This is a genomic window from Marinobacter sp. F4216 (genome assembly GCF_019931195.1).
Lineage (GTDB): Bacteria > Pseudomonadota > Gammaproteobacteria > Pseudomonadales > Oleiphilaceae > Marinobacter > Marinobacter suaedae.
The window spans coordinates 1-115,343 of the sequence record NZ_JAIOUO010000007.1 but is presented as its reverse complement, the minus strand read 5'-3'; the positions used below and the strand labels follow the sequence as shown (position 1 = coordinate 115,343).

At 57.9% G+C, this 115,343-nt stretch carries 106 protein-coding genes and 3 tRNA genes (1 of these 109 running past the window's edge); 45 read left to right on the top strand and 64 right to left on the bottom strand.

The genetic code is table 11. The features are described 5' to 3' along the window. The 5 genes from hisC to purU all read right to left on the bottom strand — a co-directional run. Window positions 1-865, bottom strand: the 5' portion of a protein-coding gene (hisC, locus tag K8I84_RS14355; RefSeq protein WP_223795471.1) for a histidinol-phosphate transaminase. It extends 260 nt beyond the left edge of the window; 865 of the gene's 1,125 nt are visible here — the first part of the coding sequence; the start codon lies at window positions 863-865; its stop codon lies off the left edge, out of view. Window positions 866-885: 20 nt separating this feature from the next. Continuing rightward, window positions 886-1,983, bottom strand: coding sequence for a prephenate dehydratase (gene pheA, locus K8I84_RS14350; RefSeq protein WP_223795470.1), 1,098 nt, complete (start codon window positions 1,981-1,983; stop codon window positions 886-888). A gap of 2 nt (window positions 1,984-1,985) precedes the next feature. Next, entirely contained in the window at window positions 1,986-3,068 is a 1,083-nt protein-coding gene (gene serC, locus K8I84_RS14345; RefSeq protein WP_223795469.1) for a 3-phosphoserine/phosphohydroxythreonine transaminase, read from the bottom strand. Between the two features lie 46 nt (window positions 3,069-3,114). Continuing rightward, complete coding sequence (gyrA, locus tag K8I84_RS14340; protein WP_223795468.1) at window positions 3,115-5,721, bottom strand: DNA gyrase subunit A; 2,607 nt, start codon at window positions 5,719-5,721, stop codon at window positions 3,115-3,117. A gap of 128 nt (window positions 5,722-5,849) precedes the next feature. Further along, complete coding sequence (gene purU / locus K8I84_RS14335) at window positions 5,850-6,704, bottom strand: formyltetrahydrofolate deformylase (protein WP_223795467.1); 855 nt, start codon at window positions 6,702-6,704, stop codon at window positions 5,850-5,852. A gap of 141 nt (window positions 6,705-6,845) precedes the next feature. Between purU and ggt the strand changes: the two genes are divergently transcribed. The 3 genes from ggt to ftsH are packed head-to-tail and all read left to right on the top strand — an operon-like array spanning window position 6,846 to window position 10,832. Next, window positions 6,846-8,609: a gamma-glutamyltransferase gene (gene ggt / locus K8I84_RS14330; RefSeq protein WP_223795466.1), complete on the top strand. Its 1,764-nt coding sequence runs from the start codon at window positions 6,846-6,848 to the stop codon at window positions 8,607-8,609. Window positions 8,610-8,652: 43 nt separating this feature from the next. Beyond that, on the top strand, window positions 8,653-8,901 hold the full coding sequence (locus K8I84_RS14325; RefSeq protein ID WP_223795465.1) for a thiamine-binding protein: 249 nt from the start codon (window positions 8,653-8,655) through the stop codon (window positions 8,899-8,901). Then, window positions 8,898-10,832, top strand: coding sequence for an ATP-dependent zinc metalloprotease FtsH (gene ftsH / locus K8I84_RS14320; RefSeq protein WP_223795464.1), 1,935 nt, complete (start codon window positions 8,898-8,900; stop codon window positions 10,830-10,832). The genes K8I84_RS14325 and ftsH overlap by 4 nt, the downstream gene beginning before the upstream one ends. Window positions 10,833-10,869: 37 nt before the next feature. Here ftsH and yghU read toward each other — a convergent pair whose 3' ends face one another. Then, the gene (yghU, locus tag K8I84_RS14315) at window positions 10,870-11,754 is read right to left on the bottom strand and encodes a glutathione-dependent disulfide-bond oxidoreductase (RefSeq protein WP_223795463.1); all 885 of its coding nucleotides are present in this window, start codon (window positions 11,752-11,754) and stop codon (window positions 10,870-10,872) included. 215 nt (window positions 11,755-11,969) lie between these two features. Here yghU and K8I84_RS14310 point away from each other — a divergent pair, with 215 nt between their 5' ends. The 4 genes from K8I84_RS14310 (at window position 11,970) to K8I84_RS14295 (ending at window position 14,759) form a co-directional block, all read left to right on the top strand. Next, on the top strand, window positions 11,970-12,347 hold the full coding sequence (locus tag K8I84_RS14310) for a DUF4398 domain-containing protein (protein ID WP_223795462.1): 378 nt from the start codon (window positions 11,970-11,972) through the stop codon (window positions 12,345-12,347). A gap of 24 nt (window positions 12,348-12,371) precedes the next feature. Beyond that, window positions 12,372-13,157 carry an OmpA family protein gene (locus tag K8I84_RS14305; protein ID WP_223795461.1) on the top strand — a complete coding sequence of 262 codons (786 nt, stop codon included), beginning with the start codon at window positions 12,372-12,374 and terminating at the stop codon, window positions 13,155-13,157. 104 nt (window positions 13,158-13,261) lie between these two features. Continuing rightward, a complete protein-coding gene (locus K8I84_RS14300) occupies window positions 13,262-13,843 on the top strand; it encodes a DUF2845 domain-containing protein (RefSeq protein ID WP_223795460.1) in 582 nt (193 codons plus the stop codon). Window positions 13,844-14,090: 247 nt separating this feature from the next. After that, window positions 14,091-14,759, top strand: a complete 669-nt coding sequence (locus K8I84_RS14295; RefSeq protein WP_223795459.1) for a hypothetical protein — start codon at window positions 14,091-14,093, stop codon at window positions 14,757-14,759. 88 nt (window positions 14,760-14,847) lie between these two features. Here the strand turns inward: K8I84_RS14295 and K8I84_RS14290 are convergent, their stop codons facing one another. The 3 genes from K8I84_RS14290 to K8I84_RS14280 all read right to left on the bottom strand — a co-directional run bounded on the left by K8I84_RS14290 (window position 14,848) and on the right by K8I84_RS14280 (window position 16,914). Next, complete coding sequence (locus K8I84_RS14290) at window positions 14,848-15,183, bottom strand: TfoX/Sxy family protein (protein ID WP_223795458.1); 336 nt, start codon at window positions 15,181-15,183, stop codon at window positions 14,848-14,850. A gap of 67 nt (window positions 15,184-15,250) precedes the next feature. Beyond that, window positions 15,251-16,027: a methyltransferase family protein gene (locus tag K8I84_RS14285; RefSeq protein ID WP_223795457.1), complete on the bottom strand. Its 777-nt coding sequence runs from the start codon at window positions 16,025-16,027 to the stop codon at window positions 15,251-15,253. 38 nt (window positions 16,028-16,065) lie between these two features. Beyond that, window positions 16,066-16,914 (bottom strand): alpha/beta fold hydrolase, encoded by an 849-nt coding sequence (locus K8I84_RS14280; RefSeq protein WP_223795456.1) that lies wholly within the window; start codon window positions 16,912-16,914, stop codon window positions 16,066-16,068. Window positions 16,915-17,027: 113 nt separating this feature from the next. On the opposite strand from K8I84_RS14280, the gene K8I84_RS14275 reads away from it, so the two are divergent. Next, window positions 17,028-18,644: an alpha/beta hydrolase gene (locus K8I84_RS14275; protein ID WP_223795455.1), complete on the top strand. Its 1,617-nt coding sequence runs from the start codon at window positions 17,028-17,030 to the stop codon at window positions 18,642-18,644. 124 nt (window positions 18,645-18,768) lie between these two features. Here the strand turns inward: K8I84_RS14275 and K8I84_RS14270 are convergent, their stop codons facing one another. After that, window positions 18,769-19,446 carry a YoaK family protein gene (locus K8I84_RS14270; protein ID WP_223795454.1) on the bottom strand — a complete coding sequence of 226 codons (678 nt, stop codon included), beginning with the start codon at window positions 19,444-19,446 and terminating at the stop codon, window positions 18,769-18,771. A 280-nt stretch (window positions 19,447-19,726) separates the two neighbouring features. Here K8I84_RS14270 and K8I84_RS14265 point away from each other — a divergent pair, with 280 nt between their 5' ends. After that, window positions 19,727-20,671, top strand: a complete 945-nt coding sequence (locus K8I84_RS14265; protein ID WP_223795453.1) for a DMT family transporter — start codon at window positions 19,727-19,729, stop codon at window positions 20,669-20,671. A 41-nt stretch (window positions 20,672-20,712) separates the two neighbouring features. Here K8I84_RS14265 and K8I84_RS14260 read toward each other — a convergent pair whose 3' ends face one another. From K8I84_RS14260 to K8I84_RS14250, 3 genes are all read right to left on the bottom strand, one after another. After that, window positions 20,713-21,129 (bottom strand): GNAT family N-acetyltransferase, encoded by a 417-nt coding sequence (locus K8I84_RS14260; RefSeq protein ID WP_223795452.1) that lies wholly within the window; start codon window positions 21,127-21,129, stop codon window positions 20,713-20,715. A 277-nt stretch (window positions 21,130-21,406) separates the two neighbouring features. After that, window positions 21,407-21,748, bottom strand: coding sequence for a 4a-hydroxytetrahydrobiopterin dehydratase (locus K8I84_RS14255; protein WP_223795451.1), 342 nt, complete (start codon window positions 21,746-21,748; stop codon window positions 21,407-21,409). Window positions 21,749-21,752: 4 nt separating this feature from the next. Then, complete coding sequence (locus K8I84_RS14250; protein WP_223795450.1) at window positions 21,753-23,399, bottom strand: winged helix-turn-helix domain-containing tetratricopeptide repeat protein; 1,647 nt, start codon at window positions 23,397-23,399, stop codon at window positions 21,753-21,755. Window positions 23,400-23,563: 164 nt separating this feature from the next. On the opposite strand from K8I84_RS14250, the gene K8I84_RS14245 reads away from it, so the two are divergent. The 8 genes from K8I84_RS14245 (at window position 23,564) to K8I84_RS14210 (ending at window position 33,393) form a co-directional block, all read left to right on the top strand. Beyond that, window positions 23,564-23,941, top strand: a complete 378-nt coding sequence (locus K8I84_RS14245) for a DsrE family protein (protein WP_223795449.1) — start codon at window positions 23,564-23,566, stop codon at window positions 23,939-23,941. A gap of 83 nt (window positions 23,942-24,024) precedes the next feature. Further along, the gene (locus tag K8I84_RS14240) at window positions 24,025-25,494 is read left to right on the top strand and encodes a pyridoxal phosphate-dependent decarboxylase family protein (protein ID WP_223795448.1); all 1,470 of its coding nucleotides are present in this window, start codon (window positions 24,025-24,027) and stop codon (window positions 25,492-25,494) included. Between the two features lie 44 nt (window positions 25,495-25,538). Then, window positions 25,539-27,026: a cysteine synthase A gene (cysK, locus tag K8I84_RS14235; RefSeq protein WP_223795447.1), complete on the top strand. Its 1,488-nt coding sequence runs from the start codon at window positions 25,539-25,541 to the stop codon at window positions 27,024-27,026. A 209-nt stretch (window positions 27,027-27,235) separates the two neighbouring features. Then, on the top strand, window positions 27,236-27,664 hold the full coding sequence (locus tag K8I84_RS14230) for a hypothetical protein (RefSeq protein WP_223795446.1): 429 nt from the start codon (window positions 27,236-27,238) through the stop codon (window positions 27,662-27,664). Window positions 27,665-27,691: 27 nt separating this feature from the next. Continuing rightward, window positions 27,692-28,006 carry a heavy-metal-associated domain-containing protein gene (locus tag K8I84_RS14225; protein ID WP_223795445.1) on the top strand — a complete coding sequence of 105 codons (315 nt, stop codon included), beginning with the start codon at window positions 27,692-27,694 and terminating at the stop codon, window positions 28,004-28,006. A 143-nt stretch (window positions 28,007-28,149) separates the two neighbouring features. Next, window positions 28,150-28,854, top strand: a complete 705-nt coding sequence (imuA, locus tag K8I84_RS14220; protein ID WP_223795444.1) for a translesion DNA synthesis-associated protein ImuA — start codon at window positions 28,150-28,152, stop codon at window positions 28,852-28,854. Window positions 28,855-28,861: 7 nt separating this feature from the next. Next, complete coding sequence (locus K8I84_RS14215; RefSeq protein ID WP_223795443.1) at window positions 28,862-30,274, top strand: Y-family DNA polymerase; 1,413 nt, start codon at window positions 28,862-28,864, stop codon at window positions 30,272-30,274. Further along, window positions 30,274-33,393 carry an error-prone DNA polymerase gene (locus tag K8I84_RS14210; protein WP_223795442.1) on the top strand — a complete coding sequence of 1,040 codons (3,120 nt, stop codon included), beginning with the start codon at window positions 30,274-30,276 and terminating at the stop codon, window positions 33,391-33,393. Before K8I84_RS14215 ends, K8I84_RS14210 begins: the two co-directional genes overlap by 1 nt. 194 nt (window positions 33,394-33,587) lie before the next feature. Here the strand turns inward: K8I84_RS14210 and K8I84_RS14205 are convergent, their stop codons facing one another. The 4 genes from K8I84_RS14205 to dbpA all read right to left on the bottom strand — a co-directional run bounded on the left by K8I84_RS14205 (window position 33,588) and on the right by dbpA (window position 38,610). Next, window positions 33,588-34,922: a sodium ion-translocating decarboxylase subunit beta gene (locus K8I84_RS14205; RefSeq protein WP_317848218.1), complete on the bottom strand. Its 1,335-nt coding sequence runs from the start codon at window positions 34,920-34,922 to the stop codon at window positions 33,588-33,590. Window positions 34,923-34,935: 13 nt separating this feature from the next. Next, complete coding sequence (gene oadA, locus K8I84_RS14200; RefSeq protein ID WP_223795440.1) at window positions 34,936-36,723, bottom strand: sodium-extruding oxaloacetate decarboxylase subunit alpha; 1,788 nt, start codon at window positions 36,721-36,723, stop codon at window positions 34,936-34,938. Between the two features lie 42 nt (window positions 36,724-36,765). Continuing rightward, window positions 36,766-37,014, bottom strand: coding sequence for an OadG family protein (locus tag K8I84_RS14195; RefSeq protein ID WP_317848217.1), 249 nt, complete (start codon window positions 37,012-37,014; stop codon window positions 36,766-36,768). Window positions 37,015-37,236: 222 nt separating this feature from the next. Beyond that, window positions 37,237-38,610, bottom strand: a complete 1,374-nt coding sequence (dbpA, locus tag K8I84_RS14190; RefSeq protein WP_223795438.1) for an ATP-dependent RNA helicase DbpA — start codon at window positions 38,608-38,610, stop codon at window positions 37,237-37,239. 105 nt (window positions 38,611-38,715) lie between these two features. Here dbpA and K8I84_RS14185 point away from each other — a divergent pair, with 105 nt between their 5' ends. Next, window positions 38,716-39,255, top strand: a complete 540-nt coding sequence (locus tag K8I84_RS14185; protein ID WP_223795437.1) for a DUF2058 domain-containing protein — start codon at window positions 38,716-38,718, stop codon at window positions 39,253-39,255. 54 nt (window positions 39,256-39,309) lie between these two features. Here the strand turns inward: K8I84_RS14185 and K8I84_RS14180 are convergent, their stop codons facing one another. The 7 genes from K8I84_RS14180 to alaS form a co-directional block, all read right to left on the bottom strand. Beyond that, window positions 39,310-39,732: a hypothetical protein gene (locus K8I84_RS14180; RefSeq protein ID WP_223795436.1), complete on the bottom strand. Its 423-nt coding sequence runs from the start codon at window positions 39,730-39,732 to the stop codon at window positions 39,310-39,312. Window positions 39,733-39,904: 172 nt separating this feature from the next. Next, window positions 39,905-39,981: transfer RNA gene (locus tag K8I84_RS14175), tRNA-Arg, on the bottom strand. A gap of 24 nt (window positions 39,982-40,005) precedes the next feature. Continuing rightward, window positions 40,006-40,082: transfer RNA gene (locus K8I84_RS14170), tRNA-Arg, on the bottom strand. Window positions 40,083-40,140: 58 nt separating this feature from the next. Next, window positions 40,141-40,231 (bottom strand) — tRNA-Ser (locus K8I84_RS14165). A 127-nt stretch (window positions 40,232-40,358) separates the two neighbouring features. Next, window positions 40,359-40,556: a carbon storage regulator CsrA gene (csrA, locus tag K8I84_RS14160; protein ID WP_223795435.1), complete on the bottom strand. Its 198-nt coding sequence runs from the start codon at window positions 40,554-40,556 to the stop codon at window positions 40,359-40,361. A 184-nt stretch (window positions 40,557-40,740) separates the two neighbouring features. Further along, complete coding sequence (locus tag K8I84_RS14155; RefSeq protein ID WP_223795434.1) at window positions 40,741-41,979, bottom strand: aspartate kinase; 1,239 nt, start codon at window positions 41,977-41,979, stop codon at window positions 40,741-40,743. Between the two features lie 107 nt (window positions 41,980-42,086). Beyond that, window positions 42,087-44,717, bottom strand: coding sequence for an alanine--tRNA ligase (gene alaS, locus K8I84_RS14150; protein WP_223795433.1), 2,631 nt, complete (start codon window positions 44,715-44,717; stop codon window positions 42,087-42,089). 147 nt (window positions 44,718-44,864) lie between these two features. Between alaS and K8I84_RS14145 the strand changes: the two genes are divergently transcribed. Next, window positions 44,865-45,404 (top strand): RDD family protein, encoded by a 540-nt coding sequence (locus K8I84_RS14145; RefSeq protein WP_223795432.1) that lies wholly within the window; start codon window positions 44,865-44,867, stop codon window positions 45,402-45,404. 11 nt (window positions 45,405-45,415) lie between these two features. Here the strand turns inward: K8I84_RS14145 and lptG are convergent, their stop codons facing one another. Together lptG and lptF are read right to left on the bottom strand one after the other, a co-directional pair. Next, window positions 45,416-46,477 (bottom strand): LPS export ABC transporter permease LptG, encoded by a 1,062-nt coding sequence (lptG, locus tag K8I84_RS14140; protein ID WP_223795431.1) that lies wholly within the window; start codon window positions 46,475-46,477, stop codon window positions 45,416-45,418. Further along, window positions 46,470-47,573: an LPS export ABC transporter permease LptF gene (gene lptF / locus K8I84_RS14135; protein WP_223795430.1), complete on the bottom strand. Its 1,104-nt coding sequence runs from the start codon at window positions 47,571-47,573 to the stop codon at window positions 46,470-46,472. Before lptF ends, lptG begins: the two co-directional genes overlap by 8 nt. Before the next feature lie 238 nt (window positions 47,574-47,811). Here lptF and K8I84_RS14130 point away from each other — a divergent pair, with 238 nt between their 5' ends. From K8I84_RS14130 to K8I84_RS14110, 5 genes are all read left to right on the top strand, one after another. Next, complete coding sequence (locus tag K8I84_RS14130; protein WP_223795429.1) at window positions 47,812-49,305, top strand: leucyl aminopeptidase; 1,494 nt, start codon at window positions 47,812-47,814, stop codon at window positions 49,303-49,305. After that, the gene (locus K8I84_RS14125) at window positions 49,292-49,804 is read left to right on the top strand and encodes a DNA polymerase III subunit chi (RefSeq protein ID WP_223795428.1); all 513 of its coding nucleotides are present in this window, start codon (window positions 49,292-49,294) and stop codon (window positions 49,802-49,804) included. The genes K8I84_RS14130 and K8I84_RS14125 overlap by 14 nt, the downstream gene beginning before the upstream one ends. A gap of 85 nt (window positions 49,805-49,889) precedes the next feature. Next, on the top strand, window positions 49,890-52,742 hold the full coding sequence (locus K8I84_RS14120; RefSeq protein WP_223795427.1) for a valine--tRNA ligase: 2,853 nt from the start codon (window positions 49,890-49,892) through the stop codon (window positions 52,740-52,742). 3 nt (window positions 52,743-52,745) lie between these two features. Next, entirely contained in the window at window positions 52,746-53,648 is a 903-nt protein-coding gene (locus K8I84_RS14115) for a ketopantoate reductase family protein (protein WP_223795426.1), read from the top strand. Window positions 53,649-53,651: 3 nt separating this feature from the next. After that, window positions 53,652-54,209, top strand: a complete 558-nt coding sequence (locus tag K8I84_RS14110) for a cob(I)yrinic acid a,c-diamide adenosyltransferase (RefSeq protein WP_223795425.1) — start codon at window positions 53,652-53,654, stop codon at window positions 54,207-54,209. A 55-nt stretch (window positions 54,210-54,264) separates the two neighbouring features. Here the strand turns inward: K8I84_RS14110 and K8I84_RS14105 are convergent, their stop codons facing one another. The 3 genes from K8I84_RS14105 to K8I84_RS14095 all read right to left on the bottom strand — a co-directional run bounded on the left by K8I84_RS14105 (window position 54,265) and on the right by K8I84_RS14095 (window position 58,014). Continuing rightward, window positions 54,265-55,152 (bottom strand): histidine kinase, encoded by an 888-nt coding sequence (locus tag K8I84_RS14105; protein WP_223795424.1) that lies wholly within the window; start codon window positions 55,150-55,152, stop codon window positions 54,265-54,267. A 6-nt stretch (window positions 55,153-55,158) separates the two neighbouring features. Further along, window positions 55,159-55,758 carry a 1,6-anhydro-N-acetylmuramyl-L-alanine amidase AmpD gene (gene ampD, locus K8I84_RS14100; RefSeq protein ID WP_223795423.1) on the bottom strand — a complete coding sequence of 200 codons (600 nt, stop codon included), beginning with the start codon at window positions 55,756-55,758 and terminating at the stop codon, window positions 55,159-55,161. Window positions 55,759-55,827: 69 nt separating this feature from the next. Beyond that, on the bottom strand, window positions 55,828-58,014 hold the full coding sequence (locus K8I84_RS14095; protein ID WP_223795422.1) for a DUF1631 domain-containing protein: 2,187 nt from the start codon (window positions 58,012-58,014) through the stop codon (window positions 55,828-55,830). Window positions 58,015-58,219: 205 nt separating this feature from the next. Between K8I84_RS14095 and nadC the strand changes: the two genes are divergently transcribed. Further along, window positions 58,220-59,059, top strand: coding sequence for a carboxylating nicotinate-nucleotide diphosphorylase (nadC, locus tag K8I84_RS14090; RefSeq protein ID WP_223795421.1), 840 nt, complete (start codon window positions 58,220-58,222; stop codon window positions 59,057-59,059). On the opposite strand, the gene K8I84_RS14085 is transcribed toward nadC, so the two are convergent. From K8I84_RS14085 to K8I84_RS14065, 5 genes are read right to left on the bottom strand one after another with little or no spacing between them, the layout of a single operon-like run. Further along, entirely contained in the window at window positions 59,060-59,395 is a 336-nt protein-coding gene (locus K8I84_RS14085; RefSeq protein WP_223795420.1) for a YqcC family protein, read from the bottom strand. A 10-nt stretch (window positions 59,396-59,405) separates the two neighbouring features. Beyond that, the gene (locus K8I84_RS14080; RefSeq protein ID WP_223795419.1) at window positions 59,406-60,203 is read right to left on the bottom strand and encodes a ParA family protein; all 798 of its coding nucleotides are present in this window, start codon (window positions 60,201-60,203) and stop codon (window positions 59,406-59,408) included. A gap of 47 nt (window positions 60,204-60,250) precedes the next feature. After that, a complete protein-coding gene (gene hda, locus K8I84_RS14075) occupies window positions 60,251-60,949 on the bottom strand; it encodes a DnaA regulatory inactivator Hda (RefSeq protein WP_223795418.1) in 699 nt (232 codons plus the stop codon). Beyond that, complete coding sequence (locus K8I84_RS14070; protein ID WP_223795417.1) at window positions 60,946-61,506, bottom strand: CDP-alcohol phosphatidyltransferase family protein; 561 nt, start codon at window positions 61,504-61,506, stop codon at window positions 60,946-60,948. The genes hda and K8I84_RS14070 overlap by 4 nt, the downstream gene beginning before the upstream one ends. Window positions 61,507-61,527: 21 nt before the next feature. After that, entirely contained in the window at window positions 61,528-62,832 is a 1,305-nt protein-coding gene (locus K8I84_RS14065) for a DUF2066 domain-containing protein (protein WP_223795416.1), read from the bottom strand. A gap of 277 nt (window positions 62,833-63,109) precedes the next feature. On the opposite strand from K8I84_RS14065, the gene purM reads away from it, so the two are divergent. From purM to K8I84_RS14050, 3 genes are all read left to right on the top strand, one after another. Continuing rightward, window positions 63,110-64,174, top strand: coding sequence for a phosphoribosylformylglycinamidine cyclo-ligase (purM, locus tag K8I84_RS14060; RefSeq protein WP_223795415.1), 1,065 nt, complete (start codon window positions 63,110-63,112; stop codon window positions 64,172-64,174). Continuing rightward, window positions 64,171-64,833 carry a phosphoribosylglycinamide formyltransferase gene (purN, locus tag K8I84_RS14055; RefSeq protein WP_223795414.1) on the top strand — a complete coding sequence of 221 codons (663 nt, stop codon included), beginning with the start codon at window positions 64,171-64,173 and terminating at the stop codon, window positions 64,831-64,833. The genes purM and purN overlap by 4 nt, the downstream gene beginning before the upstream one ends. 85 nt (window positions 64,834-64,918) lie before the next feature. Next, window positions 64,919-65,665, top strand: a complete 747-nt coding sequence (locus K8I84_RS14050) for a DUF3108 domain-containing protein (RefSeq protein ID WP_223795413.1) — start codon at window positions 64,919-64,921, stop codon at window positions 65,663-65,665. Here the strand turns inward: K8I84_RS14050 and K8I84_RS14045 are convergent. The 4 genes from K8I84_RS14045 to apbC form a co-directional block, all read right to left on the bottom strand. Beyond that, window positions 65,662-66,939 carry a valine--pyruvate transaminase gene (locus tag K8I84_RS14045; RefSeq protein ID WP_223795412.1) on the bottom strand — a complete coding sequence of 426 codons (1,278 nt, stop codon included), beginning with the start codon at window positions 66,937-66,939 and terminating at the stop codon, window positions 65,662-65,664. The two genes, K8I84_RS14050 and K8I84_RS14045, sit on opposite strands and share 4 nt — an antisense overlap. Window positions 66,940-67,007: 68 nt before the next feature. Further along, window positions 67,008-67,607: a YjaG family protein gene (locus K8I84_RS14040; RefSeq protein WP_223795411.1), complete on the bottom strand. Its 600-nt coding sequence runs from the start codon at window positions 67,605-67,607 to the stop codon at window positions 67,008-67,010. Beyond that, on the bottom strand, window positions 67,604-68,170 hold the full coding sequence (dcd, locus tag K8I84_RS14035) for a dCTP deaminase (RefSeq protein ID WP_223795410.1): 567 nt from the start codon (window positions 68,168-68,170) through the stop codon (window positions 67,604-67,606). The genes K8I84_RS14040 and dcd overlap by 4 nt, the downstream gene beginning before the upstream one ends. 113 nt (window positions 68,171-68,283) lie before the next feature. After that, window positions 68,284-69,384 (bottom strand): iron-sulfur cluster carrier protein ApbC, encoded by a 1,101-nt coding sequence (gene apbC / locus K8I84_RS14030; protein WP_223795409.1) that lies wholly within the window; start codon window positions 69,382-69,384, stop codon window positions 68,284-68,286. A gap of 197 nt (window positions 69,385-69,581) precedes the next feature. Here apbC and metG point away from each other — a divergent pair, with 197 nt between their 5' ends. From metG to nth, 8 genes are read left to right on the top strand one after another with little or no spacing between them, the layout of a single operon-like run. Then, window positions 69,582-71,627: a methionine--tRNA ligase gene (gene metG / locus K8I84_RS14025; protein WP_223795408.1), complete on the top strand. Its 2,046-nt coding sequence runs from the start codon at window positions 69,582-69,584 to the stop codon at window positions 71,625-71,627. A 26-nt stretch (window positions 71,628-71,653) separates the two neighbouring features. After that, window positions 71,654-72,235: an electron transport complex subunit RsxA gene (gene rsxA / locus K8I84_RS14020; protein ID WP_041342626.1), complete on the top strand. Its 582-nt coding sequence runs from the start codon at window positions 71,654-71,656 to the stop codon at window positions 72,233-72,235. Between the two features lie 14 nt (window positions 72,236-72,249). Continuing rightward, entirely contained in the window at window positions 72,250-72,828 is a 579-nt protein-coding gene (gene rsxB / locus K8I84_RS14015) for an electron transport complex subunit RsxB (protein ID WP_223795407.1), read from the top strand. After that, window positions 72,828-74,657 carry an electron transport complex subunit RsxC gene (gene rsxC / locus K8I84_RS14010; RefSeq protein WP_223795406.1) on the top strand — a complete coding sequence of 610 codons (1,830 nt, stop codon included), beginning with the start codon at window positions 72,828-72,830 and terminating at the stop codon, window positions 74,655-74,657. The genes rsxB and rsxC overlap by 1 nt, the downstream gene beginning before the upstream one ends. 21 nt (window positions 74,658-74,678) lie before the next feature. Further along, on the top strand, window positions 74,679-75,731 hold the full coding sequence (gene rsxD, locus K8I84_RS14005; RefSeq protein ID WP_223795405.1) for an electron transport complex subunit RsxD: 1,053 nt from the start codon (window positions 74,679-74,681) through the stop codon (window positions 75,729-75,731). A 3-nt stretch (window positions 75,732-75,734) separates the two neighbouring features. Further along, complete coding sequence (gene rsxG, locus K8I84_RS14000; protein WP_223795404.1) at window positions 75,735-76,448, top strand: electron transport complex subunit RsxG; 714 nt, start codon at window positions 75,735-75,737, stop codon at window positions 76,446-76,448. Beyond that, window positions 76,445-77,158: an electron transport complex subunit E gene (locus K8I84_RS13995; RefSeq protein WP_223795403.1), complete on the top strand. Its 714-nt coding sequence runs from the start codon at window positions 76,445-76,447 to the stop codon at window positions 77,156-77,158. Before rsxG ends, K8I84_RS13995 begins: the two co-directional genes overlap by 4 nt. A 27-nt stretch (window positions 77,159-77,185) precedes the next feature. Further along, window positions 77,186-77,824, top strand: coding sequence for an endonuclease III (nth, locus tag K8I84_RS13990; protein WP_223795402.1), 639 nt, complete (start codon window positions 77,186-77,188; stop codon window positions 77,822-77,824). An 83-nt stretch (window positions 77,825-77,907) separates the two neighbouring features. On the opposite strand, the gene K8I84_RS13985 is transcribed toward nth, so the two are convergent. From K8I84_RS13985 to K8I84_RS13905, 17 genes are all read right to left on the bottom strand, one after another. Then, window positions 77,908-78,483, bottom strand: a complete 576-nt coding sequence (locus tag K8I84_RS13985) for a chalcone isomerase family protein (RefSeq protein WP_223795401.1) — start codon at window positions 78,481-78,483, stop codon at window positions 77,908-77,910. Window positions 78,484-78,684: 201 nt separating this feature from the next. After that, window positions 78,685-79,677, bottom strand: coding sequence for an RNA polymerase sigma factor RpoS (rpoS, locus tag K8I84_RS13980; RefSeq protein ID WP_223795400.1), 993 nt, complete (start codon window positions 79,675-79,677; stop codon window positions 78,685-78,687). 196 nt (window positions 79,678-79,873) lie between these two features. Further along, complete coding sequence (locus K8I84_RS13975) at window positions 79,874-80,677, bottom strand: peptidoglycan DD-metalloendopeptidase family protein (protein WP_223795399.1); 804 nt, start codon at window positions 80,675-80,677, stop codon at window positions 79,874-79,876. A gap of 271 nt (window positions 80,678-80,948) precedes the next feature. After that, on the bottom strand, window positions 80,949-81,848 hold the full coding sequence (locus K8I84_RS13970; RefSeq protein ID WP_302910637.1) for a DUF368 domain-containing protein: 900 nt from the start codon (window positions 81,846-81,848) through the stop codon (window positions 80,949-80,951). 68 nt (window positions 81,849-81,916) lie between these two features. Then, on the bottom strand, window positions 81,917-82,573 hold the full coding sequence (locus tag K8I84_RS13965) for a protein-L-isoaspartate(D-aspartate) O-methyltransferase (protein ID WP_223795398.1): 657 nt from the start codon (window positions 82,571-82,573) through the stop codon (window positions 81,917-81,919). Continuing rightward, window positions 82,570-83,340 carry a 5'/3'-nucleotidase SurE gene (surE, locus tag K8I84_RS13960; protein ID WP_223795397.1) on the bottom strand — a complete coding sequence of 257 codons (771 nt, stop codon included), beginning with the start codon at window positions 83,338-83,340 and terminating at the stop codon, window positions 82,570-82,572. The genes K8I84_RS13965 and surE overlap by 4 nt, the downstream gene beginning before the upstream one ends. 11 nt (window positions 83,341-83,351) lie before the next feature. Next, window positions 83,352-84,440 carry a tRNA pseudouridine(13) synthase TruD gene (gene truD, locus K8I84_RS13955; RefSeq protein ID WP_223795396.1) on the bottom strand — a complete coding sequence of 363 codons (1,089 nt, stop codon included), beginning with the start codon at window positions 84,438-84,440 and terminating at the stop codon, window positions 83,352-83,354. Further along, window positions 84,437-84,916 carry a 2-C-methyl-D-erythritol 2,4-cyclodiphosphate synthase gene (ispF, locus tag K8I84_RS13950; protein WP_223795395.1) on the bottom strand — a complete coding sequence of 160 codons (480 nt, stop codon included), beginning with the start codon at window positions 84,914-84,916 and terminating at the stop codon, window positions 84,437-84,439. Before ispF ends, truD begins: the two co-directional genes overlap by 4 nt. Window positions 84,917-84,940: 24 nt before the next feature. Then, window positions 84,941-85,645 (bottom strand): 2-C-methyl-D-erythritol 4-phosphate cytidylyltransferase, encoded by a 705-nt coding sequence (ispD, locus tag K8I84_RS13945; RefSeq protein WP_223795394.1) that lies wholly within the window; start codon window positions 85,643-85,645, stop codon window positions 84,941-84,943. A 38-nt stretch (window positions 85,646-85,683) separates the two neighbouring features. Then, window positions 85,684-85,956, bottom strand: a complete 273-nt coding sequence (locus K8I84_RS13940) for a septum formation initiator family protein (protein WP_223795393.1) — start codon at window positions 85,954-85,956, stop codon at window positions 85,684-85,686. 195 nt (window positions 85,957-86,151) lie between these two features. Further along, a complete protein-coding gene (gene eno, locus K8I84_RS13935) occupies window positions 86,152-87,447 on the bottom strand; it encodes a phosphopyruvate hydratase (RefSeq protein WP_223795392.1) in 1,296 nt (431 codons plus the stop codon). Between the two features lie 60 nt (window positions 87,448-87,507). Beyond that, a complete protein-coding gene (gene kdsA / locus K8I84_RS13930; protein WP_223795391.1) occupies window positions 87,508-88,353 on the bottom strand; it encodes a 3-deoxy-8-phosphooctulonate synthase in 846 nt (281 codons plus the stop codon). Between the two features lie 2 nt (window positions 88,354-88,355). Then, complete coding sequence (locus K8I84_RS13925; protein ID WP_223795390.1) at window positions 88,356-89,984, bottom strand: CTP synthase; 1,629 nt, start codon at window positions 89,982-89,984, stop codon at window positions 88,356-88,358. Window positions 89,985-90,071: 87 nt separating this feature from the next. Then, window positions 90,072-91,427, bottom strand: coding sequence for a tRNA lysidine(34) synthetase TilS (gene tilS / locus K8I84_RS13920; RefSeq protein WP_223795389.1), 1,356 nt, complete (start codon window positions 91,425-91,427; stop codon window positions 90,072-90,074). Next, the gene (gene accA, locus K8I84_RS13915) at window positions 91,411-92,364 is read right to left on the bottom strand and encodes an acetyl-CoA carboxylase carboxyl transferase subunit alpha (RefSeq protein ID WP_223795388.1); all 954 of its coding nucleotides are present in this window, start codon (window positions 92,362-92,364) and stop codon (window positions 91,411-91,413) included. Before accA ends, tilS begins: the two co-directional genes overlap by 17 nt. A gap of 180 nt (window positions 92,365-92,544) precedes the next feature. Next, window positions 92,545-96,036, bottom strand: a complete 3,492-nt coding sequence (gene dnaE, locus K8I84_RS13910) for a DNA polymerase III subunit alpha (RefSeq protein ID WP_223795387.1) — start codon at window positions 96,034-96,036, stop codon at window positions 92,545-92,547. 46 nt (window positions 96,037-96,082) lie between these two features. Next, window positions 96,083-96,550: a TlpA family protein disulfide reductase gene (locus K8I84_RS13905; RefSeq protein ID WP_223795386.1), complete on the bottom strand. Its 468-nt coding sequence runs from the start codon at window positions 96,548-96,550 to the stop codon at window positions 96,083-96,085. A gap of 71 nt (window positions 96,551-96,621) precedes the next feature. Here K8I84_RS13905 and arsC point away from each other — a divergent pair, with 71 nt between their 5' ends. The 3 genes from arsC to K8I84_RS13890 all read left to right on the top strand — a co-directional run bounded on the left by arsC (window position 96,622) and on the right by K8I84_RS13890 (window position 98,069). After that, window positions 96,622-96,975 carry an arsenate reductase (glutaredoxin) gene (arsC, locus tag K8I84_RS13900; protein ID WP_223795385.1) on the top strand — a complete coding sequence of 118 codons (354 nt, stop codon included), beginning with the start codon at window positions 96,622-96,624 and terminating at the stop codon, window positions 96,973-96,975. Between the two features lie 48 nt (window positions 96,976-97,023). Then, window positions 97,024-97,629 (top strand): NAD(P)H:quinone oxidoreductase, encoded by a 606-nt coding sequence (wrbA, locus tag K8I84_RS13895; RefSeq protein WP_223795384.1) that lies wholly within the window; start codon window positions 97,024-97,026, stop codon window positions 97,627-97,629. A gap of 62 nt (window positions 97,630-97,691) precedes the next feature. Further along, the gene (locus tag K8I84_RS13890; protein ID WP_223795383.1) at window positions 97,692-98,069 is read left to right on the top strand and encodes a DUF2069 domain-containing protein; all 378 of its coding nucleotides are present in this window, start codon (window positions 97,692-97,694) and stop codon (window positions 98,067-98,069) included. Between the two features lie 15 nt (window positions 98,070-98,084). Here K8I84_RS13890 and K8I84_RS13885 read toward each other — a convergent pair whose 3' ends face one another. From K8I84_RS13885 to smrA, 9 genes are all read right to left on the bottom strand, one after another. Beyond that, a complete protein-coding gene (locus K8I84_RS13885) occupies window positions 98,085-99,143 on the bottom strand; it encodes a DUF3080 domain-containing protein (protein ID WP_223795382.1) in 1,059 nt (352 codons plus the stop codon). Window positions 99,144-99,170: 27 nt separating this feature from the next. After that, a complete protein-coding gene (mtnC, locus tag K8I84_RS13880; RefSeq protein ID WP_223795381.1) occupies window positions 99,171-99,863 on the bottom strand; it encodes an acireductone synthase in 693 nt (230 codons plus the stop codon). Beyond that, window positions 99,863-100,420: a 1,2-dihydroxy-3-keto-5-methylthiopentene dioxygenase gene (locus K8I84_RS13875; protein ID WP_223795380.1), complete on the bottom strand. Its 558-nt coding sequence runs from the start codon at window positions 100,418-100,420 to the stop codon at window positions 99,863-99,865. The genes mtnC and K8I84_RS13875 overlap by 1 nt, the downstream gene beginning before the upstream one ends. Further along, window positions 100,417-101,043: a methylthioribulose 1-phosphate dehydratase gene (locus K8I84_RS13870; protein WP_223795379.1), complete on the bottom strand. Its 627-nt coding sequence runs from the start codon at window positions 101,041-101,043 to the stop codon at window positions 100,417-100,419. Before K8I84_RS13870 ends, K8I84_RS13875 begins: the two co-directional genes overlap by 4 nt. A 47-nt stretch (window positions 101,044-101,090) precedes the next feature. Beyond that, window positions 101,091-102,086, bottom strand: coding sequence for an XdhC family protein (locus K8I84_RS13865; RefSeq protein WP_223795378.1), 996 nt, complete (start codon window positions 102,084-102,086; stop codon window positions 101,091-101,093). After that, a complete protein-coding gene (locus K8I84_RS13860) occupies window positions 102,079-104,286 on the bottom strand; it encodes a xanthine dehydrogenase family protein molybdopterin-binding subunit (protein ID WP_223795377.1) in 2,208 nt (735 codons plus the stop codon). The genes K8I84_RS13865 and K8I84_RS13860 overlap by 8 nt, the downstream gene beginning before the upstream one ends. A gap of 1 nt (window position 104,287) precedes the next feature. Then, complete coding sequence (locus K8I84_RS13855) at window positions 104,288-104,770, bottom strand: (2Fe-2S)-binding protein (protein WP_223795376.1); 483 nt, start codon at window positions 104,768-104,770, stop codon at window positions 104,288-104,290. 79 nt (window positions 104,771-104,849) lie between these two features. Then, window positions 104,850-105,044, bottom strand: a complete 195-nt coding sequence (locus K8I84_RS13850; protein WP_223795375.1) for a hypothetical protein — start codon at window positions 105,042-105,044, stop codon at window positions 104,850-104,852. Between the two features lie 82 nt (window positions 105,045-105,126). Next, a complete protein-coding gene (gene smrA, locus K8I84_RS13845) occupies window positions 105,127-105,708 on the bottom strand; it encodes a DNA endonuclease SmrA (RefSeq protein ID WP_223795374.1) in 582 nt (193 codons plus the stop codon). A gap of 177 nt (window positions 105,709-105,885) precedes the next feature. Here smrA and K8I84_RS13840 point away from each other — a divergent pair, with 177 nt between their 5' ends. The 6 genes from K8I84_RS13840 to K8I84_RS13815 all read left to right on the top strand — a co-directional run bounded on the left by K8I84_RS13840 (window position 105,886) and on the right by K8I84_RS13815 (window position 114,915). Continuing rightward, entirely contained in the window at window positions 105,886-107,805 is a 1,920-nt protein-coding gene (locus tag K8I84_RS13840) for a putative nucleotidyltransferase substrate binding domain-containing protein (RefSeq protein WP_223795373.1), read from the top strand. 17 nt (window positions 107,806-107,822) lie between these two features. Further along, window positions 107,823-108,530 carry a PolC-type DNA polymerase III gene (locus tag K8I84_RS13835; protein ID WP_223795372.1) on the top strand — a complete coding sequence of 236 codons (708 nt, stop codon included), beginning with the start codon at window positions 107,823-107,825 and terminating at the stop codon, window positions 108,528-108,530. Between the two features lie 195 nt (window positions 108,531-108,725). Beyond that, window positions 108,726-108,989: a DUF4212 domain-containing protein gene (locus K8I84_RS13830; RefSeq protein ID WP_070968380.1), complete on the top strand. Its 264-nt coding sequence runs from the start codon at window positions 108,726-108,728 to the stop codon at window positions 108,987-108,989. 6 nt (window positions 108,990-108,995) lie between these two features. Beyond that, a complete protein-coding gene (locus K8I84_RS13825) occupies window positions 108,996-110,762 on the top strand; it encodes a sodium:solute symporter family protein (RefSeq protein ID WP_223795371.1) in 1,767 nt (588 codons plus the stop codon). An 86-nt stretch (window positions 110,763-110,848) separates the two neighbouring features. Further along, window positions 110,849-111,355: a hypothetical protein gene (locus K8I84_RS13820; protein ID WP_223795370.1), complete on the top strand. Its 507-nt coding sequence runs from the start codon at window positions 110,849-110,851 to the stop codon at window positions 111,353-111,355. 44 nt (window positions 111,356-111,399) lie between these two features. Then, window positions 111,400-114,915: a PAS domain-containing hybrid sensor histidine kinase/response regulator gene (locus tag K8I84_RS13815; RefSeq protein WP_223795369.1), complete on the top strand. Its 3,516-nt coding sequence runs from the start codon at window positions 111,400-111,402 to the stop codon at window positions 114,913-114,915. Window positions 114,916-115,343 lie beyond the last annotated feature (428 nt).

Here is a 115,343-nt window from a genome sequence, read left to right as displayed (position 1 = left end):
CTGCTTCATTTACCTTACGGGAACGCTGCAGGTAGGCTTCGTCCTCCAGAACCGCAGTAGCCGCCGCCAATGCAATCGAATCCACATTGAAAGGCTGACGGACCCGATTGAGGACATCCGTTATTTCCGGAGAGCAAATGCTGTAGCCCACGCGCAGGGCTGCCAATCCCCAGGCCTTTGAGAAAGTCCGGCAGACAATCAGGTTCGGATAACCCGGCAGCAACCGGATTCCATCAGGGTACTCATTGCCCTGGAGGTATTCGCAGTAGGCCTCATCCAGCACCACAATCACGTTGGCTGGCACCCGATCCAGAAACGCCTCGATCGCCGCCGTGCCCTGTACCGTTCCGGTCGGGTTGTTCGGGTTGGCGACAAAAATCAAACGGGTGCGGTCGGTGATCGCATTGGCCATGGCATCAAGGTCATGCCCCCACTCCAGAGCCGGGACGCACACACCTTTTGCGCCAACAGCCTGGGTGACCAGCGGATAAACCGCAAAAGCATACTGTGAGAAAATAACTTCATCATCGGCATCTGCAAAACAACGTGCGATGATTTCCAGTACATCGTTCGAGCCATTACCCAGGGTAATCTGATCGGCACTGACCCCGAGCCGGACGGAAAGGGCTTGTTTTAGATCAAAACCATTACCATCCGGGTAGAGACACAGATCAGACAACGCTTTCTGCGCCGCTGCCAGAGCCCTGTCACTGGGACCCAGAGGATTTTCGTTACTGGCGAGTTTTACGATGTTTGCCGGATCAAGCCCGAACTCTCGAGCCAGCTCGTCAATGGGCTTGCCCGGCTGATAGGGCGATAACGATTGCACACCCTCGACGGCCAGACGCTGGTAATCAATGGCCATAGCCTTTCATCCTTTTCGGCTCAAAGCACGCCGACCGGGTACGACCCCAGCCGCTTGAGTTCAACAGCTTCCTCGTCCACTTCAGCAAGCACCTTCTTAACCTGCTCGTCGTCCATGTGCCCCTCGAAATCGATGTAGAACACATAGGCCCAGGTGCCACTGGGCGAAGGCCGTGTCTCGATCCGGGTCAGGCTGATACCGTGACGATGGAAGGGCTCCAGCAGCTGATAAAGGGCGCCCGGCTTGTTGCGCATGGATACCAGAATCGAGGATTTATCATGCCCGCTGGCCGGGACTTCCTCGCGCCCGACGATCAGGAATCGGGTGGTGTTATCTGGCCGGTCTTCAATGCTGTTTGCCAGCAACTCAAGGCCGTAAAGTTCGGCCGCCATGTCGCCGGCAATCGCCGCGGTGCCCGGCTCTTCGGCTGCCCGACGTGCTGCTTCGGCGTTACTGGAAACGGTCACCCGCTCGATACCGTATCGATGGGTATCCAGCCACTGGCGACACTGGGCGAAAGACTGCTGATGGGAGTAGATCCGGGTGATTTCCTGATCCTTATGCTTCGGCGACACCAGCAAATGATGGTGAATACGAAGCTGAACCTCGCCACAGATTTTCAGAGGCGACGACATAAACATATCGAGGGTGTGATTGATCATGCCTTCGGTGGAGTTCTCCACAGGTACCACACCATAGTGCGCAGATCCCGATTCGACTTCCCGGAAAACTGCATCGATGGCCGGCAGCGGCACACTGACCACCGAGTGGCCGAAATGCTTGAGCGCGGCAGCCTGGGTGAAAGTTCCAACTGGCCCCAGGAAAGCAATGTGCATGGGTTTTTCAAGCGCCAGACACGCCGACATAATCTCCCTGAAGAGTCGCGCCATTTCTTCGGACGACAAAGGCCCCGGATTCTCCTCCTTGATGCGCCTCAGCACCTGGGCTTCACGCTCCGGACGGTAAAAGAACACATCCTGCTCGGGATTCGAGTCCATTTTCACATGGGCGACTTCCTGGGCGCAGCGTGCACGGGCACTGATAAGATCCATGATCTGCCGATCCAGACTGTCGATTTCTTCCCGCAACTGCCCCAAACGGGTTTGTTCGTCCGTCATGATCACCCACGCTCCTTCGCAAATTCAGTCATGTAATCGATCAATGCGTCAACACCAGCCTCCGGCATGGCGTTATAGATACTGGCACGCATACCACCGACAGAGCGATGCCCCTTGAGATTAAGCAGACCACGGGCGTCCGCCCCTTTAAGGAATTCACCATTAAGGGACTCATCCGCGAGTGTAAACGGCACATTCATCCAGGAACGGAAACGCGGCTTGATAGGGTTCGCATAAAAGTCATTGCCATCAATGAAGCCGTAGAGCTTCTTTGCCTTGCGCTCATTGACTGCCGCCATGGCGGTGACGCCACCCTGTGCCTTCAACCACTGGAACACCAGTCCGGCCAGATACCAGGAGTAGGTGGCCGGGGTGTTGTACATGGAACCGTTATCCGCGATGACCTGATAATTCATCATGGTCGGGGTATTGCTGCGGGCCTTGCCCAGCAGGTCCTTCCGAATCGCCACGACTACGAGGCCAGACGGTCCGATGTTCTTCTGAGCACCGGCATAGACCAGACCAAACTTCGAAAAATCCATTGGCCGGGAAAGAATGGTGGACGACATATCCGCCACCAGCGGTACCGAACCGCTATCCGGAATGAAGTCATACTCCAACCCACCAATGGTTTCGTTCGGCGTGTAATGCAGGTAGGCGGCATCGGCGCGGGTCTGCCACGAGGCCTGGTCGGGAATATCGCTGAAACCAGAGGCTTCTGCGCTGGCAGCCACGTTCACGTCGCCGTAACGTTTCGCTTCAGCAATCGCTTTCTTCGACCAGATCCCGGTATTCACGTAATCAGCACTACCGCCTTCCGGCAGCAGATTGAGGGGGATGGTGGCGAACTGACTGGACGCCCCACCCTGCATAAAAAGGACTGCGTAATCATCGCTGACACCGGCGAGCTCGCGAAAATCCCGCTCGGCAGTTTCTGCAATCTGCACAAACTCGTCGCTGCGGTGGCTCATCTCCATCACGGACATGCCCGTACCGCGCCAGTCCAGCATTTCCTCACGCGCCTGGTTCAGCACCGCTTCCGGCAGTGTGGCCGGACCAGCACAAAAGTTATACGCCCTGCTCATAGTCCTTTTATCTCTCACTACTCACTGATGTTGTATCAGTGCCGGCTTATTCCTCGCCGGCAGTTTCTTCCGAGTCATTGTCACCGGCACCATCCAGCGCCAGATCTTCCGGGTCTTCATCGTCCGATTCAGCGATGCGCTCAACCCCAACCAGGCGCTCATCTTCCTGGCTTAGCTTGATCAGGCGAACGCCCTGGGTGTTCCGGCTCAGTACCGAGATTTCGTCCGAACGGGTCCGTACCAGGGTGCCCTTATCAGAGATGAGCATCATCTGGTCACCGTCGAACAGCTGCAGGGCGCGAACCAGGTTACCGTTCCGCTCAGAGCACTGCATGGCAATAACACCCTGGCTGCCACGGCTGTAGGTCGGGAACTCATCAATGGATGTGCGCTTGCCATAGCCGTTTTCACTGGCCGTCAGAATCACGCCGCCGTCTTCCGGAATAATCAGGGACACCACTTCGTGCCCTTCCGGCATACGGATGCCGCGAACGCCACGTGCAGTCCGGCTCATCGGACGAACCGCGTCCTCGTTAAAGCGCACAGCCTTACCAGCACTGGAGAACAGCATGACTTCCGCATCGCCGTTGGTGATGGCGGTGCCGATCAGGGTGTCGCCATCGTCCAGAGAAAGCGCAATCAGGCCACTGCTGCGGGGACGGGAGAAATTAGGCAGCGGTGTCTTTTTGACCACACCTTTGGACGTCGCCATCAGCACAAACTGGTCTTCCGGGTAATCCCGTACCGGCAGGAAGGTGGTAATACGCTCACCCTCGTCCAACGGCAGGATATTCACCATGGGACGACCACGGGATGCCCGGCTGGCCCGGGGAATCTCAAACACCCGCAACCAGTAAACCTTGCCGCGGTTGGAGAAGCACAAAATGGTATCGTGGGAGTTGGCGACCAGCAGTTTTTCAATGAAGTCTTCGTCCTTCATGGACGTTGCCGCCTTGCCTCGACCACCACGACGCTGGGCCTGGTAATCCTCAACAGCCTGAGTTTTGGCGTAACCACCGTGAGAAATGGTTACCACCAGATCTTCTTCATCAATCAGATCGGCAATGGTCAGGTCACGACGGGAGCTGGTGATTTCGGTACGACGCTCGTCGCCGTAGTCATTCACCACTTCATTCAGTTCGTCGCGAATCACCTGGAGCAGACGCTCCGGGTTGCTCAGGATATCCAGCAGATCGGCGATTTTCTCCAGGATGTCCTTGTACTCGTTCTGCAGCTTCTCGGTCTCAAGACCGGTAAGGCGATGCAGACGCAGGTCCAGAATGGCCTGAGCCTGTTCTGGAGAAAGATGGTAAAGGTTGTTGTGCAGGCCGTAGATTTCCGGCAGATCGTCCGGACGACAGGCATCTTCGCCCGCACGTTCCAGCATGGCCATCACATCACCCGGGGCCCAGCCCTTGGCCATCAGCTTTTCCTTGGCTTCCGCGGCAGACGGTGAGGCCTTGATCAGCTCGATGATCTCGTCGATGTTAGCCAGCGCGACAGTCAGACCTTCCAGGATGTGGCCGCGTTCGCGGGCCTTGCGCAGCTCAAAGATGGTCCGGCGGGTCACCACTTCGCGGCGGTGGCGCAGGAAGGCTTCCAGCAGCTCTTTCAGGTTGAGGGTCTTGGGTTCGCCGTTAATCAGCGCAACCGTGTTGATACCAAAAACGGTTTCAAGCTGGGTCTGGGCGAACAGGTTGTTGACCACAACCTCCGGGTTTTCGCCTCGACGCAGCTCGATAACCACGCGGATACCTTCTTTGTTCGACTCATCCCGAAGCTCGGAGATGCCCTCAATCTTCTTGTCCTTCACCAGCTCGGCGATCTTTTCGATCAGGCGAGCCTTGTTCAGCTGGTACGGCAGCTCGGTGATGATGATGGATTCGCGGCCAGTCTTCTTGTCCTGCTCGATTTCGTGGCGGGCACGGATGTAAATGCGCCCACGACCGGTGCGGTAAGCCTCGACGATGCCTGCACGACCATTGATGATGCCCTGAGTCGGGAAATCCGGCCCCGGAATATATTCCATCAGGTCATCGACGCCCAGGTCCGGATCATCAATCAGTGCCAGACAGCCGTTCACTACTTCGGTGAGGTTATGCGGCGGAATATTGGTCGCCATACCAACCGCGATACCGGAGGAACCGTTTACCAGAAGGTTGGGAATGCGAGTTGGAAGAACCTCGGGAATCTGCTCGGTGCCGTCGTAGTTGTCTACGAAGTCGACCGTTTCCTTTTCCAGATCGGCCAGCAGCGAATGGGCCATCTTTTCCATCCGCACCTCGGTGTAACGCATCGCTGCCGCGTTATCACCGTCGATGGAACCAAAGTTACCCTGGCCGTCGACCAGCGGATAGCGCAGGGAAAACGGTTGCGCCATACGGACGATGGTGTCGTAGACCGCAGAGTCACCATGCGGGTGGTATTTACCGATAACGTCCCCCACCACACGGGCGGACTTCTTGTAGGGCTTGTTCCAGTCATTGTTCAGCTCGGACATGGCGAACAGCACCCGCCGGTGGACCGGCTTCAGCCCGTCTCGCACGTCGGGCAGTGCCCGGCCCACGATGACGCTCATGGCGTAATCGAGGTAGGACTGTTTAAGCTCGTCTTCAATATTTACCGGCAGGATCTCTTTGGCTAATTCACCCATCGAGAAAGGTTCCTCTGCATTATCTGAAATGTCGTGTCAGGGCCGTTGGGTCGGCCCCCTAGTTATTCTTTGATCAAGCGCCCGAGTCTACCACAAACGCCCTCCAGCGGGGCGATTGTCGGCAACTCTCAGTCAAACACCACGGTCTTGTTTTCGTAGGTGATGACGCGATCCTCGATATGGGACCGAAGACCACGGGCCAGCACGTTCTTTTCGACATCCTTGCCCAGGCGAACCATGTCCTCAATGGAGTCACTGTGAGTGACACGTATGACGTCCTGCTCAATGATCGGACCTTCATCCAGGTCCTGAGTCACGTAGTGGCAGGTCGCACCAATCAGCTTTACCCCGCGGCTGTATGCCTGATGATAGGGACGGGCCCCAGCAAACGATGGCAGGAAGCTATGGTGAATGTTGATCACCTTACCGGCGTATTTCTCACACAACTCGGCCGGCAGGATTTGCATGTAGCGGGCCAGAACAACCACATCCACGTCGTACTGTTGGAACAGCCCCTCAATGTGGGCAAATGCCTCATCCTTGTTTTCTGCGCTCACCGGGACATGGTGATAGGGTATCTCGTGCCACTCCACCATTCGGCGCAAATCATCATGATTGGAAACCACCGCCACGATCTGGGCATTGATTTCCTTGCTGTGCCAGCGGTGCAGGAGATCCGCCACACAGTGGGATTCCTTGCTGCACATCAGAATGACTTTCTTCGGCTGAGCCGAATCCGCAATGTGCCACTCCATATCGAATTCGCGGGCAATCGGCTCGAAAGCTGCCCGAAACTGATCAAGCCCGAACGGAATGGAACTGGCCTTGATCTCATGCCGCATGAAGAACCGGCCGGCCTGGGTATCGGAGTGATGACTGGCTTCGGTAATCCAGCCGTTGTAGGTCGACAGGAAGTTACTCACCTTGGCAACAATGCCGACCCGATCCGGGCAGGAAATCACAAGACGGTAGGTATGCTCCATGAACCCCTTTCCTTAACTAAACTTCAGGCAAGCAGGTGCGCCGATCAAATCTTGACCGGACCACGCCAAATGGCCGGACGCACCTATGAAAATGACCGGCTATCATAGCCTATCTAAACGCCAGAAACGAGGAAGAGAATCATGGACGAACGGCGACACCGGACTGCCACGAAAACGCCAGAAACTGGCCCTTACCTCAGGCAACTTTTGATTGGACTGGTGCTGACGCTTAGTGCCTCTCCGGCGGTCCACGCCGAAGCCATTTTCACCGGGGATCGCTTCATCCCCGCAGTAGGCACTCAAGGCATGGTAGCCACCAGTCACACCGTCGCCACCGAAGTCGCGCTCAAGGTGCTTCAGGATGGCGGCAATGCCGTTGACGCCGCCGTGACCGCAGGATTTGCCCTCGCCGTGACGCAACCCCGCTCCGGCAATATTGGCGGGGGCGGCTTCATGCTGATCGCCAAGGGCGATGGCAGCCCACCGGAAGCCATTGATTACCGGGAAACAGCCCCTGCTGCAGCCACCGAAACCATGTTCCAGGATAAACATGGGGAGGCGGTACCCGAACTCAGTCGTTTCTCCCATCTGGCGGTGGGCGTTCCCGGCACTGTCGCAGGGCTCGCGCTGGCCCTCGAGCGCCATGGCACCATCTCGCTCAAGCAAGCACTGGCACCGGCCCTCGACCTGGCCCGCAATGGTTTCGTGGTGCCACGGCGATTCACCACCGGGCTGGACGAGGCACGGCCCCGGCTGGAGAAATGGCCCGCCAGCATGAAGGCTTTCTATAAACGGAATGGTGACACCTATCAGCCCGGCGAGATATTCCGCCAGCCTGACCTGGTGCAAACCCTGCAGCGAATCGCCGGAGAGGGTGTAGCCGGCTTCTATGAGGGCAAAACCGCCCAGTTAATTGCCAATGAAATGAAACGCCATGGCGGCCTGATCACCAAAGAGGACCTGAAAGCCTACAAACCCGTCGTTCGCACCCCCGTTCATGGCACCTATCGGGGCTACGACATTTACTCCATGTCGCCCCCGTCCTCTGGCGGAACCCACATCGTCCAGATCCTGAACATCCTTGAAGGGCTGCCGGTCAAGGAGGCTGGTCACAATTCCGCTGACACCATCCACTGGATGGCCGAAGCCATGAAACTGGCCTACGCAGACCGCTCCCAGTTCCTCGGCGACACCGACTTCGTTGAGGTTCCCCTCGGTGGACTGACCAGCAAGGCCTATGCAGAGTCCCTGCGTGCCGGCATTTCAAAAGATAAGGCCCGCCCCGCCAGCGAGATAAAGTCCGGGGAGCCGGCAAGCTATGAAAGCCCGGAGACCACCCATTTTTCGGTGGTCGACCGATGGGGCAATGCGGTCTCAAACACCTACACCATCAACTTCAGTTATGGCTCAGGCATCACTGTTCAGGGCGCAGGTTTCCTGCTGAATAACGAGATGGACGATTTCAGCGCCAAACCCGGGGTGCCCAATGCCTACGGTTTGATTGGTGGTGAGGCAAACAAGGTCGAACCGGGCAAGCGCATGCTCAGCTCCATGTCCCCCACCATTGTCCAGAAGGATGGCAAGACCTTTCTGGTCACCGGCAGCCCCGGAGGTTCCAGGATCATCACCACCACCCTGCAGGTGATCATGAATGTGATTGACCACGGCATGAACATCCAGACTGCGGTTAATTCACCCCGCATCCATCACCAGTGGTTGCCTGACCAGATCCGCATTGAACAGGGCATCAGCCCGGACACCGTCCGGCTGCTGGAATCCCGGGGCCACAAGGTGGTCGAAGATTCGGCGATGGGGGCAATCCAGAGTATCATGATCGGAGAGGATGGCACCCTGTATGGCGCGGGGGATCCGCGGCGCAGCACCTCCTCGGCCATGGGCTACTGACAGGGTGTCGGACATTTTGCAGACGTTTTAAGGAAGCACGCCTATGTACCTGTCTGTGCAGCTGAGCTGCTACCCACTTAAGGGCGATTACAAACAACCGATCTGGGACCTGATTGCCCGACTGGAGCAAACCGGGCTGGAAGTGTATCCGGGACGCATGAGCACAGAAATCTTCGGCGAGTATGATGAAGTCATGGCGGTTCTCTCCGACACCATGAAGTGGTCGTTCGAGACCTATGGCAAATCAGTGTTCGTGGCCAAAATCATGGAGGGAGACCGGAGGCCCCGATGACCCAACCCAGCCAGCCAGACCCGCGCAAGCCAGAGGATTCCCCCTCCGAACCTACGCTGCCCAAGCAGTACTCCTTCCTTTGGCTCAGCGCCCTGCTCTTCCTGCTGGTTATGTGGATGCAGGAAGACCGGCAACCCCGGGACGCAGAGCTCGCCTACTCGGACTTCAAAACCGCAGTAGCCGACGGCCAGGTCGCCGAAGTCACTCTTCATGAAGAGCAGATTCGTGGACAATTCACCGATCTGGGCGCCAGCCGCTTTGATTCAGGCAACGCGTCCGGTGAATCCACCAGGGGCTTTCAGACCATACGTCCCCCCATGGAAGATCCCGAGCTGCTGGAGTTGCTGGAACAACAAGAGGTCACCATACGCGCTACGCCGTCCGGCCTGCCCTGGTGGCAACAGCTGCTCCAGGCCTTCCTGCCCTGGTTGCTGTTCCTGGCGTTGATGTTCTGGCTTTGGGGCAACGCCCAGAAACGGATCGGGCAAGGAACCGGAGTCTTTGATTTCAGCAAATCCCGGGCACGCCTGGCGCGCAAGGAAACCTCCACCACCACGCTCGATGACGTGGCCGGCATTGAATCCGCCAAGCGGGACATCACCGAGATCATCGACTTCCTCAGGGCACCGGAAAAATACCGGGCCGTAGGCGCCGACATGCCCAAAGGCGTGTTGCTGGTAGGACCTCCTGGTACCGGCAAGACACTCCTTGCAAGGGCTATTGCGGGCGAAGCAGAGGTACCTTTTTTCAGCATCAGCGCCTCGGAATTCATTGAAATGTTTGTAGGTGTTGGCGCCGCCCGTGTCCGGGATATGTTTCAGGAAGCACGCAAAGAAGCCCCCTCATTGATTTTTATCGATGAACTGGACGCAGTGGGTCGCTCACGGGGAACCGGGCTGGGTGGTGGACACGACGAACGGGAACAGACCCTGAACCAGATCCTGACCGAAATGGATGGTTTTGAGCCCCATGAAAACATACTGGTTCTGGCTGCCACCAACCGACCCGACGTGCTGGACTCTGCTCTGCTTCGTCCGGGCCGGTTCGATCGGACGATCACCCTGGACCGACCACATAAGGATGCCCGCGAAGCCATTCTGAAAGTCCACGTCCGCAAGGTACCCCTGGCCGACGATGTAAACCTCGAAGCCCTGGCCGCGCGAACCATCGGGCTGTCCGGTGCCGACCTTAAAAATCTGGTGAACGAAGCCGCGTTGACTGCCGCCCGTGAAAACCGCCAGCAGGTGGATGCCCATTGTTTTGAGGTAGCCCGGGACCGCATCGTGCTGGGGCAGGAACGGGACTCACAGCTGTCCCCCGAAGAACGCAAAGCCGTCGCCTACCATGAATGCGGCCACGCGCTGATTGCCTACTACGCACCCAAGGCCGACCCGCTGACACGCATTACCATTATTCCCCACGGCATGGCCATGGGGGTGACCGAACAAACCCCCAAAGAAGACCGCTACACCTACACCGAGAGTTATCTGAGGGACCGAATCAAAGTCATGCTTGGAGGTCGGGCCGCCGAAAAGCTGGTCTACGGGGAAGTCAGCACCGGCGCTCAAAACGACCTGAAGGAAGCCACCCACCTGTTGCGCAAGATGATCGGTCAATGGGGCATGAGCGAAAAGCTTGGGCCCCTTGGCCTTAGCATCGGTGAGGAGCACGTATTCCTGGGGCGGGAAATGGGCTTACCACGGGAATACAGTGAGAAGATGGCCGAACAAATCGATACGGAGATCCAGTCACAGCTTCAGGCTTTGGAAAAAGAAGCGATTGACTGTCTGACCAGCCACCAAGACCAGCTGGACGCTCTCGCAAAAGCGGTACTAGAAAAAGAAACCCTCGACGGCGAAGCGATCGACGCGATTCTGGGCGGGCAAGCCACGACCAGCGTTCGCGCCCATCCCGCCCGGAGTTCTGGTTAGGCAGACATCTCACGTTTGATGACTGCGCACACTCGCCTCAGGAGTGCCCAAGAACAGCGGCCAGCTTGTCCTGGGTTTTGGTTTCGAAGTCACTGGCGTCATGGCGCTCGTGTAGTTGCTCTTCCGGGTCTCCCCAGGTTCGGTTCACCATTCGTCCCCGCTGGACGGCTGGCCTGAGAGCAATCTGATCCGCCCATCGGCAGACGTTCTCGTAGGTGTGCACCTGCAAAAACTCCGCTGCGCCATACAACGCCCCGCGGACCAGAATCCCATACCAGGGCCAGATCGCCATGTCTGCAATGGTATATTCATCACCAGCCACAAACGGCTGCTCAGCCAGTTGCTTGTCCAGAACGTCCAACTGACGCTTCACTTCCATGGTGAACCGGTCAATCGGGTACTCCAGTTTTTCAGGCGCGTAGTTGTAAAAGTGCCCGAAACCACCCCCCAGCATGGGACCACTGCCCATCTGCCAGAACAACCAGTTCATGGCTTCTGTCCGGCGGGCCCGATCGGCTGGCAGGAAGGCGTCAAACTTTTCGGCCAGGTACAGCAGGATGGAGCCCGACTCAAAGACACGAACCGGCGGATTCTCACTGCGGTCCACCAAGGCGGGAATCTTCGAGTTGGGATTCACGCCTACGAAGCCACTGCAAAACTGATCGCCTTCCGTAATCCTTATTGGATAGGCGTCGTACTCTGCGCCCTTGATGCCCAGCGCCAGTAACTCCTCCAGCATGACGGTAACTTTCACGCCATTCGGGGTCGCCAGTGAATACAATTGCAGCGGATGCTCGCCAACAGGCAATTCCTTTTCATGAGTGGCCCCGGCAACCGGCCGGTTGATCTTCGCAAACTCACCCCCGCTTTCTTTCTCCCAGGTCCAGACTCTGGGCGGGGTATAGCTGGGTTGCTCGCTCATTAATTCGCTCCCTTCTTCTGGCGATACGTTGGTCAGAAGGTATTGGCAATTCTCGCCAATGGTACGCGGCCACACGCGGTTAAGACCAATCACCCACGCTTCAATCTCGTGTTTGAAATCCACTGCTATAGTTAGTCCGAGCGCTTTAACAAAACGTAACAAACTTGCTCGCTCCGTCCCGCCCAAGGGACCCACTGTAGACAAGGGAGTTCACTATGAAGCAGCACTACCGATCAGGGCGGATCCTGTTTGTTGTTTCCCTCTCCGCCACCCTTCTGGCCTGTGCAGGACCAGGGCCGAAACCCGACAGCGAACTGAAAATTGCAGAGTCATCCGTTCAACAGGCAGAAGCAGCCGATGCCCGGCAGTACGACCCCGTCCTACTCAATCAAGCGCAGAACAAAGTGGCCGATGCCCGTAACCTGATTGAACGAGAGGAATACGAGCAGGCCCGACTGCTGTTAGAGGAAGCTACCGTGGACGCCCAGCTAGCTGCCGCTCGCTCAGAGGCGGAAAAAGCCCAGTCGGCCATGGATGAAATCAACAAGAACATCGAGTCCCTGCAAAACCAGCTCGAAACGGAATCCCAATAGAGGCGAAGCAAGGAGATCAAAAGAATGAATCGACTACTTTCCATTGTGATCGCGCTTGGGCTGGCAACCTTGTTCGCAGGCTGTTCGAGCACCCCCCCGTATAACCAGACACTCGATGAAGCTAGGTCCGCCTATCTTGCCATTGAGCAGGATCCCGACGTTGCTCGAAGTGGCGCAGCCCAGTTACGCAGCTCCAAAACACAGCTGGAAAAAGCTGAGATGTTGCTTGAAGAAGATGCGGACATAGAAGAGATTGAACATGCTTCCTATCTCGCTCTGAGGCACGCCGAAATCGCCCAACAACAAGGATTACGCGCCGCCTTGGAGGAAGATGTCAGCGAGGCCGAAGAACGGCGCAATCAGATCATGCTAAACATGAAGACTCAGGAAGCAGCCGATCTACGCGCCCAGATGGCCGCCATGCAAGCGGAGCAGACAGAGCGCGGCATGGTGCTGACCTTGGGCGATGTGCTGTTTGACGTGGGCAAGGCAGACCTCAAACCCTCTGCCCAGAGAACCATCGACCAGCTTGCCGGCTTCATGAAGCAGTATGAGGAACGCAGGGTGCGCATTGAGGGTTATACCGACAGTACCGGCGACGAGGCCTTCAACCAGCGCCTTTCTGAACGCAGGGCCATGTCGGTCTACGAGGCACTGCTGAGTGAAGGCATCTCCAGCAGCCGAATCGAAGTCGAGGGCTACGGTGAGGCCTACCCGAAGGCCAGTAACGACACCAGTTCAGGCCGTCAACAGAATCGGCGGGTAGAGGTGGTTATCTCTGACCAGAACGGGGTGATCAAGGGCCGCTGACGGAGACAGGAAACATCGGTGCCTTCGCTCAATGAAGGCACCGATGAATCTGCTCCCCAAAGGCCAAACAGGGCTACTGCGTCCCCTCGCCCCCCAGGTTCCCGATGAAACCGACAGGCGCTACCCGAAGCTTTCCCCTTCTGCTACTCACGCTGTTGCTCGTCAGTTTTTCAGAAGCAAACCATGCGGCACTGAGATGCGGCACCTCTCTGGTCAGCGAGGACGCCTGGCCCTACGAGGTGGAAAAGCTGTGCGGCAAACCGGATTACGTGGCCATCTACCCGACAGCCGCCGTACCTGGTCTTGGCGTGGTTCAGACCGAAGAGCACTGGTATTACAATCCCGGCCCCCAACGGTTCATCCGCAAACTGACGTTTCGAAATGGCAAACTGACCCGCATCGACAACCTTGGTTATGGGTTCCACACTCCCTCGAAGGCCCGCTGCAGTCCAAGCACCCTGAGACACACCACCAACGAATACGAACTGGTCGCCCGATGCGGTGAACCGGCCTCCAAACGGGTTGAGTGGGCCCTGCCCACCCAGCGCAAACGCACCGAAACATGGCAGGTTCTGCAACCGGTCTATGTGCAGCACTGGCTCTACGATTTCTCGAGCAACCAGTTCCCACAGGTCGTCACGCTTGAGAATGGCCTCGTCGTCGACGTTGAGTCCCGGCCCGAGTAATGGCTTGGGCAGTGAAGCAAGTGCTCTATCTGATCAAGAGGAAAACCAGGTAAGAACCAACCGCTCCGATCTACAAAGCAGTCTGTGCTTTTTATCGACGGTTTCACCAGTGAGCCCTGTCAGCTTCCTATACATCGATCTCCGACCCCAAAAAGATAAATCGCTAAATTTAAAGTGTGATCTACATCACGGCATAAAGAGTGCAGTAGCCAAAGAACAATTCCTATAACCTAAAGGGATCTTAGTTATGCGCGTTGCTACCTTGATTGCCGCCTCGGTTTTCAGCAGTTTTTGCTGGAGTGCGCCCATCACCTATCTGTTCTCGGGAGTCACCACCAACATCGTCATCAACACGGGAGATTATGATCCCTCTGCCCCTTTGGTTGGGGATGACAGTTCCCTGATCACGAGTGGTGACGTCACTATGAACGGACAGATTGTCTTTGACCCAGAACTTTTCCGAAGCGGTGCTGGCGGGGAAGGATTGGGGGAAGTCCTGTCCTGGGAATTCAACACCCAGGGCCTTAGCTACGCCGGCGCTGGTGGTGCTTTCCATTACCTGGACTTCAGTGACAATGCCCTTTCCTATCTGGACGAGGTTCCAACGGGCGGTTTCGGGCCAGATGTAGTCACTCTGGATTTCGAATTTTCCGGCACACCGTTCTCCCTCGGTCCCGCTGATTTTCCGATCGCCGACTTCCTGGGGGGCACTTTTTCCACCGCCATTGACCTGGCGTCAGTAAGCGATGAAGTCGTTCTTTACGGTCTCGAAGGTGAAATTACCGACATTCAGGTCGCTCCGGGGCCAACTCGAGACCTCGTCTCTGTCTCAGGCCCATCCAGCCTTTACCTGATGCTGATCGGGCTGCTTGCACTCAGCGGTTGGTGTGCCCGGCAATCACGCCGGGCGAATTGAGACGACGAAACCGGGTAGGTCGGGAAGGCGGCATTCCTGACCTGCCGTACCCGGTTCGCTCTATTCAGGGAGCGGGCCGGAACCAGACCTAGCGCTGCTTGTCGGGCAGGGAATGCACAAAGTCCAGGCAACGGTCGAGCCAGACAGACAAGTCTACATCTTCGGCGACACCCTCTGCCCGCACATACAGCAGCCCCTTCATGGGCCGGCCGGTGAAGTCCATTTCGCTGGCGTAAGGTTTACGGAGGCACGCTTTGTACTGTTCCGGCCCCACGCGGGCCATCAGGGTGTCTCCAAGAATGCCGCAGCACATGTGGCCAGACACCATGAAACAGAGCCCGCCGAACATCTTCTTCTCAGCCAACTCTGCCTTGCCGTTCAGCATGTCCCTGACTCGTTCCGCCAGGCCTTCGTCGTACGCCATGGGTTGGGTCTCGCAATTGCATCCAGTTGGAAAAGGCCACCCCGGGCGGGGCGACCTGCAGATTAGTCTAGCTCTCCACGGCGGTTCGCACACCGGAACCCTTAACAGCTTTTGATTTCGAGCGAACAGTGGGCAGTAGTTTGGGCACACTTGCCTGGTACTCTTTGTAAGTGCCCCCGAACTCCTCGACCAGGTCTTTTTCTTCAAGCCGGGTTCCGAACAGGATGTACAACGTCATCAGCAGCGCGAAGTACGCATGGCCGAGGGTCATGGTCGGACTCGCCCACACCAGAATCAATACACCAGTCATCATGGGATGGCGAACCAGTTTATAGAGGAATGGTGTGACAAACCGGGGCACGAGCGCGTGTTGCCCGTCTTCCTTAAGGTTGGCAAAGGCTTGCTTGAGACCGAACAGTGACCAGTGGTCAATCAGGAAGGTGGAGAGAAACAGAATGCCCCAACCCAGGCCATACAGGGCGTACAGGCCCACTTTTGCGGCCGGTGTTTCGACCTGCCACAGCATTCCACCCATGGGTTGCCAGGCCAGCATGATCACGATCAACGTGATACCGGATGCAAGCACATAAACACTCCGTTCAACATGGGCCGGGACGGAACGGGTCAGCCAGGTCTTGAACCCTTTTCGGGCCATAACGCTGTGTTGCAGTGCAAACAGACCGATCAGCAACGCATTGCTTAGCCAGGGCAGAAAGAACTGGGTTCCCGTGTCGATGGAGAACAGCGGGCAGGCATTCACCAGGAACGCCATAAGCCCCAGTATCGCGGCCATGCCGACGCTATAACTGAACACTGAGAACACGATTGCGATGATTTTTTTCATGGTTGTATCCCCCGAATTAGATCTTGTTGTCCACTGGGTTATGCCGCGTCGACACAGACAGGGTCTGGCACTGAGTGGGTTGAGATGAAATCAGAAACTGCCTGGAACGTTGGAGCACGATGAGTCAGGGGCAGAAGATGCCCCGCTCCGGGAACGATGGTTTGCCGGGTGACGGCAACGCGGCTGACCAGATCATCGATCACGTCATGGACAATTGGTTTGGTACGCTCACCCTTGATCAGATGAACCGGCATAGTCAGTGACGCCATGTCCCGGGCACTGTAATCGGGCAGCATCAATTCGCTGAACTCATGAAAGATCTTCTTCATGCAGGCGATTTGCTCTGGCTGAACGGGAACTGCCGACTCAAACTGATCATCCAGCCCCTGCCAGAATCCAAAGAACTGCTTGGCGGCCGAGGAGCAGGCGCCAGAACGCATATACTGGGTAATAGCATCACCGATCGAACAAAACTCCCGAAAGGATGCCGAGTGGCCATCTGGTTTGTTCAGAACACGGATGGCAGCCGGATCGATCAGGGTCAGGGTCTTTACCTGCCAGGGAACCCGGATCGCGGCCTGAAGGGCCTTGCCGCCCCCATAGGAGTGGCCAACCAGGTGGCAGGGTTGATCAAGCCCTTCCAGAATCTGCGTGACCATCCGCAAATCAGGGTTGTCATCGCCACGCCATGGAGTGAAAGGCACGGAACGTCCATAGCCGGCAAAGTCAGGTGTGATGAACCGATGCTGAGTGAGATAGTGCTCCATGCCCTTCCATTGGCGATGGTCACCGCCGCTGCAGTGCAGCATGACCACGGGCTCGCCCTCTGCGGTTTCGTGGTAATGGAACAGCTGTTGGTTAATAGTAAGGGTATGTTCAGAAGACATGATGGGCTCCTCCGGAGGCTGGTTTCTGGTGAACTGCACGATCAGTATCTTCAGGGGCGTGGCAGAAACGTGGCAGCCAGGAAGGGCTCAGAAAAAAATCAATAAGGACGATGATGGGTCAGAAAAACAGCATCTGGCAGCTCAACGTATTGGGCGCACCATCCCTGCAACAGGGCTCGGAGGTCGTGCGCCTCAAGCGCAAGAAATCACTGGCTTTACTCTGTTATCTCACGCTGTCCAACCGGATGTGTTCCCGCGATACCCTCGCCTGCCTGTTCTGGCCGGATCAGGATGACCAGAATTCACGGATGAACCTGCGCAGTGTGGTGTCCGACCTCAATAGAGTACTCGGGCACAATTGGGCCCAACTGAATGGAGACAGTCTGGGCATCCACGAGCAGTTTCCCCTGATCACCGATTTATCTGCGATGGAAATGGCGTTGGCCGAACCGGTACTGCCGGATCTGGACAAAAAGACTCTTGACCACTGGCAGGCCCAATTCATGGAAGGTTTCTATCTGGCCGGGTGCGACACCTTTGACGAATGGCTTTACATTCAGCGGGAAAGCACATCCCGAACCTTTCACGCCCTGCTGGAACGGATGATTCGCCGTGCCGAATCTCACCAACAGTCTGAGCATCTCCAGCGGCTTTGCGAGCGGATGTTTGCGGTTGATCCTCTGTACGAGCACGCGTATGCCGCGCTGATTCGGCAAGCCTGGCTTGAAGACAAGGCGGAGCACGCGCTGTCGCTCTACCAGCGACTCGCCGACGTACTGGACGAAGAGCTCGGCATCCAGCCAGGTAAAGAACTGAGATCACTGGCCCAGAGCATTCGTAACGGGGAGCCTGCCCCGGCGCGGCAAACTTTCGAGGTTTCTGAACACGATGTGCAGATGTCTGACGTGGCCTACGCCAGAAATCAGAGCGTACACATCGCCTACAAGTCCATCAGCTCCGGCAAGCCTGCCCTGGTGGTGGTCTGGGGCTTTGTTTCCCATCTGGACCAGTTGACGGATCTGCCATCACTTGAAAGTCTGTTCTTGGCACTGAGCGAAGACTTCACCGTGATTCTGTTCGACAAGCGGGGCATGGGGTTGTCGGATCGCGTGGCCGAGCCGGCGTCGCTGGAGGATATGGCCGACGACATCATCCATGTCCTTGACCATGCCGGCGTGGCAACCGCTACGTTATTCGGATTCTCCGAAGGTGGCCCCACTGCGATTACCTGCGCCCACAGACACCCGGACAGGATCTCCCGCCTCATCCTTTACGGAACCTCACCAAAGTGGGTGAAATCTGAGGACTATCCTTACGCGATTCCCGATGAAGCCTATGATCGCTGGATCGAATTCCTCGAGAACAACTGGGGCAAAGCCAACAATCTGGAGCACTTTGCACCGACGGTGGGTGCCGATGAGCAGATGGTCCGGTGGTGGTCCAAGTGTATTCGTATGTCGGCAAGCCCGGGTTCCGTGCGCAGCGTCCTCGAGGCGGACCGGCATATCGATGTGAGGGACCTCCTGCCAGAGATCAAACAACCTACGCTGATCATTCAGAAGAACAAGGACCGGATGATGCGGATCGAGAACGGTCGGTATCTGGCCCGGCACCTTGAACAAGCCGTCTACATGGAAATCGAAGGGCGGGATCACTGGTTCTGGGCGGATAATCGGCAGGCAGTGATTGAAGCCGTCAAAGAGTTTGGCCGGCGATACCCTGAATCCTAGCCGGCACATCGAGCCGGGTTACAGCCTGATCAGACTGCTCCCTCGAGAACACAAAAGAGCCCATCACGTTTTCGGCTCCCGGATGAATTGATTGAACGAAAGGTCGTGGGGATGGGTTCAGTCCTCATGGGAGGCCCGCTTTTCTGGCGTATTGAATGGAGTAGCCGCGGTAGCAAGCAGCCAAGGCGAGGCAAATAATGCCAGGCACGAGCAGCGCCTGGAAATAGAACTGGCCGAACAGGTACGCGCCAAAAAAACCGCCAATAACAAAGCCCGCGATAATCAGCGTGAACAGAATGGCCTTTCGTTTGTCGAACGCTTCGCCCCTCAGAACAGAGCCAAACATGACCCCCAAATCGGTGAAGATACCCGTGAGGTGGGTCGTGCGAACCACCGCCCCGCTGTACGTGGTGGCCAGGGCATTCTGGATACCGCAGGCCGCCGAAGCCGCATAGTGGCCATAAAACGACCCTTTCGATAACAGGTACAAAGCGACGAATATGAGCAGGGACTCCACCACCAGTGCCGTATCGTAATGCCGCCCCAGTTTTAACGTGGCACCGGGCAACAGGAATCCCGAAATGGCCGATCCTACGAAGAATGCGAACAACACACCGGCGAAATTAAGCGAGCTCTGAATGGGCCCATCCAGGAAGCTTGTTCCAAGCAGCGTTGCAGTACCGGAAAGATGGGACACCGACTGGTGATCAAACCCCAGAAGCCCGATGGCATTGATGCACCCAGCGACAAAAGCCAGAATAAACGCACCGTATTCAATCCATTTTGGGAGTTTTGATATCAACAGCCTGGCCCTGGTAATAAGTGTCGCTCTATTGGCGTAGTAGAACACACTTGGAAAACGAAGCGCATCAGCGACGTACTGCCCGGTACGATCCGCTAATCATCGGGTGAATTCCCGCATGTCGCTACCCCCATACTGATTCAAATGATAAAGAGTGAGCCCGGAGAACCAAACGACCCAAGGCGCCACGCCCCTCCCGCCAACTCATGCTCGCCAGACAGACTTTGACATGCTATCTTCCCCACCCCGTTTCATATTCTGAACACCCGTTAAGTATCTTATGGACAAAACAGCGCATTTCTGGGCATGGATGTTACTGTTCGTCAGTTTCGTCTGGGGCATTGAGTTTTCATTGGTGCACCAGGCGCTCGACAGCCTGACACCGCACCTGTTCAACGCAGTTCGCTTTTTTATCGCGGTCATCACCCTACAGCTGTGGTGTGCATGGCGAGGAACTCGCCTGACTTTGCTGGCCAATTCTGACACGCTGAAACATGGCGTTGTGTTAGGCGCCCTGCTCTATGCGGGCTTCGCAACTCAAAGCATCGGTCTGCAGTACACTACCGCCAGCAATGCCGGCTTTATCACTGGTTTGAACTGCGTGATGGTGCCGATTATTGCCGCCCTTTGGTTACGTCAGAAAATGCGCTACTGGGTTTGGCTCGGTGTTGGCTCCGCAACGCTGGGTACTTTTTTTCTGACCGGTGGCGTCTCGGGGTTCGGAATCGGTGAGTTATGGGTCCTGGTTTGCGCCCTGTCTTTTGCGTTGCATATTGTCTACACCGGTATCTATACAAGGGAAAGCGATGCGCTGTCCCTGGCACAAATTCAACTTATTACCGTTACCGTACTCAGTGCCGGATCAGCCGTCGCCGTTGAGAGCCCAGCTCTGAGTGATGCAGCCAACACCCTCATTTTTGATCCGCACTGGCAGCCCTGGGTTGCCATCCTGATTGGAGGGGTTCTAGGAACCGGCTTGGCGTATGTGGCTCAAACCATCGGTCAAAAATTTCTTGAATCCTGGCGGGTCGCGCTCATCTTTACCACAGAGCCCCTCTTTGCTGCGGTCGGTGGCGTTCTGTTGTTAGGCGAATCCCTCAGTGCCCTGGCCTGGATAGGTGGGCTCTTTATCCTGGCAGGTATGCTGGTTGCCGAACTGATAGACAGCGGAGAATCAGACAAGGGTGATGGTAGTGGATCCTGTGAAGCCGTCGCTGGTCGGTGAAGGCCACGCCTTTCGTGGCCATAACGCATTTTAGCTGCGTGTTAATCGCCCAGATATTCCCCCGGTTCCAATACCCAGCACCGCTCATTATGTTTATAGCCAAGGCTCCCATAATAAGCACTCGCTGCCGGGGCCGAGATCAGAATCAACTTGCATAACCGACCTAGCTGATCCTGTGTCAGTGACTGCAGACGCTTACCAATTCCCGACGCCTGGTAGTTCTTGTCGACGGCCAGATCCGATAGATAGCAGGCGTAGTGAAAATCCGTAACGCTTCGGGCGATGCCAACCAGTAAAGACCCATCCCACGCCGTCACGACCAGGTTGGAATTGCGAATCATCCCCTCCATGCAGGCTCGGTCATGGATTGGTCGCCGCTCTCCAAGAGTCGAGTTTTCCAGGAGCTCAATAAACTGGTCTGCAGTGATCGGTTCATTCACTTTGAATTGGATCGCCATAGTATCCTTGACTAATTAACGCTTGGGCCAAGCTGTCGATACCTCGTGCAACGTAGTACCGATCAGCTTAAGTGCCTGGTTATTTTTTTTCATACTGCCCACGAGCTCGAGGGAATATCCTTTATGTTTTTTCAGCAAAATCCACCGGCAAACGGACTTTCTCAGAACCACTAATCTGACGCTTAATACAGACCATTAGCTGTATCGAGTCACCTCATTTAGCGGAGTTTTTCGACAATTGTCTTTGGGCTCCCCATTTGATTCCGCGAAGGCCGTATTAACCGTCAAACGCCTCATCCGTCCGTGCCGCCATGACGAAGTCATTCTGATGCAGGCCACCAATGGAGTGCGTCCACCAGCTGACGGTAGCCTTGCCCCAACCCAGTTGAATATCCGGATGATGGTTTTCTTCTTCTGCCACCGCCCCTACCCGGTTGATGAACGCCAGTGCCTGGGCGAAATTCTTGAAATCGAACTCCTTGTAGAGTTTTTCATGCCCCTTCGCCTCGAGGATCTGCCATCCGGGCAGTTTTTCGTGCAACCGATGCTTTTCGCCTTCCGTGACTCTGGAAGCCGTCTTGCCACAGGCCACACAGGGTTGCCGGGCCAGGTCAGTCATAGCGTTATCCTCTTGGGTTAGCTGAATCCGCGCGTGTCTCGGGAACCCCCGCCAGCCGCAGCCCTTCCAGGTAGTGGGCAATCTGATTGCGCTCTTTCAGGTAGAAGAGTTTCTCTTTCGCAAACGCCACCGAAAATCCGGGGTGCTCAAGCAAAAGCTGGTCCCGGGCTCTGGCGGCATCGTCCAATCGCCCCATATGAGCCTGGGCCACGGCACGGTGGGCGGTGGTCCAGTACTGGCAGTTGGGGATGGTTGCAGCCCGTTCGGTCCATTCCACCGCAGTTTGGTAATCCCCTTTGAAAATCATGGCCAGGGCACCGTAGGTCAGGAAGGCCCACATCTGGGGGTCATTGGGACTCAAAGCAATGGACTTGCGGAAGTTGTCCAGCGCTTCGTCGTATCGGGCTTCGTAGGCCAGCGAATCGCCAAGGCCGCAAAAGGCTGCGGCAAACGTGGGGTTGAGGTCAATGGCGATGCGGTTCTCGGCGATGGCGCCGTCGTATTCCCGGCGCGCCAGCAGAATCCGGGCCTTCAGGGCATGAAAGGTGGCGTTGTTTGGAACCAGGGAAACGGCCTGGTCGCAGGCCTTCAGGGCATCGTCCAGCAGTGGCTGGGTAGGCGAGGTGTCCCAGTACACCATTCCCAGGATGACCGCATAAGCCCACCAGGCAAAGGCTTCGCCAAAGTATGGGTCCAGCTCCTGACTCCTTTTGAGCAGTCGCTGCGCTTCTTTGTTGTCGTCGCCAGTAAACCGGAAGAAGTGATACACCCCCAGATGGTAACAATCCCACGCCTGAAGATTAGCCGGCCGGTTATGCACCAGCCGGTTGCGTTCGGCGTAGCCAATTTCAGGCTCCAGCCGTGCAGCGATGGTTTCGGTGATGTCGTCCTGAAGTTCGAAGATATCAGCAATCTGGCGGTTGTACCGGTCAGACCACAGGGTGTGGCCGCTGTGGCAGTCGGTCAGGTGAACGTTTACCCGAACCCGGTCTCCTGCCTTTTGCACGCTGCCCTCGACCGCGTAATCCACGTGCAGTTGCCTGCCCAATTCCTGCAGGTTGACAGCCTTGCCCTTATAGCCGAAGGATGTGTTCCGGGCGACAACATCCAGCCAGCGATGCTTGGACAGGTTGGAGATAATGTCGGTAGTGATCCCATCCGAGAAGTATTCCTGGTCCGGGCTGCTGGAGAGATTGCTGAATGGCAGCACCGCGACAGCGGGCTTGGCACTGTGGGACGCCGGCACAGACACCGTCGATGGGCCGGCGGGGTCGGACATGAGCGGCTCGGGAGGCACTTCATCGGGTCCGGCCTCTGGCCCGGGCGTTTCTTCCGCGTCGTCTACTTCCTCAACCGGCGCAACGAAGCGAAACCCCTTCTTATGGATGGTTTTAATGTAGCGCTGGGTGCGCCCGTCATCCTGTAGCAGCTTACGGGCGATCTTGATGCGGCTGCTGAGTGCGGCGTCGGAGACAATCCGTCCCCGCCATACCGTTTCGTTGATTTCTTCCTTGCTCACCATGCGATGCCGGTTCTGGACCAGCATCACCAGCAGTTCAATCACTTGCGGTTCGGTCGCGAGCGCTAGCCCACCCTGACTCAGTTCAAAGCGGTCGGTGTCGAGTTCGTAGTCGTCAAACCTGTAGCGCATAAGCCAGGCCCAAGCATTCCCGTCTCTGCCAATGAGGTTATGGCAATCTCCACGTTTTCTCCAGATTTAAATCCGGTTACCGCCAAGCTTGGTGCGTAGCGCAGGCATAAGATGGTCAACGTCGCAAACACAACAGCGCACTTAGCCAACAACGGAGAACGATCATGACCACCCAACAAACTCAAATCGCCCCCAAGTACCTTGTGAACTGCCAGGACGGAGCCAACAATCTGGAGCGGGCCACCATTGCCTTCATTCTGGCCACCACGGCCTCCAAGACCCACGAAACCGCGATGTTCATCACCGCCGATGCCGCCGATCTGTTCGTCAGGGGCGCGATGGATGGTCTGGCTGCCGAAGGCCACGAGCCCATCGCCAACCTGGTGACCCAGTATCAGGGCAACAACGGTCAGATCTGGATCTGCCCCGTATGCCTGAAAACAAAAGGTATTGCCGAGCAGGATCTGATTGAGGGGGTCGAAGTGGCCGGTGCCCCCCGTACCATGGAGTACCTGGCCACGGGCGGAATGATGCTGGCTTGACTATTCTTGAGGGCAGCCGGCCTGGCCGCCCTCCGGAAACCTTGCCGATATCCCTATGTCCAATCCACGGGAGAGCCATCGTCATGAACATAGACCAGGCCGAGTGTGGCAACCTTTCTGAACTGTCCGCCTTATTGGGACAGCAGCTCGATGCCTACCTCAAGTTCGAGTCACCGGATGCCATGCGCCACCCGGAAACATGGCGCGGCGCTCTTGACCGGCCCTTACCGGAACAGGGTGTGGGTGCCGCCGGTGTGCTGTCGGAATTGAGCGAATGGGTCATCCCCAATGGTTCCCAGATTCCCCGCCCCGGCTGTACGTCATTCATCACCACCGGTGCCACCACCATGGGCGCACTAGCGACCCTGGCTGGCGCCATCGCATCACCCCAGCGCATGGGACTCACCGCCTTCAATCTGTTGGAAGAAGTGTCGCTGGACTGGATGGCCCGAATGTTTGACCTGCCGGCTGATATGAAGGGGGTCTACAGCAGCGGCGGCTCGGTGGCTAACCTGGTCGCATTGGGCGGGGCCCGCCAGGCGGCCTTTGAGGCCATTGGTATCGATCCTGCCCGGGATGGCGTGTCCCGCCCCTGCCGGATCTATGCCTCCGCCGAATGTCATCATTCGGTTCAGCGGGCAGCAGCTGTGCTGGGGATGGGAAGGCAATCTGTCTGCAAGGTCGCGACAGACGATCAGGGCCGCATGCGACCGGACGCCCTGAAGCAACGGCTCCGGGAAGACCAGCAAAGCGACCGCCTCCCGGTGGCCGTGGTCGCCAATGCCGGCAGTACCAATCGTGGTGCCATCGACCCGCTACGGGTCATTGGTGACATCGCGAAGGCCCATGGGCTCTGGTTCCATGTGGACGGTGCCTACGGCCTGCCCGGCATTCTGGACCCCAGGGTCGCCCCGCTGTACGACGGTCTGGAACTGGCCGATTCAACGATTGTGGACCCTCACAAATGGTTAGGTGCCCCCGTTGGCATCGGCGCAACCTATGTGCGGGACCGGGAACTGCTGAACCGGGCCTTCACACAGGAGGCGGCCACGTATCTGGAGGGCTCCCTGATCGGAGAAGGCATCACCCACTCCATGGACAACCTGGGCATCCCCTATGCGGATATGGGGGTGGAGCTGTCGGCCCCGGCCCGTGGCACGGTGGTGTGGGCACTGATCCGGGAAATCGGTTTGGAAGGCATGCGCGAACGCATTTGCCGGCATAACGACATGGCCCGGCATGTGGCCGAACGCGTCCAGGCCCACCCGAATCTGGAGCTGGTATCAGCGCCCACGCTCTCGATTATTGGATTTCGCTACATCGATGAAAACGAACCTGACCTTAACGAACTGAACCGAAAGATTCACCGCAGGATGGTGCAGCGGGGTAACGCCATTCCAAGCACCACCGTGGTCAACGGCATCCTGGCCATTCGCCCCTGCTTTGTGGGCGCTCGAACCACGATGAAAGAAGCTGACGAACTGGTGGACGAAGCACTATCAGCCGGTCAATATTTAACCACAACGACGAATAAAATCGCTGAACAACGATAAACGTCCGGGCACGCATCCAGACGAAGCAGCGAAGGAGAAACATCATGGGTACACGCTACAACAGCATTTTGGACACCATCGGGCACACTCCGGTGGTCAGGATCAACAACCTTGCGCCGGAAGGCGTCAACCTCTATGTGAAAGTTGAAGCCTTCAATCCTATGGGCTCGGTGAAGGATCGTTTGGCACTGGGTGTCATCGAAGACGCCGAGCGCCGGGGCGAACTCAAGCCCGGACAAACCATTGTGGAAGCCACCAGTGGCAACACCGGCATTGGCCTGGCTATGGTCTGCGCCCAGAAGGGCTACCCCCTGGTAGTCACCATGGCGGAAAATTTCAGTGTGGAACGGCGCAAGCTGATGCGTTTTCTGGGCGCAAAAGTCGTGCTCACACCTGCGTCCCTGAAAGGATCCGGTATGGTATCCAAGGCCCAGGAACTGGCCAAAGAGCATGGCTGGTGGCAGCCCCGCCAGTTCGAAAACCCGGCCAATGCCGACACCCACGAACGCACCACAGCAGTGGAAATTCTGGAGGATTTCGCGGATGTCGGGCTGGATTACTGGGTCACTGGCTTCGGGACCGCTGGCACCCTGAACGGTGTATCCCGGGTTCTGAAACGCGAAAGCCCGAATACTCGAGTGGTGGTCTGCGAGCCAGACAACTCCGCCATCCTGGCCAGCGGCATTGCACAGCCCAGAGCCGCTGACGGCAATCACTCGGAAAGCCACCCCCTATTTCGCCCGCACCTGATGCAAGGATGGTCACCAGACTTTGTGCCCAAACTGGCCGAAGAAGTCATGCAGGCCCATAACATTGACGAATTCCTGCCCATCGCCGGTAGCGACTCCCTTCAATGCGCCCGGGATCTTGCCTGCAAGGAAGGCATTTTCGTCGGTATTTCCTCTGGCGCCACCTTTGCCGGTGCGCTGCAGGTAGCCCGCAATGCACCGAAAGGCTCGAATATCTTGTGCATGCTGCCGGATACCGGCGAACGCTACCTGACCACACCATTGTTTGAGGATGTGGCCGTTGAGATGACCGATGAAGAAATGGCGTTGTCTCAGTCCACCCCAGGCTTCCGGTTCGACGTCAACACACCCCAGGCTCCGGAGCCCAAGGAAAAGCCGGTTGAGCTGGACCCGGAAGCGGTGGAGGAAGTGGAAGCCCTGATCAATGACCCCAGCAGCCCCATCGTGATGTTCGCGCTGGAATGGTGTGAGTTCTGCTGGTCGGTGCGTAAAGTCTTCCAGAAATACGGGATTGAATATAAATCCGTGGACCTAGATTCCGTGGTGTATCAGGAGGGTAACCGGGGCGGCAAGATCCGGGCGGTACTCAAAGAGAAAACCGGCTGGGCCACACTGCCCCTGATCTTCATCAACGGAGAGTTTATTGGCGGCTGTACCGATATCTTCGACCAGCTCAAGGACGGATCCCTTCAACCCAAGCTGGAAACCCAGCACATCCCCTTCAACCCGGAGATCCAGGTGGACCCGTACACCATGCTGCCGGGCTGGCTGCACCCTCGTTAATGATCAGACAGGTAAAAAAGGGGCTCATTCGAGCCCCTTTTTTTATGCACCCCCTTCGGACCAGGATTTCATAAGCCCTAACAACACTCCGCCCGAAATCTCCCAATCATCACCCGATTTAAACCAGAGAACCGCCAAGTTCTCAAAGGCTCATCGTTTTAACCTGAAACTGTTCCAACTGATCGGACACAACAACGGAGAACAACGCCATGTATACCCAAAAATCACAACTCTATTACCCACCACTGGAGCACGTCGCTGGCCACTTTTCCTGGATTCAGGAACGGCCGGACGATTACATGCCCCGTCGCACCGAAGACACCACCATGCGTTTTGCCGCCACCACTGCCGTGATGGCCATGGCATCTACCCTGGTGACCGCGGCCGCCTGCCTGATTCCCTGGATTGCCCTGAGTGTGGGCATCGGCGGGCTAGGTTTCCTGACCCGCTACACCTACCTGCAGGTGCCCGCCACCATCATGACGGTTGCCCTTCTGGCCATCAGCTACCGGGCCCTTCGCCGCAGCCGTTGCCAGGGCACGACTTCTCGCCTGACCCAGGGGCTGTTCTGGTTTGCTGTGGCCCTGGCGGTTGCCATCAACCTGATCGAATACATGGTTCTGCCTGCACTGGCCTGAGCCCATAACAAACGAAGGAGACCCGCCATGAAAACCACCCTTCTGATTCTGACCCTGATGGGCGCTCTGGTTCATATCGCCGCCATGCCGCCTAAGGCCCATGCTGATGAAACACAGAGTACAGCGCAATCCACCACCCTGCGAATTGATGACATGTCCACCCCCGCCTGCCCGGCACTGGTGGAAGCTGCCGTCGCCAATGTTCCGGGAGTGGAAAGCGTCAAAGCTTCTCTGGACACAAAAACCGCCATTGTTTACTACGATGCCTCACAAAGCGGCCCCAAAGATTTCATGCAGGCCATTCGCAAAGACGTTGGTTTCCACTCTGAAATCCAGCAATAAACGCTCCCGCCTGATGCCTTCGCCGGTGGTTTCCCAATCACCGGCGATTTAACCAAACGCTCTCCGAAACACCCCGCCGTTTAACTTGAAATCATGCCCCTTTCAGAATACTGTATATTTAAACAGTATTTTGAGAGACTCCCATGAGCGAACTGCTAAACACCCTGATGCGGGATGCCCGTGTCTGGCAGGGGCACCGTCACACCGCCACACACCAACCCGCCGAGTCAACCGGCTACCAGCGCCTGGACAACCAACTGGGCGGACTCGGCTGGCCCACCGGTGCACTCAGCGAATGCCTGCTGGATGCCCCCGGTATTGGTGAACTGCACCTGTTGCTGCCACTGATGCAGCGGCTGTCCCATCGCGGAAAAACCGTGTTCTGGATCAACCCACCGCACACCCCCTATGCCCCGGCTCTGGCACGGGAAGGCGTGAACCTGGATCAGGTTGTGATGGTGCACACCGACAACCAGGGCGATTTCCTGTGGACACTGGAAAACTGCCTGCGCTCACCGGTCACCGGTCTGGTCATGGCCTGGCCCGATAAGCTGGCCGCCCGGGATATCCGGCGCCTGCAACTGGCTGCCGAAGCTGGCAGCAATGTGTGTGTACTGTTTCGGGAACGCCACCACGCAGAGCAGAACTCTCCCGCCGCCCTGCGCCTTGAGCTGACCCCCGGCGATCATCAGGCACTGAAAGTGAATATTGTGAAGCGCCGTGGTAGCTGGCCCGGCCAGCGCTGTTCGCTCAGCATGGGGCACCGGGCAGACCTGGCCAGCCAGGAAACACCTCGCATCATCCGGGGGCCCTGGCGACAGGGGCCAGGAACCGCCGCCAACCGGTAACCTCGTCATGATCTGGCTGTACCTGCACTTTCCGCACCTGTTGCTGGATCACATCCGGCGTGCCCGGGAGGACTCTGGCGCACTGGTGATTGTCGACGGCTCCGGACAAACCGTCCTCCAGGCCTGCCCGGAAGCCCGGGAACTGGGTGTACAGGTCGGCATGCGCCTGAAAACCGCCATCACGCTGGCGCCGGAATTGGCCATCGTACAGGCCGATGATCAACAGCAGGCCCGGATTCTGGAAGGGCAGGCTCGCTGGCTGTACCGGTACGCTGCCCATGTGGTGCCCAGACCACCGAATGGATTACTGGCCGAAGTCGGCAGCCTGCAACGGCTTTACGGCGGTCTGCCAGCTGTGTGGCAAACCGTGGAGCAGGCTCTGGATGAACATCAACTCACCGCCTGGAGCGGGCTCGGGCATACCCCCCTGGCGGCCAGACTGATTGCCCGCACCGGCAAGGGCGAATGCAACGCCGACCGGGACCACATTCTGCGCACCCTTGGTCAGCTGCCCCTGCAAGTGGCGGAGTTCGATGAGCGCACCTGCACCCGCCTGCAGCGTCTGGGACTGGATCGCCTTCAGCAAGTGTTTGACCTGCCACCGGCGGAACTGGCCCGGCGGCTGTCGCCGGAAACTCTGGCGCGTGTGCAGAAGATCCTCGGCTCCCGGCCCGACCCCCAACCGGACTGGCAGCCACCCCACCAGTTCCGGCAACAGGCGGACTTCGCACGGGAAATCGAACAGACTCAGGGGCTGCTTTTCCCGCTTCAGCGTATCCTGTCCGATCTGGAAGACGACCTGTGCTGGCGCCAGCAGGAAACCGATACCCTGTTCCTGACGCTTCAGCACCGGCATGAGGAACCCACCCGCCTGCGAATCCGAACCTCCGGGCCGGAACACCGGGCCGAAGCCTTCCTGAATCTGATTCGCCTGAGGCTGGAACGGCACCCTCTCCGGGCTCCGGTGCTGTCCCTACAGCTGTCAGTGAAACGGTTTCTCGGTCGCGAAGCCCCCACCGAACGGGACCTGCTGGGCGAAACCCAGGATCTGAACGAAGCCTGGCACACCCTGATGAGTCGGCTTCAGGCCCGGCTCGGCGAATCTGCCCTGAGCCAGCTGGCTCCACAGGCTGACCACCGCCCGGAGCGGGCCTGGAGTGCCGCAAGCCTGGCGCGCAAGCACCAGCCCACCGAAACAACCGGTTTGCCCCGCCGCCCGCTGTGGCTGCTGCAAGGACCACAACCGCTGACCTCACCCCCACAGGCGTGGTTTGCAGGCCCGGAACGCATCAGTGGCGGCTGGTGGGATGGCCAGCGAGTACTTCGGGACTACTACATTGCCCAGCTCGATAGCGGCCAGTTGGCCTGGGTATTCCGGGATACTCAAGGCGGCTGGTACATACACGGGTGGTTTGGCTGATGGAGCGACCGGGCTACGCCGAACTCACCTGTGTCAGCAATTTCAGCTTTTTAACCGGTGCGTCTCATCCTCATGAACTGGCTGAGCGTGCCGCTGGGCTGGGCTACCGGGCACTGGCAATCACCGATGCCTGCTCCGTGGCCGGCATCCCCCGGGCCTGGGCCGCCCTGAAGGACAGTCCGGTACAGCTCATCACCGGCAGCCACTTTGAACTGGACGATGCCCCGCCGGAGGCCTGCATACCCCGGTTCGTGCTGCTGGCCCGCACCCGCAGGGGCTATGGTCAATTATGCCAGCTGATCACCACCGGTCGACGCCGGGCTGAAAAGGGTCAGTACCAGCTGTTTTTTCGGGACATCGAAACCCACACCCTGGACGACTGCCTGTGCCTGTGGAACCCACCGGCACCGGCGGAAGCCAGTGCCGATCAGGCGCTGGCCTGCGGTGAATGGTTATTGCGCCTGTTCGAGCACCGGTTATGGCTGGCGGCCACCCGCACGCTGGAATCCGGCGAAGAACAGAAGCTGTCCCGTATCCGCTGGCTCGCCGATCAACTGCGCTGCCCGATTACCGCCACCGGCGATGTCCACATGCACAGCCGGGAACGCCAGCCCCTGCAGGATGTGCTCACTGCCCTGCACCATCACACCACCGTCGAGCACGCGGGCCATTGCCTGTTCCAGAATGCCGAACGCTACCTTCGGCCGCTGCCTGTCATTCAGCGATTATTTCCGGATGCCTGGCTGGAACAGAGCCTGAAAATCGCCGATCAGTGCACCTTCGAGCCCGGCAGCCTGCGCTACGAATACCCGCCCGATCTGGTACCGGAAGGCGAAACCCCCGCCGGCTACCTGAAACGCCTGACTCGCGAAGGCGAACGCCGGCGCTACCCAGGCGGCACGCCCCTCACTGTACAGGCCCTGATTCGCAAGGAGCTGGAACTGATTTCGGAGATGGAGTACGAACACTACTTCCTCACCATCCACGACATTGTCGCCTTTGCCCGCAACCGGGGCATCCTGTGCCAGGGCCGCGGCTCCGCTGCCAATTCCGCCGTGTGCTACTGCCTGGGCATTACCGAAGTAAACCCGGCCCGCGTGGAACTGCTGTTCGAACGTTTCATCTCCAAGGATCGCAACGAACCGCCCGATATCGACGTGGACTTCGAGCACGAACGCCGGGAAGAAGTCATCCAGTACATCTACCAGCGCTACTCCCGCGAGCGGGCCGCTCTCGCCGCCACCGTGATCCGCTACCGCCCGCGCAGCGCCATTCGCGATGTGGGCAAGGCACTGGGCTTTGATCCGGCACAGGTGGAGCAATTGCTGGAAGGCATCGACTGGCGGGACAAATCCACCAACTGGCGCCAGCAGATCCTCGACAAACGCCTGACCCGCAACCCCAGAGTGGCGGACCAGTTCTTTACCCTGGTGAACACCTTGCTGGGTTTCCCGCGCCACCTGTCCCAGCACGTGGGCGGCTTTGTCATCAGCGCCGGGCCACTGGCGGAACTGGTGCCGGTGGAAAACGCCGCCATGGCCGACCGGACCGTCATCCAGTGGGATAAGGACGACCTGGAAAGCCTTGGTTTAATGAAAGTGGATGTGCTGGCGCTGGGTATGCTGTCCGCCATTCGCAAAGCACTGGCTCTGATCAGCGAACGCAAGGGCGAGCCGTTCCGGATGCAGGACATCCCGGAGGAAGACCCGGCCACCTACGCCATGCTGCAAACCGGCGATAGCATCGGCGTATTCCAGGTGGAATCCCGCGCCCAGATCAACATGCTGCCCCGGCTGAAACCGGAAACCTATTACGACCTGGTGATCGAAGTGGCCATTGTCCGGCCCGGCCCCATCCAGGGCGACATGGTGCACCCGTACCTGCGCCGCAAGCACGGCCTGGAGCCAGTCAGCTACCCCAACGACGCCATCCGCAAAGTGCTGGAACGCACCCTTGGTGTGCCGATCTTTCAGGAACAGGTGATAAAACTGGCCATGGTGGCCGCCGGATTCTCTGCCGGGGAAGCCGACCAGCTCCGCCGGGCCATGGCCGCCTGGAAATCCCACGGCGACCTGACCCCGTTCCGGGAAAAACTGATTAGCGGCATGCTCGAACGAGGCCACGACGCCGACTTCGCCGAGCGTTTATACCAACAAATCTGCGGTTTCGGCGGGTACGGCTTCCCGGAATCCCACGCCGCTAGCTTCGCGCTGCTAGTGTATGTGTCTGCCTGGATCAAACGCCACCACCCCGCTGCCTTCTACTGCGCACTCCTGAACAGCCAGCCCATGGGCTTCTACTCCCCATCCCAACTGGTTCAGGATGCCAAGCGACATCAGGTCAGTGTTCTGCCGATGGATGTAAATCACAGCCAGTGGGACCACACCCTGGAAGGCCCGGACCAACACCTACGGCTGGGGCTTCGACTGGTACAGGGGCTCTCCTCTGCCGGTGCCCAACGGCTGTGCGAGCAACGGCCTGCAGGAGGTTACCGATCCGCCGGTGAACTACGAAAACTCGCTGGCCTCAACCAGCGAGATATGGAAATGCTGGCTGGCGCCAATGCCATGCCGGCATTCGCCACCAACCGACATCAGGCCTACTGGCAACTGCTCGATCACGAACAACCCACGGAACTGTTCGCGGCGGAAGCCCCCGAAGACTATCAGCCCGATCATTGCGAGCAGCTGCCAGAACCCAGCGAAGGCCAGAACGTTCTGGCCGACTACGCCAGCCTGGGCCTCAGCCTCCAGCGCCACCCCCTCGCCCTGCTCCGGGAACAGGGCCATCTGAAGTTCTGCCACACCGCCGAAGAGCTCAAATCCACCCGGGCCGGCGTACCCGTTCAGATCGCCGGGCTGGTCACCGGCCGCCAACGCCCCGGCTCCGCCTCCGGCGTTACCTTCGTGACCCTGGAAGACGAAACCGGCAACGTGAACGTCGTGGTCTGGCTGGAAACCGCCCGTCGCCAACGCAAGCCATTGTTAACCGCGCGGCTTCTGCATGTGAAAGGCGTGCTGGAACGTGAGGGAGACATCGTTCATGTCATGGCCGGAAAGCTCTCTGACCTGAGCCACCTGATTCAAAAACTTCCGGTTAGTTCGAGGGATTTTCACTAATCTCTGGAGAAGCCCGTTAGGGGTGTCTGTTCAGGAAACGCTACAAGCACATCCATGTGCGCTTGCCTTCGGCCATCCTTGGCCTCAGACATTCCTGAACAGACACCCCTAACGCGCCCGAACATTTACGTTCGCTGCCCCAAAACAAGAAAACCCCGCACAAAGGCGGGGTTCTCCGTACTGCGATGTAAAGATCAGCCCAACAGCTTGATCATCACACCCGCAGCAACTGCAGAGCCGATAACACCTGCCACGTTCGGGCCCATGGCGTGCATCAGCAGGAAGTTCTGCGGGTTGGCTTCCAGACCAACCTTGTTGGATACCCGCGCTGCCATCGGCACCGCAGATACACCGGCAGAACCGATCAGCGGGTTGATCTGCTCTTTACTGAGCTTGTTCATCAACTTGGCCATCAGAACACCCGATGCGGTACCTACGCCAAAGGCTACGATACCCAGGCCCAGGATACCCAGAGTCTGGCCATCCAGGAACTTGTCCGCCATCAGCTTGGAGCCTACGGACAGGCCCAGGAAGATGGTCACGATGTTGATCAGCGCATTCTGGGCAGTATCGCTCAGACGCTCAACCACACCACACTCACGCATCAGGTTACCGAAGCAGAACATACCCAGCAGCGGCGCCGCATCCGGCAGGAACAGCACAACCGCAATCAGAACCACCAGCGGGAACGCAATCTTCTCGCGCTTGCTGACCGGGCGCAGCTGGGACATCTTGATCTTCCGCTCTTCCGCAGAAGTCAGCGCCTTCATGATCGGCGGCTGAATCATCGGAACCAGCGCCATGTAGGCATAGGCCGAAACCGCGATCGCACCCAGCAGATGCGGAGCCAGTACGCTGGACACGTAGATGGAGGTCGGGCCATCAGCACCACCGATGATACCAATAGCCGCCGCTTCCAGAATGGTGAACTCCAGAACGCCGGTCCAGTCCAGCAGCGCAGCGCCGATAACCGTGCCGAAGATACCGAACTGAGCAGCAGCGCCCAGCAGCAGGGTCTTCGGATTGGCCAGCAGCGGACCGAAGTCGGTCATCGCGCCTACACCCATGAAGATCAGCAGCGGCCCGATGGTGCTGCCGATAACCACGGTGTAGAAGTTATACAGCATGCCGTTGCCGTAGCCGAGGTCCTGGGCCGCAGCATTCGCCAGGGCCATCTGGGTGTGACTGGCTTCTTTAATAGCCACCTTGAAGGCTTCTTTCAGTTCGGGCGTTACCGCCTGCCCGGCCTGATAAGCCACATCCAGAGGCGCCGCCAGCGCGACCAGCGCTTCGGCCGTACCGTTTTTCAGCGCGAAGTGGATGGCATTTTCCGCCGCAGACAGGGCTAGTCCTGCCTCCGGGATGTTCGCCAGAATACCGCCGAAACCAATAGGCACCAGCAGCAACGGCTCAAAGCCCTTGCGGATCGCGAGGAACAGCAGGAGAAGGCCGATGGCGATCATCACCACCTGGCCCGGCTCTATATTGAACAGGCCACTACCTGTCCAGAGTGTCATCATTTTTTCCATGGAATGCTGGCCCTTATCCGATTGTCAGCATTTCATCATCAGGGGAGACGGCATCACCGACCTTGATGAAGACTTCGCCGATGGTACCGGCTTTGGGTGCGCGAACCTCGGTTTCCATTTTCATGGCCTCAAGGATGATCAGCACATCGCCTTCCTCAACGGTGTCGCCCGGAGAGACAAGTACCTTGAAGATGTTGCCGCCCAGAGGAGCAACCACAGGTTCACCTTCGCCAGCGGCCGGAGCCGGTGCAGACGCAGCAGCCGGTGCGGAAGCGGCACCACCATCGCCCTGGATCTGGGTGATTTCACCACCTTCGGAAACAGCAACCACAAACTTCTTGCCGTTCACGTCTACGGTGTAGGTTTCGGGGCCGCTTGCCTTCTTGGCAGGCGCAACGTCGTCAGCAGACGGTACCGGCTCGAAAGCGTCCGGGTTGCCGCGGTTTTCCAGGAACTTCAGACCAATCTGCGGGAACAGTGCGTAGGTCAGTACGTCGTCCACTTCCTGCTCGGCCAGCTTGATACCTTTATCGCTGGCAATTTCCTTCAGCTCAGCAGTCAGCTTGTCCATTTCCGGCTCGATCAGGTCTGCCGGACGGCAGGTAACGGGTTCTTTACCATCCAGAACGCGATCCTGCAGTTCCTTGTTGAACGGTGCCGGTGCTGAACCGTACTCACCCTTCAGGATGGCGGACGTTTCCTTGGAGATGGACTTGTACCGCTCACCGGTCAGAACATTCAGTACCGCCTGAGTACCAACGATCTGGGACGTCGGGGTGACCAGCGGGATGAAGCCCAGGTCTTCACGAACCTTGGGAATCTCGGCCAGAACCTGATCAAACTTGTCAGCGGCATTCTGCTCTTTGAGCTGGCTTTCCATGTTGGTCAGCATGCCACCCGGAACCTGAGCGGTCAGGATGCGGGAATCTACGCCGCGCAGGCTGCCCTCAAACTTCGCGTACTTTTTACGCACTTCACGGAAGTAGCCGGCGATTTCCTCAAGCAGGTTCAGATCCAGACCGGTGTCACGATCGGTACCTTCCAGAATCGCGACCACAGCCTCGGTGGGTGAATGGCCGTAGGTCATGGACATGGAGGAAATAGCCGTGTCCACGTTATCGATACCAGCCTCAGCGGCCTTAATGGCAGTTGCGGTAGACATACCAGTGGTCGCGTGACACTGCATGTGAATCGGGATATCGAGTTCTTTCTTGAGACGGCTGACCAGGTCAAACGCCACATACGGCTTCAGCAGGCCTGCCATATCCTTGATGGCAATGGAGTCGGCACCCATGCTGGCCACTTCCTTCGCCATATCCACCCACATTTCGATGGTGTGCACCGGGCTGGTGGTGTAGGCGATGGTGCCCTGGGCGTGCTTGCCGGTTTTCTTTACGGCCTTGATCGCGGTATCGAGGTTCCGCGGGTCATTCATCGCATCGAAGATACGGAATACGTCCACGCCATTCTCAGCGGCACGATCACAAAAACGCTCTACGACATCATCCGCGTAGTGACGGTACCCCAGCAAGTTCTGCCCCCGCAGAAGCATTTGCTGTTGGGTGTTGGGCATGGCTTTTTTCAGCTCACGGATCCGCTCCCACGGATCTTCGCCCAGGTAACGGATACAGGCATCAAAGGTAGCGCCGCCCCAGGATTCCAGGGACCAGAAACCGACCTTGTCGAGTTTCTCGGCAATCGGCAGCATGTCATCCAGCCGCATGCGGGTGGCAAGCAGGGATTGGTGGGCGTCGCGCAGGATAACGTCCGTAATCCCAAGCGGTTTCTTTGAATCAGTCATCGTGTCAGCCTTCTGTTACAAGGTTCTAATCCGTTTACCGTGTCACTTCTTGTGGCGTGAACGGTATTGTGCAATTGCCTTCTTGATGGCCTCGGCGGTGTCCGGGTCGACCGCTGCGGGCGTTTTGGGCTTGGCACGTGGCGTTTTCGCCGGGGTTGCCGGCTCGGGTGCAAACCGGGCAATGATTTTGGACATGAGCAGAGTTGCGAAAACCAAGATCACCAGGAACGCAAACACGAAGCCCATGCCGGCAATCATCAGATCCGCGGCTTGTGACATCAGGGTATCCATATCCGATAGCTACCTGTCTAAAGTGAGTGATTTTCCCGCCTTGTGTGGCCAGACCACTTAGACCAATGTCTAATGCGATGCCGGAACAAATCGGGAGGCAAAATCCTGCGTAATTTACCGTTTTAACAGTCGATGAGCAAGCTAAGCTCAACTGACTATAAGGAGTTTCCGAAGCTAACACACAAAACGGAATAGCCGCTACAGCAGGGCTCTCGTGTGCAATCAGGCAAAACGGACACGGAATTTCCGCCCCTTGATCCGCCCCTTCTCCAAACGCTTGAGCGCCGACGATGCCTGCCCGCGTTCAATGGCCACAAAGCATTGAAAATCGAACAAATCAATCTTGCCGACAGAAGTACTCGGAATGCCGGCCTCCCCGGTGAGCGCTCCCAATACATCCCCGGGGCGAACTTTGTTTTTGCGCCCGCCGGCAATACAGATGGTTTTCATTGGCGGAACGCGAGGCTGCGAAGGCGTAGCCAGGAGCTCACCTGAATCGCCCCACTCCAGAGGCTTCCCACGGGCTTTTTCCAGTTGCGATAACTTGTGCCCGCGCGCCGGGGTACAGAGGGTGACCGCCATGCCTTTTTCGCCGGCACGCCCCGTTCGCCCTACCCTGTGGGTGTGCACTTCCGGATCACGGGCCGGCTCCGCATTGATCACCAAGGGAAGGGATTTGATATCCAACCCCCGGGCAGCCACGTCCGTTGCCACCAACACTGAGGCGCTCCTGTTGGCAAAGCGAACCAACACGCTGTCCCGGTCTCGCTGGTCGAGATCCCCGTGCAGCGCTACCGCCGCGAAGCCCCCCGCGCGAAGGCCCTCTGCCAGATCATCGCATTGTTGCTTCGTGGTGCAGAAAACAATGCAGGATTCCGGCTGATGGCGGGACAACAATGCCTCGACAGCCTTTTCTGTGGTGCTTGGCTCCACCTCATAGAACCACTCGCTGATATCCGGGTTCGCCTCTCCCGCTTCAACCCGCACATCCTCTGGCTCATTCTGAAAGCGTTTGCTCAAGCCACGCACCGACTCAGGCCAGGTCGCCGAAAACATCAAGGTCTGCCGCCTGGCGGGCACCTCCTGGAGAATGGCATCAACACTATCCTGAAACCCCATATCCAGCATGCGATCAGCCTCATCCAGAACCACCGTGCTGACCCGATCCAGTGTCAGGGTGCCTTTACGCAAATGGTCCTGGATACGACCAGGCGTCCCGACCACGATATGGGCGCCATGGCTCAGAGAACCAATCTGCGGACCGATAGGCACGCCCCCGCATAGTGTAAGCACCTTGATATTCTCTTTCGCCCGAGCCAGCTCCCGCAGGGCCTTGGACACCTGGTCTGCCAGCTCCCTTGTGGGACACAACACCAGACCCTGAACCGCAAACATACGCGGCCGCAGGCCTTCAATCAGCCCGATACCAAAGGCCGCCGTCTTACCACTACCCGTCTGGGCCTGAGCGATGACATCACGACCACCCAGGGCATGGGGCAGCGTTTTCGCCTGCACCTCTGTCGGCTGCCGAAAGCCAAGGCGCTCCAGATTGCGAAGCATGGAAGGGGAAAGTTCAAATTTCTCAAAAGAGCTCATACGGGGACACCAGACGGTCAGCAAGGCGGGTTAGGAAGCACAAAAGCGAGCGCGTATACTACCGCATTCGGAAAAGCGAGTTTGCACCAAATTACGGAGTTACCCATGCCCTCCCTTCAGGACCAGCTACTGAAAGCCGGCCTGGCCGATGAAAAAAAGGCCAAGGCCATCCGCCAGGAAAAGCGAAAGAAACGTAAAACCCAGCCCAAGGGCGCCTTTCAGGAGTCCGAAGCGGAAATACGCGCACGCAAGGCCCGGGAAGAAAAAGCTGAACGTGACCGGGAACTGAACCGCCAGCGACAGCAAGAAGCCGAGAAAAAGGCCATTCAGGCCCAGATTCGGCAGATCATAGAAACCAATCGTCTTGACCGGAGCAAGGGCGAGACCTCATATCAGTTTGTGCACGACAAGAAGATCAAGAAAATCCTGGTCGACGATGGCATGTTCGACGCACTTTCCAGCGGCAGACTCGCGATTGCCAGCTTGAACGACAGCTTTGAGATCATTCCTGAAGCCGTTGCCCGAAAAATCATGGAGCGGGACGAGCATGCAATTGTCGTACTGCACGACCGCACCACCCAGCAGGAAAACGACGAAGACGATCCTTACGCTGGCTACGAAATTCCTGATGATTTGATGTGGTAACGAAAAATACCACCAACTTATGAATGCCAGTGGTACCGGCCCTCGCCCCGGTACTCACTGGCCGATATGGTGGCCCGTGAACAAATATTCCCTGCGTAAATCCCACCAGTACCAGCGCTCTTTAGTCCAGACCACACTGGCCTCAATCCGGTTTCCATTGCGAATCCCCTTCCAGACCATGGTGCCATGCTTGGGGCTGACCGCCGTCGCCTCAAAATGCACCAGACCATCCTCCCTGAACGCCCTGTATTCGGCTCCTTCAAACCCGTAATCCTGACAGGCCTGGGAGACAAGCCGACCGTCAGAAAACACCAGCCAGTCCGCATCCCCCTCATAGCTTGCCGTTAACTCCCAAAGGACACCGGCGAAACTGGCCCCATCCAGCAATGCTTCCTGCCCAGCACTGGACGAGCCCCAAAAACAAGCAATACAGACAACCAGGAGCCGGACAGGTGCAACGAATGCCTCCATGCTCATTTCCACCCCTCCCTTATTTGCTCCCGGGCAACTGCATCAACACTTGGACAAAGAGATTGGTCGTTAGTGCGCAAATCCGCCAGTAAAACGGGGAGTTTTTCTGGCCCTGCATGAAAGTTTGGGGAATACAGAAACAAAAAACCCCGCACTCGGCGGGGTTCTTTGTTCAATATGGCGCGGCTGGGAGGATTCGAACCTCCGACCGCCTGGTTCGTAGCCAGGTACTCTATCCAGCTGAGCTACAGCCGCTTAAAACTGAAGATTTGTGAGGAGTGGCGCGGCTGGGAGGATTCGAACCTCCGACCGCCTGGTTCGTAGCCAGGTACTCTATCCAGCTGAGCTACAGCCGCGCATCTTAAACTCACTGGTTGCTTGCTAGTTCAACCTGTTCTCGCCCCGAAAGGGAAATGGCGGAGAGGGAGGGATTCGAACCCTCGATACGCGCAATGCGTATGGTTCCTTAGCAGGGAACTGGTTTCAGCCACTCACCCACCTCTCCGTGAGGACGGGGCGTATACTACACATAAAAATTCCGTTTTCAAAGGGTTGACACATGTTTTTTACCACCGGATTTTCAACCCAATCAAAAAAGCCGCTCAGGTGCTTCCTGAACGGCTTTTTTCTGATCAACGATTGCCCGACTCTGGCTCATCCGAGCCCTTTTCAGACTGGATACGCTGATAGATTTCTTCCCGGTGCACCGCCACTTCCTTCGGTGCGTTAACGCCGATGCGAACCTGGTTCCCCTTCACTCCGAGAACGGTAACGGTGATTTCATCACCGACCATCAGAGTTTCGCCAACACGGCGAGTTAGAATCAACATATGCTCACTCCCTTTTCAGAGCTTCCTGTTCCGACAAATGGTCCCGATATAGCCTGCGCGTTTTTACCAGAATCCGAAATCAATCAGCAGACGCACATTCCCGTACTTGGTTCCAAATTGTCATAGATTTAGTCAATGAATCCCCATTTGGCAAGACATCCCAACCATATGCCATGGATTCAGCTTAGCTCTCTTCCTTGAGTGCGGGCTTATCTAATTCAAATTCGCTGTGCAGGGCGCGCACGGCCAATTCGAGGTACTTCTCGTCAATCACGACCGAGATCTTGATTTCAGAGGTGGAAATCATCTGAATGTTGATGCCCTCGTTGGACAGTGCCTCGAACATCCGCGTGGCCACGCCTGCGTGGGAACGCATACCAACACCAACAATGCTGACCTTGGCAATCTTGCTGTCGCCAGTCACCTCACGGGCACCCAGTTCTCCGGCTACCGAGCTGAGAACGTCGTGAGCACGACGGAAATCGTTGCGATGCACCGTGAACGTAAACGCGGTTTTGTTATCCTCGCCCACGTTCTGAACGATCATATCCACTTCGATGTTGGCATCACTGACCGGCTTAAGGATACGCAGCGCACTCCCGGGCGTATCAGGCACTCCGGAAATTGTCAGCTTGGCTTCATCGCGGTTGAACGCGATGCCAGATACTACCGGTTGCTCCATGGCGTCTTCATCCTCAAAAGTAATCAGGGTGCCCTCACCTTCCTGAAAACTGGAAAGCACCCGCAGGGGAACGTTGTATTTACCCGCAAATTCCACGGAACGAATCTGGAGCACTTTGGAGCCCAGACTCGCCATCTCGATCATTTCCTCGAAGGTAATCCGGTCGAGGCGACGCGCACTGTCAACCACGCGCGGGTCTGTGGTGTAAACGCCATCGACATCGGTGTAAATCTGGCACTCATCGGCCCGAAGCGCCGCCGCCAGTGCCACCGCTGTGGTATCGGAACCACCTCGTCCCAGCGTGGTTATGTTGCCCCGCTCATCAATGCCCTGAAAGCCCGCTACCACTACGACCCGGCCAGCATTGAGATCTTCACGCATATGCTGCTCGTCAATCTGCTTGATGCGCGCCTTGGTGTGCGTACTGTCTGTAACGATCCGCACCTGGGACCCTGTATAGGAGCGCGCGTCGCAGCCTCGCTTTTGCAGAGCCATGGACAGAAGCGCAATGGTCACTTGCTCACCCGTCGACACCAGCACGTCCATTTCGCGCGGTGTCGGCTCCTCCATGATGCTACTGGCCAGGCCGATCAAACGGTTGGTTTCGCCACTCATGGCAGAAACCACGACGACAACGTCATGACCTTCTTCCCGAAAACGGGCTACCTTGTCGGCAACCGCTTCAATGCGCTCGGTCGTTCCAACCGAGGTGCCACCAAACTTCTGAACCAACAGTGCCATTATTTTTTCACTAATCTGAAACGAGGCCACAGCAAAGCATGGCTTTGCCAGTCACAACCAAAAACGGACAGGATTATAACCTCCTGTCCGTTCCTGAAAACAATGATTTAACCGATATTTTTTTCGACCCAGGCCGGCACGTCCGCAAGGGCATCTGCCAGCTTGGAGGGATCGTTTCCTCCGCCCTGAGCCATGTCGGGCCGGCCACCTCCCTTGCCATCCACCTGGGCGGCAAGATACTTCATCAGGTCGCCGGCCTTGATCCGGGCGGTCGCGGATTTAGTGACACCTGCCACCAGAGTGACCTTCCCATCGACCGTGCTGGCCAGAACCACCACACCTTCACCCAACTTGTTCTTGAGCTGGTCGGCAGTTTCCATCAGAGCCTTACGGTCAGCACCTTCGAGTTCGGCAGCCACCACTTTCAGGCCACCCACCTCAACGGCGGAACTGGCCAGGTCACTACCTGCGGAACTGGCCAGCCTGGCCTTCAGCGCATCCACTTCCTTTTCAAGCTGTCGGCTGCGATCCAGTGCCTGCTGCACTTTTTCAACCACCGACTCCCGGGTGGCGCGCACCAGGCCTGCTGTTTCCCGTAGAGTCCGGTCGGTTTCGTCTACCCATTCCAGGGCACCAAAACCAGTGACTGCTTCAATTCGGCGAACACCGGAGGAAATACCACCTTCGGAGGTGATGCGGAACAACCCGATATCACCCGTGCGATTCACATGGGTGCCTCCGCACAGTTCCACGGAGTAGTTTTCTGTTCCCATACTCAATACCCGAACGGTATCACCGTACTTCTCGCCGAACAGAGCCATGGCGCCCTTCTCCTGGGCCGACTCCATATCAGTGACTTCGGTCTGAACGGGCGTATTCTCAAGAATCTGCTCGTTGACCTGACGCTCAATTTCACGCAACTGCTCGGCGGTCACCGCCTCGAAGTGGGAGAAGTCAAAACGCAGCTTGTCCGGGTCTACCAGCGAGCCCTTCTGGTTTACATGCTCGCCCAGCACCTTGCGCAGCGCTGCGTGCAGCAGGTGGGTGGCCGAGTGATTGCGGCGAATGCGTTCACGACGGGCGTGGTCGATACGTGCATCCACTTCCAACCCCGGGAACAACTCTCCCTCAATCAGGGTACCCACGTGCAAGTGGTTACCCCCTTCCTTACGGGTATCAGTGACTTTGAAACGACCACCGCTCCAGGTCAGGATGCCGGTATCACCCACCTGGCCACCGGATTCGGCGTAAAATGGTGTGCGCTCCAGCACGACTACCGCTTCATCACCCGCTTCCGCGTTCTTCTCTTCACCGCTGACAATCACCGCGCGGATCTTCTCGTGACCGTCTACATGTTCGTAACCGGTGAACTCGGTAGAACCCTCAATACTCAGGCCGGCAGCGTTGTAATCGATACCAAACTTACTGGCGGCACGGGCCCGCTCACGCTGGTTTTCCATGGCCTGCTCGTAACCTTCGTAGTCCAGGGTCAGACCGCGCTCTCGGGCGATGTCATTGGTCAGGTCCACCGGGAACCCGTAAGTATCGTAGAGGGTAAAGACGGTCTCACCGGGAATCACATCGCCTTTCAATTCAGCGATGTCCTGCTCGAGCAGACGCAGGCCTTTATCCAAAGTCTTGGCAAACTGCTCTTCCTCCTGCAGAAGCACCTTTTCAATCTGCTTCTGACTGCTGACAAGCTGGGGATAGGCTTCGCCCATCAGGTCGACCAGCGCACCAGTCAGCTTGAAGAAGAACGGATCACTGGCGCCCAGCTTGTTACCGTGACGCGCCGCCCGACGAATGATCCGCCGCAGTACAAATCCACGCCCCTCGTTCGACGGCATCACGCCGTCGGAAATCAGGAACGCACAGGAACGGATATGATCCGCCACCACGCGCAGACTCGCTTCAGTGGTGGCAACACCACCCAGCACATCCGACGCGGCCTTGAGCAGGTTCTGGAACAGGTCGATTTCGTAGTTGCTGTGAACACCCTGCAGCACTGCCGCAATTCGCTCCAGCCCCATACCGGTATCCACGGACGGCTTCGGCAGATTCATCATCTCGCCGTCGGCGGTACGGTTGTACTGCATGAAGACCACGTTCCAGATCTCGATGTAGCGGTCACCGTCTTCGTCCGGGGAACCGGGAGGACCACCTGCTACGTCCGGGCCATGATCGTAGAAGATTTCTGTGCAGGGACCACAGGGGCCGGTATCGCCCATCTGCCAGAAGTTGTCAGACGCGTAGCGAGCTCCCTTGTTGTCACCAATGCGAACAATACGGTCGGCCGGAACACCAATTTCTTTGTTCCAGATTTCATAGGCTTCGTCGTCATCCGCGTACACGGTGACCCACAGTTTTTCGGTCGGCAGCTTGAGCCACTGCTCGCCGGTCAGAAAGGTCCAGGCAAAATTGATGGCTTCGCGCTTGAAGTAGTCACCGAAGCTGAAGTTACCCAGCATCTCGAAAAAGGTGTGGTGACGAGCGGTGTAACCCACATTTTCCAGGTCATTGTGCTTGCCGCCGGCGCGCACGCACTTCTGGGAGGTGGTCGCCCGTGTATAGTCACGCTCTTCCCGACCCAGGAACAGATCCTTGAACTGGTTCATTCCCGCGTTGGTGAACAGCAGCGTGGGGTCGTCCGCCGGTACCAGTGAACTGCTTGAAACTACGGCATGACCCTGCTGCCGAAAATAATCGAGGAATGCTTGTCGCAACTCTGCGGTTTTCATAGCCCTTTGATACCTTTACACCTTGCCAAAACCTGCCGGGGAGTCGGCCGGTCCGCGATTGAATACGAGTACTTACATGCGTCTGCAAATCCGCTACTCTAGCACACGCCGAGTACAGGAAAAACGTGCAACATCACAGGAGTATTCATGCCCCGACGCTTTCACGACGCTGAGGAACTGCTTCCTCCCGCCACCCTTTTAAAGCGGGCGCTGGCCGTCATTTACGATGGACTGATCAGTATCGCCGTATTGCTGGTCACAACCTGGCTTTACACCCTGGTGGCCGGCTGGTTTACAGGTTGGGATAAGTACGGGGAAATGGCGGAAGCCGGTCAAATCTCGGGAGACCCGGGGCTGACGTTCGTGCTCTTTCTGACGCTTTATCTCTTCTTCGCCTACTTCTGGACCCGTCTGGGCCAGACACTCGGCATGCAGGTTTGGCGGATCCGAATCGAGAACCTGGACGGGACGTCAGTTACCTGGACCCAGGCATTGCTGCGTTACGTTACCGCAGCCGGGGTATTCCTGGTGGCCCTGCTTGGCAGCTATTACCTGAGCCCGGCCACTCTGTTTATCACCATCCCGGCAATGATCGCCCTGTTCATGCCCATCAATGGCCTGTCCCTGACCGACCGGGCGTCCAACAGTGTGGTCGTTGAGGTCCCGAAACCGGTCAAGACAGCCTGACACCTTCCCCGCTAGCCGGCCCGCCGCATCAGAATGGCACCGGCTAGCGCGTTCACCCCAATGGGAACCAGCACTGCCAGCATAGGATTGAAACCGTAGACCAGGCTCATCGGCCCCAGCAGATCCTGCATGTACTTGAACAGCAGCCCAACCAGCAACCCGGTAAACACCCGGAACCCCATGGTGACCGACCGCAGCGGACCAAAGATAAAGGAAATCGCCACCAGAACCATCACCGCCGTACCCAGAGGCATCAGCACTTTTTTCCAGAACGCTAGCCAGTAAGGCGACGCATTGAGATCCTGGTCCTCCAGGTACCTGGCGTAGGTAAAGAGGCCGGACATGGACAGGTTCTCCGGCTTGACGATAAGGACGCTGAGCACGCCCGGCGTTAAACCGGTTTCCCAACGCAGCGTCTGGTTCCTGACCAGTTGAGTGCCATCGTCCTGTATTTCCGTGGTTCGCACCCGCTCCAGTAGCCAGTGATCACCCTGATAGATCGCCCTGGGCGCAAAGCTGGATGAGAGCAGTTCACGCTCTTCATCAAACTCAAACAGCGAAACCCCGTGCAGAACACCGTTCGGCTGGACGGCATTCAGGTGGATAAACACGTTTCCTTCCCGGTGCCATACCCCGGACGCCGCAGCGACGTTTTTCCCGGCCCCAAGGGCCACGGCCTTTTCGCTCTGAGCCAGACGCTCTGCCGGTGGCGCAATATATTCACCCAGCACCACACCGAACAGCACAACGACCAACGCGGGCTTCATCGCCGACCAGACAATACGTTTGAGGGACACCCCTGCCGCCCGGATTACGGTCAATTCGGATGAACTCGCCATGGAGCCCAGGCCGATCAGACACCCCATGAACGCACCCAGTGGCAGGTAGTCGTAAATTCGACGCGGCAGGGTCAGCGCCACATATTTCAGAGCTTCCAGCGTCTGGTACTCGGACCGGGTATCCTCAAGCTCGGCAATAAAACCGAAGATGAGATCCAGAGAAAGCACGACCACCATGACCAGGAACATGGCGCCGCCCACCGTGCGCATGACATAGCCGTCTATCTTATACATCGGCCCGCGCCTCCTTCAGTGCCCTGCGCTTGTGCAGCCAGGCCGGGCCAAACTGCAGCCACAACCCCAACAACAAAAACAGCGCGTGCACCCACAGCATGCCAATCCACTCTGGCACCTTTCCGTCAGCCAGCGCATCCCGGGCAACAATCAGAAGGCCCAGATACGTGATGTAGACCAGCATGGCCGGCAGCAGATGGAAAAACCGTCCCTGCCGGGGATTCACCCGGCTCAGGCGAACCGCCAGCAAGGTAACAATGGGGACGATCAAAGGCAGTGAAAACCGCCAGTGCAAAAGCGCCCGGTCCTCGGGATCGTCCGACTTCATCAAGTCCGGCGTGCTGATCCCCTCTTCCAGTTGCCGCGTGCCTTTCTCTCCACTTTCTATCTTGAGACCGTAGGCTTCAAACCCCGTGATGTTGTAATCCAGCTCTCCCGGAGAGCCATCGAACCGACCACCATTTTCCAGAATCAGAAACCGGCTTCCGGTGTCCTGATCGATAATTTGAGAACCCGCCGTAGCGGTAAAGATGGTGACACCCTCGCCACCCCGGCCGTACTCGGCAATGAATACGCCCTGAAGTTCCCGCTTGTCATCGCTGAGGGATTCGGTATAGGTGACCCGGCCACCCGAACTGAAACTCTGGAATCGTCCCGGAGCCAGCATTTCGAACTCTGTTGCCTGGCGCTGCTCGTTGAAGATCCGTTCAACCTGCTTCATCCCCCAGGGCGAAACTACCAGACTCATCGCTCCGACAATCAGCATCACCGGCAAACTGCCGAGGAGCGTCTTCACCAGCAACTGACGGTCGCTCAGACCACAGGCAAACAGCACCGTCATCTCGCTTTCCATATACATGCGGCCATAGGCCAACAGGATACCGATGAACAGGCCAAGAGGCAGGATCAGCTCCAGAAAACCGGGGAACCGATAGGCCATGATGGAAAACAGAACATCCGCAGCAATCTGGCCTTCGGCAGCGCTACTCAGGTACTTCAGGAAGCGACCACTCATGAACACCAGGAGCAGGATGCCGGACACCGCCACCATACTGATCATGACCTGCCGGATTAAATAGCGAAAAATAATGCTCAAGAAGATCTCTCTGCCAATGTCCGTTTAACCGTGGAGGAAAGCGCTAACTGCGCGTATTCTATGTAACCTTCGTGCCGAATGACAGTACGGTGGCAGCCTGCCACCCAAGAAAGCAAAGGGCCGTACCCGCTTGATAAATGATCGCCCCATCCCAATGCTAGACTAATCGGACGCTCCCTCAATCAGAAGGAGCGACAGCCGTCGCGCATCCATACCAGGAACATCAACAGGAGTTGCCATGAATTTCAGCCTGAGTGCCAAACCCATCGCCACCACCAAAGCTGACTGCCTCGTTATCGGCTTGCCGGAAAAAGGCACCTGGCCGGAATCCACCACTCAGGCAGACGAAGCCCTTGGCGGGCTGATCAAGACCCTGGAAACCAACGGCGACGTTACCGGCAAGAACGCAACGGCTCGCGCCATTCCTGTCCAGGATGCACCCTGGGACCGCATCGTTGTGGTCGGCACCGGTAAAGATTCGGACCGCACCCTGCAGAACTACCGCAAGGCACTGATTGCCGCCGTAAATGCCGTGAAGGACACCCCGGCCAAGAGTGCCCTGATTGCCCTGGCCGACACTGGCGTCAGCGGCACCGAAGCCGCCAGCAGTGAGGCCGCGCGACTCAAACTGATCGGTCGCTCCCTTGAGGAACACCTCTACGCCTTTACCGGATACAAGAGCAAGCAACCGGAGGCCCCGAAACTCAACAAGGTGACGGTCGGCGCCTCCGGCACCGGCAAGGCACTGAAGGACGCCTTCCACCTGGGCCTGGCCACCGGCCGCGGCATGAACTACACCCGAGACCTGGGCAACACCCCACCGAACATTTGCCATCCGGAGTGGCTGGCCGAGCAGGCCCGCACCCTGGCCAAAGAAAACGACTGCATCCAGACCGAAATCCTGGATGAAAAGCAGATGAAGGAACTGGGCATGAACACCATCCTGGCGGTTGGCCAGGGCAGCGCCCAGCCTCCCCGTCTGATCGTGATGGAGTACCGCGGTGGCAAGCCAGACGACAAGCCCTACGTTCTGGTGGGCAAAGGCATCACCTTCGACACGGGTGGCATCAGCCTGAAGCCGGGCGCCGGCATGGACGAGATGAAGTACGACATGGGCGGCTCCGCCAGTGTGTTCGGTACCATGAAAGTGCTCACCGAAGTTCAGCCCAAGATCAATGTGGTGGCGGTGGTCGCTGCTGCCGAAAACATGCCGGATGGCGGCGCTTCCCGTCCGGGCGACATCGTCACCACCCTGTCCGGCCAGACGGTGGAAATCCTTAACACCGACGCCGAAGGCCGCCTGGTGCTGTGTGACGCCCTGACCTACGTGAAGAAGTACGACCCGGAAGCGGTCATCGACCTGGCGACCCTGACCGGCGCCTGCATCATTGCCCTCGGCCACCATGCAACCGGTCTGATGGCCAATAACGACGGTCTGGCCAACGATTTGCTGGCGGCCGGTGAGCGAGCGGACGATCGTGCGTGGCGCTTACCCCTTTGGGACGACTACCAGAACCAGCTGGACAGCAACTTTGCCGACATGGCCAACATCGGCGACCGCTCTGCCGGCACCATCACCGCAGCCTGCTTCCTGGCACGATTCACCAAGGAATATCGCTGGGCCCACCTGGACATCGCCGGCACCGCCTGGCATTCCGGCAAGGCCAAAGGCGCCTCCGGCCGTCCGGTGCCCATGCTGGTCGACTACCTGATGTCCAATGCAGACAGCTGATTCCAGCCAGCAGCCAGAGTCCGGCGGCCCTGCCGCCGGAGACCCGGCAGAGTCTGGTCGCAACCAGCGTTACTGGTTCCACATCCTCGCCCAGAGCACACCCGCCGCCCGCAATCTGCACGCGGCCAGGCTGGTGGAGAAAGCCTGGCAGCAGGGTGATCGGGCCTGCATTGTCTGTGACACCCAGCAACAGGCTCAGGAACTCGACGACCTGCTCTGGAGCTTTAACCCGGAGTCTTTCATTCCCCACCGTCAGGTTACTGACTCAGGCATTACCTGCAGCGAGCCCGTTGGCATTCTACTCTGCCCTCCGCAGCCGGAGGACTGGGACACCGTCATCATCCTGTCCCAGACCCTGCCGGCCAACGCCGATCGCTTCCGAAGACTGGCCCTGGTGGCGCAAAACGACCCGGTAATACTGAACCAGGCCCGGGACCACTATCGCCAGTTACGGACCCTTGGAATCGAGGCCCGGGTGCACGATCAAAGGCGGCGCTGAAGTTCGCCGCCAACGAGGTGAGCATGTATAATCTTGCGCCTTGAAAACCACTCCCGAATCAACCGAACGGTCACCAGCAGAACCCATGGAAAAAACCTACCAGCCAGAAAACATTGAGCGCCAGTGGTACGAAAACTGGGAATCCAAGGGCTATTTCCGCCCCAGCGGTGAAGGCCAGTCCTACAGCATCGCGATCCCGCCGCCCAACGTCACCGGCAGTCTTCATATGGGGCATGCATTCCAGCACACCATTATGGACACCCTCACCCGCTACAAGCGGATGCAGGGTCGCAATGCGCTCTGGACCGTCGGTACCGACCACGCCGGCATCGCCACCCAGATGGTGGTGGAACGCAAGCTGGCTGGCGAAGAAGGCAAGACCCGGCATGACCTGGGTCGCGAAGAATTCATCAAACGCATCTGGGACTGGAAAGAACACTCCGGCGGCACCATCACCCGCCAGATGCGCCGTCTCGGCAATTCCGTCGACTGGGAACACGAACGCTTCACCATGGACGACGGCTTCTACAAGGCTGTCCAGGAAGTCTTCGTTCAACTGTACGAGCAGGACCTGGTTTACCGTGGCAAGCGCCTGGTGAACTGGGATCCGAAACTGCACACCGCCATTTCCGATCTGGAAGTGGAGAACAAGGAAGAGAAAGGCTTTTTCTGGCACCTGCGTTATCCGCTGGCGGATGGCGCCACTACCCAGGACGGTAAAAACTACCTGGTTGTCGCCACCACCCGCCCGGAGACCATGCTGGGTGACACTGCCGTGGCCGTGCATCCGGATGACGAGCGTTACCAGCACTTGATTGGCAAGCACGTTATGCTGCCGCTGGTGAACCGCCGCATCCCGATTGTCGCCGACCACCACGCCGATCCGGAAAAAGGCTCCGGCTGCGTGAAGATTACCCCTGCGCACGATTTCAACGACTATGCCGTAGGCAAGCGCAACGAACTGCCCATGATCAACGTCATGACCCAGGACGCCAACATCCGGGACGTGGCCGAAGTCTTCAATTCAGACGGCACCGCCAACACCGACATCGACGGTACGATGCCATCTTCGTATGCCGGCCTGACGCGCGAAGACGCACGCAAGCAGATGGTTGCCGACCTCGAAGAACTGGGCCTTCTGGAACGGGTGGAAGATCATGTTCTGAGCGTCCCCCGCGGTGACCGTTCCGGCCTGATCATCGAGCCCATGCTCACGGACCAGTGGTTCGTGGACGCCAGGACCCTGGCCAAGCCGGCTATTGAAGCCGTCGAAGACGGCCGTATCCAGTTCGTTCCCAAACAGTACGAAAACATGTACTTCGCCTGGATGCGGGACATTCAGGACTGGTGTATCTCCCGCCAACTCTGGTGGGGCCATAGGATTCCCGCCTGGTACGACGCCGATGGCAACATCTATGTGGGCCGCGACGAAGCCGATGTGCGCCAGAAGCACAACCTGAGCGACGACGTCACCCTGAGCCAGGACGAGGACGTTCTGGACACCTGGTTCAGTTCTGCCCTGTGGACTTTCGGCACCCTGGGCTGGCCGGAAGCGACCGACCGCCTGAAGGCGTTCCACCCAACCGACGTGCTGGTTACCGGTTTCGACATCATTTTCTTCTGGGTTGCCCGGATGATCATGATGACCATGCACTTCATGAAAAATGAAGATGGCAGTCAGCAGGTGCCGTTCCACACGGTCTATGTGACCGGCCTGATCCGGGACGAGCATGGCGACAAGATGTCCAAGTCCAAGGGTAACGTGATTGACCCGCTGGACATGATTGACGGCATCAGCCTCGACGACCTGCTGGAGAAGCGCACCGGCAACCTGATGCAGCCGAAGCTGGCTGAAAAAATCGGCAAGCGCACCAAGAAAGAGTTCCCGGAAGGCATTGCAGCACACGGCACCGACGCCCTGCGCTTCACCCTGGCGGCTATGGCCACCACCGGACGCGACATTAACTGGGACATGAAACGCCTGGAAGGCTACCGGAACTTCTGCAACAAGCTGTGGAACGCCGCCCGCTATGTTCTGATGAACACCGAAGGCGAGGACTGCGGCGTGAACGACGAGCCGGTGGAACTGTCACTGGCCGACCGCTGGATCATCAGCGAACTGCAGAACTGCGAGCAGGAGGTGATTCGTCATCTGGAGCAGTACCGCTTCGACCTGGCGGCGCACGCGCTTTACGAGTTCATTTGGAACGAGTACTGCGACTGGTACCTGGAACTGTCCAAGCCGGTTCTCAACGACGACAACGCCAGCGCCGAAGGCAAGCGGGGCACTCGTCGTACCCTGGTTCGCGTGCTGGAAGCGGTTCTTCGGGTAGCCCACCCAATCATGCCGTTCATCACCGAAGAAATCTGGCAGCGCATTGCGCCGCTGGCCGGCAAGTCGGGCGACAGCATCATGCTGCAGCCCTTCCCGCAGCCAGATGCCAGCAAGATGGACACTGCCGTTGCAGCCGACATCGAGTGGCTGAAGGGTGTCATCATTGGCGTCCGAAACGTTCGCGGTGAGATGAACATTTCCCCGGGCAAAAAGGTTCCGGTACTGCTGCGCAGCAAAAACGCCGACGACAAACGCCGTATGGACGACTACCGCCAGTTCCTCTCCTCCCTGGCCAAACTGGAAAGTCTGGACTGGTTCGACGGCGACAAGGCCCCCATGTCCGCCACCCAGCTGGTGGGCGAGATGGAAGTGCTGGTGCCGATGGCGGGCCTGATTGACAAGGAAGCCGAGCTGAAGCGCCTGGACAAGGAGCTTGACCGTCTGAAGAAAGAAATCGGACGCCTGGAAGGCAAACTGGGCAACGAAAAGTTCACGGCCAAGGCGCCGGCTGAGGTGGTTGAAAAGGAACAGGAAAAGCTTCGGGATGCCCAGAGCAGCCTGTCCCGCCTGAGCCAGCAGCGGGCCGAGATCGAGGCCATGTAAGCCATGATCGCCATTCTTGGTGCGGGCGCCATGGGGCGGCTCTGGGCCGCCTCCCTGCCCGCCCACGAAACGGCCTTTGTGCCTCGTCCGGGGCAAACGAATACGGCGCCCGTCCACTTCCATTTTCAGGAAGTCGACGGGCAGTCCCGGCAGGTCACCGCATCCTGGCTGAACGCCGCCGACACCCCCGCCCTCGCACTGGTCACCACCAAAGCCGGCGACACGCTGGATGCGATGGAGCACCTTACCAACTGGCTTCCTGCCAGCACACCCATTGTGCTTTTTCAGAACGGACTCGGCAGCCAACAGGCTGTGGCTGAACGATGGGCTGACCGGCCTGTGCTTGCCGCCACAACAACCGAAGGTGCCAATCGTCCAACGCCCGATCAAGTGGTTCATGCCGGGGCCGGCGAAACCTGGATTGGCCCCCTGACCGACTCGGCGGACCAGAAACTCTATGCCGTGGTAGCACGCTTGTCGGTGAGCGGCCTGAGTATCCGGCCCGAACAGGATATCCTTGGCCGACTCTGGAAAAAGCTGGTCATTAACGCGGGCATCAATCCGTTTACCGCCCTGCTGGACTGCCCGAATGGAGACATGCTGTCGACCGACCTCTACCTCAGCCACATAGAAAGTCTGTGCACAGAAATCGCCAACCTGATGAACGCCGTCGGGCGCGGCCCCGCAGATCCGGAAAAGCTTCGGGAAAACATTGAAGCTGTGGCCCGAAGCACAGCGAGAAACACCTCCTCCATGCGCAGCGACGTGCTCAGCGGTAAGCAAACCGAGATCGACTACATTAATGGATACCTTGTCCGATTGGGCCAGTCACTGGGCATCGCGACTCCGGTGAACCAAATGCTGACCGAACAGGTACAACAACTGTCTTCAGGCGAACAGGAGTAAAGAATGGGCAACCGCCTTTCCAAGATTTACACACGAACGGGCGATGACGGATCGACAGGCCTGGCCGACGGTAACCGCATAGCTAAGAATGCCCAGCGAGTCGAAGCGATGGGTACCGCCGATGAACTGAACTGCCACATCGGTCTGTTGATCGAAACCCTGGAAGCCAGCGACCCGCTGGGCGATGTGTTTCGCCGCATCCAGCATCACCTGTTTGACCTCGGTGGCGAATTCGCGATTCCGGGCAGCAAAGTCATCGGCGACGAGCACATCCAGTGGCTGGAGCAGACTCTGGATGCCCACAATGAACACCTCCCGCCATTGAAAAACTTCGTCCTTCCCGGCGGAAATGCTCAAGCCGCCCAATGTCATCTGGCCAGGGCCGTGTGCCGACGGGCGGAACGCATTGTGGTCGCACTGGGCCACGAGGATTCCATCAATTCCGCCTCCCGGCATTATCTGAACCGGTTGTCGGATCTTCTGTTCGTCATCGCACGGGTTCTGGCCCGGCGTGGGGGACGGCAGGAAATTTTGTGGGACCAAAAAAAATCCGGCCTTTAAGCCGGATTTTTATCTGGTCGAATGCCCACCGGGACGCTTCCAGTTATGATGCACTTCAGATCAGCCCGGAGATCACTAGCAGGGCCAGGCCACAAATCCAGACCAGCATGCTTCGATTCAGAAGCTCTCGGATGGCATTCAGGCTACGATGACCAAAATCCGGCCACTCTTTCGGGTGAATTTCGAAAAATCGATCCGGATCCAGGGCATACCCGGTTAACGCGCCGTTGGCCGATATCATGAGAATGTGATCCAGCTTATTGGAAAACTGACTTGGCCCCACCGGCAACTCCCTGAGCCATCCGGCAAGATCACCGGCAATGCCAAAGGTTACAGACAGTACCCGGACCGGCAGCCAGGCCACCACCTCACACAGGAACGTAAAACGGCTCCGGGCTGCAGCCTGGGGCCACTGTTCCTTGAGTGCAACAAGCCCACGGGCCAGCACCGCCAGACCTATCCCGCCAACCACATACCAGAACCCGATCAAAAAGAAGCGCTGAAAAATGGACTGAAGAAAGACTCGCGAGAGAGCCTGGTGCATGGCACCGGGTGCAAACCCCGCCTGGCGTTCTTGCGGGGGAAGCTGATCCTGTATCGACTCCCACGCCTCTCGCATATTGCCACGGCGCCAGGCATCCCCGTACGCCTGGAGCACAGGGGCCCAACCGGGTGCGCCCATAAGCAGAACAAGAACCACGCATTCCATGGGATAAGCAGCAAAACCAAGCCCGATGGAATCCAGTGCCGCCACGAGCAGTCCGGCCGCCAACGCCGGCAGTACCGCTAACGCAAGACCGGCACCAATGCCAGCCTCATGCCCCGCCTCAACCTTGCTGCCAAAGTGAAACCACTGGCGCCAAAGCTGATCGCTCGAAAGACGGTCCTGATAATCCAGCTGCCGCCGGATCAGATACGCCAGCAGAAAAACAACCAGAACCATTAAACGCTACTCCTTGTCGCCAGTCCGGGCCAGAATGGCCCGGAATTCCGCCCAGTCGAATGCCGGGCCAGGATCGGTTTTTCTTCCCGGTGCAATATCACAATGCCCGGTCACCCGTTCTTCCGTCACCGAAGGCCAGGCAGCCATCACCATCCTGGCGACCTGTGCCAGCGCGCGGTACTGCTCCGGGGTGTAAGGGATATCGTCAGTGCCTTCCAGCTCAATGCCGACAGAAAAGTCATTGCACTCCTCCTTCCCCTCAAAGCAGGAACGCCCTGCATGCCAGGCTCGCTCCAGCAGACTGACAAACTGGACAACGCTGCCATCCCGCCGGATCAGTGCGTGGGCCGACACCTCCACCCCTCGAATGGTCTCAAAATATGGGTGGGCAGAATGATCCAGCCGGTTGCAGAAAAACTCTTCGATTTCCGGGCCACCAAACTGGCCCGGTGGCAGGCTGATATTGTGGACGACCAGCAGGCTGATGGCCGCGCCCTCGGGACGAGGACCAAAGTTAGGGGACGGGCTCCAGCGCGCTTTCGGCAGGCGCCCGGTCTCTCTCAGGGATTGAATGCTTCTGGCAAACTCGTTATCTGACTGAGACACAATAAATCCAAATGCTTTTGTGGCTTTCGGGAGCAGCAGATTGAAGCACAAAGGGTTCGGACTGTGCCATTAGTCCTTACGATTACTCCGCAGATTATCAATGATGGATTCCAGTGCGCGGTCAAAAATCAGGCCGTCGTCAAGCATGCCGACCTCTCCGTCAGCCATTGCCCTCGCGAGGTCCTCCCGGTAGAACTCGGCAACTTTGGTACCGTTCCGGTTCACGAAGATGTACTTGCCAGTCACCTTGATGAAAGCTGCCAGCTTGCACCGCACCCTGTTGCCATCCACGGGCAGTTCAATCCAGGACCCGACCCGAAGTGAGTCGGCTTTTGCCAGCCACTGATTGTCGACGGCATCCGGATCGATGGCAGGCTCGGCAGAAGTCGCCTGCTCGGCCTTTTGCGGCGGCTTGGCGACAGCTTCCCACTCCGTTCCAGCCACCTGTTCAGACGAAACCACGCTTTCCTGTGCTGATTCCTCCGACGCCGGCTCTGGTTTTTTCGAAGGCGCCAGCAACCGGTGAAACACATCCACATGGGCCAGTTCCAGGTCACGAATCAATGCGTCTGTCGCAAACGGGTCCCAGGAAATTTCCTGAAGCGCTTTTCGCAGGCCATCCACAATTGCCGGAATCGCCCGGAGCAACTGGCTGCGAGTGTCCTCGGACAACGGCCGGGGGTCCACACTCCAGATCAGCTTTTCAGTCATGCGGCAGGCCCCTGCCCAGCGCTCACTGCCGTCTGGTTCCCGGAGCAGCAGGGCCTCCAGGTACTTGGTCCAGGGGCCGTTCAATAAGGCCTTGACCGGCTCAGGCACTTCGCGGTCTGCGATCTGATCCCGGATCATCGCCTGCACATCGTTACCGGCGGTGTCCCGACGGGCGCGCCATTCTTCCTCATCCCGCAGTCGTTGTTCCACTAACTCACGGCGACGACGGTCCAGATCAAGGAAGTGACTAAAGTCCGCCAGTAAATCATCAAACAGGCCGACGTCGTCCGTATATTCGCTGAGTACACGACGGACGATCGCTTCCATCTTTTCCCGCAGCGGATCACTCTGCCCCCGGGGCTTTTCAACCCAGCTAGCCCCGGCCATTGCCAGCTCATTCAGCAGCTTCCGGGTTGGATGACCACCCCGGTTGAAGAAGTTCTTATCCAGCAGCGCCACTTTCAGCACCGGGATTTGCAGGTGGCTGATCAGCGCCTTCATCGCCAGGTTCAGTTGCCGGTCTTCGAGAATGAAGTTGAACAGCATGGATACCAGGTTAATCACATCGTGATCCACCTGCCCCACACTGGCGGCCCGGCCGTTTTCTGGCTGCAGAATTGGCTTCAGGAGTTCGTTGAGCGTGACGATCTGATCACTTTCAAACGCAAGTTCCTGGGCCTGCACCTCGTTCAACCGACGCATCAGGCCGGCAGTATCCAGAGCCTCGGGCGCAGCTGCCGATCCGCAGCCTTCCTCGTTCTGGTGCAGCAACTCGCTGAGCTGGGAAAATGTGGAGGCGGGCCCACCCTCAGAGCCGCTCGCCGATGAGGGGCGACCAGTCGACCCTTTACCGGCTGGCGGGCGCTTCAGGTCAGGTAACACACCCTGCTCGGCCAGGGTTTGGTTGGCCTCCTGATAGAACTCACCCAGTGTATCGGCCAATAAACGGTCAAACAGCTTCAAGACGACCAGCTTGGCCCGGATATCGATATCCAGATCAGAACAGGCCTCGGAAACACCGCTACAGATAACCTGCGGACTCAGAGGCATCTGGCTGTCTGACAGGGTAATGGAAGGCGCCAGGTGATTAACCCGGGAGCACAGCAGGCGGATCGGCTCTTCGTAGCGGCTATGTAGCTTGGTGATCAGATTCTCGATGGCCACCTGCTGCTCAAGTTCCGACTGGTCCATAGGATCAAGAAGGTCGCTATCGATTTCTTCCAGCGAGCCGGCATTATGCAACGGGTTGAATCTCCCGAGTTCATTGAAGGCCTGGCTGACGTACTGCAGCATCGACACCATCATCGACTTGCGCCGCAGACGGAGTTCCCGCATGGCATCGAAATAGGCACTCTGATCTCGATTGGAGTCCGCCCGGTCCGCCAGCTCAAACAGCACATCGTCAGAGCGGTCAAAAAAATTGGCCAGCACTTTTTGCAGTGAACGGCCAGACGAATCCCGGAGGCGCACCAGTGCCGGAGGAAGCGAAAACTTCTGGACGGGCTTGCGGTCGGCAAATTGTACGATATTGTTGTTTTGAGCCATGAACCTGCTCCGGAGCTGCCTGAGGCATAATGGTAGAAGATAATGATAAGGCCACTGAACGTCAGCTTGTGTCAGGAAATGTCACCTTTTGTGTCAACCCGAATCCGCAAACAGTCGAGCAGTGATGCCCACAGCGTTTGGCGAATGGACGCCAGCCCATTAAAATCCCCCGTTTCAACGCATTCACCCTGACCGGACCGATACCATGATCCCTGCAGAACTGCTCCGCCAATCCCGCATCGAGTCTGTCGCCCAGAGCCTGAGAGAGGATATCGGTGACGGGGACATCACCGCGCAACTGATTCCCGCCGACAAACACGCGTCCGGCCGGGTAATTACCCGCGAGGATGCCACCATCGCCGGACGGGACTGGGTGAACGAGGTCTTCCGTCAGGTAGACCCGGCCGTCGAGCTGGAATGGCAGGTGAAAGACGGTGATTCCGTCGCCCCAAACCAAGTGCTGTTCCGCATGAAGGGACCAGCGCGCAGCCTGCTGACTGCAGAGCGCTCTGCCCTGAACTGGCTTCAGGCACTGTCCGGTGTCGCCACCACCTGCGCACGATACGCAGACCAGGTTGCCCACACCGGCGTTCACCTGCTGGATACCCGAAAAACCCTGCCAGGACTCCGGCTGGCTTCGAAATACGCAGTCACCTGCGGCGGCTGCTACAACCACCGTATCGGTCTGTGGGACGCTTTTCTGATCAAGGAGAACCACATACTGGCATGCGGTTCCATTGCCGAAGCCATTGAAGAAGCCCGACGAATTGCCCCGGGACGCCCGATCGAGGTAGAGACCGAAACACTGGACGAACTGACCCAGGCTCTGGATGCCGGGGCGGACATCATCATGCTGGATGAATTCAGCCTGGCGGATATGCGCACCGCGGTTACCCTTACCGCCGGCCGTGCCAAGCTGGAAGCATCCGGCGGCATAAATGACCAAACCCTGGTGCCCGTGGCGGAAACCGGTGTGGATTATATTTCGATTGGTGCGCTGACCAAGGACATCAAGGCCGTGGACCTGTCCATGCGGCTGGACTGATCAGCCGTCGCTGAGCAAACGGTCAATCGTTTCCAGTTCACGGATCAACGATTGCCCGGATTCTGCCCGCCCGCGAAAATGCTCTTCTGCCATAGGGGCCATGCCTGAGACGCTTGGCAGTGGGTTTTCGTTTTCGACGATGACCTTCATTCGCTCTATGAACACAAACTGCAGCCACTGGGTGAACTCCAGCGTATCGATACAAAACGGTTGTGTGCTCTGAAACGCTTCGACGGGAGGCCGCTCGGCCTCCCAGGCGCCTAACTGGCGCAGTTCCATCTCAAGGCGAAGCAGGCTGTCAGCAACCTGACCCACCACATCAATGCTTTCGGTCATAACATCCGTCCTAGTCGGCCAGAGGCTCCAGCTCGACCGCTTCACCATGCAACACCCCGAACAGATCCACGTACTGCCGGGTCAGCGCGTGCTTGGGCGCCATATGGATGAGCGGTTGCCGGCTCTGGTGAGATTCTTTCATTTTTACGGAGCTGGACAGGCGCACCGGCAATACCGGCAGGCCTTCCTCCATCAGTTCAAGGACCAACCGCTTGGGCAGACTTGCCCTCGGCTGAAACTGGTTTGCGACAATTCCTTCAACCACCAGATCTTCATTATGGTCTTCCTGCAGATCCCGAATCTCATTCAGGATGTTGTACAGGGCCTGACGAGAGAAGTCATCACAGTCAAAGGGTATCAGGCAGCGCTGCGCGGCGATCAGGGCGGAACGGGTATAGAAGTTCAGCGCCGGAGCGGTATCAATGTAAATGGCATCGAAACTTTCCCCCAATTTTTTCAGGGCTTCCCGAAGCTTGTAGATCTTATGCTTGGCTTCCAGCTTGCGCTCCAGGAAATCCAGCTCCGGGCTCGATGGCATGACAAACAGATTGTCGAAGGGCGTGGCATGGACAAACTCATCCGGGCGGCGATTGAACACCGTAAAGGCCACGGTCTGCTCCAGCATATCAGCCACGGTATCTTTCAGTTCACCAGCGGCCTTTCCCAGCAGGTAATGAGTGGAGTTGCCCTGTGGATCCAGATCCACCACCAGCGTCCGTTTGCCCCGCGCTGCACTGATCGCGGCCAGGTTACAGGTAATGCTGGATTTGCCCACACCGCCTTTCTGATTGAATACCACGCGTCTCATGTCACCTTCCCCTTGATGTTTTATCGTTGTTTGGCCGAACGCGCTTCCTACCAACCCATGACCGATTTAACGAATGGAATGGTCAGCCTGCGCTGCGCCTGAAGCGAATTCTCATCCAGCGTGTCCAGTATGGCCAGCAAATCCCCCAGACGCCGGGGCGCACGCCGCATGATAAAGGTGGCAACATCGTCAGCTATCACCAATCCCCGTTGTTCTGCACGCGCCATGAGAATTCGCAACCGGTCGTCGTCACGGTAAATTCCAAGCTGGATAGTCAGACCATGTCCGAGCCGGGACCTCAGGTCCGGCAGGCAAAAACCCAGCGCTGACGGCACCTCCGACACGCTCACGATCAGCAAGCCCCCTTGATCTTGAACCCGATTGTACAGGTGGAATATCGCTTCTTCCCAAGCCGGCTGTCCCACGACCCGATCGAGGTCGTCGAGGCAGATAATGTCGGCGCCTTCCAAGCCCACTAACGCCTCGGGGCCAAAAGGTTCCAATTCGACAATGCTGATGCAGACGGCCGTACGCCCCTGCCCGTCAGCGTGGTGACATACCGCCTGCAGAAGATGGCTCTTACCCGTATCCGAGTCCCCGCAAATAACCACAACGGGAACCGCTTCGGGTTTTTCGCAGATCAGTTTCAGCCGCAACGCGGCATCGGCATTGCGGTCACCGTGAAAGTTGCCGAATCTCGCATCATCACGGAGCTTGATTCCCAAAGACAGCTGCGACGCATTCACGACCGGGTCGCCCTCCAAGCACGCATTCCCCAGACCAAGGTGTAATGAAGCCCGCTGAATATGGCTGAAATGGCCACCAGCAGGATACCCACCTCAAGAACCCAGGGCTGCATGGGCAGGTCGGCAAGCAAAACGATAATCGCCAGAGCCACCAGAATCTGTATGAATGTATTGATCTTGCCGGGAATACTGGGCTGCATATCAAAGCGTCCAATACCGTAATGATAGGCAAGCGCGCCGCTGACAATCAGCAAGTCGCGCCCTAGCACAAGTCCGAAGAGCCACACAGGGAAAACGCCGGTCAGGGTGAGCACCAGGTAGGCCGTCAGCAAAAGCGCCTTGTCCGCCAGCGGATCAGCGATAGCGCCGAACCGGGAACGCCAGTTGAAGTGACGCGCCAGGAAGCCATCGAACCCGTCGGTTGCTGCCGCCACCATGAAAATCACCAGCGCATACCGATAGTCCTGGGACAGCAACGCGCCCGCAAAAGGCACGATCAGCAACATGCGCAAAAACGTCAGGGCATTGGGAATCCAGCGCCAGCGTTGCAAACTCACAAATACCCCTCCGGAACCGCCTTACTCTCCGTCACCCGTTCCGATGACCGAACCAGGTTGCCATCGATAATACAGTACCTGATAGAGGGATTCGAACGCTTGCTCAGCCTCCTGCTCATCGACTTCCGCCGATTCGTAGGCTACAGGTGATGTAGCTGACTCCGTCGCCGGTGCTCCGACTTCCCCGTCGCCTCCGGTAACCGCTCCATCGGCCACTTCACTCCCTTCATTTGCCTCACTTTCCTGGGACTGGGCAGGAACACTTTCCTGCGCCGGCTCCGAAGTTGCCGCGGGCTGGCTAAGCAGGGATGCCACTTCCTGCTGTTCAAGCGGCACGAAACGGGTATCGAGGGCAATGTATTCCTTGAGCTGGTCCAGTTCACCGGAGAACGCCACCCGCAGGGTCAACTGATTCTCCTTCAAACGGTTGACACCGACCCTGGTAACCGGGGTGAGACCCTGCAGGGCTTTCGTTGCCGAACCATAGTCCGCCAGCGAGCCTACACCACGGAGCACAATGTCCACCTGCGGCGATTCGCCCACATCCGCGGCAGAAACGGCATAGCGATTGGCGTACTGATCCGCCCAGCGATTCACCACTTCCCGGGCCAGCGCTTCCGGTGTTGCTGCAGTCACCGATTGCTCGGCGGAATCCATAGACATGCCTTCAAAGACCCAGCCCGCGCGCCACGCACCACCACTTCGACTCACACGCACCAACGCAAGCGCATCATGATCCAGGCTGTCCGACGCGTCCCGGATGCGACCAATAAACTGACCCCAGAGATCCGACAGCAATTCCCGGTTGCCCCGATAGACCTCTGGCGGCAGTGCCACCGGCAGCCCCCGATCGCTGGAGGCCTGTTCAAAAGCCTGCCGCCAGGCAATAGCCGGCATCGCGGGATCCGCATCGGGTGGCACCGGGCTGCTCGTGAGCAAGGTCCGGGCGCCGCGGTCCTCGACAGCTACCCAGGCCAGCGTCAGCGGGCGATTCGCCCCCCAGACTGGGGCATTGATGGAGGCCAGGGCCTGATTGACACCCACCGCACCAAAAGACATCTGCAGTCGGTTTCCACCCGCCTCGTTGCTGAAAAACTGATAGGACAACAACAGGGACTCAGCATCATCCAACAACGCCTCAATGCCCTCGAGTTCCAGAACATCCCGCGAGCCGGACACACGCACAAATACTCTTGCCAGACCGTCGGCATACCCTACCGCCAGCTGCTGGGGCGAGGAACCACTGACGGGAACCTCAACCGAATAAAGGCCGGGCACGGTGACCGCCGAGGCCGGGAAAGCATATGCCGCGAACAAAATACCCATAGCGGCAACCTGCATGACCAGCCTGCGAAAACAGGCTGGAAGTGGTCCTGATCGTGATACAGACATGAAATACCCTGGTGTTCGGATGAATGGCGCATAGGATACACCATGGCCCAAAGCGTGAGTAGCAACCAACAATTGCATAAGAGCAATATTGCCAGCCACTTGGCAACTCGCAAAGCCCCACTCAACAAAGCTCAATTACATTTGGCCCCCCATCCCGCAACTGGTAAAATTCGCCGCCTACTTTTCCACTGCCAACGGTTAATGACTCCCCATGAGCGAACAGAAGCCCTCCCTTACCTACCGTGATGCTGGCGTTGACATTGATGCCGGTAACGAACTCGTCCACCGGATCAAGGATACGGCAGCACGTACACGACGCCCGGAAGTGCTTGGCGGTCTCGGCGGATTCGGCGCCATGGTGTCCATTCCCACCGGGTATAAAGAACCGGTACTGGTCTCCGGAACCGATGGCGTGGGCACCAAGCTGCGCCTGGCCATGCAACTCCAGAAGCACGACAGCATCGGTATCGACCTGGTGGCCATGTGTGTGAACGACCTCGTGGTGGGCGGCGCAGAGCCTCTGTTCTTCCTCGACTACTACGCCACCGGTAAGCTCAACGTGGACGTGGCTGCCCAGGTAGTTGCCGGAATCGGCACCGGGTGCGAGCAAGCTGGCTGTGCGCTGGTTGGTGGCGAAACTGCCGAGATGCCCGGCATGTACGAAGGCGACGACTACGACCTCGCAGGCTTCTGCGTGGGCGTGGCCGAGCGCAGCGAAATCATCGACGGCAGCCGGGTGCAGGCAGGTGATGCGCTGATCGCCCTGGGTTCCTCCGGCCCTCACTCCAATGGCTACTCACTGATTCGCAAGATTCTGGAAGTAAGCAACGCTGACCTGAACCAGCCGATGGGCGATACCACCCTGGCCGATGCATTGATGGCGCCGACCCGCATCTACGTGAAGAACCTGCTGGAGCTGATTCGCAGGGTCGATGTGCGCGCGCTGTCTCACATCACCGGTGGCGGTCTGCCCGAGAACATTCCCCGGGTCCTGCCCGAAGGTGCCATTGCCGCTATCGATACCGACAGCTGGACCCTGCCTCCCGTATTCCAGTGGCTGAAAGATGCGGGCGGCGTGGCAAGCGAGGAGATGTACCGCACCTTCAACTGCGGCGTGGGCATGATTGTCTGCGTACCGGCCGACCAGAAAGACCAGGCGCTAAATACCCTTACCGAACTCGGTGAACATGCCTGGCAGGTAGGCGTTATTGAACAATCCGAAGACACCGACACCGACGCCGTCGTTCGCTATGCTCCGGGGCTGTTGAATAAATGAAGGCAGATCCAGCACCTCAGCCAAGCATTCTGATCCTGGCATCCGGCAGTGGATCAAACCTTCAGGCGCTGATTGATGCATCCCGGGAGCGTGATTTCCCGGGCAAAATTGTCGCCGTTGGCTGCAACCGGCCCCAGGCATTTGCGCTGGAACGGGCAGCACAGGCCAACATCGAAACCTTCGTGGTTGACCACACCAAGTACCAGTCACGGGAAGAGTTCGATGGTGCCCTGATGGCAGAGATCCTCCGCCACAACCCGGATCTCATCGTGCTCGCCGGCTTCATGCGAATCCTGACCACCGATTTCGTACGAGCCTTCCGGGGTAAGCTGCTGAACGTGCACCCGTCACTGCTGCCCAAGTACACCGGCTTGAACACCCACCAGCGAGCGCTGGATGCCGGGGAAGCCGTACACGGGACATCGATTCACTTCGTGACCGAAGAACTCGACGGCGGCCCAGTCATCGCTCAGGCCGAGGTCCAGGTTCTGCCGAAAGACACCGCCGAGTCCCTGGAAGAGCGGGTTCAGGCCCGGGAGCACGTGCTGTATCCGATCGTGATTCGCTGGTTCTGCGAGGGCCGCATCCAGCTGGGCAGCGATTTCGCCATGTTTGATGGCGAACTCCTGAAAAGCCCGATGCGACTGCCTGATAACTGATCCCCACCCTGAACGTATTGTCATCCCTTCCTGCGTGGTAACCCGCTAAACTGTCGCTAACTGTGACAGCTTTGGGTTACCACACATGGATTCGTATCGCACACCCGCTAAAACGCTGCCCCGCTTCACCGCCTGGCTCCTGGTCGTCAGTGCCGGCGCTCTACCTACGGCAGCCCACGCCGAGCAACAAACCGAACTGCTCCCCTATGAGGTGACCTACACCGCCTCCATGAACAAGGGCGTCGCCATCGATGGCACCGCCACCCGCACACTCTCACCCCGTGAAGATGGGACCTGGCTCTACCGCACCAAAGTTGATTCGTTCATCGCAGACATTGATGAATCCCTGGTGCTCCGCTGGCAAAACAACCGGGTGATTCCGATCCGCTATCGCTACCGGCTTTCGGGCTTTCTGATCAGGGACCGGAAAGAGTCCATCAATTTTGACTGGGAGTCCGGCAAGGCAACCGGCGAATATAAAAACAAGGACTTTACTCTGGATCTGGAAGACGGCGCGCTCGATCCGCTGGGCCTTCAATTGCAACTCAGCCAGGACATAAAGCGCGGCCAGAAAGACATGACCTACCGAGTGATTGATGGAAACCGGTACGACACAGACCGCTTTGCCATCATTGATCAGGAACCTCTGGACACCTCAAACGGCTCCACCCCTACCCTGAAGGCGGAAAAGATTCGGGAGGAAGACTCCAAGCGGGAAACCCTGATGTGGTTTGCGCCGGAACGGGACTACCTGCTTATTCAGCTCCGGCAGGTGGAGCCGGACGGCAGCACCTACCAGTTGCGACTCACCCAATCCGAGGTGGGGGGTTAAGCCCCGCCCCGGTGCTCGGCCCAGACCCGCTTCACTTCATCGGCGATAATCCGAAGACCTTCGGCCACCCGGTCATCGTCCTGGGAATAGGTGACCCTCAGGCATTCGTGGCGATGACGCCAGTCGTCATCCGGCAATCCGGGGAAGAAGTAGTGACCAGACACCACCAGTACGCCCCTGGCCTTTAGCCGCTGATACAACGCCAGACTGGTCACAGGCAGATCCGGGAACCAGAGCCACAGGAACATGGCGCCTTCGGGCTTATGGATATACCAGCGGCAGTCCGCCTCGCCCATGGCGTTATGGAACACCCCCACCGCCTTTTCCATTTTCTCGCGATAAAACGGACACACTACATCACGGCTGAGACTGAGGATTTCACCGGAACGTACCAGTGGCTCCGCCAGCATCGCCCCGAAGCTTCCTGTGGCCAGATTCATAATGGCATTGATACCGGACAACGCCTTGATAACTGGTTTTGCAGCAATCACGATGCCCGTGCGCGCCGCCGGCAACCCGAGCTTGGACAAACTCAGGCACAGAATAATCTGGTCATTCCAGGTGGGTTTCGCATCCACGAACAGCAGGCTCGGGAACGGGGTGCCGTAGGCACCATCGACAATCAGCGGCACGTCGTGCTCCCGCGCCAAGGCCTCCAGGCGCGCCAGCTCGTCATCCGTCACCACATTCCCGGTCGGGTTGGTCGGTCGGGACACACAAATAGCGCCCGTCTCACCGGTTACCTCAACGGCGTCGAAATCGACGCGATACTTGAACTCATGCCCGTCGGTGAAGGAAATATCCGGCTGGACCGCCCGGAACAGCCCGGGTTCGATACCTGCGTCGGCATAACCAATATACTCCGGGGCGAGTGGCAGCAGGATGTGCTTGCGCTGGCCGTTGCCGTAGTCACCGCCGAACATGTTAAACAACATGAAAAAGGCGGCCTGGCTGCCATTGGTCAAGGCAATGTTCTCAGGCTCCAGCCCCCAGCCATACTCCCGGTTAAGCAGATCCGCCAGCGACGAAATAAACTGTTTCTCTCCCTGGGGCGGATCGTACACACCCACCAGGCGGCGGACATGCTGGTCGCTGGCGCTCAGTTCCGCCAGTATGGACTGGACCCGCTCCTGTATTTCAGGGATGTGTCCGGGGTTACCTCCCCCCATCATGATCATGTCATCACCGGACGCCATGGCATTGCCCAGATCGTCCATCAGGGAGGTAATGCCGGCATCGGCGGTAAATTTGCGTCCAAAGGTGGAGAGTTTCATTGAGAACAGCCTGTCAAACACACCAGATGGATTAACGGCGCACGCCGCAGGAAAAGTGTAGCCCGGGGTCAGTCGCCCAGGGCAATCCCCAGATTACTGACACCGCCATTGGCCGCATCATCCCTGAGTTTCTCTACGAAAGATTCGGTTGGCGTTCGCTGACGCTTCAGCGACAACACGAGATCACGCTGAAAAGCCTTGTCTTCTTTCATCAACGGGTGATGATCCAGCACGCGCACCAGATCATCCTCGCTGAGCTCATCCCCCTCCGAGACCTCGATAAAGCTGACGACTGTCGAGGTTGCCAGCTGTGAAGCCTCGGAGGCACGATGACGGGCCGGATTCAGGCGATTCAGCAGCGCCTGCTCCATCAACTGGCAGAAATCAAACGCGGGATAGACACCGTAGGCGTCGTAAGCATCAACGTCTGGAGACAGGCCTTCGAGCCTGGCCAGCAGCTGCGGAATTGCCGCCTCGCTTGAGCTGTCTTGCAGCAGATCCCAGCCAAGATCCAGCAACTGCCGCATCTTGGCTCCGGTTTTCAGACCGACGGCGTCAGCAAACAGTGCGTAATTGGGAAACGAACGCTCGGCAAGGGCCAGCAGGAAGGCGCATTCGCGCCATCCCTGCAACTGGGAAACGGCTTTCAGAAACTGGTTGGCGTTCATGTCCTGGGCAGGGTTACGCCGGTCTGGCCGAGGTATTTACCACCGCGATCCTTGTAGCTGGTGTCACACACCTCATCGGATTCGAAGAACAGCATCTGGGCTACGCCTTCGTTGGCGTAGATTTTTGCCGGCAGGTTGGTGGTGTTGGAGAATTCCAGAGTCACCTGACCTTCCCACTCGGGCTCCAGCGGCGTGACGTTCACAATGATACCGCACCGGGCATAGGTGGATTTGCCCAGGCAGATGGTGAGCACGTTGCGTGGGATACGGAAATATTCCACGGTGCGTGCCAGTGCGAACGAGTTCGGCGGAATGATGCACACATCACCGGTGTAGTTCACGAAGCTGTTTTCGTCGAAGTTTTTCGGGTCCACGGTCGCCGAATGAACGTTAGTGAAGATCTTGAACTCGTTGCTGCAACGCACGTCGTAGCCGTAGCTCGACGTACCGTAGGAAATAACCCGGCCTTTCTCGGACTCACGGACCTGACCGAATTCAAACGGCTCGATCATGCCCTGCTGCTCGGACATACGGCGAATCCACTTATCGGACTTGATGCTCATTGGTAGAAGTCTCATTCCACTTGAAAAATTGAGGCGTAGTTTACCCGTTACTCGGCAACCTGTCGAAGGTGCGAATGGCGCCCCAATGGGCGTCTGCGCACTCGTTCCGAGGCTCAGTGCTCAGTCACCGACACACTGGAAATCGACCCACCTAGATTGCGCTCCCGGGAGGAAAGCTGAGCACCAACCCGGCGGGCAATGTCCCGGTAGCGGAGCGCCACCTCGGAATCCGGCTCGGCAATTACTGAGGGATTACCGCCATCCGTCTGCTCACGGATGGTCATGTGCAGCGGCAACTGGCCCAGCAGCTCGGTGTCGTACTCCTCGGCGATCCGCTCACCACCACCGTGACCGAACAACGGCTCCTCGTGTCCGCAGTTGCTGCAGATGTGCACACTCATGTTTTCGACCACACCCAGCACCGGAATGTCGACCTTACGGAACATCTCGATGCCCTTCTTACCGTCCAGCAGGGCAATGTCCTGCGGCGTGGTCACAATCACCGCTCCGGTCACGGGGACCTTCTGGGCCAGAGTCAGTTGAATGTCGCCGGTGCCCGGTGGCATATCCACGATCAGATAGTCGAGCTCATCCCAGAGCGTCTGCTGCAGCAACTGCAACACGGCGCCACTCACCATCGGCCCGCGCCAGACCATGGGTGTCTTCTCGGTCACCACAAAGGCCATGGAGTTGGCTTGCAGGCCATGCACCGGCATAGGCACAAAGTACTTGTTCTCCCGGGTATCCGGGCGTTTGCCCTCGGGCACACCGAGCATCATGCCAATGCTGGGTCCATAGATGTCGGCGTCCAGGATGCCTACCCGCGCCCCTTCGGCCTGCAGCGCGAGCGCCAGATTCACAGCTGTCGTGGATTTACCCACTCCACCCTTGCCGGATGCCACAGCAATGATGTTCTTCACACCCGGAACAGAAGGAAGATCTTTCTGCACCTTGTACGAATGGATTTTCTGGCCTACCTGAACGTCGGCACTTTCCACACCGTCAACGTTTTCCAGCGCCACGGCCACCAGCTGCTTCAGGGCGCCGGCAATGCCCGCTGACGGATATGGCAGCTCAACCACCAACTTAACCTCACCGGATTCACTGGATTCAAGGGCTTTAACAGCGCCAAGTTCGTACAAATCCTTACCAAGGTACGGGTCACGATATTCTTTGATGGCCGCCTGCAGAGCCTGCTCTGAAATCTGTGTCATCGGGGTCTCCGAAAGTGTCTCAAGCGATGTTCCGACGCCGTGAAAAGAACGGCGTATAAACAATTACCTGCCGTTCAGGGCTTCCAATGGCATGGAAACAGGTGATCTGGGTGAAAATTATCTGGGCGGAAGGTATCATTTGTGCCCGTTTCTGACCACACAACCCCTTATTTTCTGATGAAAGGTTCGGACACACCATGACGCAAGCGAGTGCAAAGCAACAGCGCGACATTCTGGTTACCAGCGCACTGCCCTACGCCAACGGCCCGATTCACCTGGGTCACCTGCTGGAATACATTCAGACCGACATCTGGGTACGCTACCAGAACATGCGGGGCCAGAACTGTTACTACGTTTGCGCCGACGACGCCCACGGTACGGCGATCATGCTGCGAGCCGAGCGTGAGGGCATTACCTCCGAGCAGCTGATTGACCGGATTCGCGAGGAACACCAGCAGGACTTCGCCGGTTTCCACATTCGGTTCGACAACTATTACACCACGCACTCGGAAGAGAACCGTCAGTTTTCCGAGTACATCTACCGCCAGCTTCAGGAAAACGGCCACATTGCCACGCGCAAGATCACCCAGTCGTACGATCCTGAAAAGAACATGTTCCTGGCAGACCGGTTTATTAAAGGCACCTGCCCCAAGTGCAAAACCGAAGACCAGTACGGCGACAACTGCGAAGCCTGTGGCGCCACCTACACCCCGGCAGAACTGATCAACCCGGTTTCTGCCGTGTCCGGCGCCACGCCGATCGAGAAGGAGTCCGAACACTACTTCTTCAAACTGCCGGACTTCGCTGACTTCCTGGCAAACTGGACCCGCAGCGGCACCCTGCAGCCGCAGGTAGCCAACAAGCTGGCCGAATGGCTGGATGCCGGACTGCAGGAATGGGACATCTCCCGGGATGCCCCCTACTTCGGTTTCGAAATCCCGGATGCCCCGGGCAAGTATTTCTACGTGTGGCTGGACGCGCCCATCGGCTACCTGGCCAGCTTCAAGAACCTGTGTAACCGTGAAAATATCGACTTCGAGCACTTCTGGAAGACCGATTCCACCGCCGAGGTGTACCACTTCATCGGTAAGGACATCATCAACTTCCACGCCCTGTTCTGGCCGTCGATGCTGCACGATGCGGGCTTCCGCACACCAACCGCGGTCTGGGCCCACGGTTTTGTGACCGTGAACGGCAAGAAGATGTCCAAGTCCCGTGGCACCTTCATCATGGCGCGCACCTATCTGGATCACCTGAATCCGGAATACCTGCGTTACTACTTCGCCGCCAAGCTGACCAGCGGTGTCGATGACATGGACCTGAACCTGGAAGATTTCGCCGCCCGGGTGAACTCCGACCTGGTTGGCAAAGTGGTCAACATTGCCAGCCGCAGTGCCGGATTCATCACCAAGCGGTTCAACGGACAGCTCGGTCAGGTGACAGAAGTCGAACGCCTGAGGGAATTCATCGATGCCGGCAAGGAAATTGAAGAATTCTACGAAGCCCGAGAGTTTGGCCGCGCCATGCGCCGCATCATGGAACTGGCGGACACCGCCAACCAGTATGTGAACGACGAGCAGCCGTGGGTGATCGCCAAGCAGGAAGCTCAGGACGAGAAGCTGCAGGCCATCTGCACCAACGCCATCAATATGTTCCGCCTGCTGATGACATACCTGGCTCCGGTACTGCCAAAAACAGCGGAAGCCTCTGAGCATTTCCTCAGCGCCAAGCTGGACTGGAACAACCGCGCGCAGTTGCTGGAAAATCACCACATCAACAAGTTCAAGCCACTGATGAACCGCGTGGATATGAGCCAGATTGAAAAGATGCTGGACGATTCCAGGGAAGAGTTGCCCGCTCCAGCCGACAAGCAAGACCCCATGCAGGAAGAGAAAAGCAAGCTGGAACCGGTCGCCGACGAAATCGAATTCGGTGACTTCGCCAAGGTCGACCTGCGCGTAGCCAAAATTGTCAAAGCCGAGCACGTCGAGGGCGCTGACAAACTGCTGCGCCTGACCCTCGATATCGGCCACGGTGACAAAAACGTGTTCGCTGGCATCAAGTCCGCCTACCGGCCGGAAGACCTGGAAGGCCGCCTGACGGTCATGGTGGCGAACCTGAAGCCGCGTAAGATGAAGTTCGGCCTGTCCGAAGGCATGGTTCTGGCAGCCGGCCCCGGGGGCAAGGATATCTTCATCCTGTCACCGGACTCCGGCGCGACGCCCGGCATGCGCATCATGTAATTCACTGGCGAGGCTGAGCAGTACCGATGACGGAATATCTACTGATCCTGGTGAGCACCATCCTGGTGAACAACTTTGTACTGGTGCAGTTTCTGGGGCTTTGCCCGTTCATGGGGGTTTCCGGCAAGCTGGAAACCGCCATGGGCATGTCCCTGGCCACCACCTTTGTTCTGACGCTGTCATCAGTGTGCAGCTATCTGGCCTATACCTACCTGCTGGCGCCACTGGATCTGGCCTTTCTGAAAACCATCACCTTTATCCTGGTGATTGCGGTGGTGGTTCAGTTCACCGAGATGGTGGTACGCAAGACCAGCCCCCTGCTCTATCGGGTACTGGGTATCTTCCTGCCCCTGATTACCACCAACTGCGCGGTACTGGGGGTGGCGCTGCTTAACCTCAACAAGAACAACAACTTTGTCGAATCGGTACTGTATGGCTTCGGGGCAGCAGCTGGCTTCTCGCTGGTACTGGTGCTGTTTGCCGCCATGCGCGAACGAATTGCGGTGTCTGATGTGCCAGTTGCGTTCCGGGGCGCGGCCATTGGCATGGTGACTGCGGGTTTGATGTCGCTGGCGTTCTTGGGCTTTACCGGCCTGGTCAGCGTGTAACGGAGGCAGGTTGTATGTGGACGGGCATTGTCATCGCAGTTCTGGTGTTGCTCACCCTCGCCCTCGTGTTTGGCGGGTTGCTGGGCTTTGCCTCCGAACGCTTCCGGGTTGAAGGCAACCCGCTGGTCGACCAGATCGATTCGTTACTGCCCCAGACCCAGTGTGGCCAGTGCGGTTTCCCCGGCTGCCGCCCCTACGCCGAGTCCATTGCCGACGGCGACGCCATCAACAAGTGCCCACCCGGTGGTGAATCAACGATCAAGGCCCTGGCGGACCTGCTCGATGTGGAGCCCCAACCGCTGGATGCCGAGCACGGCGTCGAGCAGGAAAAGCGGGTCGCGTTCATCCGCGAGGACGAATGTATCGGCTGCACCAAGTGCATCCAGGCCTGCCCGGTTGATGCCATTCTGGGCGCTGCCAAGCACCTGCATACGGTCATCGAGAGCGAGTGCACCGGCTGTGACCTGTGCGTAGAGCCCTGCCCGGTAGACTGCATCGACATGGTTACCGTCGAACCGGATATCCGTACCTGGACCTGGTCCGCGCCAGCCAAAAACCTGATCGCCACCGACCGCCAGGGAGCCAGAGCCTGATGACACAGTTTTGGGAGTTTCCCGGCGGTATCCACCCGGCCGAGAACAAACATCAGTCGACCCAGCGCCCCATTCGTCAGGCGGGACTGCCCGACCAGCTGGTTGTCCCGCTGCAACAGCATATTGGCGAACCCGCGCAGGTTCTGGTCAAGGTTGGCGACCGGGTTCAGAAAGGCGACAAACTGGCCGAAGTGACCAGCGGCCTGGGTGTCCCCGTCCATGCACCCACCTCAGGCATTATTGAAGCCATCAGCCTTCAGCCCGTCCCCCACCCCTCGGGCATGCAAGACTGGTGTGTGACGCTGCGGCCCGATGGCGAGGATGAGTGGAGAAAACGCCACCCCATCAAGGATTACCGGGCCCTCGAGCGGGATCAGGTACTGGGCCTGATTCGCGAGGCCGGCATCTCCGGACTTGGCGGCGCTGGATTTCCCACCAACGTCAAACTGCGACCGCCCCGGGACCGAAAAGTCAGCACCCTGATCCTCAACGGTGCCGAGTGCGAGCCGTACATCACCGCCGACGACATGACCATGCGCGAAAAAGCCGCCGACATCGTGGCTGGCATGAAGGTCATGGCCTGGATTCTGCGCCCTGAGCGCTGTGTCATTGCCATTGAGGACAACAAACCCGAGGCCATAGAGTCGATCAACAGGGCCATTCAGGGCACCCAGATAGAACTGGCGGTAATCCCGACCAAATACCCGTCCGGTGGAGAGAAACAGCTGATTCACATCCTGACCGGGATGGAAGTGCCCAGCGGTGGCATTCCGGCGGACATAGGCGTGATGTGTCAGAACATCGGAACGGCCGTAGCGGTGGCTGACGCAATATTTGAGGACAGGCCACTGGTTTCCCGGATTGTCACCATCACCGGAGAAGGCGTTGCGGAACCGGGCAACTTCGAAGCTCTGATCGGTACGCCGATATCGTACCTCCTGGAACAGGCCGGCCTCGATGCAGAACGTACCAACCGACTGGTGCTCGGTGGCCCCATGATGGGGTACACGCTCAGCAGCGCGGCTGTTCCGGTGGTCAAGACCAGCAACTGTGTGATCGCCGCCACCAGCGCCGAATTACCTGTACCACCGCCAGAACAGCCATGCATCCGGTGCGGCGAATGTGCGCTGGCCTGCCCCATGGAACTGCTTCCGCAGCAACTGTTCTGGCACGCCAAGGCGGGCGAGTTTGAAAAGGCCGAGCACCTTAACCTGTTCGACTGCATTGAATGCGGGGCCTGCTCCTACGTCTGCCCGAGCTCCATTCCGCTGGTACAGTATTACCGGCACGCCAAGGGCGAAATCCGTGTACAGCGGTCAGAGCAGGAAAAAGCCGATCGAGCGCGGGAGCGTTTCGAGGCCCGTCAGGAACGGCTGGAGCGGGAAAAACGCGAGAAAGAACAGCGCCGGAAAGAACGAGCCAAAGCTGCGGCCGAGGCACAGGCAAAGAAGAAAGCCCAGGCCGAACAGTCCGCGCCCTCGGCAGATGGCGACACCGACGAACGAGCTGCCAAGGCTGCGCTGGTTCAACAGGCATTGGCTCGCAAGAAGGCCAAGGCAGAAGCCAATACCAGCGAAGCGGCACACGATAAGCCGGCACCGGACGCACCAGACATTGAAACCCTCGAAAAACAACTGGCACAGGCCCAGGCCAAGCTCCGTAATATGGAGGACATGCTGAAAGAAGCCCGGAGCAAAGAGGCCGACAACGTGGACAAACTCCAGCGCGCCGTCAGCAAAAATCAGGATCGTGTAAAGCGCGCTGAAGAGGCTCTCGCTGAGGCCCGCCAGCAACAGGGTGGCCAAACTCAATCCCAATCAAACGAATAACCGATTTCAGGCACAACATTCATGTCGTTCGTTCAACAGTCTTCACCTCACGCCCGCCAGGCCCGCCCGACGTCCCAGGTGATGCTGTGGGTCATTATTGCTGCGTTGCCGGGACTGCTCGCGCAGACCCTGTTCTTTGGCTGGGGAAATCTGATCAATGTGGTCTGGTGTGTCGGGGTTGCCATGGCAAGCGAGGCCGCCGTAATCAAACTGCGCGGCAAGCCCGTGGCCTTCTTCCTGAAAGACAACACCGCCGCCGTTACCGGGCTTCTGCTTGGCTTATCGCTACCGCAGTTTACGCCCTGGTGGGTATCCGCCACAGCGGCCATTTCCGCCATTGTGGTGGCCAAGCAGCTGTACGGCGGGCTTGGTTCCAACCCGTTTAACCCGGCGATGGTGGGCTACGCCCTCGTGCTCATTTCCTTTCCGGTGGCCATGACTACCAACTGGGCTCAGCCAGTCATGCTGTGGGGCGATACTCCAGGATTTGGCGAAACCCTGTCTGCCATCGCCTCAGGCCAGCAGACGGTGATCGACGGCTGGACCATGGCCACGCCCCTGGATGAGTACAAGCACAAGATTGCCTCCTTCACCTCCTCTGAAGTGCTCGAACACCCCACCTTCGGAGAGGGCGTTGCACTGGGATGGGAATGGGTGAACGGCGCATTCCTTGCGGGTGGACTGCTGCTGATCGGTTTACGCGTGATCACCTGGCACATTCCCGTGAGCTTCCTGGCCGCTCTCGCCTTTATGAGCCTGGCCTTTGGCAGCAACGCGGACGAATACGCGCCCCTATCCCTGCACCTGCTGGCAGGTGCGACCATGTTCGGAGCGTTTTTTATTGCCACCGATCCAGTGTCGGCGGCCACAAGTCGTCAGGGGAAACTGATTTACGGTGCTGGCATTGGTGTTCTGATCTACATCATCCGGACCTGGGGCAACTACCCGGATGCCGTAGCCTTCGCCGTTCTGCTGATGAATTTCGCCGTACCCTTTATCGACCACTACACGCCACCGCGAACTTACGGACACCACAAGCCTCGCCGTGGTGTGCCAGGCCGGAGCCGGGGATAAGCCATGTCAGCCATTGCACAATCTGTCCGCCGAAGCGCCATTGGTCTGGGCCTGTTCGCCCTGATTACCGGGGGCACCATCGCGGTAACCCAGGCCATCACCAAGGATCGAATCCAGGAACAGGCCGCCCGGGCCGAAGCCAGCGCCTTGTTCGAGATCATCCCGGAAAGCGAACACGACAACGACCTTCTGAACGACAGAGTCCAGTTGCCCGGTGACGAGAATCTGACCACCGCTGCTCCCCCCGTCGCCTGGGTGGCCCGGCAGAATGGTGAGCCGACGGGGATGATTCTGCCCGTGGTGGCACCGGACGGTTACTCCGGGAATATCCGCCTGCTGGTTGGCCTGGATATGGACGGGACCTTGCTGGGGGTGCGCGTCACCAGCCACAAGGAAACACCGGGGCTGGGTGACCGGATCGAGGTGAAGAAATCCGACTGGATTACGGACTTCGCCGGTGAGAACCTGGGCGAGCCGCCCTACCGGAAATGGAACGTGCGCAAAAACGGGGGCGAGTTTGACCAGTTCACCGGCGCCACCATAACACCGCAAGCCGTGGTCAAAGCCGTTCAGCGCACACTGGTCTATTTCCGGAAACATCGTCAGGACATCCGTTCACGTTCACAGTTGGCTGCAGACGGCCAGGCACCTGAGGGAGACGATGGCGGTCAATCCCTGTCAGACCATTCCACCACTGGAGAGCGTTCATCATCATGACCACCAAGACCTCCAGAGAAATCATTAACGACGGACTGTGGAACAACAACCCGGCACTGGTGCAGGTCCTCGGGTTGTGCCCGCTTCTGGCCGTCACCAGCACCGTGGTCAATGCCATCGGCCTTGGGCTGGCCACCCTGATCGTACTGATGGGATCCAACCTGGCGGTATCCCTGATTCGCAACTTTGTCGGCGAGTCGGTTCGCTTGCCCGCGTTCGTCATGATCATTGCGTCCTTCGTCACCTGTACCGAACTGCTCATGCAGGCGTTCACTTACGAGCTTTATCAGATCCTTGGCATTTTCATTCCCCTGATCGTCACCAACTGCGCCATCCTCGGCCGGGCCGATGCCTTTGCTTCCAAGACCACACCCGGACCAGCCTTACTGGATGGCCTGATGATGGGGCTGGGTTTCCTGTTCGTCCTGATCGTGCTGGGTGGTCTGCGGGAGCTGATTGGCCAGGGTACGCTGTTCGCTGACATGAACCTGCTTCTGGGGCCGGGCGCCGCAGATTGGGTAATCCGCCCCTTCGAGAACTACCCGGATGTACTCTTTATGGTGCTGCCACCCGGCGCTTTCGTCGGCCTTGGTCTGTTGATCGCCCTCAAAAATGGCATCGACAACCGACTGGAAGAGCGGCGCAAGGCGGCAGCTCCGTCAGTGGCCCCGGGCAGCAAGCGCGTTCGAGTCACCGGTGATGTGTCCTGAGCCCTGCCAAGTTGAGACCTGAACGCTATGAACAAGCAAAAACGCACCGAAATTTTTACCCGGCTCCGTGACGCGAATCCGAACCCAACCACTGAGCTGAATTACTCAACCCCGTTCGAGCTGTTGATCGCGGTTATCCTGTCGGCTCAGGCGACGGATGTTGGGGTAAACAAAGCGACGGACAAGTTGTTCCCCGCAGCCAACACTCCGGAAGCTATTCTGGCGCTCGGCGTCGATGGGCTGAAGGAATACATCAAGACCATCGGGCTGTTCAACAGCAAGGCCGAAAACGTCATCAAGACCTGTCGCATCCTGATTGAAAAACACGGAAGCCAGGTACCAGAAAAACGCGAAGAGCTTGAGGCATTGCCAGGGGTGGGGCGTAAAACCGCTAATGTGGTACTCAATACGGCATTCGGGCATATGGCCATGGCCGTGGACACCCACATCTTCCGGGTATCGAACCGGACCGGCATTGCACCCGGCAAAAACGTTCTCGAGGTGGAAAAGCGCCTGCTTCGACTGGTGCCGAAAGAGTTCCTTCTAGACGCCCATCACTGGCTGATTCTGCACGGACGCTACACCTGCACGGCGCGCAAGCCGAAATGCGGCGCCTGCATGATCGAAGACCTGTGCGAGTTCAAGGAGAAGCGGGATTACCTCTAGCTACAGGAGGTCTCGTAAGGGCTGTGGCCCCATAACCAGAAAAGCCGGCATCAGTGCCGGCTTTTCGTTGCAGAAGCCTTCGATTAACGCTGGCCCAGCATCGCTTTTTTCAGATCTTTCTGAGCCGGCTTGTCAGACAGCCAGATACCAAACAGGGCTTTCTTGAACTCAAGGCCACCCACGGTGTCCCTCTTCTGGCCATTCTTAAGCACCTTCACGCCCTCCCCCGGCAGATAAACCAGGTCGAATACGTCGCCTTCCTTGATCTCTTCCTTGAACACGTTCATGAAGCGATCAATCTCAGTCTTAACGGGAGCCGTGTTACCGCCGGTAGACGCTTCGAAGCCTTCGAGGGTGGCTTCCGTCATGCGCTCACTGGTGATCATGTCAGAGATAATATGCAGGGTAATGGCCTGGGGCTCATCAGCGTTGATCACCGCGGCACCGTCATTAGCCGCCTGTGGTACATACAGACCACCAACGTAAAGATCCATGAACCACTTGGAACGGGTACCAGCGCCGTTCAGCTTCAGCTCGGTATCCATAGCGGTATAGGTATCAGGCACGTCGACACCATCGACAGTCAGTGCAGAAACCGGCGCAGACAGCGCCGCGGCCATAAAAAGAGATGCGAAACCAGTTGAGATAGCCTTCTTCATAGTCCTTTCCTTTTAGATCATTATTATCTACGCGTTTCAAACGTGCGTGCCCAGGCTTCGACAGCCTTATCCCCACCTGGAATCCGCATTCTACCAACGCTAAAGGGCCACGATTCGGCACCTGGTTCTCATTTGCAATGATATTAAAAAAAAGAAAGGCCGACCGGCTCTCACCGATCGACCTTTGTTTTTTCTCAACTTTTACTTGAACAGAAGATTCCCGGACAGACCTTCCTTCTCAAGGATTTCACGCAGTCGGCGCAATGCTTCTACCTGAATCTGGCGAACCCTCTCACGAGTCAGGCCAATCTCGTGACCAACCTCTTCCAGGGTGCTGACGGGGTAACCCCGAAGGCCAAAGCGCCTGGCCAGTACTTCCTGCTGCTTATCGCTGAGCTGGTCGATCCACTTCTCCAGACAGCTACACATGTCGTCGTCCTGGAGGACTTCCGCGGGGTCTGTGGCGCCTTCATCCGCCACCGTATCCAACAGAGATTTATCGCCACCGGTCCCGATTGGCGTGTCCATGGACGCAACGCGCTCATTGAGCCCCAGCATTCGCTTGACGTCCGCCACGGGCTTATCGACCAGCTGTGCAATCTCTTCGGCTGAAGGCTCGTGATCCAGTTTCTGGGTCAGCTCACGGGCCGCACGAAGGTATAGATTCAACTCCTTCACAACGTGTATCGGGAGGCGAATCGTCCGGGTCTGATTCATGATCGCCCGCTCAATGGTCTGGCGAATCCACCACGTAGCGTAAGTAGAAAACCGAAAGCCACGCTCCGGATCAAACTTTTCGACGGCCCGGATCAGGCCAAGATTGCCTTCCTCGATCAGGTCGAGGAGTGTTAAGCCGCGATTCACGTAGCGCCGGGCAATTTTGACCACCAGACGGAGGTTGCTTTCAATCATCCGCTTGCGGCCAGACTCCTCTCCCTTGCGCGCGAGACGGGCGAAATAAACCTCTTCTTCGGGAGTCAGGAGTGGGGAAAATCCGATTTCATTCAGGTAAAGCTGGGTGGCGTCCAGTTGCTTTTGACTCGAACCGTAACGACCTTGGCTGGAAATTTCTTCTGTCTCGGCTGCGTCATCGTTGCTTGATTGGCTTTCCGCCTTTTCTTCGTGCAGCTCTTCTTCGGATTCTTCTACATCTGCGACCCGATCGACAATAGTCTCTTCACGCTCTGCTGACATGTGTATTGCCCCGTCTTTCAGAAATCCTGTTTAGTCGCCCGATACTCCGTCTTACATGCGGACGTTCGTGGTCTTCCTTCGTTATCAGGAATTACCTGGGCTAGCCGGCCATCACCGTTGCCCTTGTTATTCTTGTTAACAACACGGTTTTTGGTTAGTGCCGGCAGTCGGTGGCAGTAGAGTACTGTCTGGATCTTTACTGTCGTGGAGGCAGGTAGTGGGCGGGGTCGACCGGATTGCCATTCTTTCGAATCTCAAAATGCAACATGGGTCGTTCTGCGCCGCTGCTGCCAAGCTCAGCTATCACCTGACCGGCTTTCACATCCTCCCCTTCTCGCACCAGAATCTTGCGGTTGTGTGCGTAGGCGCTTAAAAAATGCTCATTGTGGTTCACAATAATCAGATTGCCGTAACCAAGCAACCCATTTCCTGCATACACCACATTTCCATTAGCGGCGGCCTTTACGGCATCACCAGGTTTTCCGGCAATATCAAGGCCTTTGTTCACCTTGCCAGATGAAGAATAACCAGCAAGTACGGTGCCAACGTGAGGCCATCGCCAGTCGATCCGGCCCACGGTCTGGCTCTGACTCACCAGCGGTGCGGTCTTTTTCGGTGGCTTGGTAACCTTGGGTTTTGGGGCAGTCTTCGGAGCTGCTTGGGGAGGAGCTACCCGTGGCCTGGTGGGCGCCTGTGCCGGGCGGGATGCAGTCGAAGCCGCTGGGCGAGAAGCTGTAATGGTGCCCGTTCGATCGAGCCGAAGCACCTGCCCCGCCTTGAGGGTCCAGGGCTCGCGGATGCCGTTGGCACTACCTAGTTCCCGGTAATCACGCCCATAGCGCCATGCAATGCTGTAGAGGGTTTCACCAGGGCGAACCACATGCTGTCCCCAGTAGACCGGCGGGTTGTACAGATCATCCTTATACAGAGCCGGGGTATTACATCCGCTCAGCATCAATACACAGAACAAACCGGCCAGTACGGCTCCATTTGCAGCCATGCTCCGGGCACAAAGCGCCCGGATTGCACCACCGGGGAGCCGCACGAGCACGGCAAAAGGAGCATTCATAATCCCGGGAAAAATTGTCACAGAAATAAAATTCAATCCGTTTGGGAGAAACCGCAGTCAGCTACGGCACTGATTCTGGCGTTTTATTCTTTATAAGACTAACTTACTAATATATTGCACAATTCCGAAACGAATCCAAGTTACCCTCTGAACCGATCTGTTACCGGGCGAAACACCGGCTGTGTGCGGCAGGTAACACTTCTTAACACTCCTGACGACGTCGGCTCTGCCCCACCCACTCGATCATAAAAACGAGCACAAGACCACCCAGAGCACAGATAATCGCCCCGGTTATCTGTGGAGACTGACCTGTTAACTCGGCGAAGGAAAGTGGACTGATACTGGCCTCTGTCAGAGGCACCTTGTCGCCGGCACTATTGATACGCCAACTCAGAGTTTCCTTCCAGGGCCATACTTTATTGAGTGAGCCGATCATAAATCCGGTCAACAACGCCAATACAGCATCGTGGAAATGGCGGAATGCCCAGGTAATCAGTCGTGCGATCGACAGCAATCCCACAACGCAGCCTGCGGCAAAGAGCCCGAGGTGCACCAATTCAAAGGATTTGATGGCAGAAAGCACGTGGGCGTACATGCCCAGGATCACAAGAATGAAACTGCCGGAAATACCGGGCAGAATCATCGCGCAGATTGCCACGGCACCAGCTCCGAAAAAGATCACCGGCGATGGATTCAGCTGGTTGGCTGTCAGGGAGGTAATCGTCCAGGCTATGACAACACCGGCAACAAGCGGTACCGCCAGACGGGGGCTGAACCGTTTAATCTGCCGGCTAACATGCCAGACCGACGCCAGAATGAGGCCGAAGAAGAAACTCCATACCAGCACCGGATACTGCTCCAGTGCAGCTCCGATCACCGAGGCCAGAGTCAGAATGCTGGTAAGGACACCTGCCATCAGGCAGAGCAGGAATGTCCCATCGCAGGCGGTCCAGAAAGCCTTGAGCTGGCCGCGGAACAAGTGCCGGAAAACCGCTTCAGGTACCGCACTGATGGCCTCAAGCAAGCGGAAGTAAATGCCGGTGATGAAGGCGATGGTGCCCCCGGATACGCCGGGAACAATATCCGCAGCGCCCATGGCCATCCCCCGGAGATAGACAGCGGCGGGATGATGGTTATGGTATTCATCCGAGGGGTCGAAGTTTTTCTGACTCAACGGATCACGCCCCCCAACAGGGGCACGAAGCGAACAGGCTCGAGATCCCGGCGCACAAACCGGTCACCCCGGCGGACCACCTCCACCAGCACCTGATCGGTCTCACCCACCGGAGCGATCAATACTCCGCCCTCATCCAACTGGGCCAACAGCTCTTCAGGAATCTCCTCGGGGGCCGCCGTCACGATAATGCCATCGAACGGTCCTTTATCGGGCCAACCCATGCCACCGTCGGCATGCTTCATCTGCACGTTACGGACGTCAAGCTGACGCAGGCGGTGCCGGGCCCGGTCCTGCAGGGGTCTGATGCGTTCAACACTGAAAATCTCGGGAAAGATCTGGGCCAGTATTGCGGTCTGGTAACCGGACCCGGTACCAAGCTCAAGTATCCGGTTGGGCTCGTGAGCCAGCAGCAGCTCCGTCATCCGGGCAACAATATAAGGCTGAGACAACGTCTGTCCATGACCAATGGGCAGTGAGGTATCCTCATACGCCCGGTGTGACAAGGCCTCATCAAGAAAGATGTGCCGGGGCACGTCCGCCATCACATCCAGGACCGGTTCTGACTGGATGCCGGCCTCCTTCAGTCTTTGCACCAGCCGCATGCGGGTGCGCCGGGAGGTCATACCAATCCCCTGCAAGGTAGCATTCACGACGGATCGACCTCACCGGTATTCAACTCATCAACCCAATCCGCCAGACGACTCATGGCCTCATGGCGAGTCATATCGACATGTACTGGGGTGATCGAAACGTAACCCTCTTTAATGGCCTGAAAATCCGTGCCCGGGCCGGCATCGCCGCCCTCTCCTGCCGCACCGATCCAGTAGCGCTGCTTCCCGCGGGGACAGGTCATTGGCACCGCACCTTCCGCCCTGCCCCTATGACCGAGCCGGGTTACACGGAAACCCTTCAATTCGCTCCAGGGGACATCAGGTACATTCACATTGAGAATGGATCGGGGGCCAAGCGTCAGAGGACGATCAGATTCCAGAAGTACGCGCACCACACGAGCTGCAGTGTCGTAATGGAAGTGTCCGCTGTTGACCAGAGAAACGGCAATGGCAGGCAACCCAAGGTGTCGCCCTTCGGTGGCCGCTGCCACGGTGCCGGAGTAGATAATGTCATCACCCAGATTGGCGTGGGTGTTGATGCCGGAAACCACCCGATCAAAAGGTTCATCGAACAAACCGTTGACGGCCAGGTGAACGCAATCGGTGGGCGTACCATCGACGGAATGATATCCGTTGGGATGTTTCTCGACCGTTAGCGGTCTGCTCAAAGTCAGTGCGTTGCTGGCACCACTGTGATCCCGATCGGGGGCAACCACTTCAAGCTCGCCAATACCCTCAAGCCCCTCGTACAGGGCGATTAGCCCCGGCGAATGGACACCATCATCATTGGACAACAGAATGCGCACCGTGTTCTCCGCTAGCCGTGTTGCTTGTTATGTTGGCCGAGGCTCCTGTCCTCAAGCTCAAATAGGTCACTTAATACCGTCGTAGCGTACTGGCCTGGCGCCAGTGAAAATGCCACTTGCAGGCAGTCGTCGTCCAGCCAGTGCCAGTTTAAATCGGCAGGCCGGGCTACCAGCGGGCGCCGCTCTGGCTTCATCCGCGTGGTAGAAAAGACTTTCAGTAGCTCAGGATACTGTTCGGCTATTTGCCATTCCAGCCTTGCCTGTGCTTCTTCGGCGGTGGTACCACCATCGCCCCACAGGGGACCAGTCACCGTTCCCGGCTGGCCGTTCAAACCCGGTTCACCATCCATGGGGGACAGCCAGTCACCGCTTTTCACCCGAGCGGCCAGAATTTGGTTGAATATCCATGAACGTGCCGCCGAAAAGTACAATACGTTTTTAGACGCCCCAGCGCCACCACGCTTTTTACCCTTTCCTCGTCGTCCCCGACTGTCCAAAGCATCAGGGTCCATACTGGCCGCCCGATCCAGATTACTTCCGTCGTGACCGAACCGCTGGGGACCAAAATAGTTTGGCGCACCCTGCCCCTTCACTCTCGCCAGCGCCTGATCGATACGCTCCCGGTCGCCAGATACCTGACGAAGGCTAATGACGAAACGATTGCCCTGATGATCGCCCCGACGCAACTTTCGCGAAGAGCGACAAGCCCCGACCACCTGCCATCGTTCAGCGACACGGGCCAGATAGGCCTCGTCCTCCGAGACCAAACCAGGGCGATAGATACTAAACCATTGCCGGGTCACCGCATGGCGATCCTTCAAACCACAGAAACCTACATCGAAGGCACGACACCCGGACAGTTTGGCCAACTCGCGAGCAACGTATTCTGTGTTATCGCCGGATTTCTCCAGCCGAAGACAAAGGTGCTCGCCACTGCCGCTCACCTCAGACAGATCCGTTATTACCGGGAAGTCGTCGAGGATCTCATCAACCCGAAAATCCTCGGGTACCGTCTTCAGGTCAGCGGTAGCCACCCGGCCACCACCTGAAGTGGGCCAGTCCAGACACCAACGTCGCGGCGTCGCACTGGAATCGGTCACGAGAACGACGGCTCCAGAAGGCATATGGCCTGGCAGGCAATCCCCTCTTCCCGACCGGTGAATCCGAGTTTTTCGGTCGTGGTCGCCTTCACACTGACCCGGCTTGCCGGAATACCAAGATCTTCGGCGATGTTCAGCCGCATGGCTTCAATATGCGGCGCCATCTTTGGCGCCTGGGCAATAATAGTGGTATCCACATTCACCACACCAAAGCCCTCTTCCCGAACCCTATTCATTACCCGACGCAAGAGATCACGACTGTCGGCACCCGCCCACTCATCGCTGGTGTCCGGGAACAGGTGGCCTATATCACCGAGTGCAACGGCTCCCAGCAGCGCATCAGCCAGCGCATGCAACAAGACATCCCCATCGGAATGGGCCTTCAGTCCCTGATTATGGGGAATGGACACACCACCAAGAATAACCGCGTCGCCCTCACCAAAGGCGTGTACGTCAAAGCCCTGTCCTATTCGCATATTCGACTCCGGCCAAATTAAGGTTTACTTCGAGCGGTTCAAAAGAAAGTCTGCCAGCTCCAGATCGGCTGGAACGGTGACCTTGATGTTGTCGGGGCGCCCCTCCACGAGAACAGGAATCTTACCGAAAATCTCAAGTGCCGAGGACTCGTCAGTGACCGAAAGCTCATTGCGCCGAGCATTCTCCAACGCTTCTACCAACATCCCGAACCGAAACATTTGCGGCGTAAGGGCTCGCCAGAGATGTTTGCGATCCACAGTCTCGACGACCTCCGGGGTCGTACTTTTATCGCCCTTTTTCAAGGTATCGGCCACCGGAGCGGCAAGCAGGCCGCCAACCGGGTGACTCCCAACAGTGCTGACAAGGCGTTCGAGATCAGCTCGGTGAACACAGGGACGTGCGGCATCGTGCACCAGCACCCAGTCCTCCGGAGAAGCCTTGTCCGAGAGCGCTTGCAAAGCAGCCCGTACCGAGTCGGCCCGTTCTTCACCGCCCATACACGTACTGACCCGCGTATCCCGACTTGCTTCGGTTTCATTCCACCAATCATCGGAAGAATTCAGCGGAACCATGCAGCCATCGAATGGCAGGGCGTCCAATAAGCGGGATAACGTGATATCGAGAATAAAGCGGGACTGGATACGGAGATATTGCTTCGGGCACTCAGCCTGCATTCGCTGGCCAATACCAGCGGCCGGAACAATCAGCCAACGTTTTGGGTAGGTCATGAAGGATCAGTTTCTGCGTAAAAAAGAGAACGCGGTGATCAGTTTTCCACGACGAGGAAAAAGGTTTCGTCCTGACGAATCAAGCCAAGATTCATTCGGGCCCGCTCTTCCACAGCGCCCTGCTGGTTTCGCAGGTTGCGGACCTCTGCGTAGAGGCGTTCGTTGCGGGTCGCCAGCTCGGCATTTTCATGTTGCTGCTCGGCAATAGACTGCTCAAGCGCCCAAACCTGCGCAAGACTGCCTTCTCCGATCCACAGGCGCCCCTGCAAAACGAGAATAAGCGTAACCATGATTGCCCAGAGCAATTTCATTGCCGTTCCATTCGAAAAAAGCCGATCACACACTCAGCGTAGACCGGGAGTATAGCTCTTGTAGCAGATTAGCAACAAATCCTTCTAACCAGTTGTGTGAAAAGGCCATCGCTTCCGAAACTGTGTCCGGTGCACGATGGCCCTGTTCATTCTGTGACCGCGATCAATCCTGTCGCGGTCGAGAAGCGCCCGGGATTAGCCTTGGCCCTTGATTTCACTCAGGCCGCGGTATGGAGCATTTCCTTCCAGCTCCTGCTCAATGCGCAGCAACTGGTTGTATTTGGCCACACGGTCAGAACGGCACAGGGAGCCCGTTTTGATCTGACCAGCACAGGTAGCAACCGCGAGGTCTGCGATGGTGGTGTCTTCAGTCTCACCGGAACGGTGGGAAATCACCGCAGTGTAACCGGCGTCCTGAGCCATCTTGATGGCGTCCAAAGTTTCGCTGAGGCTGCCAATCTGGTTGAACTTGATCAGGATGGAGTTACCAATGCCCTTGTCGATGCCCTGCTTCAGGATCTTGGTGTTGGTGACAAACAGATCGTCGCCCACCAGTTGAACCTTGCTGCCCAGCTTGTCAGTCAGCACTTTCCAGCCGTTCCAGTCGCTTTCATCCATACCATCTTCGATGGACACGATGGGATAACGCTCGCACAGGCCCGCCAGGTAATCGGCGAAACCTTCGGAATCGAAGCTCTTGCCCTCGCCGGACAGCTGATACTGGCCATCCTTGTAGAACTCGGAAGATGCGCAGTCCAGTGCCAGGGTGACATCGGTACCCAAGGCATAGCCCGCCTTCTCAACCGCCTCCTTGATCACGGCCAATGCCGCTTCATTGGATGGCAGGTTCGGCGCAAAACCACCTTCGTCGCCCACAGCGGTGTTCAGGCCCTGAGCCTGCAGGACCTTCTTCAGGCTGTGGAAAATTTCCGCGCCAATACGCAAAGCTTCAGAGAAAGACTTCGCTGCTACCGGCTGAACCATGAATTCCTGGATATCAACGTTGTTATCCGCGTGCTCACCGCCGTTGAGGATGTTCATCATCGGAACCGGCATAGAGAACTTGCCAGAGGTGCCGTTGACGTCAGCGATGTGAGCATACAGAGGCTTGCCCAGAGACTCGGCAGCGGCTTTCGCTGCAGCCAGGGAAACAGCGAGGATAGCGTTTGCGCCCAGGTTGGACTTGTTCTCGGTACCGTCCAGTTCCAGCATGCTGTTGTCGATACCACGCTGGTCCGCAGCATCCTTACCCGTCAGGGCGTCACGGATTTTTCCGTTAACCGCCTCAACAGCCTTCAGTACACCTTTGCCCAGGTAACGGGACGCGTCCTTGTCGCGCAGTTCCAGCGCTTCGCGGGAGCCTGTGGATGCACCGGAAGGCGCGCAGGCGCGGCCCAGTGTGCCGTCCTCAAGGATAACGTCCGCTTCCACCGTCGGATTTCCGCGAGAGTCGAGGACCTCACGAGCCTTGATATTGGCAATCTTAGTCATACTGTCGTGTCTCCAAACTTACTAATAAGCAACAGGTGATGAAACGAAGAACACCGCCGGTCAGGCGGTGTCCAGGGGTTCAAAGCTCTTGACCAGGTCATCCACAGCCTTCACACGTTTCAGGAACGGCTCAAGCTGACTGAGTCTGAGCGCACAGGGGCCATCGCACTTGGCCTGATCAGGATCGGGATGGGCCTCCAGAAACAGTCCGGCCAGCCCCTGGGACATACCGGCGAGGGCCAGATCGGTGACCTGGGCACGGCGTCCGCCGGCGGAATCTGCCCGGCCACCCGGCATCTGCAGGGAGTGAGTCACATCAAAAAACACCGGCACGTTCAGGTCTTTCATAATGCCGAAGCCAAGCATATCAACCACCAGGTTGTTGTAACCGAAGCTGCTGCCTCGCTCACACAGAATCACCTTGTCGTTGCCGGCTTCCTCGCACTTGCGGATGATGTGTTTCATTTCCTGGGGTGCCAGGAACTGGGCCTTCTTGATGTTGATGACAGCGCCTGTTTTCGCCATCGCTGCCACCAGGTCGGTCTGCCGGCTCAGGAATGCCGGTAGCTGGATAATGTCACACACTTCGGCCGCCGGAGCCGCCTGGTCAGGCTCGTGAACGTCGGAAATGATCGGCACACCGAACTTGCTCTTGATATCCGCAAGAATCTGCAGTCCCTGCTCCAGACCGGGTCCCCGGAAGGAGTGAATGGAAGAGCGGTTGGCCTTGTCGAACGAGGCCTTGAACACATAGGGAATGCTCAGCTTCTGACATACCTCTACGTATGCCTCGGCCACTTCAAACGCCAGCTCTCTGGATTCCAGCACGTTCATGCCACCGAAGAGCACGAACGGCTTGTCGTTGGCAATCTCGATATCAGCAACAGTAACGGTCTGCCGCGCCATGATCAGGCTCCTTTCTTTCTCGCCAGGGCTGCTTCAACAAAGCCCTTGAACAGAGGATGACCATCACGGGGCGTGGAGGTGAACTCCGGGTGGAACTGACAGGCTACAAACCAGGGGTGATCAGCCACTTCAACTACCTCTACGAGCTTGCCATCCACCGAGCGACCGGAAATGGTCAGGCCAGCGCCTTCCAGCTGCGGCAGGAAGTTGTTGTTGACTTCAAAGCGGTGACGGTGGCGTTCACGAATGGTTTTCTTGCCATAACATCCGGCGATGGTGGTGCCTTCCGTCAATACACAATCCTGACCGCCCAGGCGCATGGTGCCACCGAGATCAGACGTTTCGGTGCGCTCTTCCTTCTCACCACTAGCATCCAGCCACTCGGTGATCAAACCAACCACCGGCTCCGGCGTATGTTCGCGGAATTCGGTACTGTGGGCATCAGTCAGGCCTGCCACGTTACGGGCGTATTCAATAACCGCCACCTGCATGCCCAGGCAAATACCCAGATAGGGCACCTTGTTTTCACGGGCATAACGAACGGTGTTGATCTTTCCTTCGACACCACGCTCACCAAAACCACCGGGCACCAGAATCGCATCGGCACTTTCCAGTGCGCCGGTCCCCTCACGCTCGATGTCTTCAGAATCGATGTAATTGATGTTGACCTTGGTGCGGGTCTTAATGCCGGCGTGCAACAGGGACTCGATCAGGGACTTGTAGGCGTCCAGCAGCTCCATGTACTTGCCGACCATGGCGATGGTCACTTCCTGTTCAGGATTCAACAGGGACTCGACCACGTCATCCCACTCGGTGAGGTCTGCTGGGCTGGCGTCCAGATTGAAGCGCTCAATCACCAGCTGATCCAGGCCATGCTCATGGAGCATGCGCGGGATAGCGTAGATGGACTTGGCGTCCTGCAGCGGGATAACAGCCCGCTCTTCTACGTTGGTGAACAGGGCAATCTTGCGACGGGAGCTGGCATCCACTTCGTGCTCGGAACGGCACAGCAGGATATCGGGCTGCAGACCGATGGACCGCATCTCTTTAACCGAGTGCTGGGTCGGCTTGGTCTTTATCTCGCCCGCTGTCGCAATATAGGGAACCAGGGTCAGGTGCATGAACAGGGCACGCTGTGAACCCACCTCAACCTTGAGCTGACGACAGGCTTCCAGGAACGGCAGGGATTCGATGTCCCCCACGGTGCCGCCAATTTCAATCAGCGCAACATCGGCACCGGCTGCCCCTTCGACCACACGACGCTTGATCTCGTCGGTGATGTGGGGAATCACCTGCACAGTTCCGCCCAGGTAATCGCCACGGCGCTCCTTGCGGATAACTTCCTCATACACCCGGCCGGTCGTGAAGTTATTGCGGCGGCTCATGGGAGTACGGATGAAACGTTCGTAGTGACCGAGGTCCAGGTCGGTTTCCGCGCCATCTTCGGTGACGAAAACCTCACCGTGCTGGAACGGACTCATCGTGCCGGGGTCCACGTTGATGTACGGGTCCAGCTTGAGAATGGTGACCTTCAGGCCTCGGGCCTCGAGAATCGCCGCCAGAGAGGCAGAAGCGATACCTTTACCCAATGAGGACACGACACCGCCGGTGACGAAAATATAACGCGTCATGCAGATTCCATGATTATCTGGTTCGGTGAAGGGGGGAGATTGTCATCTCAAGATGGGACGCCAGACTACCAGAAAGCCCCGGGCTACTCAATCACAATCCCGACCCACGACCAGCCGCCAACCGGCGGCTGGAGCGCATCCTGAGTATTGGTCAGAACACCAGAAATCGCCAATTGCGATGAGTTGTTCGGAGTCACCGAAACCTACGAAAATCAAAGGCAGACATGGCCTTTCCCAAGGGGGAACCCCCTGTTCCTGGAACCAGTTCTTGAGGGATTTGGAGCGGCCTTCGGGGTAAGGCCGGACGCGCTCACCGCCCTGCCTCGTAGATACCCTTATTGGCGGTACCGGCTGAGTCGGGTTAGAGGTTGGCTCCAGGCGCAGCGTCCATATCCCCCAACGGAGCTGCTCACCCGGATTCAGGGGCAGCGGCTCTGATGGCGATGGAGGCGCATCCGGAAGCAGGTAAAGCTTTGACTGAAATCGGCGCAGACTGAACCCGTCGCCCTGAAAAAACGGCATACGGTCTTCACCCGCCAGGATCAAATCGTGTATCGCCTGCTCCCAACCAACGACGGATGGCAGCGGTAAGTCACGCTGGAGAATCCACCATCGAAGCAGGTTTTTCTGCTCCGGCAGTGACAGCGCTGCAAAACGCTCCACTTTCAGGCAACTTTCACCATCACTGCACTCCGCCCACTGCCGCTCAGCCAGAATCTGATTGAGCACATCGCTTTCGTGGCAGGCATCGGCGCTGCGACGAACCCGGCCTAACAGCTCAGGCCAGCGCGATTTCATTTCGGATAAGACGCTATGCCGCAAGAAGTTTCGGTCGAAAACCTGATCGTTATTGCTGGGATCATCGATCCACCGAAGACCGGCCTCTCTTGCGTAGCGCTCGAGATCTGCCCGCGCAAACGGGAGCAGCGGCCGAAACAGATGCCCGTGGCCCACCCGCCGATGAACCGGCATGCCCGCCAGTCCGGCCACCCCACTCCCACGGAGTAACCGGAACAAAACCGTCTCTGCCTGATCATCGGCATGATGGGCCATCAGCAACAAGTCCCCCGGGCGGAGGATCTGCTCAAACTGGGTATAACGGGCGTTGCGTGCGGCTTCTTCGATACCGGCGGTGGCGGGCAGCCCCGGCCTCCCTTCAACCGAAACCCGGCGAACCTCCAGGGAAATATCGAGCCGCCTGCAGGCATCGACGCACAACGCCTCAGCCTCGCCCGCATTTTTCTGCAACTGATGATTTACGTGGATGGCCGCCAGCGGGACCTTTCCGTCATGGCACGCAGCGGTGAGATGTAACAGCAAGATTGAGTCCAGGCCGCCGCTGACAGCGACCCAAAGTCGGGAATGCGAGGGAAGCGACCTGACCGCTGCACACAAAGCATCCGGCCAGGCAAAACCGGCATCGGGCTTATCGCCCGCCGTCATAACGGGTCAGCCGCTCGTAGCGACGGGCCACCAGTTCATCCACGGGAAGACGGGCCAACTCGTCCATGCCCTGGACAAGAATTGCCTTGAGTGAGCCTGCCATTTCTTCCGGGTTGCGATGAGCGCCACCAAGAGGCTCGTCAATCACGTTATCCGCCACGCCCAGTTCTTTGAGCCGATCGGCAGTTACACCCATGGCCTCGGCAGCCTGAGCAGCAAACTCCGCACTCTTCCAGAGAATCGACGCGCACCCCTCTGGGGAGATAACGGAATAGGTGGAGTACTGCAGCATGTTCAGCTGGTCACATACACCGATGGCCAACGCGCCACCAGAACCACCTTCACCGATCACTGTGGAGATAATCGGCGTTTTCAGACGCGACATCACCGCCAGGTTAAAGGCGATGGCTTCACTCTGCCCGCGCTCTTCGGCCCCAATGCCGGGATAGGCTCCCGGGGTGTCAATGAAGGTCATGATCGGCAGCTTGAATCGCTCGGCCATCTCCATCAGGCGCAGGGCCTTGCGGTATCCTTCCGGCCGCGGCATGCCAAAGTTACGGCGAACCTTGTCGCGCACTTCCCGCCCCTTCTGGTGTCCGATCACCATCACAGGCTTGTCATTGAGACGGGCCGTACCACCAACAATGGCCAGGTCATCGGCATAGCGACGATCGCCGTGGAACTCGTCAAAGTCCTCGAAAATGGTCTCGATGTAATCGAGTGTGTACGGACGACGTGGATGGCGAGCCAGACGCGCAATGTCCCAGGGTTTCAGGTCGGAGAAGATATTCTCCGTCAGGTTGACGCTTTTGCGTTTCAACCTTGCGATTTCATCGGTGATATTGATGTCGGTGTCATTACCGACCATGCGAAGCTCTTCGATCTTCGCTTCCAGGTCGGCAATGGGCTGCTCAAAATCCAGATAGTTAGGGTTCATGATGTTCCATCATTTTGATTACCTGACAGGGAATCCTCCCCGCCAAACCAGAATTTGGGACAAAGATAGCAGCGCCCACTGCTTGGAAAAAGCGGACATTGGTATGAGTCCGCTTTCTGACAAAAGCTTAACTTTTCAATACGTCAGCCGCGATGGCGCCCAGAACCTTGCCGGACTTCTTCAATCATAGACCAGTTCCACCGACTGGTCGCCAACCAGGTAACGAAGCTCCAGAAGCAGGTTGTCATCCGGCTGAACCCGCCAGCTTTCGCCCAGCTCGATGCGGGTATGAGCCTGATCGCTGCTGTACTCGATCCAGACAGGACTGCCCTCACAGCGGAATGGACGCATGGTGGTATCCAACTTGTCGAGCAGACCGTTCTGCAACTGCTTGGAGTGCAGCACGAGCTTCAGCCCTTTACTGAATTGCTGGCGCGCCGTACCTACATCCATCACCGAGCTCACCCGCATCTTCATCTGGCCGGAGTAATCGTCGTGGCTGACCACACCCTCCACAACGATGACCTGATCAGAACCCAGCAATTCCCGGTTTTCCATGAAGGTTTCCGAGAACAGGGTGGCTTCAATCCGCGCACTCCGGTCATCCAGGGTGATGAAACACATGGTGGAGCCGGACTTGGTCTTCATGGTGCGCTGAGCGACCACCAGGCCGGCAACGCGCTGCGGCGACTTGTTGGGTTTCAGATCAGCGATGGAGTTGCGGACGAAACGCCGAACTTCTCTCTCATACTCGTCAAACGGATGCCCTGTCAGATAGAGCCCCAGGGTGTCCTTTTCACCCTTGAGGCGCTCTTTCTCTGGCCACTCACGAATACCGGCCACGTCCTCGTAGGGGTCGCCGCCGCCATCCTCGCCGCCCCCCATCAGGGCTTCGCCGAACATATCCATCATGCCCACCGACTCGTTGCGCGACTGCTGCGCGGCCTGCTGGATGGCCTTGTCGATACTCGCCATCAGCTGGGCACGGCTGGGGCCGAGCTTGTCCATCGCACCGGATCGGATCAGTGCTTCCAGGGCTCGCTTGTTGACCTTTTTCATGTCGATGCGACGACAGAAATCAAAGATATCCTGGAAGGGCTCACCGTTCCCGCGCCCCTCAACGATGGCCTGGATCGGTCCCTCACCCAGTCCCTTGATGGCACCGAGACCGTAAACGATCTGGCCGTCGTCGTTGACCGTGAAGGTGTACTCCGACCGACTGACATCTGGCACCAGAAGGTCAAGCTTCATGTTCCGGCACTCTTCCACCAGCGTCACCACCTTGTCGGTGTTCTGCATATCGGCGGTCAGTACGGCGGCCATAAACTCGGCCGGATAGTGGGCTTTCAACCACAAAGTCTGATAGGACACCAGTGCGTAAGCGGCAGAGTGCGATTTGTTAAAGCCGTAGCCGGCAAACTTTTCGACCAGGTCGAAGATGTTTTCGGCGAGGGTCCTGTCAATGTTGTTGTTTTCACAACCTTCAATGAAGATCGCCTTCTGCTTGGCCATCTCTTCGGGCTTTTTCTTACCCATGGCTCGCCGAAGCATGTCGGCGCCACCGAGGGTATAGCCAGCCATCACCTGAGCGATCTGCATGACCTGCTCCTGATACAGGATGACCCCATAGGTGGGCTCAAGCACTGGCTGCAGGCCTGCGTACTGGTAATCCGGATGCGGGTACGACAGAGGCTGGCGTCCGTGCTTTCGGTCGATAAAGTCATCCACCATGCCCGACTGCAGAGGCCCCGGTCGGAACAGGGCTACCAGAGCGATCATGTCTTCGAGGTTATCCGGCTGAAGTCGACGGATCAGATCTTTCATACCCCGGGATTCCAGCTGGAACACGGCGGTCGTTTCTGCCCGCTTCAGCATCTCGAAGGATCGCTTGTCATCCAGGGGGATGGTGGCAATATCCAGCGCCTGTTCTCCGCGCTTTTCCCTTCGCGGGTTCACCATGTTCAGCGCCCACTTGATGATGGTGAGCGTCCGCAAACCCAGGAAGTCGAATTTGACCAGCCCGGCTTCCTCGACGTCCCCCTTATCGAACTGGGTGACCAGACTGCCGCCCTCGTCATCACAGTACAGGGGTGAGAAGTCGGTAATCTTGGTGGGCGCAATAACCACGCCCCCCGCATGCTTACCCGCGTTCCGGCAGACACCCTCAAGCTTGAGCGCCATCTCCCAGATTTCCTGGGCTTCTTCATCCTGTTCCAGGAACTCCTTGAGTTGCGGTTCTTCCTGGATCGCCTTGTTCAGGGTCATGCCGACTTCGAACGGAATCAGCTTGGAAAGTTTGTCCGCCAGCCCGTAGGACTTGCCCTGCACCCGGGCGACGTCCCGCACCACCGCTTTCGCAGCCATGGTACCGAAGGTGATGATCTGGGAAACGGCTTCCCGGCCATATTTGCGGGCCGTGTAATCGATAACCCGGTCGCGGCCTTCCATGCAGAAGTCAACGTCGAAGTCGGGCATGGAGACCCGTTCCGGGTTCAGGAATCGCTCGAACAGAAGATCGTATTCCAGCGGATCCAGATCGGTAATCAGCAGCACATAGGCTACCAGGGAGCCGGCACCGGAACCCCGGCCTGGCCCCACGGGCACGCCGTTGTTCTTGGCCCACTTGATGAAGTCCATAACGATGAGGAAGTAACCCGGGAACCCCATCTGGATAATAATATCGAGCTCGAAGTTGAGCCGCTTGTAATAGGCATCCCGCTTGCTGTCGTATTCCGGATCGTCCTTGCTCAGGATGGTCGTCAGGCGTTCTTCCAGGCCGTCTTCCGACACCTTGCGGAAATACTCGTCCATGGTCATGCCATCCGGGATTGGATAGTTCGGCAGGAAGTACTCGCCCATCCGGACCTTTACGGAGCAGCGTTTGGCAATCTCTACGGTGTTCTCGACCGCCTCCGGGATATCGGAGAACAGCTCGATCATCTCCTCAGCGCTGCGAAGATACTGCTGATCACTGAAGCGACGGTCCCGTCGGGGATCATCCAGGGTGCGGCTTTCACCGATGCACACCCGCGCCTCATGGGCTTCGAAATCCTCGGCATGCAGGAAGTGCACATCGTTGGTGGCCACAACCGGCAAAGCCAGCTCCCGGGCCAGGTCCACGCTCATGTGCAGACACTCTTCATCGCCGGCACGACCGGTACGCTGAAGTTCCAGGTAATAGCTGCCCGGATACAGGTTCTTCCAGTATTCCGCACGCTCCCGGGCCAAATCTGCTTTGCCAGCCAGCAGTGCCCTGCCCACGTCACCCAGCTTGCCGCCCGACAGGGCGATCAAACCAGCGGCACGCTGTTCCAGCCAGCTGCGCTGGACAATGGGCTTGCCGAACCGCTGCCCTTCGGTGTAACCGAGTGAAATGATTTCAGTCAGGTTCAGGTAGCCATCGTTATTTCGCGCCAGCAGTGTCACCCGGAAGGGATTTTCCGGTTCTTCCGGGTTGTCCAGCCAGAGATCAGCGCCAATGATCGGCTTCACGCCAGCGCCGAGGGCCGTCTTGTAGAAGCGCACCAGCGAGCACATGTTGGACTGCTCGGTCAGCCCGACCGCGGGCATGCCCAGTTCGGCCACGCGGCCAATCAGCGGCTTCACTCGAACCAGGCCATCAACCATGGAATATTCGGAATGCACCCGCAGGTGTACAAAGGTGTTCGGCATAACGTCAGGTGTGTCCTGCTGAAAATTCATTGGGAGTACGGGCGGTTCAGCCGCCAATCAAACTCCGGATATCATCTTCGGTCTGCGGACCAAAACGCGCTTCGACCAGGTCGCCGTCGGGGCCCACGATATAGGTGGCCGGCAACGCGATGGGGACGTCCCACCCCAGCTTGGCCGCCGGGTCTTCTGCCAGTAGAACGAATTCAATGCCCATACGCTTACCCAGCTCTTCCAGAGCCTGCCCCTGGATGCCGTCAAAATTCACCCCCAGCACGGCAATGTCAGGGGCGATATCAAGAGCATTGAGTTCGGGAATTTCTTCCAGACAGGGCTTGCACCATTCCGCCCAGTAGTTCACCAGCACCCACTGGCCACGGAGCTGGTCCCAATTCAGCTTCGCTCCTTCAGCGCGCTGAAGTTCGATCTTCTCACATCCAGACAGGAGAAGTACCAGGGAAAATATCCCAAGGGCGATGGTCCGGCGAAAAAACCGCTGTTTCCCAGGGTACTGCACGTGAATTCCTCCTGTTAGACTACCGGCCTTTCGAAACCGACGTATTCACCTTGATAAAGTCAGGCCCGACGATGACAGAAGCTACCCGGATTTTCCACAACCCACGCTGTTCAAAATCTCGCCAAACCCTGCAACTGCTGACCGATCGGGGTATCGAACCTGAGATTATACGCTACCTGGAAACCCCACCGACAGCTCAGGAACTGGATGCCATCCTGACCGCCCTTGATTTCGAGCCCCGGCAGTTGATGCGCACCAAGGAAGACGAATACAAATCCCAGGGGCTGGATAACCCAGAGCTCTCCCGGGAGCAGCTGATTGACGCCATGGTGAACACCCCCAAACTGATCGAGCGTCCGATCGTACTGGCCAATGGCAAAGTCGTCGTCGGACGCCCGCCGGAAAACGTGCTGTCCATTCTTTAAGTCAGCACCAAACTCGTTCAGTCACCCGCGACCGCAAAGGAGAGCGCGATGTCAGAGCCGTCACCCTACGTTCTGGTCCTGTATTACAGCCGAAATGGCCAGACCGCCGAACTGGCCCAGCAGATTGCCCGTGGCATCGCCCGGGTGAGCGGCATGGAAGCAAGGCTGAGAACCGTGCCACCTGTATCTCCGGACACGGACGCCGCTTTGCCTGCAGTACCGGATAACGGAGCGCCATACGCCACTAAGTCGGATCTGGCCAACTGTGCCGGCCTGGCCCTGGGCAGCCCGACCCGCTTTGGCAACATGGCGGCGCCTCTCAAACATTTCCTCGATACCACTGGAGACTTGTGGCTCAGCGGTGCCCTGGCAGGCAAACCGGCTGGCGCGTTCACTTCAACGGGCAGTCTTCATGGAGGCCAGGAAACCACCCTGCTCACCATGATGGTCCCCCTGCTCCACCATGGCATGGTGCTGTGCGGACTGCCCTACACGGAAAAGGGACTGTCCGCTACCGATGCAGGCGGAACCCCATACGGCCCGACACATTGGGCGGGAACCGAGGAACAAAAGGCGCTGACCGATACCGAGAAGAAACTGTGCCAGGCATTTGGTGAGCGCCTGGCAAGACTCGCTGACAAACTCTCCAATTGATACGCCCGTCTCTGAACGGCGTACCTTAACCAAGGCATTCTTTAATACGCGGATACAATTGCATGCTCCATAACCCGAAAGCCCGGAACACCGCCCGACTGACCATCGCCACCTACCTGGCGGTGCTCGTTACCCTGGTGCTCACCACGTTTTTCCCAGCTCCGGTCGAGGGCGTCTCCATCCCGTTGATGCTGACCGTGAAACTGATCCCCCTCCTGGTCTTTGCCGTGCCCGTGTTCCGGGGGCACAACCGGGGCTATATCTGGATGGCTTTCGTGGTTATCTTTTACTTCACTCAGGCGCTGGTGTCTGCGTGGCTCAGCGAGGGAGGCACCGGCCCTGTCGTGCTGACCGTTCTGACGTTCCTGCTGTTTACCTTTGCCATGGTGCACCTGAAGGTAAACAGGCCTTTACCGGCGCCGGCAAATTCAGCGGAGTAAGAGACCGGGGCAGCCCTAGCTGCCCGGCCGCATCCCACACTGGCCCAACAACTCTTGCCAGCTTCGTGTATGGGAAGCGATGGCCTCGTCCAGCTCAGCCCAGATGCCCTGATCCGATGTCTGGGACAGGTGTTGCCGAAACCAGTCAGTGAAACTGCCGGGCATTACCGACCGCTGGGATGCCGCCAGCTGCGCCAGCGGCTCCAGCAACGCCTGGCGTGCCCGCTGGATGTCGCTCAGATACGGCTGAATTTCTTCGATATACACGCTGAAAAACATGCTCTGAACGATATCAGATTGATTGTTGGGCTTGCCATTCAGGCACAAAGGACGCCCTTCAAGTCGCCCTTCGATCAGTGCAGTTGCATCGTTCAAGCGGGCAGTCACCAGCGCCGCACTGTTGATCAATTGTCCGGCGCGATACTCGGCTTGCCAGCGCTGTTGCACGCCACCGGCAAAATCAAGATCCACGGACAGCCTGCCAGCCAGAAGATCGGCCACCGCTTCATTCAGTTGCTGGGCATCCAGCGCCAGATCCGACACCGGGTTACCTTCCGCCGCTACCGGATAATGTCCCTTGGCGAGGGTGAACAGGGTCTCGACCTCTTCCGCCCCCCAGGTAGCATTCCACAGGGCAATGGGCAGAGATTCCTTCTTGCTTTCGATCGCAGCCTCCAGCTCTCCAGCCAGCGCTTCCCTCTCGATCTCCGGCAGGCACTCCTCGGCCGACTCAATGAACTTCAGTTCGTACCTCAACCGGTTCAGAGGCTGCATCACCCGCCCCATAACCGAGTTTTTCTCTCCCACCACGAATTGAAGCTCGCAACCGTACAGGGACAGGAAGTCCAGCATACCCATTTCCAGCTCGGGCATGGACAATACCCGGTCACGTCGCCGGGGCATCTGAGAGGCAGCAGGGATGTCCGAGAGTTCAGGTTCCAATTCCAGAACCCGGGCGACCCGCTCGACGTATTCATCCATCATTGGGCGGGCATCAGAGAAGGGATTACAGGCGCTGAGCAAACCTGCGAACACGCCCGGAATCAGGGCTCTGCACCAAACGACTCCGGGCATGGGTACCTCCGGGTAATCCGGCGGAATTCACTGCTTGCGCAGCAACGATTCCACCTCCGAAAAATCGCGGGCGATAAACCGGCCAGCGTCTTCTGGCACCTCGCCCTCCCGTATCAGCCAGGCGGTCTCCAGCCCGGCCTGTTCGGCGGCCTCCAGCTCGGCCTCCACATCCGACAAGAACAACACCGTGGAGGGCTCCACCCCAAGCTCAGCAACGATGTTGCGATAAGAGCCGGCGTCTTTCTTGCCCCCGATTCGGGTATCAAAATAACCGGAGAAAAACGGGGTAAAATCACCGGCGGTAGTGTAACCAAAGATCAGTTTCTGGGCCTGCACTGAACCGGAGGAGTATACGAACAGGCGCAAGCCCCGATCATGCCAGAGCCGCAGATGGTGAGCGGCATCTTCATAAATGTGCCCCTTCAGCTCCCCCCGGTCATAGCCGTATTCCCAAATCATGCCCTGCAACGCTTTCAGCGGAGTTTCCTTGCGATCCTCACGAATCCACGTCAGCAGGGTCTCAATCAGGCCATCCACATCCTGGCGATCCTGACCGGTGCTCTTCGCCACTGCATCCAGTTGCTCGGCCACATCGGGCCGCTCGTAATTGTCGCGAATAAAGCCCGGAAGATGTTCGCTGGCGTAGGGAAACAGCACGTCATGGACAAAAGAAATCGAACTCGTCGTGCCCTCGATGTCGGTAAGAACCACCCGGATCATTACGCCCCTCCCACCATGGCCTCGTAGCGGGGCAACCGACTGGCGATATCGTCGCCGGTAAAGTCCGCCACCCAGCCCTCGGGATTAGTGAACAAGCGGATGCAGGTAAACCTGGGTTCCGGGCCCATATCAAACCAGTGACGAGTGCCGTCGGGCACGCTGATCAGATCGTTCTTTTCGCACAGCACGGAAAACACCTGATCGCCGAAATGCAGGTAAAACAGGCCCTGGCCACGTACGAAGAAGCGAACTTCGTCTTCACTGTGGGTGTGCTCATCCAGGAACTTCTGGCGGAAGGCCTCTTTTTGAGGGTGATCCGGATTCAGGTTCACCACATCCGCAGTCTGGAAGCCGCATTCAGCCTTGAGGGATTCAACCTCCTCTCGATAGGCCTCCAGAATCTCATCCTGTGATGCATCGTCTGGCAGGTCTTTGGTGGGCCACTGCTCGAAACGTACGCTCTGCTCCGCCAGCAACGCCCGAATCTCTGAAGAATCGTCGGTCACCTTCTTTGCCTCGTCTGGCTGACTGGAGTCAAAAATGCTCAAGATTGTCATGGTCGAACCCTCATGGCTTCAAGTTCACACTCGAACAGAAATTCGAACGCTTCCACGTGGCGCAGGCAATCCTCCATGGTCTCTCCCCAGGTGTAGAGGCCGTGGCCACGGATCAGATATCCCGGCTGCCCGGGATGGGAGGCAAACCACTGTTTGGTCTTCTCCGCCAGCGCGTCGATATCCTGACTGTTATTGAAGACCGGAATGGTCAGGGTGGATTCATGGGTATCAACACCGGAAAAGGCCTTCTGCAATTCATAGCCTTCCAGTATCAGAGAGTGCCCGGCGGCAACCAGCCGGCTCAGCACCGTGGCTTTCACCGAATGGGTATGCACAACGGCACCCACCTCCGGAAACAGCTCATACAGCACCGTGTGCAGACGCGTCTCCGCGGAAGAACGACTGCTGCTCTGTACGGGGTTACCCGCCAGATCCACCACCATGACATCACCGGACCCCAGATCGCCTTTGTGGCGGCCGGATACGGTGATGGCAATATGCTGTTCGTCCAGCCGCGCCGAATAGTTGCTGCTGGTCGCAGGAGACCAGCCGCGCTGATACAGGAAACGTCCGGCCTCGATGATCGAATCCGCAGCTTTCGCATATCGGGTTACGTCAAACACGTTATCTCCCTGGAATCAGGCGCGCCCGAGGACGCTGAATCCCGTCATTATAGGGCTGGAGAGGTTTGCCGCAAACGATGCCGCTCGGCAATCAGGTCGGCAACGATGGAAATGGCAATCTCTGCGGGAGTCTTGCTGGGGATGCTCACACCTATGGGCGCCTTCAGGCGCTGGAGCGATGCCTCATCCACACCCAGCGAAGCCAGTCGCTCCCGTCGCGCAGCCGATGTTTTTTTCGACCCCATGGCGCCGACATAAAAGGCATCAGATTGGAGTGCGGCCAACAAGCCCATATCATCCACCCGAGGATCGTGCGCCAACGCCAGAATGCCCGACCATGCGTCACTGAACCGCTCCGCAATCAGGTCATCTGGCAATCGCCGAACCAGGGGAATATTCGCGTGACTCCAGCCAGCGGCAAATGCCTCCCGCGGCTCGCACAAAGTCACGTCGAAATCGGCGGCGCTGGCGAATTCTGCGGCGTAACGGGCCACTTCACCAGCCCCGATAAACAGCAAACGACACTCGGGCTGCAACAGGTGCTGCAACTCTGCGCCATCAAAATGTACGTGGAATCGTCCGCCGAAGGGGGCCTGCTCGAGCTCCACCTCACCGGCTACTGAAACCCGCCGACAAACGGGGCTGCGCTGCTCAAGGGCATCGACCAACGCAGCCACATGCCCGGCTGAGCGCTCGCCTTCCAGTGGTTCCACCAATAGTCTGATGCGCCCACCGCAGGGAAGCTGGAACTGGTGCTGATCGCTCTCCGTTATGCCGTAGTCGATCAATTCGGGTGTTAGCAGGCCGCCTTCGGCTGCCCGCCTGAGCAAATCCTCTTCCAGGCAACCGCCGGAAACAGAGCCACTCCACATACCGGAACTGCTGACGGCCAGCCATGAGCCCTCGGGCCGCGGTGATGATCCCCAGGTCTGGACGATGGTGCACAGCCACACACCCTCACCCTGTTCCAACCAACCAAGGACATCCCGAAGCACCGAGAGGCGGCCGCTCGAAACGGACCGGCCCATAGTCAGGTCAGACATCGGCCTTCAACGGCAGGCGACGTTGGCGCTGACCGGTGAGGGCAAACAGCGCATTACCCAGCGCCGGAATTACCGGCGGCACCCCGGGTTCACCAACACCGGTGGGGTTTTCCTCGCTATCCACTATATCCACCTGGACCTCAGGGCGCTCGTACTGGCGCATCAGGGGGTAGTCGTGGAAATTACTTTGCTGAACTTCCCCCTGCTGTAGAGTGATCTCGCCGTAGAGCGCAGCAGTCAGACCAAACAGCACACCGCTTTCGATCTGGTCTTTGACAATATCCGGATTCACCACCTGGCCACAGTCAACCGCTGCGGACACCCGGTAGACACGAATCGCGCCATTTTCGATGCCGGCTTCCACCACCTGGGCAATGTAGGTTCCGAAACTCTTGAACAGGGCGATGCCCCGGGCCCGACCTCCGGGAACCGGGCTATTCCAGCCCGCCAGCTGTGCGGCACGATCAAGAACCTCGAGATGCCGGGGCTCATCCGCCAGCAGGTCCCGTCGGAACTGATAAGGATCTTTCCCCATCTCATGGGCCAGTTCATCCATAAAGGTTTCGACGGCAAAGCCATTGTGGGAATAGCCCACCGAACGCCACCAGGTCACGGGCAAGCCCGGGTCGGTGAGCGTGTGACGAATATCGATGTTGTCCACAGCGTAGGGGTACTCAACCGCGCCTTCGATGGCGGACACATCCTTGGGTGTCGCCAGACCTTCAAACAGGACGCCGACCGACCCCAATGTGTCGTACATGAATTTGGGCGCCCAGGGGAACTGGGCCGGCGCGGCGTTGCGAACGTACCAGGCGAGAATTTCAGGCCCCACGATCTGGTGGTGCCATCCGGTAATCGCGCCCTCAGATATCGAGGCTTTCATCCGATGCAGCATGGCCGGACGATACAGGTCGTGACGGGTGTCTTCCTCCCGGGACCAGATCACCTTGACCGGACGCCCTGTCTTGTAGGACACCTCGGCCGCTTCTTCGATGAAATCCTGGGTCAGTCGACGGCCAAATCCACCGCCCAGAAAAGTGGTATGAATCACCACATCATCAGGCGACAGATCGGTTACCCGTGCCACGGCAATCTGCCCCAGGTCCGGTGCCTGGGTCGGCGCCCAGACCTCGGCTTTGCCACCCTGATACCAGGCCGTGGCATTCATGGGCTCCAGCGTGGCATGAGCCAGGTAAGGCTGTTCGTATTCCACTTCCACCGCGCGTGAGGCCGCATCGGCAGCCTCCTCGAAATCGCCCTCACTGCGTTCGGAGCGCCCATCATCGTCATCCGCGGCCTTGCGATAGGAGTCGAACACCTGGTCGGTGGACATCGAGAACGCGTCGGAGAAATCCCACTCGACGGTCAGCTCATTCTGGGCTTTACGGGCCTTCCAGTAGCTTTCTGCCACAACGGCAACGCCCCGCTCGATTTCAATCACATCGATCACGCCGGGCATTGCCTGCACATCGCGCCGGTTGAACGAAGCCACCCGGCCGCCATATCGGGGCGATCGGGTGACCACGCTGAAGACCATGTCCGGCAACTCAACATCGATACCGTATTCAGCGGTTCCAGTCGCTTTGGCCCGGGCATCCAGGCGCCCTCTCTGACGGCCAATGTATTTCCACTCGCTACGGGGCTTCAGAGCCACGTCATCACGAAGCTCTTCTTTCGAGGCAAGCTCAACCAGCCGGCCATAACGAATCGAATTCGAGCCATTCGGGTGCACGACAACGCCATCGCGGGCCGTGCATTCGGCCGGATCCACCTCCCACACCCGGGCAGCGGCCTGAACCAGGAGGGTCCGGGCTGAGGCACCGGCGGTTCGAAGTGGCTCCCAGCTCGTGGCCAGGCTGGTACTGCCGCCAGTCAGTTGCAGTTTATACAGGGGATTTCGGTATTCGGGAGCGGCAGGCGCAAACCGGGGGGTGATGGCTTCAGGAGGCACTTCCAGCTCCTCGGCAACCAGGGTAGTCAGGCCAGTGTAGGTGCCCTGCCCCATTTCCACACGAGCCAGCGTGAAGAAGATCTGATCATCGGTGGTGAGCTCCAGCCAGGCGTCCGGCGTCCATTCTCCGGTTTCCGGCTCGTACCCCTTCTTCACGCCCGCAGCACAACCCACCAGATTCATGGACAACATGAGTCCACCGGAAGTGCCAACCCCGACTTTCAGGAAATCGCGTCGACTCAAGGTCATGTCACGCGCCCTCCTTTTCCGCAGAACCAGCGGTACCGGCGACCGATTCGACCGCCGCAACGATCCGGGAATAGGTTCCGCACCGGCACAGGTTGCCGGTCATCGCGGCCACGATGTCGTCCCGGGAGGGTGTCGGGTTGTTAGCCAGCAGATGAGCCGCGCTCATGATCTGTCCTGACTGGCAATAACCACACTGGGGCACGTTGTGATCAATCCAGGCCTGCTGCAACGCATGAAGCTGATCCCCTTCAGACAGTCCTTCGATGGTCGTCACTTCAGCGCCAGCTGCCATCTCAACCGGCGTGGAGCAGGACCGGACAGGTTGACCATTCAGATGCACCGTGCAGGCGCCGCACAACCCGGCACCACAGCCGAATTTGGTGCCCTTCAACCCCAGTTCGTCACGAACCACCCACAGAAGCGGGGTATCTCCGTCAACCTCCAGCGAACACGCTTCGCCGTTTACCGTCAGGCGTAATGCCATATCCCTGTGCTCCATCTGCTCTCTGCGCGCCGCCTTTCAGGGCGGCGATTATTGTTGGCTGGTTCGAATCAACCAACGGTTACTTGACCACTTCCTTGCCGTCAGCATTCACCCAGATTTTCCGGTCCGCGTTGTTGATCTTGCCATTGGTATTCCAGATCTCACGATTTTCGCTGGTTGCACCACTCATTTTGCCATTGTCATTCCAGATAACCCGGTCTTTACAACCAGCCAGGGCAGCCATCGCCACCATCACCAACATCAATTTCTTCACAAGATACCTCTACTCGCGTAATTCGTTTTTTAGCCACCCTTTCAAGGGCGTTTTTATCAAAAGTGAGCGTCACGGAAGCCTGTTATCGGCTTCCGTGACGCTCACGATTATTCTGTTTATCCCGTTCACTTTTGCGCACCATGACATACACGGCTCCGGTTCCGCCATGGTGTTTCTGAGCCGAGTGAAACGCCAGCACATCATTGAGTTCCGGCAACCACGTGGCCAGATAGCTCTTCAACTGGGCAATGCCATCTGGATTCCGTTCACCCTTGCCATGCAGGATGATCACCGAGCGCAATCCGTAGCGAACGCAGTCTCCAATGAACGTGAACACTTCCCGGCGCGCCTCTTCCACAGTCATCCGATGCAGATCCAACCGGGCTTCAATGGGGTATTGCCCAAGCCTGAGTTTACGAAAGACACCGTGCTGAACCCCCGGTCGCATCCACTCCAGGACATCATGAGCCTTGAGAGGCTCGACCATATCGGAGGTCAGTGGATTCCGGTCAATAATGGGCCTGGCAGTCGCCGCACGCTGGCGCTCCAGATGCCCGGGCGTCAGGTCCTTCGGCGCTTTGATATCCGCCCGGTTGGGCTTCTTGATACGCCGAACGTCTTTCATCTCTTCCAGGAAGCTCAGACGTTCTTCTTTAGTCGTCATGACGATGCTACTGAATTAATGGTTAACAACCGAATGACTTTACCATCCACTCCGCCGGCCATAAAGCAGCGGAGACACAGCCCTGAACTTCGACCAAGATCGAAACGATTTTCGCCCTCTCGGTGAACTAAACTATGGGTCGGCAGACCCGATAATAAAAAGGAAAAGGACTTTTTCATGGCAGGCTCCCCCCAGGACAGCAACCGGCCACAGAACACACGGGCTATCATGACTTTCCTCAGGGAACACGCGCCCTTTTCCAACATGGATGATGCCCACCTCGCTCATTTCGCCGAGCACGCCACTCTGCGCTTCTATGCCGACGGGGACCCGGTAATCACCCCTGAGGAGGGCGTGGTAAAACGTTTTTACGTTGTGAAGCAGGGCCGGATTTGTGGTGAGCGCCCGTCGGAAAAAGAAGACCGGACGGAAACCACCTTCGAAATCAGCGTGGGAGAATGTTTTCCGCTGGCCGCACTGATCGGCGAGCGCCCCACCCGCACCCTTCACCGGGCCGCCGGGGATACCTTTTGCCTGAGCATTGAGCAGGATGCCTTTGTCACCCTGTTTTCTGACAGCGAGCCGTTCCGGGATTTTTGCCTGCGGGGCGTGAGCAGCCTGCTGGATCAGGTGAACCAGCGTCTTCAGTCTAAGGCCATGGCCTCCATGGGCTCCAGCAATACGCTGGACACACCGCTCGAAAACTACGCGCTTCGCAACCCCATTGTGTGCTCGCCCGACCTGCCGGTCAGCAAGGCAGTCGCACGCATGCACGACAACAACGTCGGCAGTATCATCATCACCGACGACAACCGCCACCCCACCGGCATCTTCACACTCCGGGATCTACGCACCATGGTCGCCGAGGGAAAAAGCCCGCTTGATACCCCCATTGGCCAGGTGATGACCCGCAACCCCAGCTCCCTGACGTCGGACGCTGACGCCTTTGAAGCGGCTATGCTCATGGCCGAGCACCACTTTGCACACCTGTGCGTCGTGGATGAGGAAGAGCACCTGATTGGCGTGGTCTCTGAGCGCGACCTGTTTTCGCTGCAGCGTGTGGACCTGGTCCATCTCGCCCGGACCATCGGTACCGCCACCCACCTGCGAACCCTGGTGAGCCTGAGATCGGATGTGTCTCGTCTGGTGGATTCAATGCTCGCCCATGGTGCCGACTCAGGCCAGGTCGTAAAGATCATTACCACCCTGAACGATGTCACCGTTCGACGGGTTCTGGAGCTGAACCTGAAGCGCAACGATCCAGGCATCCCCTTCACCTGGCTGACGTTTGGCAGCGAAGGCCGACAGGAACAGACGCTGCTGACCGACCAGGACAATGGCATTCTGTTCCAGACGCCGGAGGGCATGACCGCGGATCAGGTCCGGGAGAAACTCCTGCCCTTTGCCCGCACAGTCAATGAAGAACTGGCTGAGTGCGGCTTTACACTGTGCAAGGGCAACATTATGGCCAGCAACCCGAAACTGTGCCTTAGCGGCGACGAGTGGGACGAGTGGTTCATCCGGTTCATTGATGCATCCACGCCCCAGAATCTTGTTTATTCGTCGATCTTTCTCGATATGCGTGCCGTCTACGGTGACACCGAGCCCCTTCGCCTTCTGCTCGACAAGGTCCTGACCCGGATCCGCAAAAATGCCCTGTTCCAAAAAATGCTCGCGGGCAACGCCCTGCAAAGAAAGCCCCCACTGACCATGTTCCGACATTTCCGCTACGTTTCCGACGGCGACCACCGCCGGGCCCTGGACCTGAAACGGCAAGGCCTGGCTCCGTTCGTTGAATCGGTGCGGGTATTTGCCCTGGCCAACGGAGTGGAAACCGCCAACACACTGGAGCGCATGTCGGCGCTGGTGAAAAAAGGCATTTTCGATGCGAAAGATGGCAATGCTTGGCGCGAAGCCTATAGCCTGATTCAGGCCATCCGGATGCGGGCTCACCAGGAAATGCTCAAAGAGGGTGAAGAGCTGTCAAACTACATTGACCCGGACGACCTCAATCCACTGGACCGCCGGATTCTCAGGGAGTCCTTCCGCCAGGCCCAGCGCCTGCAACAGAAACTGGAAGTCACCTACCAATTCTGAGCAAGGAACAGGCAACCATGCTGGAGCGGATCAGGCAGTGGATTGAACGGCGTAAAGGTCGGCAGATCGGCGAACATGACTTCAGTAACCTGCCAGAACCCAAAACGTCGGGCAATTTGTTGCTCGACGACTGCCGGCTGATCATCCTGGATCTGGAAACCACCGGCCTGAACCCCGCCAGGGACGAAGTGATAGCCATCGGTGCCGTGGCTATCCAGGGCGGTGTCATTCACCTGGACGACCAGTTCGACCTGATCTTGCGCAGGCCGGAACTGAATATCGACGAAACTGTTCTGATCCATGGCATAGGCAACGAAGCCCTCACCCACGGACACGAAACCCAGGATGCCCTTTTGTACCTTCTGGAGTGGATGAATGGCGACCCCATCCTGGCCTACCACTCCGCCTTCGATCAGAAGTTCCTGGAGAAGGCCCTCAAGCTTCAGATCGGCTATACACGCAATCACCTTTGGATGGATGCAGCGGATCTATTACCGGCCCTGTTCCCGGATATCAAGCCCGGTGGTAAGGGGCTGGATCACTGGGCAGAACACTTTGGTCTGGAGTTCAGCACCCGCCATCATGCTGCCGCGGACGCCATGGCCACAGCCGAGCTGACACTGATTGCCATAAACAAAGCCATTAAGGACGGCGTAAAAACCGTTGAGCAGCTCAACACCAAACTTCAGTATCATCGTCGGCTACAGAACATGCACCGGTTCTAGCGTGGATCTCACCGGCAATACCGCTCGCAACTTACTGACTGTTAGACCTTTTGCCAATACCTATAAATGGTTTGAAGGGTAAAGTCAGGCAGGATAATAAGTAGAAAAACGACTATATAAATATCAACATCGCAACACGGAATATCGACTAGCAACACCCTGTATTTAAACAACAACAAAGCGAGGAGCGATCCTATGTCTGGTCATAGCTACGATGCTGAAAACTACTGGAAGGCGAATCTCCGCCTGATTGTCGGGAGCCTGGTCGTCTGGGCCCTGGTTTCCTATGGCTTCGCCATTCTTTTACGTCCCATGCTCGCGGGAATTCCCGTCGGCGGCACTGACCTTGGTTTCTGGTTCGCCCAGCAAGGCTCCATCCTCACATTCATTGCCCTGATTTTTCACTACGCCTGGCGCATGAACAAGATCGACGAAAAATTCGGTGTACACGAGGAGTAAGAACCAATGAGTCAGTTTGCCATCAACATAATGTTCGTTGGGGGGTCATTCCTCCTGTACATCCTGATTGCTATCTGGGCCAAGGCCGGTACCACCAAGGATTTCTACGTGGCCGGCGGTGGGGTCCACCCCGTCACCAATGGTATGGCCATCGGTGCTGACTGGATGTCCGCGGCATCCTTTATCTCCATGGCGGGCCTGATTGCCGCCGGTGGATACGCCAACTCCACCTTCCTGATGGGCTGGACCGGCGGTTACGTTCTGCTGGCGATGCTGCTGGCCCCGTACCTGCGGAAGTTCGGCAAGTTCACGGTTCCTGAGTTCATCGGCGACCGTTTCTACAGCAAGAATGCCCGCCTGGTAGCGGTCGTCTGTCTGATTGTGGCTTCCGTTACCTACGTTATCGGTCAGATGGCCGGTGCCGGTGTAGCCTTCTCCCGCTTCCTGGAAGTGGATTCCACCATGGGCCTGATGATTGCCGCGATCGTGGTCTTCATCTACGCCGTTCTTGGTGGCATGAAGGGCATTACCTACACCCAGGTTGCCCAGTACTGCGTTCTGATTATTGCCTACACCATTCCTGCGGTGTTCATCTCTCTGCAGCTGACTGACACAGCCCTCCCGGCGATCGGCCTGTTCTCAACTCACGTGGACTCTGGCGTTCCGCTGCTGACCAAGCTCAACGAAGTGATCACCGATCTTGGCTTCAACGAATACACCGCCGACGTGGACAACAAGCTGAACATGGTACTGTTTACCCTGTCCCTGATGATCGGTACTGCCGGCCTGCCCCACGTTATCATCCGGTTCTTCACCGTACCGAAGGTGGCTGATGCTCGCTGGTCAGCAGGCTGGGCCCTGGTGTTCATCGCCATCCTGTACCTGACAGCGCCGGCCGTTGCTTCTATGGCTCGTCTGAATCTGATGACCACCATCTATCCGGATGGAACGTCAGCGGAAGCGATTCAGTATGAAGATCGCCCGAACTGGATCCGGGAGTGGGAAGTCACCGGCCTGATTCAGTTCACCGACAAGAACGAAGACGGTCGCATTCAGCTGTATAACGAATCTCCTGCCTTCGAAGCCGAGGCCAACGCCCGCGGCTGGAAGGGCAACGAGCTGGTGGTCAACCGGGACATCCTGGTACTGGCCAACCCGGAAATCGCCAACCTTCCGGGCTGGGTTATCGGCCTGATTGCCGCCGGTGGTCTGGCTGCAGCCTTGTCCACAGCAGCGGGTCTGCTGCTGGCGATATCCTCGGCGGTGAGCCACGACCTTATCAAAGGTGCCATCAACCCGAAGATTACCGAGAAGGGAGAGCTGATGGCTGCACGGATCTCCATGGCGGTAGCCATCGTGGTGGCCACCTGGCTTGGCGCTAACCCACCGGGCTTCGCGGCGCAGGTGGTCGCACTGGCGTTCGGTATCGCTGCGGCGTCCCTGTTCCCTGCCCTGATGATGGGTATCTTCTCCAAGCGGGTGAACAATACTGGCGCCATTGCCGGTATGCTGACTGGTCTGGGCTTCACCCTGACGTACATCTTCGTGTACAAGGGCTGGCTGTTCATCCCAGGCACCAACAACCTGCCGGATACTCCGGAAAACTGGGTGCTGGGCATTTCACCGCTGTCCATCGGTGCAGTTGGTGCCATCGTCAACTTTACGGTAGCCTTCCTTGTGTCGAATGCGACCGAGGAACCGCCGGTTGAGATTCAGGAACTGGTAGAAAGCGTTCGCTATCCGCGCGGCGCAGGCCAGGCCCAGGATCACTAAGCACCACCCATCTCATTGACTCAGTGAGTTGGACTGGATGGGCTTCCTCAACGAGGAAGCCCATCTATTTTTGAGGAAGTAAAAATATGTTCTGGACGTTTGTCGCCACAGTATTTTGCGGCCTTGGCGCCGCCGGCATTGCACTTGGCATCCGTGCCACCACCCGCAACAAAGCGCCAAAATGGCTGATCCCGGTATTTGCCGGTGCCGGCATGCTGGCCTATCTGATTCATGGCGAATACACCTGGTACGACCACAAGAAGCAGCTGTTACCCGATGAAGCCGTCATTGTCGACACCGAAAGTGATGGCATGGTCTGGCGTCCCTGGACCTTTGCATTCCCCTACGTCAACGCATTCTCCATCGTCGATACCGATAGCATCAGTCGTGAAACCGGCAATCCCCAAGTGGTGAGCTTTACCCTCTATCGGTTCGAACAGAAGCTGTCCGATGCCGTTTCCCACCGCATTCACCTGCTTAACTGCCAGACCCGGGAACTGGTTCCCCTCGGATCAGACGGACAACCCCGCGTCGATAACCTGAAAGTGCTGGGTAACTCAGACACTCTGTTAAACACTATTTGCACCAGCTAATCCCTTGGGAGTGAATCGCCTGGCCCTGACGGAGTTGTCCCAACATGTTTAGCCCCTGGCTACTGGCACTGATTTCCATCGCCTACATTTCGCTCCTGTTTGTCATCGCCTGGGCCGGCGACAAACGGGCAGGGCTGTACCGGCGCAGGGTGACACGAACTCAGATCTACGCCCTGTCACTGGCGGTTTACTTCACATCCTGGACCTTCTACGGTGCCGTTGGCCGGGCAACCCAGGAAGGCCTGGCGTTCCTGCCCATCTATCTCGGCCCCCTGCTGGTGTTTGTGTTCGGCGCTCCCCTGCTGCGCCGAATCATCTACATCAGCAAACGCAGCAACAGCACCTCGATTGCCGATTTCATTGCCTCACGCTACGGCAAGTCTCAGCTGCTCGCCGCCATGATCGCGGTATTTGCACTGGTCGGCAGCGTTCCCTACATCGCGCTCCAGTTGAAAGCCATCTCCATGGGCTTCAATGTACTGTCAGACAGCGGCACCGGTCCCCTGCCCTGGGGCTCCTCGGCCTGGAACGACTCAGCCTGGTACATCACCCTGGCACTGACGGTGTTCACTGTACTGTTTGGTACCCGACACCTCGAGTCCACCGAGCACCACCGGGGTATGATCCAGGCGGTGGCTTTCGAGTCCCTTATCAAGCTTATTGCCTTCGTGGCGGTCGGCCTGTTCGTCGGCTTTGGCCTCTACAACGGCTTCGGGGATTTACTTCATCAGGTCCGGGAAGCCAACCTTGGCGGGGTCCTGACGACTGACAACGTTAACCCGACGGCCTTTATCACCCAAACACTCGTGGCCATGCTGGCCATTATCTGCCTGCCCCGACAGTTCCACGTGATGGTGGTGGAAAATGCCGATCACCGAGACTTCAGCACTGCCCGCTGGGCCATGCCCATTTACCTGATCATCGCCAGTGCCTTTGTCCTTCCGATAGCCGCAGCCGGCCTGCTGACGACAGGAAGTGAACAGTTCAATCCCGATATCCTGATCCTGCAGCTTCCGATTCAGGCGGGCGAAGAATGGCTGGCGATCCTGGCGTTTCTGGGGGGCGGCTCAGCGGCCGCGGCTATGGTCATCGTTTGCTCCGTTGCAATTGCCACCATGGTCAGCAACGAAATCGTGATGCCGGCACTGTTGAAATTCTTCCGGCCCCGGATGAACCGGCGTACCGACCTGAGTTTCCTGCTGCTCAGTATTCGGCGAATTGCCATTTTCGTGGTGCTGCTGACAGCCTATGGTTTTTACCGGATGGCCGGCGAAGATCACAGCCTCACTGCCTTCGGACTCCTCTCCTTTGCTGCAGCCGCCCAGTTCGGTCCGGCGTTGGTCGGAGGCATTATCTGGCGTCGGGGCAACTACACAGGTGCGGTCTGGGGTCTGGCACTCGGCTTCCTTATGTGGTGTTACACCCTGCTTTTACCTGCACTGACAACCACTGGCTGGATTTCCGAATCCCTGATAAATCAGGGTATCTGGGGTCTCAGCTGGACGCGCCCCACTGCCTTGTTTGGTATGGATGTCGACCAGGTAAGTCACGGCATTATCTGGAGCCTGGGGATCAACGTGATCACCTATGTCACCTTGTCCCTGCTCACCCGTCAACGTGTCCGGGAAAAAATCCAGATTGCCTCCTTTTTCCACGACCCGGAACCCCGAAACGATACCCCTCAGCTACAAAGCTGGCAGGGCGAGATCCTGATTTCCGACCTCCAGGCCCTGACAGATAGATTCATGGGCGAAGAGCGGTCAGAAACCGTTTTCCGCAATTACGAACGTCGTAACGCCATCCGTCTGAATCCGCACCGGCCGGCATCCACCCATCTCATGAAATACATCGAACGGCAGCTGGCGTCCGTCATTGGTGCCTCGACTGCCAGGGTGGTACTGGAATCCACTCTCACTGGTCGTGACATGCAGATTGAGGACGTCGTCAGCATTGTCGATGAAGCCTCCCAGGCCATGACCTTCAGCCGGGAGCTGCTGCAATCGGCGATCGAAAACATCAGCCTTGGCGTCTCGGTGGTGAACCATCAGCAGCAACTCGTGGTGTGGAATCGTCGATACCTGGAACTGTTCAATTACCCAAAGGGGTTTGTGCGTGCCGGTCGTCCCATTGAAGACCTGATGCGCTACAACCTGACCAATGCAAACCTTGGCGCCCGACGGATCGACGACATCATTGCCGAGCGCTGTGCCAACATGCGTGATGGAAAAGCTATGTCTTTTGAGCGTCAACGCCCCGATGGCACGGTCCTGCGGATCGATGGCAGCCCTATTCCCGGCGGAGGGTACGTTACCACGTTCCAGGACATTACGCCGATGCGCCGCACGGAACAGGCCTTGAAGGAAACCAACATCTACCTGGAACAACGGGTGAAGGAGCGGACCCAGGAGCTGCAGGTCATCAACGAACAGATGCTCAAGGCCAAGTCTGTGGCAGAACAGGCCAATCAGAGTAAAACCCGCTTCCTGGCGTCGGCCAGCCACGACCTCCTGCAGCCGCTCAATGCGGCCCGGCTATTTTCCTCAGCTTTGGCGGGAAAGACTACGGATGGCGAAACCCGCGAATTGGTTGAACACATCGACAGCTCGCTGGGGGCTGCCGAGGAAATCATCAGTACCCTGCTGGATATTTCCAAGCTGGACGCGGGGGCACTGGAGGCCGACATCGCCGTATTCCCGATCAATGACATGCTGCGCCACCTTGCCACGGATTTCTCGGCCATCGCCAAGGACCGCGGCCTTGAGCTGCGCGTGGTTCCCAGTTCGGCGTGGGTACGTTCCGACTCCAAACTACTGCGTCGCGTCATTCAGAATTTCCTGTCCAACGCTATCCGCTATACACCCCACGGCAAGATCCTGCTTGGCTGCCGCCGGCTCCGAGGTTTTATCCGGATTGATGTTTGGGATACCGGACCGGGTATACCCGAAGACCAGTTGAATCATATTTTCGAGGAATTCCGGCGTTTCCAGCAGGGACGAGACAAGAAAGGGTTGGGATTGGGGCTCGCCATTGTCGAACGCATCAGCGGCATGCTGAACCACCCTGTGACCGTTCGTTCGGTGCAAGGCCGCGGCAGCCTGTTTGGCATCACCGTACCCCTGGCCAAACCGGAAAAAAACAGCATTCTCAAAAGCGCTTCCATTGTGGGCTCACGCCGGGTTTCCAATTTGAAGGGTCTGCAGGTGCTGTGTATCGATAACGACTCCTCCATATTGCAGGGCATGGTGGCGTTGCTGGGCAACTGGCAATGCGATGTAACTGCGGCAGAAAGCCTGGAAGATGCCTTAGACCAACTTGGCGACAGGGTACCGGAAATCATCCTTGCCGATTACCAGCTGGACGATAACAAAAATGGCCTGGACGCCATGGACAGTATCCGAAACCATTGTCAGCAAGACATTCCGGGCATCCTGATCACCGGTTACATGGCTCCCGAAGTGCGGGAAGACGCCAACGACCGGGGCTACCATGTACTCTACAAACCAGTGAAACCGGCGGCACTCAGGGCGCTCGTTAACAAACTGCTCAAGCAGAAACATTGATGCCTAAGCGGGACTCCCAAGAACAACCGATACCTGCGGCAAGCCGTATTTTCTGATTGAATTACCGAGTGATGGAATAGCGATCAGGAGAACCTCGTGGAAGTCAGACCCGTCCGCCTGTAGCCCTTAACTTACATGTCCGGTGCACTTGGAACGCCTCTGGGTTGAAACCCGCAGGCTCGGCACAGGGAAAGATCGATGCAACACTTCCAGGCGCGATTGCTCCGAGCCGCATCTATATGGAATCAAGCCTCAAACGGGGTTCCTCCTACCAGACAGCCACCACCAACAAGTTAAAAACTCTTTTCGAACAGGTTTTCCTACGGGCAATAAAAAACCCCCGGCAGCGACGCTGTCGGGGGTTTTGGTATTAGGAGTCTGACGATGACCTACTCTCGCATGGGCAATGCCACACTACCATCGGCGCA

Bases quoted from the DNA above. Each gene is read 5' to 3' on its own strand.
- K8I84_RS14225 (WP_223795445.1), top strand. From the start codon at position 27,692: ATGAAAACCACCCTTCTGATTCTGACCCTGATGGGCGCTCTGGTTCAT.
- K8I84_RS14105 (WP_223795424.1), bottom strand. From the start codon at position 55,152: ATGGTTCTGGTTGTTTTTCTGCTGGCGTATCTGATCCGGCGGCAGCTG.
- rsxG (WP_223795404.1), top strand. From the start codon at position 75,735: ATGTCAGCCATTGCACAATCTGTCCGCCGAAGCGCCATTGGTCTGGGC.
- rsxD (WP_223795405.1), top strand. From the start codon at position 74,679: ATGTCGTTCGTTCAACAGTCTTCACCTCACGCCCGCCAGGCCCGCCCG.
- K8I84_RS14230 (WP_223795446.1), top strand. From the start codon at position 27,236: ATGTATACCCAAAAATCACAACTCTATTACCCACCACTGGAGCACGTC.
- K8I84_RS14205 (WP_317848218.1), bottom strand. From the start codon at position 34,922: ATGGAAAAAATGATGACACTCTGGACAGGTAGTGGCCTGTTCAATATA.
- K8I84_RS14285 (WP_223795457.1), bottom strand. From the start codon at position 16,027: ATGAAAAAAATCATCGCAATCGTGTTCTCAGTGTTCAGTTATAGCGTC.
- nadC (WP_223795421.1), top strand. From the start codon at position 58,220: ATGATCCCTGCAGAACTGCTCCGCCAATCCCGCATCGAGTCTGTCGCC.
- K8I84_RS13820 (WP_223795370.1), top strand. From the start codon at position 110,849: ATGTTCTGGACGTTTGTCGCCACAGTATTTTGCGGCCTTGGCGCCGCC.
- K8I84_RS14290 (WP_223795458.1), bottom strand. From the start codon at position 15,183: ATGGCGTACGACGAAGGCCTGGCGGAACGAGTCAGGGACATGCTGAAC.
- lptG (WP_223795431.1), bottom strand. From the start codon at position 46,477: ATGTATAAGATAGACGGCTATGTCATGCGCACGGTGGGCGGCGCCATG.
- K8I84_RS13835 (WP_223795372.1), top strand. From the start codon at position 107,823: ATGCTGGAGCGGATCAGGCAGTGGATTGAACGGCGTAAAGGTCGGCAG.
- K8I84_RS14295 (WP_223795459.1), top strand. From the start codon at position 14,091: ATGCGCGTTGCTACCTTGATTGCCGCCTCGGTTTTCAGCAGTTTTTGC.
- ggt (WP_223795466.1), top strand. From the start codon at position 6,846: ATGGACGAACGGCGACACCGGACTGCCACGAAAACGCCAGAAACTGGC.
- K8I84_RS14325 (WP_223795465.1), top strand. From the start codon at position 8,653: ATGTACCTGTCTGTGCAGCTGAGCTGCTACCCACTTAAGGGCGATTAC.
- K8I84_RS13860 (WP_223795377.1), bottom strand. From the start codon at position 104,286: ATGACCTTGAGTCGACGCGATTTCCTGAAAGTCGGGGTTGGCACTTCC.
- K8I84_RS14045 (WP_223795412.1), bottom strand. From the start codon at position 66,939: ATGAAACTCTCCACCTTTGGACGCAAATTTACCGCCGATGCCGGCATT.
- K8I84_RS14280 (WP_223795456.1), bottom strand. From the start codon at position 16,914: ATGTCTTCTGAACATACCCTTACTATTAACCAACAGCTGTTCCATTAC.
- K8I84_RS13875 (WP_223795380.1), bottom strand. From the start codon at position 100,420: ATGACAATCTTGAGCATTTTTGACTCCAGTCAGCCAGACGAGGCAAAG.
- dcd (WP_223795410.1), bottom strand. From the start codon at position 68,170: ATGAGCATCAAGTCCGATAAGTGGATTCGCCGTATGTCCGAGCAGCAG.
- ispD (WP_223795394.1), bottom strand. From the start codon at position 85,645: ATGACCTACCCAAAACGTTGGCTGATTGTTCCGGCCGCTGGTATTGGC.
- yghU (WP_223795463.1), bottom strand. From the start codon at position 11,754: ATGAGCGAGCAACCCAGCTATACCCCGCCCAGAGTCTGGACCTGGGAG.
- K8I84_RS14110 (WP_223795425.1), top strand. From the start codon at position 53,652: ATGGGCAACCGCCTTTCCAAGATTTACACACGAACGGGCGATGACGGA.
- K8I84_RS14130 (WP_223795429.1), top strand. From the start codon at position 47,812: ATGAATTTCAGCCTGAGTGCCAAACCCATCGCCACCACCAAAGCTGAC.
- wrbA (WP_223795384.1), top strand. From the start codon at position 97,024: ATGTCAGAGCCGTCACCCTACGTTCTGGTCCTGTATTACAGCCGAAAT.
- imuA (WP_223795444.1), top strand. From the start codon at position 28,150: ATGAGCGAACTGCTAAACACCCTGATGCGGGATGCCCGTGTCTGGCAG.
- K8I84_RS13840 (WP_223795373.1), top strand. From the start codon at position 105,886: ATGGCAGGCTCCCCCCAGGACAGCAACCGGCCACAGAACACACGGGCT.
- smrA (WP_223795374.1), bottom strand. From the start codon at position 105,708: ATGACGACTAAAGAAGAACGTCTGAGCTTCCTGGAAGAGATGAAAGAC.
- K8I84_RS14120 (WP_223795427.1), top strand. From the start codon at position 49,890: ATGGAAAAAACCTACCAGCCAGAAAACATTGAGCGCCAGTGGTACGAA.
- K8I84_RS14275 (WP_223795455.1), top strand. From the start codon at position 17,028: ATGGGTCAGAAAAACAGCATCTGGCAGCTCAACGTATTGGGCGCACCA.
- K8I84_RS14115 (WP_223795426.1), top strand. From the start codon at position 52,746: ATGATCGCCATTCTTGGTGCGGGCGCCATGGGGCGGCTCTGGGCCGCC.
- K8I84_RS14265 (WP_223795453.1), top strand. From the start codon at position 19,727: ATGGACAAAACAGCGCATTTCTGGGCATGGATGTTACTGTTCGTCAGT.
- purM (WP_223795415.1), top strand. From the start codon at position 63,110: ATGAGCGAACAGAAGCCCTCCCTTACCTACCGTGATGCTGGCGTTGAC.
- K8I84_RS14085 (WP_223795420.1), bottom strand. From the start codon at position 59,395: ATGACCGAAAGCATTGATGTGGTGGGTCAGGTTGCTGACAGCCTGCTT.
- K8I84_RS14255 (WP_223795451.1), bottom strand. From the start codon at position 21,748: ATGACTGACCTGGCCCGGCAACCCTGTGTGGCCTGTGGCAAGACGGCT.
- metG (WP_223795408.1), top strand. From the start codon at position 69,582: ATGACGCAAGCGAGTGCAAAGCAACAGCGCGACATTCTGGTTACCAGC.
- rsxC (WP_223795406.1), top strand. From the start codon at position 72,828: ATGACACAGTTTTGGGAGTTTCCCGGCGGTATCCACCCGGCCGAGAAC.
- rsxA (WP_041342626.1), top strand. From the start codon at position 71,654: ATGACGGAATATCTACTGATCCTGGTGAGCACCATCCTGGTGAACAAC.
- K8I84_RS14195 (WP_317848217.1), bottom strand. From the start codon at position 37,014: ATGGATACCCTGATGTCACAAGCCGCGGATCTGATGATTGCCGGCATG.
- K8I84_RS14245 (WP_223795449.1), top strand. From the start codon at position 23,564: ATGACCACCCAACAAACTCAAATCGCCCCCAAGTACCTTGTGAACTGC.
- alaS (WP_223795433.1), bottom strand. From the start codon at position 44,717: ATGAAAACCGCAGAGTTGCGACAAGCATTCCTCGATTATTTTCGGCAG.
- K8I84_RS13885 (WP_223795382.1), bottom strand. From the start codon at position 99,143: ATGCCCGGAGTCGTTTGGTGCAGAGCCCTGATTCCGGGCGTGTTCGCA.
- K8I84_RS14040 (WP_223795411.1), bottom strand. From the start codon at position 67,607: ATGAACGCCAACCAGTTTCTGAAAGCCGTTTCCCAGTTGCAGGGATGG.
- K8I84_RS13865 (WP_223795378.1), bottom strand. From the start codon at position 102,086: ATGTCTGACCTGACTATGGGCCGGTCCGTTTCGAGCGGCCGCCTCTCG.
- K8I84_RS14155 (WP_223795434.1), bottom strand. From the start codon at position 41,979: ATGGCACTGTTGGTTCAGAAGTTTGGTGGCACCTCGGTTGGAACGACC.
- purU (WP_223795467.1), bottom strand. From the start codon at position 6,704: ATGGAGCATACCTACCGTCTTGTGATTTCCTGCCCGGATCGGGTCGGC.
- K8I84_RS14240 (WP_223795448.1), top strand. From the start codon at position 24,025: ATGAACATAGACCAGGCCGAGTGTGGCAACCTTTCTGAACTGTCCGCC.
- K8I84_RS14080 (WP_223795419.1), bottom strand. From the start codon at position 60,203: ATGAGACGCGTGGTATTCAATCAGAAAGGCGGTGTGGGCAAATCCAGC.
- csrA (WP_223795435.1), bottom strand. From the start codon at position 40,556: ATGTTGATTCTAACTCGCCGTGTTGGCGAAACTCTGATGGTCGGTGAT.
- K8I84_RS13815 (WP_223795369.1), top strand. From the start codon at position 111,400: ATGTTTAGCCCCTGGCTACTGGCACTGATTTCCATCGCCTACATTTCG.
- K8I84_RS14250 (WP_223795450.1), bottom strand. From the start codon at position 23,399: ATGCGCTACAGGTTTGACGACTACGAACTCGACACCGACCGCTTTGAA.
- K8I84_RS14095 (WP_223795422.1), bottom strand. From the start codon at position 58,014: ATGGCTCAAAACAACAATATCGTACAATTTGCCGACCGCAAGCCCGTC.
- K8I84_RS13985 (WP_223795401.1), bottom strand. From the start codon at position 78,483: ATGAAGAAGGCTATCTCAACTGGTTTCGCATCTCTTTTTATGGCCGCG.
- K8I84_RS14145 (WP_223795432.1), top strand. From the start codon at position 44,865: ATGCCCCGACGCTTTCACGACGCTGAGGAACTGCTTCCTCCCGCCACC.
- K8I84_RS13825 (WP_223795371.1), top strand. From the start codon at position 108,996: ATGAGTCAGTTTGCCATCAACATAATGTTCGTTGGGGGGTCATTCCTC.
- K8I84_RS13970 (WP_302910637.1), bottom strand. From the start codon at position 81,848: ATGGCCATGGGCGCTGCGGATATTGTTCCCGGCGTATCCGGGGGCACC.
- K8I84_RS13830 (WP_070968380.1), top strand. From the start codon at position 108,726: ATGTCTGGTCATAGCTACGATGCTGAAAACTACTGGAAGGCGAATCTC.
- ftsH (WP_223795464.1), top strand. From the start codon at position 8,898: ATGACCCAACCCAGCCAGCCAGACCCGCGCAAGCCAGAGGATTCCCCC.
- kdsA (WP_223795391.1), bottom strand. From the start codon at position 88,353: ATGGCGCGGCAGACCGTTACTGTTGCTGATATCGAGATTGCCAACGAC.
- K8I84_RS14050 (WP_223795413.1), top strand. From the start codon at position 64,919: ATGGATTCGTATCGCACACCCGCTAAAACGCTGCCCCGCTTCACCGCC.
- pheA (WP_223795470.1), bottom strand. From the start codon at position 1,983: ATGACGGACGAACAAACCCGTTTGGGGCAGTTGCGGGAAGAAATCGAC.
- serC (WP_223795469.1), bottom strand. From the start codon at position 3,068: ATGAGCAGGGCGTATAACTTTTGTGCTGGTCCGGCCACACTGCCGGAA.
- K8I84_RS13940 (WP_223795393.1), bottom strand. From the start codon at position 85,956: ATGAAATTGCTCTGGGCAATCATGGTTACGCTTATTCTCGTTTTGCAG.
- K8I84_RS14065 (WP_223795416.1), bottom strand. From the start codon at position 62,832: ATGGGTATTTTGTTCGCGGCATATGCTTTCCCGGCCTCGGCGGTCACC.
- ispF (WP_223795395.1), bottom strand. From the start codon at position 84,916: ATGCGAATAGGACAGGGCTTTGACGTACACGCCTTTGGTGAGGGCGAC.
- K8I84_RS14125 (WP_223795428.1), top strand. From the start codon at position 49,292: ATGCAGACAGCTGATTCCAGCCAGCAGCCAGAGTCCGGCGGCCCTGCC.
- arsC (WP_223795385.1), top strand. From the start codon at position 96,622: ATGACAGAAGCTACCCGGATTTTCCACAACCCACGCTGTTCAAAATCT.
- K8I84_RS14300 (WP_223795460.1), top strand. From the start codon at position 13,262: ATGAAACCGACAGGCGCTACCCGAAGCTTTCCCCTTCTGCTACTCACG.
- K8I84_RS14180 (WP_223795436.1), bottom strand. From the start codon at position 39,732: ATGAGCATGGAGGCATTCGTTGCACCTGTCCGGCTCCTGGTTGTCTGT.
- cysK (WP_223795447.1), top strand. From the start codon at position 25,539: ATGGGTACACGCTACAACAGCATTTTGGACACCATCGGGCACACTCCG.
- K8I84_RS13855 (WP_223795376.1), bottom strand. From the start codon at position 104,770: ATGGCATTACGCCTGACGGTAAACGGCGAAGCGTGTTCGCTGGAGGTT.
- dbpA (WP_223795438.1), bottom strand. From the start codon at position 38,610: ATGAGCTCTTTTGAGAAATTTGAACTTTCCCCTTCCATGCTTCGCAAT.
- K8I84_RS14185 (WP_223795437.1), top strand. From the start codon at position 38,716: ATGCCCTCCCTTCAGGACCAGCTACTGAAAGCCGGCCTGGCCGATGAA.
- mtnC (WP_223795381.1), bottom strand. From the start codon at position 99,863: ATGATCCGGGTGGTTCTTACCGACATCGAGGGCACGACGAGTTCGATT.
- dnaE (WP_223795387.1), bottom strand. From the start codon at position 96,036: ATGCCGAACACCTTTGTACACCTGCGGGTGCATTCCGAATATTCCATG.
- apbC (WP_223795409.1), bottom strand. From the start codon at position 69,384: ATGACACAGATTTCAGAGCAGGCTCTGCAGGCGGCCATCAAAGAATAT.
- K8I84_RS13995 (WP_223795403.1), top strand. From the start codon at position 76,445: ATGACCACCAAGACCTCCAGAGAAATCATTAACGACGGACTGTGGAAC.
- tilS (WP_223795389.1), bottom strand. From the start codon at position 91,427: ATGACGGCGGGCGATAAGCCCGATGCCGGTTTTGCCTGGCCGGATGCT.
- gyrA (WP_223795468.1), bottom strand. From the start codon at position 5,721: ATGGGTGAATTAGCCAAAGAGATCCTGCCGGTAAATATTGAAGACGAG.
- nth (WP_223795402.1), top strand. From the start codon at position 77,186: ATGAACAAGCAAAAACGCACCGAAATTTTTACCCGGCTCCGTGACGCG.
- K8I84_RS14310 (WP_223795462.1), top strand. From the start codon at position 11,970: ATGAAGCAGCACTACCGATCAGGGCGGATCCTGTTTGTTGTTTCCCTC.
- K8I84_RS14210 (WP_223795442.1), top strand. From the start codon at position 30,274: ATGGAGCGACCGGGCTACGCCGAACTCACCTGTGTCAGCAATTTCAGC.
- purN (WP_223795414.1), top strand. From the start codon at position 64,171: ATGAAGGCAGATCCAGCACCTCAGCCAAGCATTCTGATCCTGGCATCC.
- accA (WP_223795388.1), bottom strand. From the start codon at position 92,364: ATGAACCCTAACTATCTGGATTTTGAGCAGCCCATTGCCGACCTGGAA.
- K8I84_RS14260 (WP_223795452.1), bottom strand. From the start codon at position 21,129: ATGGCGATCCAATTCAAAGTGAATGAACCGATCACTGCAGACCAGTTT.
- K8I84_RS13890 (WP_223795383.1), top strand. From the start codon at position 97,692: ATGCTCCATAACCCGAAAGCCCGGAACACCGCCCGACTGACCATCGCC.
- eno (WP_223795392.1), bottom strand. From the start codon at position 87,447: ATGACTAAGATTGCCAATATCAAGGCTCGTGAGGTCCTCGACTCTCGC.
- oadA (WP_223795440.1), bottom strand. From the start codon at position 36,723: ATGACTGATTCAAAGAAACCGCTTGGGATTACGGACGTTATCCTGCGC.
- rsxB (WP_223795407.1), top strand. From the start codon at position 72,250: ATGTGGACGGGCATTGTCATCGCAGTTCTGGTGTTGCTCACCCTCGCC.
- K8I84_RS14305 (WP_223795461.1), top strand. From the start codon at position 12,372: ATGAATCGACTACTTTCCATTGTGATCGCGCTTGGGCTGGCAACCTTG.
- K8I84_RS13925 (WP_223795390.1), bottom strand. From the start codon at position 89,984: ATGACGCGTTATATTTTCGTCACCGGCGGTGTCGTGTCCTCATTGGGT.
- rpoS (WP_223795400.1), bottom strand. From the start codon at position 79,677: ATGTCAGCAGAGCGTGAAGAGACTATTGTCGATCGGGTCGCAGATGTA.
- K8I84_RS14215 (WP_223795443.1), top strand. From the start codon at position 28,862: ATGATCTGGCTGTACCTGCACTTTCCGCACCTGTTGCTGGATCACATC.
- K8I84_RS13975 (WP_223795399.1), bottom strand. From the start codon at position 80,677: ATGGCTGCAAATGGAGCCGTACTGGCCGGTTTGTTCTGTGTATTGATG.